Origin of the sequence: Sorangium sp. So ce834, assembly GCF_051521425.1 — a bacterium.
Lineage (GTDB): Bacteria > Myxococcota_A > Polyangia > Polyangiales > Polyangiaceae > Sorangium > Sorangium cellulosum_D.
This window is the reverse complement of sequence record NZ_CP150351.1, coordinates 6,906,544-7,021,886: the sequence shown is the minus strand read 5'-3', so window position 1 is coordinate 7,021,886 and position 115,343 is coordinate 6,906,544. Positions and strand designations below refer to the sequence as shown.

The following is a 115,343-nucleotide window of genomic DNA, read 5'->3' as shown; positions in this document are numbered from 1 at the left end:
GTTCAGCGGAGGCCCGGGCAACCCACTCCAGGTGAAGCCCGCGAGGCCGGTCGTGGTGAAGGGGGGAGTATCGCCCGCCACACACGCATACCCGAAGCGGACCGCGCCGTCCGTCGTCACGTTGAGCATCCGCCAGTTGGCCTCGTCGTCGTGAGGGGGGCCCCACGCGCGCTTCCGATCGCTGAGAGTCCCCGCAGGGTACCATGCATCGAGCGAGCTCGAGACGTTCAGATACACGAGCATCTCGGCCTTGTAGGACTCCTGAGCACCGCGGATGCCCTGTATGACGGCCTTCGGCTCGGCGACGCCCGCCGCGTTCATGTACTTGCGGTAGCCGACGAGGGCGAGCGCCGCGAGAATACCCACCATCCCCACGACGACGAGGAGCTCGACGAGCGTGAACGCCCGCCTCGCCGCGTTTCGCTGTCGCCGCGCCCTCCGCATGCGCCCGAACCTTCCAGCAGGCGACGTGCCAAGGAGCGCGCGGCCCGGCGCCGTCTTCGACTTGTGCGAGAAACTCATGAGTTACCTCGGTTTTTCTTGAGGAAGAGGGGCGAGCTGAGAGAGATGTGTGCGGTTGTGTTCGTTTTCGGCGGTGACGAAAACCGTCACTGCGGGGCGCCGGGCGGTGACGATTCTCGTCGGGATCCCCCCTCCAGGTCGTCGTCGCTGTCCCCGTCGGAGGCGAGCGCGTGCTTGGCGAGCCGGTAGCGCAGCGACCGGAACGAGACGCCGAGCAGCTTCGCGGCGGCCTTGCGGACGCCGCCGGTGCGCTCGAGCGCCTGGAGGATGAGCCGGCGCTCGACCTCCCCGAGCACCTCGTCGAGCATGCACCCGCCGGGCGGCAGCTGCGCGAGCAGCGGGGCCGGGCTCGCGCTGAGGCCGGCGACGGCGCTCGGGAGGTCGCCGAGGCCGATCGAGGGCCCTCCGGCGAGCGCCACCGCGCGCTCCATCATGTTCTCGAGCTCGCGCACGTTGCCCGGGAAGCCGTAGGCGTCGAGCGCGCGCATCGCGTCCGTCGTGAGGCCGCGGACGTCCTTGCCGAGCTCGGCGGCGAAGCGGCGCAGGAAGCGCTCGGCGAGCCGCGAGACGTCCCCGGGGCGCTCGCGCAGGGGCGGCAGCTCGATGCGGATGACGTTGAGCCGGTAATAGAGGTCCTGCCGGAACCGCCCCTCGCGCACCTCGACCTCCACCTCCCGGTTCGTCGCGGCGAGGACCCGGACGTCCACCGCGATCTCCGCGGCGGCGCCGACCGGGCGCACCTTCCGCTCCTGGAGCACGCGGAGGAGCTTCACCTGCAGCGAGGCCGGCAGCTCCCCTACCTCGTCGAGGAGCAGCGTCCCGCCGTCCGCCTCCCGGAACAGCCCGAGCGCGCGCGCGCCGGCGCCCGTGAACGAGCCCTTCTCGTGGCCGAACAGCTCGCTTTCCATGAGCGCCTCCGGCAGCGCCCCGCAGTTGACGACCAGGAACGGCTTCGCGGCGCGGTCGCTCTGCTCGTGGATCGCGCGGGCCACGCGCTCCTTGCCGGTCCCGCTCTCGCCCGTGATCAGCACGGTCGTGCGCGTCGGCGCGATCTTGACGATGAGCTCGGAGATCCGCTGCATCGCGGGGCTCGTGCCGAGCGGCTCGCGCGACGGCAGATCGAGCCGCTCGAGCTGCGCGCGCAGCCGCTGGTTCTCGGCGACGATCGAGCTCTTCTCGAGCGCCTTCGCGGCGAGCGCGATGAGCTCCGCGGGCGAGAAAGGCTTTGTCACGAAGTCGTACGCGCCGCGGCGCATCGCGTCGAGCGCGCTCTCCACGGTGGAGTGCGCGGTCATCACGATCACCTCGGTCGCGCTGCTCCGCGCCTTCGCGGCCGCGAGCACCTCGATCCCCGAGCCGTCGGGCATCACGAGGTCGGTGAGGATCAGCGGGAACGGCTGCGGATTCTGGCGGATCGCCTCGAGCGCGGCGCTGGCGCCGGGCGCGAGCGCGACCTCGTAGCCCTGGCGGCGGAAGGCGATGCTGAGCACCTGACGGAGGCCCGGCTCGTCATCGACGACCAGCACCCGGGTGGCGGTCGGCGGGATGCTCGGCGAGATCGACGCCATCACGCCACCACACTATCACGATGCTCCGCGCGCGCGTCGATGCCGCCCATCGGGCGCGGCGCGCTGCGTCGACGCGCGCCCGTCGGCCTTCAGGGGCAGGCGTCGTTGACGACGCCGAGCGGCGTGCGCTCCTCGACGACGAACGACTGCGCCGCGCTCACCTCGTCTCCGTTGCCCTCCAGCTCCTGCCACACGAGCAGGACGTCGCAGAGCTCCGCCTCGATCTCGAGGTGATACCGGCCGTTCCTGTCGGTGTCGTCCTCGATCACGCCCCGCTGGGTCCGCTCGTTGAACAGGCTGACGCGCGCCCCGGGGGCGCAGTTGCCCGAGATCTGCCACACCCCCACGCGGTCCGCGGACGGCCGCATCGTGTCGGCCGGCTCGGGCGGGGGGAGGGGCAACGTCGGGCTCAGGCAGGCCGCACCGGCGAGCAGCGAGATCGTCAGGGCAAAGGCAAGGTGAAGCGCGCGGCGGAGCATCGGCACGGGACGGCTTCATAGCACACCGCGTGCCGCGCCCAGGGCGCCCGTGAGCGCCGCGGCGCCGCGCGATTTTCAGCCGTCGCGCCGCGCCCCGCCGGCCGGGCCGTCAATTCTGTTGGCGCTCGCGTCCATCGGTTTGCAGCACGCGCAGGGCGACGCGCCGCTTCGCCGTGACCGCGCCGAGCTCCGCGGGCACGGGGAGCGCGGCGCGGTCACGGCCCTCGTCCTCGTCGAGCAGCTCGCCCACGAGGTCGTAGTCGCTCGCCTGGGTGATCCGGACGCGGCACATCTCGCCGGGGCGGACCTCGCCGCCGGACAGGTAGACCTGCCCGTCGATCTCGGGCGCCTGACCGGCGTGGCGGCCCATGAGCACGTACTCGTGCTCGTCGCTCGTCCCCTCGACGAGCACCTCGAGCTCGCGGCCGATCATCGCGGCGCTCTTCTTGTGCGCGATGCGGCGCTGCAGCGTCATGAGGCGGCGGTAGCGGCTCGCGGCCGTGCGCGCGGGGACCTTGCCCTCGAGCGCGTAGCTGCGGCTCGCCTCCTCGTCGGAGTAGCGGAACACCCCGACCCGCTCGAACTCGGCCCAGCGCACGAAATCGCAGAGCTCCTCGAACTCGGCGTCGGTCTCGCCGGGGTGGCCGACGATGAACGCTGTGCGGAACGTGAGGTCGGGCACGCGCTCGCGCAGGGTGGAGACGACCCGCCGGAGCCGATCGCCGCCGTGGCCGCGCCGCATCCTGCGCAGCATCGCGTCCGCGGCGTGCTGGAGCGGCATGTCGACGTAGGGCACGACGCGCGGGTGGTCGGCGAGCAGCTCGATGAGGTCGTCGGTCATCGTCTCGGGGTAGAGGTAGAAGAGCCGCACCCAGCGCACGCCGGGCACGTCGGCGACCTTCTGGACGAGCTCCGCGAGCGTCGCGCGCTCGCCGCCCTGCGCGCGGCCGGCGGCGTCGCGGCCGTAGGCGATCGTGTCCTGCGAGATGAGGTTGATCTCGCGGACGCCGGCCGCCGCGAGCTGCTCCACTTCGCGCACCACGTCCGGGATCGGCCGCGAGCGCTGCGCGCCGCGCAGGTCGGGGATCACGCAGAACGAGCAGGTGCGGTTGCAGCCCTCGGCGATCTTGACGTAGGCGCTGCCGCCGGGGGTCGAGAGGGTGCGCGGATCGCCGGCGCGGATGAGCCACTCGGCGGGGTTGCCGACGAGCATCCGCTCCGCGTCGCCCGCGAGCACCTGGCCGAGCTTGAGCATGTCGCTCGAACCGAGGAAGTGATCGACCTCGGGCATCTCGCGGGCGAGCTCCTCGGGGTGGCGCTGCGAGAGGCAGCCGGCGACCACGAGCCGCTTGCAGCTGCCGTGCTCCTTGTGCTGCGCCATCTCGAAGATCGCGTCGATCGACTCCTTCTTCGCCTCGCCGATGAAGCCGCAGGTGTTGACGACGATCACCTCGGCCTCGGCGGCGTCGTCGACGTGCGCGTAGCCGGCCGCGCGGGCGACGCCGAGCATCACCTCGGAGTCGACGCGGTTCTTGGGGCACCCGAGGCTGACGAAGTGCACCTTGCGCGAGCTCATCTTGCTGCTCCCTCGCCGTCGACGAAGACGACCCGGCCGGCCGCCAGCGTCATCTTGACGCGGCCGGTGAGCTGCTTGCCGAGCAGCGGCGTGTTCTTGCTCTTCGAGCGCAGGCGCGCCGGGTCGAGGACGAAGCTCAGGTTCGGGTCCACGAGGCAGAGCTCGGCGCGGGCGCCGGCCTTGATCGCGGGCGCCTCGAGCCGCGCGATGCGGGCGGGGGCGCGGGTGAGCGCGTCGACGAGCCGCCCGAGGGGGAGGGCGCCCTGGCGCACGAGGTCGAGCAGGACCGGGACGACGAGCTCGAGGCCGATGAGGCCGGGCGACGCCTCGGCGAACTCGCAGTCCTTCTCGAGCGTCGAGTGGGGCGCGTGATCGGTCGCGACCGCGTCGATGGTGCCGTCCGCGAGCGCCTCGCGGAGCGCGTCGACGTCCGCCTGCTCGCGCAGGGGCGGGTTGACCTTGCACGCGGTGTCGTAGCCGAGCACGGCGGCGTCGGTGAGCGTGAGGTGGTGCGGCGTCACCTCGGCGGTCACGGCGATGCCGCGGGCCTTCGCCTCGCGGAGGATGCGGACCGCGCCGAGCGACGAGATGTGCGCCACGTGGTAGCGGGCCCCGGTGGCCTCGGCGAGCAGCACGTCGCGCGCGACGATGATGTCCTCCGCCACGCGGGGCCAGCCCCGGAGGCCGAGGCGCGTCGAGATCGCCCCCTCGTGCATCTGCGCCCCCTCGGTGAGGGCGTGGTCCTCGGCGTGCTGGATGACCGGCATATCGAAGGTCTTCGCGTACTCGAGGGCGCGGCGCATGACCGCGCTCGACGTGACGCAGCGCCCGTCGTCGGAGACCGCCACGGCGCCGGCCTCCTTGAGGTCGGCCATCTCGGTGAGCTCGGCGCCCTTCTGGCCGATCGTGATCGCGCCGATGGGGTGGAGCGCGGGCCCCGAGAGCGCGCGGGCGCGGGCGATCATCGCCTCTGTGATGGAGCGGGTGTCGTTGACGGGCCGCGTGTTCGGCATCGCGCACACGTGCGCGAAGCCGCCGGCGGCCGCGGCGGCGAGCCCGGAGGCGATGTCTTCCTTGTATTCCTGCCCGGGCTCGCGGAGGTGGGCGTGGAGATCGACGAAGGCGGGGAGGAGCAGGAGCCCCTCGCCGGAGACGACCTCGGCCTGGCCGGCGCGGCGCAGATCGTCGGTCGCTGCGCCGCGCCCCACGCGGGTGATGACGCCGTCTTCCACGACGACGTCGACCACGTCGTCGAGCTGATGGGCCGGATCGACGGCGCGCACGCCGACGAAGAGAAGGAGAGGGGGAGGTGAGCCGATGGCCGCCATGGGAGCGCGCTCCCCTAGCACATGCGCCACTCGCCGTGCACCGCTGCGGGCCGGCAGCGGCAGGAGGGAGCCCGCGCGGCCGAGGGCGCCGCCGAGGGGGCCGAAGGCGGACCGGGCTGCTGTGGAGCGGGCGGCAGGCGACGCGCGCCGGAGCCGGAAGAAAAACGCTCCGGGCGTGATGTTGGGCTTGACGGATCGCGAGGGGGTGAGGTAGTGATGCCGTCCCGCTCGCGAAGCTGGCGGAATTGGCAGACGCGCTGGATTCAGGTTCCAGTGGGGTAACTCCCGTGGAGGTTCAAGTCCTCTGCTTCGCACCAGGCGCTCTTCTTATCCTTGTCTAGCCACTGTAGTGGCCCTCTCCTTATTTGCCTTTTGCGGCATCTCCTGCGACCGCAGCGCATCCCGGCCAGGGGGCGCTGCGGCGTCCGGATCGAGCGACGTCAAGCCCGCAGCCGGGCCCGCCGTGAGCGCCTCGACCGAGCCGGCCGTGGCCACGGCGACGGTCGAGGTCGAGCCTCCGCGCGGGTCCGGCGTGCAGGAGTTCGTTCCCTTCGGGACCCTCACCGGGTGCAAGCTCAAGTCGGGCGACATCGCGACCTACATCCTGCGCGAGGGGATGGGGGTGGCCGGCCGGGCCGACGGCTCGTTCGGCGCCGTGTGGCTCGTGGACCTCAAGGGCGGTGACGCGCAGATCGCGTTCGCCGGCTTCGACAACGACGCCCGGCAGATCGCCCGGGCGCGGGCGATCTCGAACACCCGCGAGGCAGGGCTCCGGATCTTCTCTTCCGGGGAGGCCTGGGCGGTGACGTGGTTCGACGCCGAGGGGCTCGCGTACGCCCGGCCGCGCTGGGAGACGAACCCGCCGGCGGAGATCCTGCGTGTCGGCGCCATCGGGAGGGAGGTCAGCGAGAACGTCGCCATCGCGCCGGCTCCGGGCGGCGCCCTGGTGGCGGCGACCCCCTTCGGGGCGGAGCGCAACCAGCTGGGCGTCTTCCAGTTCGCGCCGGTGGACCCTGCGCAGCCGCAGCTCAAGGCGGTCGGGGTCACGCGCCACACCAAGAAGCCGCGCTGGCCGGCGGTCGCTGCGGACCCATCCGGCGGCTACCTCGTCGTGTGGCACGAAGAGGACGACGGGAGCATCCGGGCCTCGCGGTTCGACGCGGCCGGCAGGGAAGGGAATGCCCACGTCGTGGCCACGCCTCGAGGCGACGACCGCTCGGCCGCCGCGACTCAGGAAATGCCGGACAGGGAGCGGCGGCTCGGGCTCGTGGCCACCAGCAGCGGGGCGCTCGTGGCGTGGAACGAAGGGCCCACCCTGCTCGCCCGAGCGCTGGACGCCGAGGCGCGGCCGCGCGGGGCGCCCTGGGTGCTCGGCAAGGGCAAGTGGCGCGCGATCGCGCCGAGCGGCGACGGGGCGTTCGTGGCGTGGGTCGGCCACGATGGCAAGGCCGATGGGCAGCTCCTGCTCGTGAAGCTGGGCGCCGACGGAGCGCCTTCTGCCCGGGGGATCCGGGTGTCGGATGGGGCGATTCCCGTCAAGGATCCTCCCAGCCTGGCCCTCGCCGGCGAGCGCGTGGGCGTCGCATGGACGGAGGCGATGAGCCCCGGTGTGAGCACGAAGCGCGCAGTCTTAAGGGTGCTCGAGCGCGCCTGCATCCCTTGAGCCGCGGCGCGACGTGAGGGTGCGTACGGCGAGCGTGGCGCCGACTCTGGCGCTAAGATAAGAGACGTGAGCCACGCATTCGGCCCGAGTCAGCCACCGCCGAACCGCGATGCGAACGAGCCTCTGACGGCGCCCCAGGACAACGGGGCGGGCGTCCTGCCCCGCGGGGGCGAGCTGCCTGTCAGCGCACCCTCCGGCGACGAGGCGGCGCGCGTCGCGGCCGCGCCCCGAGCGCCGTTGCCGAGCGGCGCCTCGACGCCGCTGCCGGTCATCCACGATCCCTACCTCACCCGGCCGCTCCCGCCGGGGCGACCGCCGCTCTCGACGCTGGCCGTGAGCTCGGTCGTCGCGGCGCTCTTCGGGCCGCTCGGGGCCGTCGCCGCGATCGCCTTCGGCTGGGCGGCCCGCCGCGAGATCGAGCGGGCCCCCGAGGCGCGCAGGGGCCTCGGGCTCGCCAGCGTCGGGCTCTCGCTCGGCGTCCTCCTCACGCTCTGCTGGAGCTCGGCGATCGGCTTCGGCGTTTGGGTGTGGAGGACGCACAGCGGCGGCGAGACCACCGCCGCCGTCGGCGAGCGGGAACCCTCGCCGGAGCCGGCGAGCACCGCGTCCCCGGCCGCGCCGCTGCCGGACGTGCCTCCTCCGGCGGCGCAGCCCGGCGGCAGCGTCCCTCAGCACACGACCCGCCGGCGCGTCGGCGGGCTCTCCATCGTCGATATCGGCGTCGACGTCTCCACGCTCAGCGAGGAGCTCGCCAAGCAGCGCGCGGAGGCGCACGCCCAGGGCGAGAAGGTCCTCGTCATGACGACGAGCGATCCGTGCGAGCCGTGCCGCGGCGTCGACCGCGCGCTCGGCGATCCGCTGATGCAGACCGCGCTCCGGAGCGTGCGGCTCGTGCGCGTGGACATCGACGTCTTCAAGGAGGACCTCGATCAGATCAAGATGCCGCGGCGGCTCTACCCCGGCTTCTTCCTGCTCTCGCCGGATCTCACCCCGCAGGACGGGATCAACGGCGGCGAGTGGGACGACGACATCGCGCGCAACATCGCGCCCGTGCTCGGGGCCTTCGTGCGAGGCCAGTACACGACCCGCCGCCAGCCGTGGCACCCGCTGCCCGGCTCGGGCATGCGGCTCTGACCGCGCGGCGCGCGGCGGCCAGCCCCCCGCGCCCCGGACGGGGTAAGCTCGGCCCGTGAAGCGCTTCGTCCAGCTCGCCCTCTTCGCCGTCTGCGTCGCGTTCAGCGCCTCGGCGGCCTACAACGTCTTCTCCGACAACGCCGCGGTCGAGCGGATGGCGGCGCTCGTCGCGTGCGGCGAGGACGGCGGATCGGGCGCGCCGGAGCCGCGCCGCGCCGGCGAGGGGTGCAGGGCGCAGATGACCCGGCTGGAGCGGACGCCGTTCGGCCAGACCTTCGAGTTCACGACGGCGAAGCGCACCGTGGATGTCAGGTGCGAGCGGGCGTTCGTCCTCGCCGGCGCGTACAGCTGCAAGCTCCGGTGACCATCGCGGCGGCGGCCTCCGGGGGAGGAGCGCGCCCCATGGTCGGAGCCGCGCGCCGCCGATGGATGCAGATCGCGCGGCCGGCGTGGCGCAGGCGGCGGCCGAGCGGGCGCGCGCCGCGCCGCGCGGGCCCGCGCCACGCAAGGGGCCGCTCCGCGCGGAAGTTACGCTATGGTGGGCGGCCGTGACGAATCGCGCCGCGCGCCCGCCGCTCTCGATCGGTCCCGGGGCCGGGCGCATCGTCGTGCGCCTCGCCTGCGCGCTCGCGGCGACCTCGCTCGGCGCGCCGCCGGCGGCGGCCGCGCAGATGACCTCGCCGGCGCCGCTCGGCGCGCCCTCGCCGGCCGGCGCCGCGCCGCTGCCGCAGGCCAGCGCGCCGCAGGGCAGCGCGCCGGCCCGCTCCGCGGCGCCGCCGTCGCAGGAGTCGGCGGAGAAGCGGAGCCGCATCGAGCAAGCGACCGCGTTGCACGACGAGGCGCAGGGCCTCTATCAGCACGGCGAGTACCGCGCGGCCATCGCGAAGCTGAAGGCCGCGGTGGCGCTCGATCCCGAGGGGAAAGAGCTCATCTACAACCTGGCGGTCATCCACGAGCGGCTGGGCGAGATCGAGCAGGCCGAGCACTACTACCTTCGCTATCTCGAGATGGAGACCCTCCCGAAGGAGCGTGAGGAGGTCGCGGCGGTCCTCAAGCGGCTGCAGGGCGCGAAGCGGGAGCTCTCCAGCGCGAAGCCGCCGCCGCCGGCGCCCACCCCGTCCGCGCAGGCCCCCGCGGCGCTGCCGTACCTGCCGCGCCTGCCGCGCCGCTCCGGGGCGGCGGGCGGCGCGAGGCCGTATGGCGCCTGGCTCTACGTCAGCGGAGGCATCGCTGCGGGGTCCCTCGTGGTCGGCGGCGTGTTCGCCGCCCTCGCCGTGGCGCGGGATCCCGGCTCCGGCGAGCGCACCGGCGGCGGCGTCTCGGTCGCCGATCTGCAGGCCGACGCGAGCGCCGCCCACCAGTGCGCCGTCGCCGCGGACGTCGCCCTGCTGGTCGCCGGGCTCTCCGGCGCGGCGGCGCTCTACCTGTACCTGTCGCCGCGGGCCCCTGCGGCGAGCCCGCGCGCCTCCCGGCCGCTCTCGGCCGCCCTCCGGGGCGCCGCGATCCCGGGCCGCGACGGCGCTCCGCCCTCGCTCGGCGCCCGCGCAGGGGAGGAGGCGGCGCGCGTCAGCATGTCGCTGGGCGCCGGGGGCGCCCGGCTGGAGGTGCAGTTCTGATGGGCCTCGGCGCCGCGGGGCGGAGGCTCGTCCGCGGGCTCTCGGCGCTCGCGTTGCTCGGCGCCGGGTGCGAGGTCCTCGTCGACGGGAAGCTGGAGACGGTGCTCTGCTCGGAGGAGGGCGCGATCGGACCCCCGGCGTGCCCCGAGGGCGCCGTCTGCAGCGACGGCGCCTGCGTCGACACGCAGCTCGAGCGCGCGCTCGGCGCCCCTTGCGACGATCACGACGGGTGCGGAACGCACGATTTCTGCCTCGATCTCACGCGGCTCGGCGGCAAGGGGCCGAGCGTCTGCGCGCGCGCGTGCTGCAGCTCGAGCGATTGCGATCCCGTCCGGGACGCGATCTGCTGGATCCCCGATGGCGGGGGGAGCGGCGTCTGTCGCATCGGCCGGGACGTCGGCCGGCCCGAGGTGGGGGCGCGCCTCTCCGGCGCGGCCTGCGCCTCGCCCGGCGAGTGCCGCTCTGGCATTTGCGACGAAGGCGTCTGCGTCGACACCTGCTGCTCGGACACCAACTGCGCGAGGAACGGGGCGGCGTGCCGGCTCACGACGGACCTCGTCGCGGCCGGTTCGGCCTGGGCGTGCCAGCGCGTCGGCCCCGGCCAGGGCGGCTACCTCGATCCGTGCGAAGGGGGCGCGGACTGCTCCTCTGGCCTCTGCGCCGACGTCGGCGGGGCCACCCGCTGCACGATCCCGTGCTGCTCCTCGGACATGTGCCCGGCCGCGCCCGACGAGCCCGACGAGCCCGACAACGCGATGCGCAACGTCGGCTGCGCCGAGGTCGCGATCGACGACGGCTCGACCGTCCGTGCGTGCGCGACGCTGTTGCCCGAGGACAGCATCGCCGCCGTCGGCGTCTCGTGCGACACGAATGAGGAGTGCCGGAGCGGCATGTGCGTCAAGCATCCTGAACAAACGCAGCAATTCTGTAGCGATGTCTGTTGCAGCGAGGCGTCCTGCGGCGATGTCTCGCTGTTCGGCTGTCGCCCTCCTGCTGAGGGTCCGTCGTGGGCCTTGCGATGTGGGCCCAAGTGACGGACGATCACCCCCATCGCGGTGGTAGCTCCTACAGCTGACGGCCAGCTCTCCTCCAGCGCACCCGGATCGGCCGGCGAGCCCAGCCGGACGGCGCTGATTTGCCCGCGGTGCCACCGCCTCGCGCCGGTCGCTCTGGACGCGAGGAGCTCGTCCAGCCTGCTCCCGCCCCCCGCCGGCGATCGCGCCTCCCAGACCGGTCCGTCCGCCAGGCTGCCGCGCTGTCCCCACGACGGGCTGGCCCTCGTGAGCCGCGATGCGCTCGCCGAGGCCGAGGGGGACCCGTTCCTGGGGATCACGATCGCGGATCGGTTCGTGGTCGTGGGCAAGCTCGGCGCCGGCTCGATGGGCACGGTGTACCGCGCGCGCCAGGAGGCGATGGGCCGCGACGTGGCCATCAAGATCCTGCGCTCGGACCGGGCCTTCGACGCGCAGGCCAAGGCCCGCTTCACGCGCGAGGCGCGCGCGATGAGCCTCCTCCGGTCGCCGCACACGGTCACCGTCTTCGATTTCGGCGAGATCGTCGACGACGCGACGGACGCCGCCTTCGGCCGCGGCCGCTCCGCGGAGCAGAGCTCGCCCGGGGACGGGCCGACGTGGAGCAACGGCTCGCTCTACCTCGCGATGGAGCTGCTGGAGGGCGAATCGCTCGGACAGCGGCTCAAGCGGCTCCGGCGCCTGCGCGTCGGCGACGCCGCCCGCTTCGCCCGGCACGCGCTCCTGTCGCTGGCCGAGGCGCACGACAAGGGGATCATCCACCGGGACCTCAAGCCGGACAACCTGTTCCTGGCGAGGCCCCCCGCGGGCGAGCACGAGGAGATCTGTAAGGTGCTCGACTTCGGCATCGCGAAGGTGATGACCGGCGCCGAGCGGCCGGTCGACGCCCTCGAGACCCAGGCGGGCACGGTGTTCGGAACGCCGCGCTACATGTCTCCGGAACAGGCGCAAGGCAAGCCCCTCGACGCGCGGAGCGACCTCTACTCGCTCGGCGTGCTGCTCTATCAGATGCTCGTCGGGCGGCCGCCGTTCATCGACGACGACGCGGTCGTCGTGATGGCGAGGCACATCAAGTCGGCGCCGGCGCCGGCGATCGAGGCGGCGCCGGACGCCGGGATACCGCCGTCGCTCTCCGAGCTCCTGCAGCGCGCGCTGGCCAAGCGGCCCGAGGAGCGGCCGCGGAGCGCGCAGGAGTTCATCGCGGAGCTCGATCGCGCGATGGACGAAGCGAGGCCGAGCCTGCGCCGCGAGCGCCCCGCCCCGGCGCAGCCGGCCGAGGTCGGCGCGACCAGCGAGCTGCTCGCGGTCGTGGGCGACGGCGTGGACGCATCGCAGCCGCCGAGCACGTCGCGCCCCGCGCCGCGGAGGCGCACCTCGCGCGTTGCCGCCGGGACGGTCGCCCTGTCCCTGATCGTGACGGTGCTCGCCGTGCGCGAGCTCCGCCGACCCGCCGACGGCGGCGTGCGCAGGCTAGAGAAGGGGGTGGCGCTGGAAGCCAGGGCGCTCGCGGGCGCGATCGCGCGCCCGGCCCCGCCTCCCGCCGCGCTGCCCGCCGCGCCGGCCGCAGCGGCGGCGCCGCCGCCGGCCCCCGCGCCGCTCCCCACGACCGCCGCCAGCGCGACTCACGAGCCCGCGAGCGCTCCCTCGGGGCCGGCGCCGAAGCGCAGGCCGTCGCAGTCGCGCAAGCCCTATGTGAAATTCGACTGATGACGGCACGCGTGCGGCCCGTGCGCGCGGATGCGGACGCCGGAAACCGCTCGTCGACGTGGGCCCGCGGGCGCGAGAAGCAGCGGCGACCTTTCGCGAATGGGGCCGAGAGTCGCTGTACGAGCCGGAGGCTAACGTGTAACTTCGCCGCGCACCGATGGATCCCCGGGAGATGGAAACGCTCATCCAGCGCCTCGTCACGAATCCGCATGACGGGGAGGCCCTGGCGTATGCGCACCGAGCCGGGGAGCAGGACCCGCGCTCGTACGCCATGCTGCTCGAGCGCGTCGGCAGCTCCACCGCGGATCCGTCGTACGCAGCGCACTGGCTGAGCGAGGCGGCGAACGTATGGTCGACCACGATCGGCGACGCGCACCACGCCGCGCGGACGCTCATGATCGCCATCGACAAGGACCCGACGCAGCGGACGGCGGCCGAGCGGCTGGCGCAGCTCTACCGCGACAAGGGCGATCAGAAGGCGCTCGTCGCGCTCCTGGAGCGGCTCGTGAAGGCGCTCACGCCGCTGCTCTTCGAGCGGCCCGAGGTGCGCGCGCAGCTCTCGACGCTCCACGAGGAGCTCGGCCGGCTGTGGGGCGAGCCGCCGCTGTCCCGGCCGGAGCGCGCCCTGGAGAACTGGCGCCGCCTCGCGGAGCTCGATCCGCACAACGTCTACGCGATCTACGCCGCGCGCGAGCTCTTGAAGGCCCAGCAGCAGTACGCCGAGGCGATCCCGTACTTCGCGATGGAGCAGGCGCTCATCGACGACCCGGAGCGGCGGCTCGCCCTGCTGCGCGACGAGGCCGACGTCCGGCGCCGCGCGGGCGACCTCGCCGGCTCCACGGTGGCGCTGCGGAGCGCGCGCGCGTTCGTGCCGCACGACGTGGGGCTGATCCAGGCGCTCGGCGTCGCCATCGTGGAGCGCATCGAGGCCGGCGAGCCGGTGCCGCAGCCGGAGCGCGACGAGGCGGCGGAGCTCTTCGTCGCGCTCGCGGAGACGTACGACGGCGAGTACGGCTACTCGTACTCGGTGTACGCGCTCCGCGCGCTGCCGGGGCACGACCGCGCGATGCAGCTCGCCGATCATTACGGAAAGCAGCTGGGCCGCACCGCCGAGCTCCGCCCGCGCTACCTCGCCTACCTCCAGGTGAACCCGAACGGGTTCATGGCGGCCGAGGCGCGCAAGCGGGCGTCCGTGCTGCCGCCCCCGCCGCGGCTGCCGTCGATGCCCGCGCCGATCCCCGCCCCGGCGCGGGCGCCCTCGGCGCCGCCCGCCTCGGCCGCGGCTCCCGGGCGGGCGCCCTCGGCGCCGCCTGTGCCCCCCTCCAGCGTGCCTTCGCCGCTCTCGGCCGCGGCCGCGGCGGAGCTGGTCCAGCCGGCCGTGGCCGCGTTCGCGCCGGCCGTGGCCGCGTTCGCGCCGGCGGCCGCGGCCCCGGACGCGCCGGCGTCGCTGCGGAGCGCCGCCGCGCCGAGGTCCGGCCCGGCGCAGGCCGCGCCCGGCTCCGCGCCGGCTCCTCTCTCTCCCGACGCCTCGGCCGCGCCGGAGCCGCCGCCGCTCGCGGGCGACGAGGCGACCCAGCCCCGGAAGCCGCTGCCGCTCGCCAGGCTGCGCGAGGTGCTCAAGGCCGATCCCGCCAACGTGGACGCGCTGGCGCAGCTCGAGGAGCACCTCCGCCAGAAGCGCATGTTCGCCGAGCTGCGCGACGTCCTGCTCGCGGCGGCGCGCGTCCCCACGGCCCCCGTCGAGCGCCGGCAGGCGCAGCTGCGCGAGGTCGCGGGGCTGTGCGAGGCGCAGCTGCGCGACGTCGACACGGCGGTCCAGGCCTTCCGGCTGCTCTCCGAGCTCGATCCCGGCGACGCGCAGGCCCAGGCCGAGCTGCGGCGGCTGCTCGAGCGGAGCTCCCGCTGGGACGACCTCGCCGCGCTGCTCGAGCAGGAGGCCGCGGCGATCCCGGACGTCGCGCAGAAGATCGAGATCGAGAAGAAGCTCGTCTCGCTCCACGAGCAGAAGCGCCGCGATCCCATCGCGGCCGCGGAGGCGTGGGTGCGCGTCGCGAGCCTGTCGCCCGAGGACGGCACGGCGGTCCAGTCCGCGGTCAAGCTCTTCGAGCGGGGCGAGCGGTTCGACCTCGCCGCGCGCGTCCTCGCCGATGCGGCCTCCCGGTTCCAGGACAAGCTCACCCGCGGGCCGCTCCTCCAGAAGCTCGGCGAGCTCCGGAGCCGGCTCGACGAGCCGGGCGCCGCGGGCGACGCCTACAGCCAGGCGGCCGAGCTCCTGCGGCAGCCGAAGCTGTGGGAGCTCGCGGAGAAGGCTTATGTCGCGGCGGGCCGGCTCGTCGAGGCGGCGAGGGCGATCTGCGAGCGCGCCCTGCTCGCGGACCGCAAGGCGCGCCCGGCGCTGTTCGTCCAGGCCGCGGAGCTGCTCCTCAGCGCGGGCGACGTCGAGGGCGCGCTCGACCGGGTCGAGCGCGCGATCGAGATCGACCCCGTGAGCGACGCCTGCGCCCCCGCGATCGAGGACCTCTACCGGCGCACGAACCGCCTGCCCGAGCTCGTGCGGTTCCTCCTTGGCCGCGCCGAGCTGCTCGGCGACCGGGCGGCGCGCGTCGCGGCGCGGCGGGCCGCCGCGGCGGCGCAGCGTGAGCTCGGCGATCGCGACGGGGAGCGCGCGACGCTCGCGCTCCTGCTCTCCGACGGCGAGGACGCCGAGGCGCTCGCGCGGCTCGCCGACGACGCCGGCGAGCGCGGCGATGTCCAGCTCGGCGCCGAGCTCCTCCACCGGCTCGGCGCGCTCACGGACAGCGAGCCCGGCAAGATCTCGCTCGCCCTGCGCGAGGCGCGCATGCTCGCGGAGGGGTCCGGCGATCTCGAGGGGGCGCTCGCGCGCTACGAGATGGTCGTCACCGACCTCGATCCGCAGAACCGGATCGCGCTCCGGGGGATCGCCGAGCTGGAGGAGCGGCGCGGCAACCTGCGGGGCGTCGCCGGTGCGCTCGAGCGCGAGCTCGCGTTCGTCGACGGCCCCGATCGGCTCGACATCGCGCAGCGGCTCGCCGCGCTGTACGAGGGCCCGCTCGACGATCCGCACGGCGCCGCCAGGGTGCTCGAGATCGTCCACGCCGCCGAGCCGGACGACCTCGACGCGATCGCGCGGCTCCAGCGGCTCGCCGAGCGCCTGAACGACTGGCCGAAGGTCGCGCGCCTCCTCGCGGCGCTGATCGAGGTGGAGGGCGACGAGGACGAGGCGTCGAAGATGACCCGCCGCCTCGCCGAGATCCTCGACCAGACGCTCGGCAGGAGCGACGAGGCGATAACGCTCCTGGAGCGGCTCGCCGATCAGGGCGACGAGCCGAGCCGGGAGGCGTACGTCGCGCTCGGCGACCGGCTCGGGTGGAAGGGGCTCGTCGCGGCCAAGCTGGTCGCCTGGAACGAGTCGCTCGCGCGCGCGGGGCGCGATCTCGCCCTGCGCGGCGCCTTCGACAGGTTCGTGGAGGTGGGCTACCACCGCGACGCCGCGCGCGTGGGGGTGGAGCTCGCGCGGTCGCGCACCGCCGACGCCGGCCTCGCGGAGCGGCTCGAGGCGATCGCGGTGGAGCTCCAGGATCGCGAGGCCCTCGCCGTCGCGCACGAGCTCCGCGCCAGGGATCTCTCGGGGACCGCCCGCGCGGCCGAGCTCGTGCGGCAGGCCGAGGTCCGGGTCGCCATGGGCGCCGATCCGCTGGAGTCCATCCACCACGGCGAGGGCGCGCTGGCGAGCGTGCCCACCGCCGAGGTCGAGCCGCTGCTCCAGCGGCTCGCGGCCCTGGCCGAGGCTCCGAGCCTCATCATCGATCTCTTCGAGCGCCAGGTGAGCCGGTGCCGCACGCCGGCCGATCGCCTCGCGGCGCTCGTCCGCGCCGCCCAGATCGCCTGCGAGCGCGGCGCCATCGATCGGGCGAGGAGCTTCTTCGAGCTGGCCTTGGGCGGCGGCGTCCAGGAGGAGACGATCGCCACGCTCGAGCAGGTGGCGCGGGACGACGACGCGCGGTCGCAGTCGACCGCGCTGCGCACGATCCTCGCCGACGCGCTCGCCGCCGGCGGCCAGGGCTCGCGCGACGGCGGCCGCACCCGGGCGGCGCTGCTGCGCCGCGCGGCCACGATCGCTTACCAGGACCTCGGCGACGTCGACCGCGCGTTCGGCTGGCTCGGCGACGCCGTGCTCGCGCAGGTCGACGACGCGTCGCTCGACGCGCTCGAGGCGCTCGGGCGCGCGGTGGGCGACCTGCCCCGCGTCGGCGCGACGCTGAACCGCGCGCTGGACGAGGTGTTCGACGGCCCGCTCGTGCGCAAGCTCCTCCAGCGGCGGGCCAGGCTGCGCCGCGACGTGCTCGGCGACCGGCCGGGCGCCGCGGCGGATCTGAAGAAGCTCCACGACCTGTCGCCCTCGGACCAGGACGTGATGAACGAGCTGTCCGGCCTGCTGCAGGAGCTCGGCGATCATCGCGGCATGATCCAGCTGTACGAGGACCAGATCCTCCGCGGCCGCGATCCGGCGCAGCGGGCGGAGCTCGCGAGGAAGGTGGCGCGCCTCTGGGAGGACGAGCTCGGCGACGGGCGGGAGGCGGCGGACGCGTGGCGCCGCGTCCTCCGCATGAAGGCGGGCGATCCGGAGGCGACGGCGGGCCTGGAGCGGGCGAAGGCCGGCAAGCTCAAGCGCACCCCGCCGCCGCCCGTGCTGCCGACCCGGCCGCCGGGCCTGCCCCTGACCGAGCCGCCGCTCGCGCCCCGGGTGCCGGCGCTCGACGTCCCCGGCGCGGAGATCGTCGCTGCCGTGGCGGTCAGCAACGGCTACGCGGGCGGCGAGGTGCACGCCGGCGCCGAGGCGCTGCCGGCGGACGGCCCCGCGGTGGCCGGCCCGGAGGCGCTGGAGGGCGCGCCGGAGCCGCAGGCCGAGGCGTACGGCGCCGCGTCGCTCGCGGCGGCCGAGGGCGAGGCGAGCCGCGGCGCTGCCGACGCCTACGCGGCGCCGCCCGAGGGGCAGGAGCTTCCTCCGGAGGGCGCCGAGCACGTTGCGCCGCCCGCGGCCCCCGACGCGTCCGCGTTCGCTGCGCCGGGGTCGGATCTCGACGGCTATGCGGCGGCGCCGGCCCATGGCGGCGACTACGCGGCGCCGGCGGTATACGGCGGCGACTACGCGGCGCCGGCCTACGACTACGCGGCGCCGGCCCAGGGCGGCGACTACGCGGCGCCGGTCCAGGGCGGCGACTACGCGGCGCCGGCCCAGGGCGGCGACTACGCGGCGCCGGCCCAGGGCGGCGACTACGCGGCGCCGGCCCAGGGCGGCGACTACGCGGCGCCGGTCCAGGGCGGCGACTACGCGGCGCCGGCCTACGGCAGCGACTACGCGGCGCCGGCCTACGGCAGCGACTACGCGGCGCCGCCGCCCTACGGCGGCATCGGCGACGGCGGAGAGGCCTACGGGGCGGACGCGCCCGCGTCCGCAGATCCTGCGCAGGCGCCCGCATCCGCAGGCCCCAGGTCCGCTGCTCCCGCGTCCGCGGCCCCTGCGCCGGCGTCCGCAGCCCCCGCGCACCCTGTTGCGCCGCCGCCGTCGTTCGCGGCCCCCTCCGTGGCTCCGCCCCTTCCCCCGCCGCTGCCGGCAGCGGCGGCCGGGGCCGCGCTCCGGCCGTCGGTCAACCCGCCGCCGCCGCCCCTGCCTGCCTCCCACGACATCGATATCGACGAGGACGCGGAAGACGTGGAGTTCCTCGACGACGACGCCGGCGCTCCGTAGCCGCGCAACGGAGAGCGATTGAGCCACAGAGGCACAGGGGCGACGTGCCCTCTCTGATCCTCCCCCCGGCGCTCCGGCCGGGCGATACCGTCGCCGTGATCGCCCCCTCCAGCCCGTTCGAGCACGTCCTCGCGCGGGTCGGCCTCGGCTGGCTGGCCCAGCGCTACCGCGTGCTCTTCGACACCGGCGGGGGCCCTCCGCTCGCCGGCGACAGCCGCAGGGGCGGGGAGCCGTCGCTCTCGGCGCCCTCCAGCCGCGGGCTGTTCGCGCGGACCGGTTACCTCGCCGGCAGCGACGCGCGGAGGATGGACGAGCTCGCCCGCGCGCTGTCGCACCCCGACGTGCGCGCCATCTTCGCGGCCCGCGGCGGCTACGGCGCGAACCGCTTCGTCCACCGGCTCGACTGGAGCGTCCTCGCCGAGCGCCCTCGCTGGATCGTCGGCTTCTCCGACGTCACCGCCCTGCACGTCGAGGCCGCGCGCGCCGGCGTCGCGTCGCTCCACGGCGCCCACGTCGCCGCGCTCGGCCGCGGCGACGCCCGCGCCCGCGCCGCGCTGCTCCGCGCCCTCGAAGATCCGCTGGGCGAGCGCCGCTTCGACGGCCTGACCACGCTGCGCGCCGGCGCCGCCGAGGGGCCGCTCTTCGGCGGCAACCTCGCCCTGCTCCACGCCTGCGCCGCGGCCGGCCGCCTGCGCGTGCCGGACGGGTGCGTCCTCCTGCTCGAGGACGTCACCGAGCGGCCCTACCGCATCGATCGCATGCTCGCGACGCTGGAGGTCGGCGGCCACCTCGCGCCGGCCGCGGCGGTGGTCCTCGGCGACTTCGAGCAGTGCCACCCGGGCCCGGACGGCGTCACCGTGGACGAGGTCCTCCGCGACAGGCTGCTTCCGCTGGGCGTCCCCGTCGTCGCCGGGCTGCCGATCGGCCACGGCCTGCGCAACGAGCCCGCCATCCTCGGCGGCCGCGCGCGCGTCCTCTCGCTCGGCCCCGAGGCCGTGGTCACGCTGGCGGGCGCCTGAGCGCCCGCCGCGCCGGCGCGCGCCCGCGCGCCGCGGGCCGCGCGGTCACCAGAAGACGCTCTTCCGCTCCTTCAGCCCGCGGTTCAGCATCGACTGGATCCGGCCCTTCACGAGGGCGACCTTCTCCTGGATCACCGCGTCGTCGTCGTCGGGGTCGCCGTGGAACGTCATGGGCTCGCCGAAGTAGATCCGGTATCGCGTCGGCAGCGGCAGCTGGCCGCCGGGGATCAGCAGCTGAGGGATGACGGGGAATGTCGGCATCCCGAGCGCCTTCGACACCGACTCCAGGTTGCCGAGCGAGATGTACTGCTCCTCGCCCCCGATGACGGCGATGGGCACGATCGGCGTGTCGGTCTCGAGCGCGAGCCGCATGAACCCGAGCCCGAAATCGAGCAGCTGATACCGGCTCGAGAACCCCTTCGAGATCCCGCGCGTCCCCTCCGGGAACACGAGGATCGCCGCGCCCATGTCGAGCAGCCGCCGCGCGTTCTCGGGCACGCCGACCACCTGGCCGACGCGCGAGAAGAACGTCGCCACGAACGGCAGGGTCTGCGTCCACTTCTCGACCATGCTCCGCATCACCCGCGGCGGCTCCGCGTCGAGGAACAGCGAGGCCGCGATGAGCATGCCGTCGAACGGGAGCTGGCCGGAGTGGTTGGCGATCAAGAGGACCCGGCCGGTCGGGACGCGCTCGATGCCGAACACCTCGGTCCGGAAATAGAAGCGGTGAAAGAACGCCGCGACCCCGACCGCGTACTTCGCCCACTCGCGGTCGAGCCCGAACGGGTCCACGCCGTCCGCGGCGTGCGGCAGCGCGACCCGGCGCAGCCGGTCCTCGAAGTCCTGACCGAGCAGCCGGATGGTCGCGTCGTCGATCGTGCCGCGCAGGCTGTCGACCCCCAGGCGCGCGAGCGGCAGCGCGCTGTGGGAGACGAAGTGACTCAGCCTGGCGAGCGTCGTTCTGCTGGCCATGGGCGCGGCACGATAGCAAACCTCGCGTGGGACTGCACCGCAGGAAGGGCTTGACCATCGGCCTCCTCGAAGCGACCGTCAGCTCCGATGAGCGAACGCATGCTCGGTCGAGTCCGCCGCCCCGCCGCCGACACCGATCCGTCCCTCCGGCCCATCCTCATCACCGGCATCTGCGGCCGTCTCGGACGGCGGCTGGCGCGGCGCCTGCACCGCGAGCGGCGCGTGATCGGCGTCGACCGGCGCAGCTTCGACGGCCGCCCCAAGGACATCGAGCATCACCAGATCGATATCCGCCGCAAGAAGACCCAGGACATCTTCCGGCAGGAGCAGCTCGCCGCCGTGGTCCACCTCGGGGTCATGCACGACCCGCGGGCCAGCCAGATGGAGCACCACAGCTGGAACCTCGCCGGCTTCCAGCGGCTGCTCGAGTTCGTCGCGCAGTACGACGTGCCCAAGCTCATCGTCCTGTCGAGCGCGAACGCCTACGGGCCGCGCCCGGACAACCCGCAGTTCATCACCGAGGACGCGCCGCTGCTCGGCGGCGCGTCGTTCAGCGAGATCCGCGACCTCATCGAGGTCGACATGCTGGCGCAGTCGTTCTTCTGGAAGCACCCGCAGACCGAGACCGTCATCCTCCGGCCGGTCCACATCCTCGGCTCCGTGCGCAACGCGCCGTCGAACTACCTCCGGCTCAACGTCATCCCGACGCTCCTCGGCTTCGACCCGATGGTGCAGGTCATCCACCAGGACGACGTGGTCTCCGCGATCGTCGCGGCGCTCCGCCCGGGCGTGCGCGGGATCTTCAACCTCGCGGGGCCGGCGCCGCTGCCGCTCTCGCGCGTCATCGACATGACCGGGCGCGCGCGCGCCGCGATCCCTCACTTCGTGATGCAGACGATCATCCCGCGGCTCTGGCGGTTCCGGGCGACCTCGTTCCCGGCCCCCGAGCTCGATCACATCCGCTACGTGTGCATGGTCGACGACCGGCGGGCGCGCGAGCTCCTCGGCTACACGCACCAGCACGACATCCAGGAGACCGTCCAGGCGGTCGACGACATCACCTGAAGAGCGCGTCATGAAGCGAGCGACCCGCATCGAGCGCCTCGTCGACTACTACGAGGACTTCGCGCCCGACTACGTCTCCACCTGGAAGGACATCCAGCACTACGAGAAGCCCGTGCGCGCGTTCCTGCGCGAGGCCGTCCCCGAGGGGGGCCGCGTGCTCGACGCGGGCTGCGGTCCGGGCCACCTCACGCGCGATCTCCCGCCGTCCGTCGACGTCGTGGGCTTCGACATCGCCGAGCGGATGCTCGAGATCGCCCGCAAGAAGCGCCCCCACGGCGCCTACCACCGGCACGACTACCACGCCCCGATCCCCCGCTCGTGGGGGCGGTTCGACGTCGCGCTCGCCCTCGGGACGCTGGAGTTCTGCGACGATCTCGCGCTCGTCCTCAAGAACCTCGCCGGCGCGCTGCGCTCCGGCGGCCGGATGCTGGTGAGCATCGTCGAGCGCAGGCCGCACGTCAGGATGCACGAGCGCGCCGCGCGCCCGCTCTCCGACGTCGAGCTGTCCGGCGTGAGCATGTATCTTTACACCTTCGCCGAGCAGACAGACGCCATCCTGCGCGCGGGCCTGCTCCCGCGCAGCTACCGGCTGCACCCGGGCTGGCGACACACCGAGTACGACGTCGACGTGCTCTACGCCCTCTGGGATCTCGAGGCCTCGAGCGGCGGCCGGTGATGCGCCTGGGACATGGCGGCGAGCCTTTCCGCGCCGCGCCGTCCGCGGTAGAGAGAGCGACGGTGCGATGGGAGTGAAGCTCGGGGGCGCCTTCCTGACCTGCGCGATGGGGCCTTTGCACCAGGCCGGCGCGTGCATCCAGACCAGCCGGGTGCCCGACGGGCTCCGGGAGCTCGCCCCGGAGGGGCTCCTCGGCGGCTTCCAGCGCGGGATCGAGCAGGCGGCGAAGCTCGCCGGCGTCCGCAAGGAGGACGTCGAGCGCCTCCTCCCCATGGATGACGTGCGCGCGGCGATCGAGCGGCTCGGCGACAGCCAGACCGAGGCCGTGGTCGCGTGGGACGTCTACGCGGGGCGCATCGGCGGGCTGCTCGAGGGGGTCGCCGAGGTGACCAACCACGGGCAGGCGCCGGACGTGAGCCTGTGCCTGGAGCGGCTGGCGAACAAGGTCCGGCGCGATCGCCCGTTCGCGGAGCCGCTGCAGGCGCTCGCGGAGGACGTGTCGCAATGGCAGGCGATGATCGGCCGCTGCCGCAAGCTGCTCGACGAGAGCGGCGGCGGCGCGCTCGCCAAGGCGTACCGCCGCCGGCAGATCCGCAAGCTCGCCTCGATCGCGGTCTCGGCGCTCGTCATCGTGGCGGCGCTCTCGGTGATCGTGCGGGTCCAGACCGCCCGCAAGCGGGTCGACGCGGTCCTCGCGCGCCCGGACGTGTGCGCCGTCCGCGAGATCTCGCAGGACGATCTCGGCCGCGCGGCGAGCGACCAGCAGCGGCGCGTGGCCGAGCGGATCGAGCAGTGCGCCGAGGTGGAGGCCCGCGAGGCGCGCGAGCGCGAGGAGCGGGAGCGCGCCGAGGAGAAGGCGCGCGAGGAGCAGCGGCGCCGCGCGGAGCGCGACGAGAAGTGCGCCGCGCTCGCCGTGCGGTTCAAGGCGGGGGCGTTCTCGGAGGAGGACGGCAAGATCGCCGGCGTGAGCAACGATCTGCTCCGGCGGATCGCGCAGCGCAGGCTCCTTGCCACGGACGTCGGGCCGACCGGTCCGGCGCTGCCGTGCGAGGGCGCGCGCGGCGGCGACGAGCTGCGCGCGGCGTTCGCGGAGGCCTTGCTCGCGTCGGTCTGGACGTGGGTGCCGTCCGCCGATCCCGGGCCGAAGCTCGGCGAGGTGCTCGCGGCGCGCAGCGCGGAGCTGCCCCCGCGCGCGCGGACGATGCTGTCGTCCCGCACCGTGCACGAGTCCAAGCGGGCCATCGTGTCGGGCGATCCGGCCGCGCTCGGGAGGGCGTCGCGCCTGTGCGCGCTCACGGCCAAGCTCGAGATCGCGAGCGGCGCCGGGTGCGCGGCGCTGGAGAGGCTCGCCGTCAAGCCGGCGCCTTGAGGGGGTGAGGGCGGGGGGAGCCGGAGGAGAGCGCGGGCGCGACGATGGGCGTCGCGCCCGCGGGGATACCTACTTCTTGAAGGCGGGGATCGACTCCGCGTCGAGCACGCACACGAAGGCGACGGGGTCGCACTTCACCTTGAGGTCCGGGGAGATGCCAGAGAGCGGATCCTGGCAGATGGATTCATCCCCCTTGCCCGTGGGGAGCGGCTCGCCTTCGGGATCGGGGTTCTCGCCGTAGACCTGGCAGTCGACGATCGGCCACACCCCGACGACCTTGTACCTCGCCGAGCAGCTCTCTTCCGAGTACGTGACTTCAGCCTCGAACTGATTCCCGAGGTTGGCAGCCGTCACGTACAGGCGCACGTTGCTCCACTCGAGCTTGCGCGGCCCCGGCTCGAGCGTCGGCTCGCCGCCGCCGCCAGCGCCGCCGTCACCAGCGCCGCCCTCGCCGCCAGCGCCGCCGTCACCAGCGCCGCCAGCGCCGCCGTCACCAGCGCCGCCAGCGCCGCCCTCGCCGCCGGCGCCGCCGTCGCCAGCGCCGCCCTCGCCGCCCTCGCCAGAGGGCAGCACCACCACCTCGGCAGGAGCGAGCGACGACACCGTACAGATCTCGTTGTCATCCGGCTCGATCGACGTGAAGAACCCGACCGCGAACGGGTTCAGGTCCGGGTTCGGGTCGACCGTGGCGCCGCCGCGGGCCCAGCCGCCAAACTCCTCGGTCTGGATCGCGACGAGCTTCCTGTCGCTGTCGGGGATCTGGTCACCGTTCTCGTCGGGGTTGTACGCCTGCATCCCGACGCGCTCGACCGTTCCAGCCTTCCGGCCGCAGGGGCTCTCCTCATCCCCCTCGATCAGCGTGAACTTCGCCGCGAACGGGGATACGAGCGCGGTGCCGACCGTGCATTCGGGCTTGGGCTGCGAGCAGCCCGGCGACATCGCCGCGAGCGGTGAGAGCGCCGCGAGCCCCGCCATCCAAACAAGCCTTCGCCTCTTCATCGCTTGCTTCCTTTCACGCGCGCGCCGCGCCTAGAACGTGACCCGCGCGCCGAACCGGAACTGCCGGGGCGTCTGGTACTGCGTCGGCTTGCCGAAGTTCGGGTTCTTGGCCGATTCCTTGAGCGGCTGGCCGTCCGTGGTGGTGACGCACGTCGGGGTCGCCTCGAGCTGCTCGAGCGTTCCATTGACGCAGGGGTTCACGTCGGCCGTGGTGTAGCGCTGGTCCACCGCGACGACCTCCTGGAAGTTGAAGATGTTGAAGACATCCATGCTGACGGTGAGCTCGCTGTCCTTCGCGAGCTTGACCGAATAGCCGAGGTGGCCGTCGATGTTGTGCTGCCAGGGCAGCCGGCCGCCGGCGCCGCGGGGCAGGATGAACGTCTCGTCGTAGCTGTACAGGTAGTGCGAGCCCCAGTAGTCCTTCGGGGCGCCGGAGCGCGACCGGTAGGTGAGGCCGAGATCGATGAGCATGTTGTTCGGGAGCACGAACGTCTTCGCGCCGTAGATCTTGATCTCGTGCGCGTTGTCGCCGGGCAGGGCCCCGTCGCGGTTGACGAGGAGCGAGGCCAGATCGAACTCGGTGTTGATGTTCGGATCGAGCTGATCGGTCTCGGGCCTGAAGAGGCCCGGGTAGTTGCCGCGCAGGTAGGACAGCGTGTAGCTCGCCTGGGCGAGCCACAGGTCGGCGAAGGCCTTCTGGAAATAGAGGGTCAGCGCGTCGTAGTCGCGCGTCGCCTCGGGGAAGTCCTTCGCGATCCCCTTGCCGGGGTTGCCGATGAAGTAGGTGTTCGCCTCATCGCGGCTCATGTCCTCGATGACGTTGTTCATCCAGCGCTTCGTGTAGGTCACGCCGAGGCGCGCGTTCTCGATGATCTCGTACTCGCCGCCGATCACGAGCTCGTCGGACGACTGCGGCGACAGGTCGGGATCCACCGGGGACTTGCCGCCGCCGAGCGTGAACCACTCGCGGTTCGGGTCGTAGTTCCCGAGGATCGTGGGCCGGTTCGCGTCGTTCCGGCACTGCCCTTCGCCGTAGCCCTTCGCGTCCACGGGATCGGCAGGGTTGCAGCCCCCCGGGCCGGCGACGTGATAGGAGCGGATGTTCCGCTCGTCGCCGAAGGCGCGATCCATCATGTCGAGGGGGACGCTCTCGTAATATCGCGCGAAGTTCGCGAACACCTTCGAGCGGCCCTGCTGCGTGATGTCGTAGACGACGCCCACGCGCGGCGACCACTGGTTCGCGAGCGCCAGCCCGAGCTTGCCGTCGCCGGCGAACAGGTACTGCGCGTCGTAGCGCAGCCCGATGTTCAGCGTCACCTGGTCGAGGATGCTCCAGCTGTCCTGCACGAACGCGCCGATCGTCGCCCCGAGCGTGTTCACCGTGACCTTGTCCTGGATCACGTACCCCTCGGGACCGGTCAGGAAGCCGAGCTGTCGCTCGTCGTGGAAGGCGGTCCCGTCTCCCTCTTCCTGGTAGCTGGTGCCGCCCGCGTAGGCCTTGATGTGCTCGTACGTCGTGATCTCGCCGTCGATGCCGGCCTTGACCACGTGGTGACCGAGCCCCTCGAAGATGCTCGTCACCATCGCCTTGAGCTGGAAGCGGTTGAGCGACGCGTCGTCGAGGAAGTCGGGGCCGCCGTCCCAGTACGTGCGCACCGCGCACGGCACCGCGACGACCTCGCCGTCCGCGTTGCGCAGCGGCTCGCACATCGCCCGGGCCTCGGGCGAGAGCTTCTCGAACTCGTAAATCGAGCGCCGGTGGGGGTCGTACCTCGCCCAGAGCACGAAGGGCCTGCCCGACAGGCCTTCGTCCGTCCCGATCTCCGAGCCGTCCGGGGCCAGCCGCGCGCTGCGCTGGTTGTGCCAGCCGAGCGTCGCGTCGAACAGCAGGGTCTTGTTGTTGAACGCCGACGCCCACTTCAGCGCGACGTCGGTGGACGACGCCACGTACTCGTGCGCGATCGCGCTGTACCGGCCGGTGATGTTGGCCGCCTCGACGACGCCCCGCGCCGGGTCGAACCCGAAGTTGCCGTCGCCGCCGGACGTCGACGGCGACCCGTAGACCGAGAGCGCGATGCTGTGATCCGGGCTGATCTGGTAGGTCAGCTTGCCGAGGTACTGCAGCGTCTGCTCCTCGGCGCGGTAGAACCGCTGCGTGCCCGGCAGCCGGTCGACGATGTTGAACTGCGTGTCGGGATCCTTCACCGGCTCGAAGGTGTTCGGGTCGTAGCGCGTGGCGAACAGGTTGCGCTCCATCTCGTAGCTCTTGAACGCGATCGCGGCGCCCGCGAAGAACCAGAGCTTGTCCTTCTGGATGGGGCCGCCGACCTCGAAGCCGTAGTCGCGGATGGACGACAGGCGCGTGTCCGTCTGGATGGTGTCGCCCTGGCGGCGGACCTCCTTGCTCTTCCCCTCGAACGCGCCGGGCGTGAGGTTGAAGAAGACCGAGCCCTGGAACGCGTTGCCTCCGCTCTTCGTCACGACGTCGAGGACGCCGCCGGTCGCGCGGCCGAACTCGGGCATGTACCCGCCGGCCACCACGTTCACCTCCTTGATGAACTCCATGGTGAGCGGCGTGCCGATGATCCCGTACGCGGGGTCGTTCACCGAGAGGCCGTCGATCACGTACTGGTTCTCGGGCGACGACGTGCCGGCGATCGACGTGCCGTACTCGTCCGCCTGCGCGCCGGGCGTGATCGCCGCGACCGACTCGAACGAGCGCGACGCCGCGCCCTTGCCCGTCGGGGGCGCCACGGCGATGCGCCGCGTGAAGTCCCCCGTGATGCTCTGGCCCACCGTGCTCGAGCCGACGTCGACCGTCGGCGCGCGGCCGACCACGACGATCTCCTCCGCCTTCAGCGCCTCCGGGAGCAGCTCCACGTTGACGCGGATCGTCGTCCCGGTGCGGACCACGATTCCGCTGCGCACGTACGGCTTGAACGATTCCTTCTCCAGGCGGAGTGTGTAGTCGCCCGGCGGCAGGTTCGGGATACGGTACTGGCCGGTGCCGTCCGTGACCACGAGCTGCTCCCCTTGCAGCTCGGGCGACGTCGCCGTCACGACCACATCGGCGGCGGGCGCTTTGCTCGAGGCGTCAATTACCCGTCCGATCAGAACGCTGTTGCCCGTCTGCGCGAGCGCCGGGGCCGCGGTCAACAAAGTCATGGCGAGCAGCAACAGCGCCGCCCACATCCCCCACGGCGCACGTGGTGAGCGCGCTCCGTGTTTCAGCCTCTTTTCGAGAAACTTCACGGAATTCCCTCCAGAAGTGTAGGCCCCTCGAGTCCCTCCTTACCCTAGACAGGAATCGCGCGAGACAATAGACTTTTTTGTAGGACTTGCTCGCTTGTGCACTCCGGGTAGGCGCCGCACGCCGCCACACGTCGCGGCCCGTTCACGCAGATCAGCTCGAGTTCTAGGAGTTACGACCCCCCATGTTCGACTCGGTACTCGGTCGCACCACCGCCACACAGGGGCGTCTCGGGACGGGCGCAATGCTCTCGATCGTCGCCCATGCGGCGATCGCGGGGGCCCTCCTCTGGCAGGCCACGCGCCCTCGGGTCGAGAAGCAGAAGGACGTCGAGGTCACGTTCTTCGCCCCGGCGCCGCCGCCCCCGCCGCCTCCTCCTCCCCCGCCGCCGCCGGGCGGCGGCGCGAAGCGCCCGCCGAAGGTAGAGCAGCGCATCGAGCAGCCGAAGCCTGTCAAGACGCCTGACACCATCTACGACATGCCGCAGAAGCCCAAGGCCAAGGCGCCTGAGCCGGAGCCGCCCAAGCCAGAGGCCCCGGAGCAGCCGGGCGGCGTCGAGGGCGGCGTCGAGGGCGGCGTCCAAGGGGGGACCGTCGGCGGCCAGGTCGGCGGGCAGATCGGCGGTCAGCTGGGCGGCCAGCTCGGCGGCCAGCTCGGCAGCACGGCGCCGCCGCAAAACGTGGTCCTGCCGTTCGGCGCGGGGATGAACCGGCCGACGATGATCTCGGGGCGAGATCCGCAGTACACGCGCGAGGCGCTCGCCGCGCGGGTGGAGGGGCTCGCGATTGTCAAGTGCGTCATCAAGACCGACGGCACGCTGACCAATTGCCGGATGGTCAAATCACTCCCCCACATGGATCGGGCGATCCTCGATGCGCTCTCGGGCCGTCGCTACACCCCCGTGATGTACCAGGGGCGCCCGGTCTCGGTCGACTACGTGTTCAACGTCCGGCTCAAGCTCCCTTGACCGCCGGCGGCCGGGTGTTGTTGAACGGACGGGGCACGTAGTAGAGAAGGTCACGGGGTAGGCACGCTCTGCGGTACTGTCGAGTTCGCTGCGGCGTCCAGAGGCGCTGATCCAGCATAGCTGAAACCATCACGACACCAGGGAGCGCCAGGAGGCGCGAGCGAGACGATGCAATTCACGTTGATTGAGCTGTGGGGCCACATGGGGCTCTTCGCGAAGCTGATCGTCTTCGCGCTGGCCCTCATGTCCGTGTCGTCCCTGATCGTCTTCGGCGAGCGCCTCGTCGTGTCGTTCAAGTCGCGCGCCGCCTCGCGCGCGTTCGCCGAGCGCGTGGGGCCGATGCTCGCCCGGGGCGAGCTCGAGGGCGCCCGGACCGCCGCCAAGCCCGCGGGCGAGATCGGCTACCTCGGCCGCGTCATCGGCGCCGGGCTCGCCGCCTACGCGTCGAGCGCGCCCTCGCGGCTGCCGGCGCAGGGGCACGAGCGCGACGGCGTGTTCGAGTCGGTGTCGCGGGCGCTCGAGCGGCAGGCGCAGCGGGAGGTGCTCAGCCTGAAGCGCGGCTACGGCCTGCTCGCCACGGTCGGCTCCACGGCGCCGTTCGTCGGCCTGCTCGGGACGGTCATGGGCATCGTGACCGCGTTCCAACAGATGGCGGCCTCCGGCTCCGGCGGCCTCGGCACCGTCTCGGCGGGCATCGCGGAGGCGCTCGTCACGACCGCCTTCGGCCTGCTCGTCGCGATCCCGGCCGTCATGGGGTACAACTACCTCCAGGGCTGGGTCGACGCCCGGGCGATCGACATCTCGGAGTCGTCGAACGAGTTCCTCGACATCGTGGCGAAGCGGCTCGACGGCCGCATCGCGCCGGCCGCCGACGAGGCCGCTTGACACAGAGCCCGCGCGATACGGCGCCTGCCTGGTCGCGGGGTGCGGCGCGCGGCGCCGCGCGCCCGCGGCGAGGCGCGCGCTGACGCGCCCAGCCGGGAAGCGAGCGTTCCAATGGGGATGGCTGTCGGCCCGCAGAAGGGCCCCAAGAGCGAGATCAACGTCACGCCGCTCGTCGACGTCGTCCTCGTCCTGCTCATCATCTTCATGGTCGTCACGCCGATGCTCCAGCGCGGCAAGGACGTGAAGCTGCCGCAGGCCGCGAAGGTGGACGAGGAGAAGAAGGAGGTAGACCCGCTGATCCTCTCCGTGACGCTGGAGAAGACGGTGTGGGTCGAGAACGACCAGTTCGACGAGGCCGGGCTCGCCGAGCGGCTCGCGCGCGAGTTCGCCGCGCAGCCGGGGCGCAAGGTGCTCGTCAAGGGGGACCAGCGCCTCTCGTTCGGCGACGTCCGCCGGGTGATGGAGACGGCGCGCAAGTCGGGCGCGAAGAGCGTGTCGCTGGCGGTCGAGGAGCTGAAGGGGAGGTAGCGGCGATGAGCGCGCGCGCGAAGAGGAAGTTCGTCGTGAAGCCGGCGGTGCCGCTGAACTCCGACATCAACGTGACGCCGCTCGTCGACGTCGTGCTGGTGCTGCTGATCATTTTCATGGTCGTGACGCCGCTGCTCGAGAAGGACATCGGCGTGCGGGTGCCGGACACCGAGCAGGTCAAGGAGGACACCCCCCCGCCGCCCGACCAGCTGGTCGTCCGGGTGAACGCGCAGGGCGAGCTGATGGTGAACGACGAGCGGGTCGAGCGCGCCGATCTCGTCGGCAAGCTCAGGCCGCTCCTCGAGCGCCAGAGCAGGCCGCAGGACCGGATCGTCTTCGTGGTCGCGGACGACGCCGCCGTCTACGGCACCGTCGTCGAGGTGCTCGACGGCGCGAAGGCGGCGGGCGCGCAGACGCTCGGCATGATGACCGAGCTCCCCGAGCCGCCGCCGCCGTCGCCCTGAGCGCGCCGCAGGCCCGCGTCTGCTGCTCGGGGCGGGCGGCCCGGCGCGACGCGAGGCTTGCGTCGCGCGCGGTCGCGACCTACACCGCCCCCCTCGAAAGCGAGGTCGTCGATGTTGCGGACCGAATGGGTGAGCAAGCGCGCCGGGAGCCCCAACCAGAGCCAGATGCACTTCGCGCGGAAGGGCATCGTCACGGAGGAGATGGAGTACGTCGCCCGCCGTGAGAGCCTCGCGCCCGAGCTCATCCGCAGCGAGGTCGCGCGCGGCCGGATGATCATCCCCGCCAACAAGAACCACCTGAACCTCGAGCCGATGTGCATCGGCATCGCGTCGCTCTGCAAGGTGAACGCGAACATCGGGAACAGCCAGACGACGAGCGACGTGAACGGCGAGCTCGAGAAGCTGCGCTACGCCGTCAAGTACGGCGCCGACACCGTGATGGACCTGTCGACCGGCGGCGACATCGACGGCATCCGCCGGGCGATCATCGCCGACTCCCCGGTGCCGATCGGCACGGTGCCGATCTACCAGGCGCTCGAGGTTTGCAAGGGCACGGCCAAGATGACGGCCGACGACCTCATCGACATGCTCGAGCACCAGGCGAAGCAGGGGGTCGACTACTTCACGATCCACGCGGGCGTGCTGCTCGAGCACCTGCCGCTCGTGAAGGGCCGCATCACCGGCATCGTCTCGCGCGGCGGCTCGATCATGGCGCAGTGGATGATCGAGCACCACAAGCAGAACCCGTTCTACACGCACTGGGACAAGGTGCTCGAGGTCTGCGCCAAGTACGACGTCACGATCTCGGCCGGCGACGGCCTCCGCCCCGGCTGCCTCCACGACGCGAGCGACGCGGCGCAGTTCGCCGAGCTGAAGACGCTCGGCGAGCTCACGAAGCGCGCCTGGGAGAAGGACGTGCAGGTCATGATCGAGGGCCCCGGGCACGTGCCGTTCGATCAGATCGCGATGAACGTGCAGAAGGAGATGGAGCTCTGCCACGAGGCGCCGTTCTACGTGCTCGGCCCGCTCGTCACCGATTTCGCGCCCGGCTACGACCACATCACGAGCTGCATCGGCGCCACGATGGCCGGCTTCGCGGGCGCCGCGATGCTCTGCTACGTGACGCCGAAGGAGCACCTCGGCCTGCCGAACCCGGAGGACGTGAAGCAGGGCCTCATCGCCTACAAGATCGCCGCGCACGCCGCGGACGTGGCGCGCAAGCGCCCCGGCGCGCGGGATCGCGACGACGCGCTGAGCCGCGCCCGCTACGCCTTCGACTGGAAGCAGCAGTTCGCGCTCTCGCTCGATCCGGAGACGGCGCAGGCGATGCACGACGAGACGCTCCCGCAGGAGTACTTCAAGACCTCGGAGTTCTGCTCGATGTGCGGGCCGAAGTTCTGCTCGATGCACATCAACCGCGTGGTCGACGAGTACAACGCGCGGCAGGATCGGCAGGAGACCGAGAACGCGCCCACGAAGCGGTCGCTCTCGCTCATCGATCAGCCGTGACGCGGGGGCGGCGGTGAGGCGGGGGAGGGGACGCGAAGGCCTCCCCCGCGCGGGGGTATGCGCGCGCGCGTCTGCCTGCCCGCGCGCGGTCCTCGTCGCATCCGTGTCGCGTCGCCTCGCGCGCGCGGTCCTCATCGCCTCGATCGCCCTCGTCGTCCTCGCCCCCCTCGCGTGCCGCCGCGAGAGCGCGACCTCCACGAGCGCCCCCTCGTCGCCCTCCTCGCCCACCGCCTCGCTGTCGGCGGCGCCGCGCCCGCCGAGCCCTCGTCTCACGGATCCGCGCTGGCGCCTCGCCGCCGGGGACGACCCGCTCGAGCGCGCCCGGCTCGCCGAGGCCGAGGGCGCGACGGGGCTCCTCGCCGCGCTGGAGGACGGCGGCGACATCGCGCTCACGGCCCTGGGCGCGCTCCCGTACGCCGACGACGCCGATCTCGCGCTCGCGCCGCTCGCCGAGCGTGCCCGCGCGGCGTCCGGGCCGTCGCTGACGCCCCTGCTCGAGGCGCTGCTCGGGATCGCCGGTCGCCCGCCGCGCCCGCGCGAGCCGCTCGACCTGGACGGGGCGCGCGCCGCGGCCGCGGCGCTGGTCGAGCTGTCGGGCAGGCGCGACCTCCCCGCGGAGCAGCGCGCGCTCGCGATCTCGGCGGCGCGCGCCCTCGCCGAGAAGGGGCTCGTCGATCCTCGCGATATTCCCGCGGATCTGGATCCGGAGGGGCCCGACGCGGGCTCCGCGGGAGCCCAGGCGCCGCGGCCCTGACGTCCGGCGCGGCTGCGTGCGCTTGGGGGCCCGCGCGGCCATCGGCGCGGCGCCTGCGCGGCCATCGGCGCGGCGCCCGCGCGGCCGTCCAGCGCGGCCGTCCAGCGCGGCGCCCGCGCCGCCGGATCGTCCCGCCGCCCTTTGGGCCGGTTGGGGTCCCTTTTGGTACCTTCCCCCCCGTGACGACGCCGTACACCTCCGAGGCCTTCCTCCATCAGCTCCTCGGCAAGGCGCTTGCCGCCCACGCCAGCGACATTCACCTGAAGGTCGGTCAGCCGCCGGGCGCGCGGGTGCGCGGCGACATGGTCTACTTCCGGGTCGACCGGATCCGCCCCGAGGACAGCGAGGCCGCGGCGCGGGTGCTGCTCGCGGGCCGGCCTTCGCGCGAGCTGCTCGCCACGCTCCAGGAGCTCGACGCCGCGTACGTCGTCCCGGGGCTCGGCCGGTTCCGGGTCAACATCTACCGCCAGCGCGGCTCGCTCGCGATCGTGCTGCGCAGCATCCCGCTCAAGGTCCCCACGTTCGAGGAGCTGGGCGTGCCCTCGGCCGTGCGGGCGATGGTGGAGCACGACCACGGCCTCATCCTTGTCGCGGGCACGGCGGGCAGCGGCAAGAGCACGACGCTCGCCGCGTTCGTCGGGCAGATCAACGCGACCTTGCCGCGGCACATCGTCACCCTCGAGGATCCCATCGAGCACGTGCACGAGGACAACCGCTCCAGCATCAGCCAGCGCGAGATCGGCGTCGACACGTCGGATTTCCCGACCGGGCTGCGCTCGGCGCTGCGGCAGGACCCGGACGTCGTGATGCTCAGCGCGCTGCGCGACGGCGAAACGCTCGATCTCGCGCTGCACGCCGCCGAGACCGGGCACCTCGTGCTCGCGGCCGTGCACACGCCGGACGTCACGCGCACGCTCGGGCGGCTGGTGGCGCTCGGCAAGAGCCCGAGCGAGGTGCGCGATCGGCTGGCCGACTGCTTCCAGGGCGCGGTCGCGCAGCGCCTCTTGCCCCGCCGCGACGGCGCGGGGGAGGTCCTGGCCTCGGAGGTGCTGGTCGCGACGGCCGCTGTGCGCGAGGCGATCCGCCGCCCGGAGGGGAGCCCGTCGCTGCGCGAGCTGATGGAGAAGGGGGTCACGCCGTACGGGATGCAGACCTTCGAGGCGCACCTGCGTCAGCTCGTCGGCCAGGGGGCGATCGCGAAGGAGACGGCGAAGGCGGTGACGGCGCTGTAGTCGATGCGGGGCGCGGTTCTTCGCCGGCATTCGTCTCCCATCTCCCGTTTCCCGTCATCCGTCTCCCCTCTTTCGTGCGCGTGCGCGTGCGCGTTTCCGTGCTCGCTCGTGCACGGACCGGAGCGAGCACGGGAACGCGTACGCGCACGAAGAGGGAAGAGGGAAGAGGGAACAGGGATGATGACGAATCTATCGGGGTCAGTCTCTCGCCCGTCTTCCAGTTGAACAGATAGCCGTCCCGAACCGTGAGGTTCGGCTCATCAAACTTCGCGCCCTGCTCCAAGATGGGCTCGACCCGGGCCACGTCTCCATCCAGGTCCTTCAGCGCCTTTCGCGCTCGAGAGCTGGTCACGCACCTCCCTGACCTCGACGTCGCACACGGCTGCTTGCCGAAGGCCGCCGCACCCGCGGGCGAGGCGGCCGCGCCCCCGGCGAAGCGCTCCCGCACACGAATCGCGGTACGCAGCGCGCCTCCGAGACCTTCGTGCGCCGGCACGGAGGCTTCCGTCTCGCTCCGGAAGCTTCCGTCGCGCTCCGGAAGCTTCCGTCACGGAAACGAAGCCCTCCGTCGCGCTCCCGAGCACGACATTTCGCGTACTTAGCGGTGCCGGCTCCGCCCTCGACGGCCTCCGTCGCGCGCCGGAGGGTCAGATCCCCGGCAAATCAGGCCTCTCGCTCCACGCCGGAAGCTTCCGGCGCGCGACGGAAGCCTTCGCGCCGGCGCCGGAAGGCTTCGTTGCCGCGCCGGAAGCTTCCGGCCCGCGCCGGAAGCCCTCCTCCGCTCACCAGGAGCCCTCGCAGCCGCGCCGGGGCGCTCCACCCCCACGGCGGCGGCGCCGCCCACCCCCACGGCGGCGGCGCCGCGATCACCGCCGCCACGCCTCCTTTGCGCCTCGCCCCCTCCTTCGCAGCGCAACCCCCCGGCCACTCCTTCGCGCCTCGCTTGCAGCGGCGACCCAAGCCTGGGTATGAGCGGAGCCCATGCTCGACGGGATCGAACGGGAAGCGGCGGAGCACAACGGTGGGCGCAAGGAACCGAACGGGAGCGCCCCGGCGACGGGCGGGGTCCGCCACGACTGGACGGTCGAGCAGGCGGTCGCCCTGCACGATCTCCCGCTCTTCGAGCTGATCGACCGCGCGCGCTCGGTCCACCGCGCGTTCCACGGCGAGCACGAGGTGCAGCTCTGCACCCTGCTCAGCGTCAAGACGGGCGGCTGCCCCGAGGATTGCGCCTACTGCCCGCAATCGAGCCACTACGAGACCGAGGTCGGGCCGGAGCGCATGCTCGACGTCGGCGCCGTCCTCTCGGCCGCCGAGCGCGCCCGCGCCGGCGGCTCGACGAGGTTCTGCATGGGCGCCGCGTGGCGCGAGGTGAAGGACGGCCCCGCCTTCGAGCGCGTCCTCGACATGGTGCGCGGCGTGAAGGCGCTCGGCCTCGAGGCGTGCTGCACCCTCGGCATGCTCACCGACGACCAGGCGCGCCGCCTGAAAGAGGCCGGCCTCGACGCGTACAACCACAACCTCGACACGTCCCGGAAGGCCTACAAATCGATCATCTCGACGCGCACGTACGACGAGCGGCTCGTCACCCTGCGCAACGTCCGGCGCGCGGGCATCACCGTCTGCTCGGGCGGCATCATCGGCATGGGCGAGTCGATCGCCGACCGCTGCGAGATGCTCGTCGAGCTCGCGCGCCTCGACCCGCACCCGGAGAGCGTGCCGATCAACGCCCTCGTGCGCTCGCCGGGCACGCCGCTGGAGAGCCTGCCGCCCGTGGACCCGATCGAGTTCGTCCGCATGATCGCCGTCGCGCGGCTCATGATGCCGCGCGCGATGGTGCGCCTGTCCGCCGGCCGGACGGAGCTCTCGCGCGAGGCGCAGCTGCTCTGCATGTACGCGGGGGCGAACTCGATCTTCTACGGAGACAAGCTGCTCACGACCCCGAACCCGGGCCCGGACGAGGACCGCGCGCTCATCGAGAAGGCGGGGCTCCAGCCGATGGCGCCTGCCGCGGCTCCCGCCGCCCGCTAGCCGGGCCGACGCCGTCGCCCGCCTCGGGCCGCGGGCGCTCCCCGCCGCGCGTCGCGACGTGGAGCGTCTGCGTCGGGTGCGCGAGCCGCGATCCGGCCGAGGCGATGAGCTCCAGGAAGGTGATCAGCATCTCCTGACGCATGGTCCGGAACTCGCCGAAGTCCGTCGTCTGGAACCAGGCCATCACCTCGACGTCGAGCGACGAGGGGCCGACGCCGACGAAGCGCACCACGACGTCGTCGGGCCAGATCTTCGGGTGCGCCCGCAGCGCGCGCTCGCACCCCTCGAGGACCGCGCGGAGCTGCTCGGGCGTGGTCTCGTGGACGAGGCCCAGCACGCAGGCGAGGCGCATCCGGTCGCGCGCCGTGTACGACTCGATCTGGAGATCGGCCAGCTTGCCGTTCGGGATCGTGACGATCGTCCGGTCGAGCGTGCGGATCCGGGTCGAGCGGAGGCCGATGGTCTCGACCGTGCCGAGCAGCGCGTCCACCTTCACGAAATCGCCGACCTGGAACGGCCGGTCGATGCCGATCGAGACCGAGCCGAAGAGGTTCTCCACCGTCTTCTGCGCGGCGAGGGCGAGCGCGACGCCGCCGATGCCGAGGCCGGCGAGGAGGCTCGCCACCGGGTAGCCGAGCTCGGACAGCACGGCGATCGCGCCGACGATCACGAGCGAGACCTTCGCGATCCGCCCCATGAGCGGCACGAGCGAGCGCGCCGCGGGGTTGTCGCGCGTCGCGGGGGCGGCGAGCAGGCGGCCGCCGACGGCGTCGATCGCGCGGAGGGCGAACCAGAAGACGGCGACGAAGACGCCGGCGCGCACCACCTTGTCGAGGAACGCCTCGGCCGGCGCGTAGAGCCCGAGCCACGGGAGCGCGATCTCGACGGCGAGCAGCGCCGCCGCGAACGTGAGCGGGCCGCGCGTGCCCTCGAGGAGCGCGTCGTCGAGCGGGGACTCCGTCCGGACGACGAGGCGGCGGAGCAGGGCGCGGAGGAGGAAGCTCAGCACCGCGCCGACGAGCCAGCCGGCGAGCGCGAAGACCGGCAGCGCGAGCCACTGCCACCAGAGCAGCTCGCGCGGCCCCGGGCGCAAGAGCGCCGGCGGCAGGTGGTCGCGCAGCCATCGGTCCTCGAGCCGCGCGTACCAGTCGTCGACGCGCTCCACGGTCGCGCGCGAGAAGATCCAGCGCACGCCGTCGGGGGTCGTGCGCCGCACCAGGCGCACCGGCTGGTACCCGGTCCGCGTCGGGATCTTGGCGATCTGCTCCACGCCGGCCCCGAGGTTGTCCTGCGTCTCCCCCTGCGAATTCGGCGAGATCGTCTCCAGGTCGAGCCAGTCGTGCCGGTCGAGCACCGCCTTGAGCTTCTGCGCGAGCGCCGCGCCGTCCGCCCTCGGCGGCACGTCGAGGTAGCGCGCGGCCTCGGCGTAGTTGCCCTCGCGACAGCGCTCGAGGAAGGCGCGCATCGAGGCCCGCGGCGAGTCGGGGGCGACCGGGAGCACCTCGGGATCGACGCCGGCTTCGGCGTTCGCCGCCGCCGGCGGCGCCGAGGGGGGAGGCGGCGGGGACAGCTCCCCGGCGCTCGCGCCCAGGAGGACGCACCCGAAGACGAACGCGAAGGCGAGCGCGGCGCGGATCCACCACCTCGCCGCCGGCAAGATGCGGAGCCGCTTCGAACCCTTGGGATGATCGTTCCAGGGCATGGGCCCCTGCTATTCCATCGCGCGGCGCGTCTGTCGACCGGACGGCGCGCGCGCGGATCGCGCGGCGCGCCGGCTTACGCGGCGGCGCGTACGCGCCCTCGCAGCTACACCGCCGCGGCGGGCGGCTCGCTCGCCAGCGCCGCGGTCACCAGCGCCGCGAGCGCGGCGCCGTAGCGCGCGAGCCGGCGCGCGCCGAGCCCCGGGACGCGCGCGATCGCGTCGGCGACCGCGCCGCCGTGGCCCCCTGCGAGCGCGATCTCCACGAGATCCTGCGCGCAGTGCCCTGGCAGCACGACCTGCTCGTCGACCTGCCGCGCCTTCGCCTCGGCCCTGCGCCACGCCGCGATCCGGGTCTCCATCGCGCGCCGGACGGAGAGCTCCCTCCGGGACGGGCGGGTCTGCGCGAAGAGGGCGCGCTCGTCCTCCGGCACGTCGCCGTCGCTGCGCCCCTGCTCGATGGCGCGGAGCCACGCGGCGACGAGGCCGGCCGCGCGGCCCGCCGCGGCCCCGCGGACGGCGCGCACGTCGTCGGCCCGGGTCGGCCTCCGCTGCGCGAGCTCGAGGAGCGCCTCGCCGGCGACGATCTTGAAGGCGGGCAGGTCGGCCTCCTCGGCGGCGGCGTCGCGCGCCAGGACGAGCCGCCGGAGGATCGCGCGGCCCTCCGGGTCGAGCGCCTGGGCCCCCTTGATGCGCGCGTACGCCGGCCGCGGATCGCGCGGCGGGCCGAGGGCGGCCGCCAGCTTGTAGGCGCACTCCTCCGCGATCTCGTCCTCGATCCCGAGCGCGCGGACGTGCTCCGCGAGCCGCGCGTCGAGCGGGAGCAGGTGGAGCACGTCGTCGGCCAGGTAGCGCAGCTCGGCGTCCGCGAGCGGCCTGCGCCCCCAGTCGTGCTGCTGGAGCTGCTTGTCGATCTTCACGCCGAGCTCCGTCGAGGCGAGCGCCGCGAGCCCCGTCGCCGCGCGCCCCAGCATGCGCGCGGCGACCGAGGTGTCGCGCACGCCGGCGAGCGGCGCGCCCGCCTCGGCGAGCATGCGCGCGTCGAAGGTGAGGTCGTGCAGCACCTTGGGCGGCCCCGCGGCCCCGAGGAGCGGCGCGAGCGGCGCGACCGGCGCGCGGAGCGCGTCGACGACCGCGACCGCGAAGCCGTCGCCCTCGCGGAAGGCGAGCTGGACCGTGCAGAGCCGCGGGCGGTACGCGAACAGCCCGTTGGCCTCCACGTCGACCGCGAGCGCGTCGGCGCGCGCCGCGCGCTCGACGAGCCGGGCGAGATCGCCTTCGCGCTCGACGAGGACGGGGGGATCCTGGCTCAGCGGGCCCTCTCCCGGCCCGGGCGCGCCGCCCTGCCGCGCCGCGCCCGCGCGAGCGCGCCGAGCGACGCCGCCGCCGCGGCGAGGAGCCCGCCGCCGCCGCCCGGCGACGGGGCCGCGGCGCAGCCGCCGCCCGCCTTCGGGGCGGGCTGATCTTCGGCGCACAGGTCGGAGAAGCCGTGGCGCGGCGTGGGGTCGCACGCCTCGACCGGCTCCCCGGGCGGGTACACCGAGCAGATCCCCACGCGGTCGTCGTCGTCGAGGTCGCGGAGCATCGTGCTCTCCGGCCGGTAGTCGGCGTACATGGTCGCGCCGACCTCGGCCGAGTGCGAGAGCCCGAGGAAGTGGCCGGCCTCGTGCGTGGCGATGCTCAGGAGGTCGAACGTGACGTCGTCGTCGCCCATCGAGAGCGTCACGTCGAACGAGTTGATCTCCATGTCGGCGTCGTAGATCTCGCCGTTCTTGAGGTTGTAGGTGACGGTCGTGAGCGCGAGGGTGCTCCCGCCGCTCCCGTACGGCCAGCCGTCGTCCCGGAACGTGATGATGTTCGCGTTCCCCTTGCGCTGGTTGTACTCGTGCGCGTCGCACGAGATCGGGCCGAGGTAGGTGACCTCCATGCGGGGGTTCGTCCCGCCGCCGCAGTCGGCCGCGGTCCACGTGGCGAACGCCTGCTCGAAGATCGCCTCGGCCTCCGCGAGCGTGACCTGGTGCGAGGCGTCTTCCTGGAGCGAGTAGCTGACGCACGGCGACGGCCAGGCGAGGGGGATGCCGCAGTCGGTCGCCTGCTGCGGGTTGCAGACGGCCGCGGTCGACTGGGTCTCGGGACAGACGCTGGTGCGGCAGTACGCCAGGGCGGCCCGGGGAAGGGCGAGCGCCGCGGCGACGAGCGTGAACGAGGCGACGGCGCGGGCGCGGGCGCGCTCTCTCCGTGTTGCGGGCGCGAGGTCACTGCTGCGCATGCTTCGCCTTCCAGGCGCGGCTCACCGCGTCGATCGCCGCGTCGACCGTCGCGCCGACGAGCTGCTCGCGCGCCGAGATCGCGGGGCCGGGCCGGGCCAGGACGGTCCCGCTGGACGGGCTCGCGGCCAGCCGCCGCACGGCGATGCGCGGCGCGCCGGCGATCCGCTGCGTCTCCTCGGCGTCGACGATGGGGTAGTGGCCCTGGGCCATCCCGGACACGACGAGCGCGGAGCTCGCCCGGGACACGAAGACCATCGCCTGCGCGCCGACCCTGAGCTGCGCGTCGCCGGCCACGTGCTGTCCGATGTCCCCGACGATGCCCCCGAGCGTCCTCACCCACACGTCGGCGTCGGGCTGTCCGGCCACCGTCCGGTCGATCGACAGGCGGGTATACGTCACGATCCTCTTGGCCCCGCCGAGCTCCTCCCACCGGCTGTACTGCTCGGTCGCGGTCGCGACCACGACGTACGAGGCGGCGGCGACGAGCTGGTCCAGCGAGAGCTGGATGGCGACGGCCGCCTGCGCGGCGCGCGGGCCGGACAGGAGCGCGCCGGGGCTCACCCCGGCTGCTGGGGCGGCGTCGCCCCCCGGCGCGAGGGTGACCGCGGGTGGCAACGCGAAGAGGAGGGCTATGAGCGAGGCTCTGGGAGACATAGGGGCAACGATACCATGCTGGCGAGCGGGGCACGCCGGAAGCCCGCGGCGCGGTCGTGCTGGACCCTGTGTCCCGGTCCGACTAGCTAGATCGTCTGGGTCGAGACCCGAGGAGCCTGCGATGACGAGCGACGCGTTCACGATCGGCAGACACACGTTCACTTCCCGCCTCTTCGTGGGGACGGGCAAGTACAAGGACCTGGAGGAGACCCGTCGCGCGCTCGAGGCGTCCGGCGCGGAGGTGGTCACGGTGGCCCTCCGCCGCGTGAACCTGAAGGACCGGGGCGAGGGGTCGATGATGTCGCTGCTCCAGCAGCGGCGCGTCACGATCCTGCCGAACACGGCGGGCTGCTACACCGTCGAGGACGCGGTCCGCACCTGCCGGCTCGCGCGCGAGCTCGGGCTGTCGGACCTCGTGAAGCTCGAGGTCATCGGCGACGAACGGACGCTGTTCCCGGACAACGAGGCGACGCTGGAGGCGGCGAAGATCCTGGTCAAGGAGGGCTTCACGGTGCTGCCTTACTGCATGGATGACCCGATCGTCTGTCGGAAGCTGGAGGACATCGGGTGCGCGGCCGTGATGCCCCTGGCCGCGCCGATCGGGAGCGGGCTCGGCATCCGGAACCCGTACAACCTGATGATCATCCGCGAGACGGCGAAGGTGCCGGTGATCGTGGACGCGGGCGTCGGGACGGCGAGCGACGCCGCGGTGGCGATGGAGCTCGGGTGTGATGGGGTGTTGATGAACACGGCCATCGCGGGCGCGCGGGACCCGATCCTGATGGCGCAGGCGATGCGGGACGCGGTGAGGGCCGGGCGGATGGCCTACCTCGCGGGACGGATGCCGAAGAAGCTCTACGCGACGGCGTCCTCGCCGGAGCAGGGCAAGATCGCCGGGCTGTAGAGCGCGGCGGGGGCGCCCCGCTGCGCCGCGGGCGGCAGGCCCTGCGCCGCGGAGAGCGGCGCGCTACGGGAGAGCGCGCTGCGGGGGAGCGGTGTGCGGCGCGCGGCGTCGCGATGTGCGAAGTCAAACGAACAGCACGCCGGGGTCATGATACGCTCACAACCCTGAGTCACAATGACACGGAACGCTCATCGCACGGTCGACACCTCTGTCGTGGCGCGACTGGGCGCTCCGAGGACGACCGCGGCGCCTGACGGTCCGCTCAGGAGAATATGAGCAAGCCCAACGTCTGCATGGTCGTGAACAACCTCGAGGTAGGCGGGCTCGAGAAGGTGGTGCTGAGCCTCCTCGATCGGCTCGGCGACCAGGGCTTCGACCTCTCGCTGATCTGCCTCGACGGCGAGGGGCGGCTCTTCTCGGAGGTGAAGCTCCCCCGCTCCAAGTGCCTCGTGATCACGAAGGATCTCCGGCCGGTGCTGCCCGGCCTCAAGAGCGATCCCGAGGCGATCCTCTGGATCCGGCGCTTCTTCCACCAGCGCTCCGTGGATATCGTCCACGTCCACAACCGGGCTCCGCTCATCTTCGCCGGCCTCGCGGCGCGCCTGCTCCGGAATCGGCCGCTGGTCGTCTACTCGGAGCACAACCAGATCAACCGGGCGAAGGGGTTCGATCGGCGCAAGTTCGGCTACTACGCTTACCTCGCCGACGAGATGGTCGCGGTCTCGCACGACCTGAAGCGCATCCTCGTCGACGACGTGAAGGTCCGCGCGCCGGTCCGGGTCATCCACAACGGCATCGACGGGACGCGCTTCGCCCGGGCCCTGACGAGCGGCCAGCAGGGGCGCATCCGCGCGGAGCTCGGCATCGGCGAGCAGGAGTTCGTGTTCGGGTGCGCGGTGGTGCACATCGAGCAGAAGGGGCTCCGCTACCTCATCGAGGCGGCGCCCGAGGTGCTGCGGCGCGCCCCGGAGGCGCGCTTCGTCGTCGCGGGCGACGGCCCGCTCCGGGGGGAGCTCCAGCAGCGCGCCAGGGACGCGGGGCTCGGCGACCGGATGCTCTTCCCCGGGTATCGCTCGGACGTCCCCGAGCTCGTCTCCGCGTTCGACACCTACGTGCTCCCGTCGCTCTGGGAGGGGCTGCCGCTCGCGCTGCTCGAGGCGCTCGCGCTCGGCAAGCCGATCGTGGCGAGCCGCGTCGGCGGCGTCCCCGAGATCATCGAGCACGGGGTCGACGGGTTCCTCGTCCCGCCGAAGGACCCGGGCGCGCTGGTCGAGCACCTCTCGCGGGTCGCCCGCGACGCGGAGCTCCGCGAGCGCGCGCGCACGCGCGGCCCCGCGAAGTTCGCCGAGCAGTTCAGCCTGGAGGCGATGGTCGACGCGCACGTGCGGCTCTTCGACGAGCTCGTCGCCCGGCGGCGCGGCGGGGAGGCCTCGCCGCGGCCGCAAAGGTCCGGGGGAGCGAGCCAGGGACCGGCGCTGAATACGGGGCTGAGCGAGACCGAGCGAGCTTGAAGCGAGGCTCAGCGAGCCTCAACGAGCCTGAACGGGACGCGACGAGACGCGACGAGACGCGACGATACCCAACGAGACCCAACGAGACGCCTCGAACGGCGCCGGCACCAAAGCCTCTGTTGCCGGCGCGCTCGCTGCCTCGGATCGATCAGACAGGAGGAGCTCTTGCGGCGGATGCGTGTTTTGCTTATCACGAAGATTTTCCCGAACGCGGTACACCCGGACGAGGCGCCGTACAATCGTCGGCAGTTCGCCGCGCTGTCGCGTTACTGCGACGTCCGGGTGCTCGCGACGATCCCGTGGTTCCCTGGCATCGAGCGGCTCTCGAAGTGGCCTGTCGGCGCCAGCGCGCCGCGCGAGGAGGTCATCGACGGGCTGCCGGTCCGGCACCCGCGCTATCTCTACGTGCCGAGGGTCGCGCCGGCCCTGAACGGCCCGCTGTACGCGGCGTCGATGCTCCCGGAGCTCGTCGGGCGCGGCCCGTCGCCCGACGTGATCGTCGGGGCCTTCGCCTACCCGGACGGCTTCGCCGCCGTGTGCCTGGGGCGGCTGCTCGGGGTGCCGGTGGTGATCAAGGTGCACGGCTCGGACATCGACGTGATCCCGCGCGACGCGCGGCTGCGGCGGCCGCTCAGCTGGGGCCTGACGCGCGCGACCCGGGTGGTGGCGGTCAGCCGCAAGCTCGCGGACGGGGTCGCGGCGCTCGGCGTGCAGCGCGATCGCATCGACGTCATCATGAACGGCGTCGACGCGAAGCTGTTCCAGCCGCGCAGCCGCGCCGAGTCGCGCGCGGCGCTCGGCCGGTCGCCTGGATCGAAGATGTTCGTCTTCGTCGGCCACCTGAACCGGGACAAGGGGGTGCTCGATCTGGTCGAGGCGTTCGAGCGGCTCGCGCCCGCGCACCCGGATCTCGAGCTCACGCTCGTGGGCAGCGGCGCCGAGGAGCAGGCGTGCAAGGCCGCCGCCGCCCGGCTGGGCGGCCGGCTGACGGTGACCGGCTACCTGCCGCACGACCAGGTGTCGCTGTGGCTCGGGGCCTCGGACGCCCTCGTGCTCCCGAGCCTGCACGAGGGGACGCCCAACGTCGTGCTGGAGGCGCTCGCCTCGGGGCGCCGCGTGGTGGGGACGAGCGTGGGGGGCATCCCCGACATCCTCCACAGCCCGGAGCTCGGCGAGCTCATCCCGCCGGGGGACAAGGGCGCGCTCGCGGACGCGCTGCTGCGCGCCGCGCGGCACGAGTACGACCCGGCGCGGGTCGCGGAGCTCGCCGGCGGGCGCGACTGGGACGACAGCGCGCGCGCCCTCCACGACACGCTCCTGCGCGCGGTGCGCAGCGCCCGCCGGCCGAGCGCGGGCGGGCAGGACGTCGGCGACGTGCCCTTCAGCGTCCCGGGCCCGAAGGGCGGGATCGAGAACGGCGCCGCGCGGACGGGCGCTCCTCCCCTGAGCTGACGGCCCGGGCGGGCGGGGCGCGGCGGCCCGCGGGCGCGGCGTCCTCTTGACGCTCGCGCCCGTTCATCGGCGAATGGCGCCCGTGCTCACCGGCATCCGCGCGGCCCTCGGCCCGCTCGTGATCTTCGCCGCCCTCGCGCGCGCGCCTTACCAGTGCGCGGGCGACGTCGACCCGGATCATCGCCAGTACGAGGATCCGAGCGAGGCCCTGTACGGCTTGGCCGAGCGCTTCAAGGCGAGCGGCGATCGCCGGGCCCAGGCCGACACGTTGCGCTTCCTGGTCGAGCGGTATCCTGCCAGCCGGTTCGCCCGGATGGCCCGGCAGGACCTCGAGGCGCTCGGCGAGCCGGGCGCTCCGGGAGGGGAGCGCGCCCCGGGCGACGGAGACCGCTGACGCGCCGCGCGTCGGCGGAGGAGGACGGCCATGCTCACCCCGCGGTTGACCCTGATCACCCAGACGGCGGACGTGCCGGAGCCGGCCCTGCTCGCGCGGCTCTCGGCCTTCGGCGCCCTGCCCCCCGAGGCCCGCGCCCGCGTGGCGGTGCAGCTCCGCGACCCCGAGCTCTCCGGCGCGGCGCTCTACGCGCTCGGCCGGCGCCTGCGCGACGCCACCGCCGCGATCGGCGCCTCGTTCGTCGTCAACGACCGCCTGGATCTCGCGCTGCTGCTGGGCGCGGACGGCGTGCACCTCGGCCGCCGCTCGGTCGCGGTGGCCGACGCGCGCGCCCTGCTCGGCGCCGGCGTCTTCGTCTCGGTCGCCTGCCACGGCGTGGACGAGGTGCTCCGCGCGGCGGAGGCCGGGGCGGACGCGGCCGTGCTCTCGCCGATCTTCGCGACGCCCGGCAAGGGCCCGCCCCTCGGGCTCGCCGCGCTGGGCGAGGCGCGGGCTCGCCTCGCGGCCGCGTCGCGCGGGGTCGCGCTCATCGCCCTCGGCGGCGTGGACGCGGGCTCGGCGCCGGCCTGCCTCGCGGCGGGCGCGGACGGGGTGGCCGCGATCCGCGCCGACTTCGGCGGCGCGCTGCCGGCGCCGCTCGGGGGGTGACCTCGCCAGCGGCCGCCGCCGCGCCCACGCCGCCGGGCCGCGCGGCGGACGTCCTCACCTCGACCAGAGGTCGGCGAGCGGCAGCTCGATCGCGTCGAACGGCTCGGCCCGCACGGCCTCGTCACCTTCGTACGTGTCGAGCAGCGACCACCGGCCGTCGTCGAGCCGGTACACCTCGAGCGTCTGCGCGACCGGGTTGATCAGCCAGGCGTGGCGGACCCCTTCGCGGCGGTAGATCCGCATCTTCTTGCCGCGGTCGACGCGCTCGGTGCGCGGCGAGATCACCTCGCAGACCCAGTCGGGCGCGAGGTCATAGTGCGCGGGCGCGTCCTCGGGCCCGAGCGCGTCGGGCATGCGCTCGCGGCGCCAGCCGGCGAGATCGGGGACGACCTTGTCGGGCCTCGGGCCGAGGTGGAGCTCGGGCTCCATGAGGATGACCCAGCCTCCTGGTCCACCTGTATCCAGATCGAACGCACCCCCAAGCCTCACGTTCAAACGCGACGTGGTGCGGGTATGCGGCCGCGCCGGCCGCGGGAATGTGTACAGCTCCCCGTCGAGGATCTCGGCGACCATCTCTTCCGGCACGGCCTGAAACGCGGCCTCGACCTCGGGCGCGTTGCCTGGAAATAGCGGGTGCTGCGCGCTCATGCATCGATCGTAGCACCCTCCGCACCCGGCGCGCGCCGGCCCCGGCCCCCGCGCCTCCCTCGACGCTGGCAATCCGCCTTGCTACTAGGCCGGGCCATGTCCGAAGCGTCCTCGAAGAAACCGACCGACGGCCCGCACGAGCCCCTGTTCGACAAGGTGGCGACCGAGCTGAACTTCCCCGCCGACGAGGCGAAGATCCTCGCCTTCTGGAAGCAGCACCGCATCTTCGAGAAGACGCTCCGCGCCGAGACCCGCGCCACCGGCCCGTCCAAGGGCACGTTCGTCTTCTACGAGGGCCCGCCGACCGCCAACGGCATGCCGCACAACGGCCACGTGCTCACGCGCGCCGTGAAGGACGTCTTCCCCCGCTACAAGACGATGCGCGGCTACGACGTCCCGCGGAAGGCCGGCTGGGACACCCACGGGCTGCCGGTCGAGGTCGAGGTCGAGAAGGAGCTGCGCATCCACGGCAAGGCCGACATCGAGCGCTACGGCGTCGAGCCGTTCATCTCGCGCTGCATCGACTCGGTCTTCCGGTACACCGAGGCGTGGGAGAGCCTGACCGACAAGATCGGCTTCTGGGTCGACCTCGACAGCGCCTATGTCACCTACCACCGGAGCTACGTCGAGAGCGTCTGGTGGGCGCTCTCGCAGCTGCACAAGAAGGGGCTGCTCTACCGCGGCCACCGCGTCTGCTGGTGGTGGCCGCAGGGCGGGACGGCGCTCAGCGCGGCCGAGGTCGGCTGGAACTACAAGACCGTGGACGACCCGAGCGTGTTCGTGGCGTTCCCGCTCGTGGACGAGCCCGACACCGCGCTCTGCGCCTGGACGACCACCCCGTGGACCTTGCCCTCGAACGGCTACGCCGCCGTGCGGCCCGAGTTCGACTACGTCGTCGTGGACGCGGGGGCGCCCGCGGGCGGGGCCGCGCCGGTGGCCCGGAAGCTCATCGTCGCCGCGGCGCTGCGCGAGGAGCTCGCGAAGAAGTTCAAGCGCGACCTGCCCGTGCTCCGCGAGCTCAAGGGGAGCGAGCTCATCGGGAAACGGTACCGCCCGCCGTTCGATAGCTACTCGAGGTCGCTCGAGGGCGCCACCCTGCGGCGGAAGGACGGCAAGGAGGAGCCGCTCTACTGGGTCGTGATCGGCGCCGACTTCGTCACGCTCGACTCCGGCACCGGCGTGGTCCACATCGCGCCCGCGTTCGGCGAGGACGACTTCAACGCCCACAGGCGGCGCGTCGCCGAGCTCGCCGAGCCGGGCGCCGCGGGCGAGGTCCCGATCCTGTGCGCGGTGCGGCCGGACGGCACGTTCGAGCCGGGGCTCACGCCGTTCTCGGGCCTCTGGGTGAAGGACGCCGACCCGCTCATCCTCAAGGATCTCGCGGCCCGCGGGCTGCTCGTCCACGACGAGAAGTACCGCCACGACTACCCGTTCTGCTGGCGCGCCGACGACGATCCGCTGATCCAGCTCGCGCGCCCCGCCTGGTACATCCGGACGCGCGAGAACATCGACAAGGCGATCGCCAACAACCGCGCGGTCCACTGGATGCCGCCCCACATCCAGGAGGGTCGCTTCGGCGACTTCCTCGCCAACAACGTCGACTGGGCGCTCTCGCGCGAGCGGTACTGGGGGACGCCGCTCAACGTCTGGATCTGCTCCAACAGCGAGGATCACCAGCTCGCCCCGGCGTCGGTCGCCGAGATCGAGGCGCTGAACCCGCGCGCCTTCGACCATTTCCACGAGGCGAAGAAGGCCGACCCGAGCCTGAACGACCACCTCATCGTCCACAAGCCGTGGATCGACCGGGTGACGTTCCCCTGTCCGTTCACGGCTGGGGGCCCGCCCGGCGAGCCGGGCTCCGCCCCCAGGCCCCCGTGCGGCGGCGAGATGCGGCGCGTGACCGAGGTCATCGACGCGTGGTTCGACAGCGGGAGCATGCCGTTCGCGCAGTGGGGCTACCCGCACGCCCCCGGCTCGAAGGAGCTGTTCGATCGCGCGTTCCCGGCGGACTTCATCAGCGAGGCGATCGACCAGACGCGCGGCTGGTTCTACTCGCTCCTGATGGTCTCGACGCTCGTCTTCGACGAGGCGACGCAGGAGAAGCTCGGGCTGTCGCGGGTCCGGAGCTACCCGCACCCGTACAAGACGTGCGTCGTGCTGGGGCACGTCTGCGACCGCGAGGGCAAGAAGGAGAGCAAGTCGAAGGGCAACTACACGCCGCCCGAGGTCATCCTGGAGCGCGTCCGGATGGAGTTCGCCGCGGTGCGGGCCGCCGAAGTGAAGGGGGCGCAGCCGAAGGACGGGGTCGCGCTCATCGCGCGCGAGGACTACGAGGGGCTCGACCTGACGGGCGACGCCGCGAAGGTGCGGATGTACCGCGCCGATCGCGCGGCGCAGCCGGTCGCGATGGAGCTCCGGCCGCAGAAGGGGATGCCGCGGCGGATCGTCGCGCTCTCGGAGGCCGATCTCGATCGGCTGGGCCTCACGCCCGGGCAGGGGGCGCTCTCGGTGATGCCGAACGACGTGCCGCGGCTCGACCAGGCCGAGCGCGTCACCATCGAGGACCCGTCGACCTCCGCGCCCGGGGCCGACGCGTTCCGGTGGTTCTTCTACGCGTCCTCCCCGCCGTGGACGAACACGCGCCACTCGCTCACGAACGTGCGCGCCCTCCAGAAGGAGTTCGCGGTCAAGCTCCGGAACGTCTACTCGTTCTTCACCATCTACGCGAACATCGACGGCTTCTCGCCCGCGGAGGGGAACCCCGGCGCGACGGACACGTCGCCCGCGGCGCTCGCGGCGAGCGCCGGCTATCGGCCGGCGAAGGAGCGGTCGCTCCTCGACCGGTGGATCCTCTCGGAGCTCGCGCTCTCGACGCGGGAGGTGACGGCGCACCTCGACGAGTACCGGCTGTACGAGGCCGCGCAGCGGCTGGTCGACCTCGTGGACGCGCTGTCGAACTGGTACGTCCGCCGGAGCCGGGCGCGCTTCTGGGCCCCCACGGCGGCCGATCCGCTCGACGTCGGGCCGGGCGCCGTGCGGGCGGCCCAGGACAAGCGCGACGCGTACTTCACGCTCTACGAGGTGCTCGTCGCGATCGCCAAGCTGAGCGCGCCGTTCACGCCGTTCCTCGCCGAGGCGATGTACCAGAACCTGGTGCGGCGGCCGTGGCCCGCGTCGCAGCCGGAGAGCGTGCACCTCGTGGCCTTCCCGGAGGCGGACCCGGCCGCGGTGGACGAGCCGCTCGCGGTCGAGATGCGCGCGGTGCGCGAGCTCGTCTCGCTGGGGCTGCAGGTGCGCACGGCGAACAAGCTCAAGGTGCGGCAGCCGCTCGCGCGCGCGGACGTCGTGCTGTCGCAGCAGGGGCTCGCGGCGGCGCTCGCCGAGCACGTGCCGCTCATCGCCGAGGAGCTCAACGTCCACGAGGTGCGCTTCCTGAAGCCCGGCGAGGAGGGGAGCGCGGTCCGTTACGTGCTCAAGCCGAACTTCCGCGCGCTCGGGCCGAAGCTCGGCAAGAAGGTGCAGCTCGCGAAGCAGGCCCTCGCGAAGGCCGACGCGTCGGCGCTGCGCGCGGCGCTGGCGACCGAGGGCAAGATCGCGATCGCGCTCGACGGCGAGCAGGTCGAGCTCGGCCCCGAGGAGATCGAGGTCGCCGTGGAGGCGGGCGAGGGGTTCGCGGCGGCCGGCGGCCGCGCGGGGGTCGTGGTGCTGCACACGGCGCTCACGGACGCGCTCCGCGACGAGGGGCTCGGCCGGGAGATCCTCTCGCGCGTGCAGGGGCTGCGCAAGGAGCTCGACCTCGGCTTCACCGAGCGGATCCGGCTCGCGATCGACGGCAGCGAGCGGGCCCGCAAGGTGGCCGGGGCGGCGCGGGAGATCCTCATGCAGGAGGCGCTCGCGGCCGAGCTCGTGCTCGGGGCGGCGCCCGCGGCGTGGGGGCAGGCCGAGCGGCGCGAGCTCAGCGTCGACGGCGAGGCGCTCGCGATCGCGGTCGCGCGCACGGCGTGAGGGCGTGACGGCGTCTGGGGGGGTAGGTTGATCCGCGATGATCACCAAAGTCTGCGCCCGTAATTTCCGCAGCATCGGGGAGCGGATCGAGCTCGAGCTCGGGGCGATGACGGTCCTCGTGGGGCCGAACGCTTCGGGCAAGAGCAACGTCGCGGACGTCCTGCGGTTCCTGTCCGAATGCGTGACCGCGTCGCTCGCCAGCGCGGTCGCCGCTCGGCACGGGTTTCGTACCCTGCGGCATGGCGGTTCCTGGGGGCCTTCTGACGTGGTCCTCGAGGTTCACGTCGAGCGCGAGCGTGGCGCGGGCATCTGGGGATTCACGCTCGCCTCTGACGGGGACGAGGACGGCGTTCACGTGGAGCGAGAACGTGCCGTTTGGTTCCCCGGACCGGCGCCGGATGCTGTTACCCGAGCGCGTGTCTTTGCGTTGATAGAGCGGCCCAGCTCGACGTGGACCGAGGAGGAGCGGAACCTCTACGGCGCCCAGCAGCTCAACCTGACGGGGGGCGGCCTCGCCGACCTTGGCCCACCCTCTTTCGCGACGCGCAGAGCGTTCGACGGTCTGCGGCTGCCGCTCGTTCAACATCGGGACGAGCTCGTGGCGTCCGCAGCCGGATCCGAGGAGCTCAACCCCTTCGGCGGTGTGATGGATGAGCTGCGTCGGGTCGCCGTCTATTCATTGTTCCCCGACGTGCTCCGTGCTCCACAGCTCCCGGATCCTTCCAAGCCGATGAGCACGAAGGGGAGCAACTGGGCGTCGAGCTTGCGGGCGCTCAATCGCTCCGCCTGGGGGACCGAGCTTGTCGCCGCCCTTGGGCGCATCGCCGCCGATATCGACGATTATCGTGTTGCCCATGCGGGTGGCTTCCTGATCCCGGAGTTCCGTCACGGCCTCGACGCACATGGACGCGAGCGCTGGCATGGCGCTGCGCAGGAGTCGGACGGCACGCTGCGCGTCGCTGCCCTCCTCACAGCGCTCTTCCAGGAGCCAGCGCCCGTGCTCCTCGGCTTCGAGGAGCCGGAGCTCGGCGTGCACCCCGGCGCGATCCCGCTGCTGTTCGATTTCTTGAAGGAAGCGTCGACGCGCAGCCAGATCCTGCTCACGACGCACAGCCCTGATCTCCTGGACCTGCTGCCCATCGACGACATCCGCGTCGTGGAACGGCGCGAGGGCGCAACCACGGTGGCGCGGGTCGACGAGCGGCAGCGCGAGCTCGTGCGCAAGCGCCTGATGTCGACGAGCGATCTCCTCCACGCCGAGGGCCTTCGCGCCGAGGGAACCGCCAGCGATGGGTAAGGCCTACCTGGTCGTCGAGGGCCACGGTGAGGTCGAGGCGGCGAGGAACCTGGTCATCCGGCTCTGGGCCGACCTCGCGCTGCCGCATGCGGTATGGGGAGCGCCGAAGCGCGGCAAGGCGCTCAACACCCGCGCCGGCGTGCTGCAAGCCTGCGAGCTGCTGCGCAGCGAACGCGACTGCAGCTTCGCGTTGCTGCTCCGCGATCAAGACGACGGATGCCCTGCGGCGGCGGGACCCGAGACCGCGGCCTGGGTCGATGCGGCGCGCCTGCCGTTCCCCGTGGCCGTCGTGCTGGCGCATCGCGAGTTCGAGGCGTGGTTTCTGCCGTGCATCCACCTGATGGCGGGCCGGGAGATCCGGCCCGGCGTGCGCATCGCAGAAGGCACGGCGTGCCCGGAGGACCCCGAGGGCATCCGCGACGTGAAGGGGTGGCTCTCGAAGCACTTCCCGAAAGGCAAGGCGTACAAGCCCACGCTCGACCAGCTCAAGCTCACCCAGTGGATCGACTTCGGCGTGCTCCGCACCTCCGGGGCGAGGTCATTCCGTACGCTCGAGAACGCGCTGCGGTTCGTCGCCGCGCCCGGCGCTCTCAGGGTGTACCCGCCTCCTCGACCCTAGCGCGCTTCGGCTCACCGCCGCGGTTCCGTGCCGGGCCTTACGATCCCGCGGGGCGCGATCGCCCGGCCCTCGCGGGGGGGCGCTCCGCCTGAAGGATCTTGTTGCGGCCATCGCGGACGAGGCGTTCGATGATCCTCGTCGGGTGGGGAGCATCGAAGCGTCTCAGGAAGATACCGAAGGCCGCCTAGCACCGGCCCGAGAGGGGCGACGGCTGACCCCGGCGCCCGGATATCTCCGCGGCATGAACATGCCAGCGCCCACCGGCCTTCCACGTCGGCCGGATGTCCCAGGCGCGCGGCTGCCTGTCCCAGACGCGCGGCTGCCTGTCCCAGACGCGCGGCTGCCTGTCCCAGACGCGCGGCGTGACGCGTCCCAGCAGCACAACGCCGTGTCCCTGGCCGTCGTGCCTGCGTCCCTGACGCGCGCACCGGCGTCCCTGGAGGTCGCACCGGCGTCCCTGAGGTCCGCTCCAGCGTCCCTGGCGCCCCCTCCGGCGTCCCTGGCGCCCCCTCCGGTGTCCCTGGAGGGCCGCCCAGCCCGTCCGGCTCGTACCGCAGCGCGAGGGGAGGGCACGGCCTGGAAGAGGGGCGCTGCGCCGCGATGATCACCCACGTCTACGTCAGCAACTACGGCAGCATCGGGCCCGGCATCGAGCTCACGCTCGGCGCGCTGACCGCGCTCGTCGGTCCGCCCGGCGCGGGGAAGGGGTGCCTCCTCGACGCCGTGCGGTTCCTCGCCGAGTGCGCCAACGGGGCGCTCGAGCAGGCGGCGGCCAGCCGCCGCGGCGGCGGCGCGCTGCAGCGCCCCCGCGGCAGCGGCGCGGTCACCACCCTCGGCGTCGCGGTCTCCAGGACCGAGGGCCACGGGTTCTGGCTCGTGCAGCTCGCGCCCGGCGACCGGGACGGCGAGCCGCGCGTGAAGAGCGAGGCGGCCGCGTGGTGGCAGCGCAGCGCGCTCACCCGGCTCGTCAAGCCGGGTCTGCGCGACGTCTTCGACGCCGGCAGCGACCCGCCCGAGGTCTCCTTCGACCGGCTGAAGGGCAGCCCGAAGGGGTTCTCGCGCAAGGACAAGGGCCGCAGCGGCACGCTCGCCTACCGCGGCGTCGCCCCCATCGCCGTGAGCGGCGCCAGGCTCGTCCTGCCGCTGCTCTCCGACGGACCGCTCACCCCGATGCGCGACGAGCTGCGCCGCGCGGTCCTCTACTCCCTCGCGCCGCGCCCCCTCCGCTCGCCCCAGAAGATCAGCGCATCCCGCCGCCTCCGCGCGAGCGGCGAGAACTGGGGCTCCGTCATTCGCGCGCTCGAGAAGGAGCGCTGGAGCGAGCAGTTCCTCGCCAGCCTGTCCCAGGTGCTCGGCGAGGTCGACGGCGCCCGCGCGATCTCGTCCGGCGGGTTCCTCGTCCCGGAGCTGCGCCACGGCGTCGACGACGGCGGCCGCGAGCGCTGGCGCGCGGCCACGGACGAGCCGGACGCGACGCTGCGGCTCGCGGCCATGGTCACCGCGCTCTCGCAGGAGCCGCCGCTCGTGCTCGCCGGCTTCGAGCACCCCGACGCGGACGTCGATCGCGGCGCGCTGCCGGCGTTGCTCGAGTACCTGCGCGGCGCCTCCGCCCAGCGCCACCTCCTGCTCACGACCGAGAGCCCCGCGCTCCTCGACCTCCTGCCGCTCGATTCCGTCTACTCGGTGGCGCTCCGCGACGGCTCGACCACCGCGTCGCCCATCGACGAGCCCGAGCGGCGCGCGCTCCGCGAGCAGCTCGTCGCCGCCGAGGGCCAGCGCGCCCGGGCCGCGCGCTCCGATCGGCCCCCCCGTGGCCCCTGAGCCCGCCTGGGCCGGTGGCCGCGCCGCGGCGAGCGCGCGCCGCGGTCCGCCGTCGACGCCGCTACCCCGCGAGCCGCTCCCGCTGCGGCGCGAGCGGCGACGCGTCGTACCGCGCGAGGAGGTCCTCCGGATCGCGGTAGAGCGACGCGCACCCCGCCTCGACGAGCTCCATCTCGGGGAAGCCTCCGCAGCGCAGCCCCACCGCCAGGATGCCGAGCTTGGCCGCGGCCTCGGCGCCTCCCGGCGTGTCGCTGACGAGCACCACCTCGCGCGGATCGACGCTGCCCAGCCGGTCGAGCGCCGCCTCGAGGACGTCGGGGTGCGGCTTCGACCTCCCCGCGTCGTCCGCCGACACCGCCCACGAGACCAGGTCGCCCACCCCGGCGCGCTCGAGGCTCGCCTCGAGCGCGCCGCGCGGCATCGACGCGGCGGCGACGATCCGGCGCCCGTCGCGCGCGACGCGCTCGAAGAGCTCGCGCACCCTCGGGAAGACGCGCGCCCCGGGGAGGAGCTCGCGCGCGTAGATCTCGTCGTGGAGCGACGCGATCCCGGCGCCGATCCAGCCGATCTCCTCGGACGAGAGGAACACCGGCAAGAGCCGGTCGGCGCCCTCGCCGACGTGGCGCCAGAGCTTCTCCCGCGCGACCTCGCGGCCGAACCGCGCGAAGGCCCGCTGCCAGGCGGCCGCATGCAGATCGACGGCGTCGAGGATCGTGCCGTCGACACCGAAAATGACGGCGCTGACGCTGGCCATGGCGCGACACGTGGCGCAGGGCCGGACGCACCGCCATCGGAGGGCTCCCGACGGCGCGCGGGCGCGAGCTGCGCCCGGCCCACGGCGCGATAGACTGGTCGAGGAGGGCGAGCGGGCAGGGCGATGCGATCCATGAATGGCCGGCTTCCGGCACTCTCGGTCTTCCTCGTCGCGCTCCTCGGCCCGGCCAGCTCCGCCGCGCAGGACGGGCCCGCGCTGGTCGTGGTCGATCGGGACGACGACGACGCCGACGGCGTGCCCGACGGCGAGCAGGCCCGCGTGCCGCCCTCCCCGGAGCTCCTCGCGCTGCGCGCGCCGCGCGGCGCGAGCCAGGCGCCCGCGGCGATCCCGGGCGGCCTGCGGCTGCTCGTCGACGGCAGCCCCGTCCAGCCGGGGAGCGCGATCCCCGCGGGCGCCCGCCGCGTCGAGATCCAGGCGGTCCGGGCGGGGCGGAGCGAGATCGCCGTCTTCGGCAGGACGCTGTCGATCAGCGCGTTCGAGGTCCGCGCCATCGACGGCGCCGGGGAGCGCATCGACATGGCGCGCTCCCACGCCTCGCTCCAGCGCACCCCCCCGGACCGGCTCGGCGACGATCCGTTCGGGAACCTCGACGATCCCGACGCGATCCGGCTGCTCGTCATCGGCGCGGCCGAGGACCTGCCGCTCACCGTCGACGTCCACTCGGCGGCGCCGTCCGGCCGGGCGATCGATCGCCTGCCCAGCGTGCCGCTCGGCCACGTCCCGTGCCCCCCGGACGTCCCGGCGGGCCTCGTGTGCGGCTCGACGCGCCCGCTCCGGGTCGTCGCCGACGACATCGATCGCAACCACCCGATGATCGCCGATCGCTCGGTGAAGGGCGAGGTCGGCGGCGCGCTCGTCGTCGCCCTGCCCGACGGGCCGAAGCTCCAGATGATCCGCGTCGCCGGCCCGCGCGCCTCGCCGCTCGGGCCCCTCGGGCGCACGCGCGCGCGCCTGCGCATCCTCATGGTGCGGCCGCGCGCGGGCGGGCCGCCGCCGATGGGCGGGGACGACGCGGGCGCGATCGCGATCGCGCGCGCGGAGGTCGAGCGCGCGAACGCCCTCTGGGGCGCGTGCGGCGTGAGCTTCGGCCCGCTGGAGGAGCTCGACATCCGCTTCGTCGACCCGCCGCGCCCGCACCTGCTCGCGATCGGCTGCGATCACGGCCTGCCGGCGAGCGGCGGCGCGATCCGGGTGCGCGTCGACGGCCACGAGGTGACCGCGGCGATCCGGCCCCGCATGCGCCCCGACGCCGCGGCCCGCGCCGTCGCCGCGGCGATCGGCGCCGCGGGCTTCTCGGTGCGCCTCTCCGACAACCCGGCCATCGGCGCGGGCGCGTTCGGGACCACCGACGTGCTCGTGCGGCGCCCGGGCGGCGCCCCCGCGGCGATCGAGCCGCCGGCGTCGGGCGCGCTGAGCACCGACCCGACGCTCACGGCGTGCATCGGCGCGGTGGAGCTCGAGGACGGCCTGCAGCACTTCAGCGACACGGACGCCATCGCCGGCACCGTCGAGGAGCGCGCGCTGATCAAGGCGTTCGACGACGGCGACCCCGCGACCATCGACGTCGTGATGGTCCCGAGCTTCGCCGGCGGCGGGCGCATCGGCGAGTCGTTCATCTTCGCCGACGGCGGGGCGATCCGGAACACGATCATCGAGGACCGCGCCGGCCTGCGCGCCGATCGCGCCTCGTTCGCGCTGTCGCACGAGCTCGGCCACGTGCTGCTCGACGAGCCGGGGCACCCCGACGATTTCGGGATCGACACCCCGACCCGCCTGATGGACGCCGACGCGGCCAACTCGTCCGCGTACGGGCCGCGTCGCCTCACGGTGGACGAGTGCGCGCGCGCTATCAGACAGAGCGGCGCTGCGGAGCCGCGCCTGGGTCGACAGAGCGGCGCGGCGGCGCCGCGCCCGGGCAGACAGAGCGGCGCTGCGGAGCCGCGCCCGGGCGGCGCGCCGGCGCCGCGCCCCAGCGAGCCCCCGCCGCGCGGCGCGCAGGTCGATGGGGCGGGGGCCGCGGCGGCGAGCCCCCCCGGCGCGCCCGGGTTCCGGCCGAGCGGCCCGGTCCCCCTGCTCGCGCCGTGGCCGCTCGCCCCGCTCGGTCGAGAGAGGTGAAAGGCCGCTTCCCGCTGTGCTAGGAGCGGGCCCATGCGGGTCTCCCAGCGGAGCGGCCTCTTCAGCGGCGTCGCGGCCCTCGCGTGCGCCACCGTCCTGCTCGAGATCTCGCTCACGCGGATCTGCGCGGCGCTGTTCGGCGAGCCCCACGCGTTCGTCGCGCTCGCGCTGCCGCTCCTCGGCGCGGGCGCGGGCGGCGCGGCGCTCTACCTCGCCCCGTCGCTCGTCCGCCCAGCCGCGCTCTTCGCCCGCATGGCGGCCCTGTCGTCGCTCGCGTCGGGCGCGACGCTCGCGGCGGTCGTCCTGCTCTCGCAGCGCGGGCCCGCGCCCGGGGCGCTCCCGTGGCTCGCGCTGCTCTACGCCGCGTCCACCGTCCCGTTCGCGCTCGCCGGCCTCGCGCTCGCCGCCGCGATCCGGCACGTCGCGTCCGAGATGCCCCGCCTCTACCTGCTCGACCTCGTCGGCGGCGCCCTCGGCGGGCTCGCGGCCGCCGCCGCGCTCCGCGCCGGCGCGCCGCGCGCCGCGCTCGCGGCGGCGATCTTCTTCGCGGTGGCGGGCGTCTTCTTCTACCTCGCGTCGCGCGGGCAGGGCGACGAGCAGCGGGCGCACGGCGGCCTCGTCGCCACGTTCGTGCTCGGCAGCTTCGTGCTCCTCGCCGGCGATCTCGGCGCCCCGTGGCTCCGGCTCGCCGGCCTCCGCCGGGGCGCGGCCGACCGGACCGAGCACGAGGCCTGGAGCGAGCGCTCGCTGATCACGGTCGACAAGCCGAGGGCCGGCGCGGCGATGATGCGGATCGGCAGCGCCGCGCAGAGCCCGATCGTCGACGCGAAGACGCCGCCCCCGGCCCAGCCCGAGGACATGGCCTACGCGCTCCACAAGGACGAGGGGCCGGCGCTCGTCGTCGGCGCCGGGGGCGGGCGCGACGTGCGCGCCGCGCTCAAGGCCGGGCAGAAGGACGTGTACGCCGTCGAGGGCGACCGCGGCGTCCTCGAGGTGATGCGCGGCCGGTACGCCGCGTATAGCGGCAACCTGTTCGACAAGCCCGAGGTCCACCTCGTCGTGGGCGACGGGCGGAGCTTCGCCCGGCGCACGCCGCTGCTCTTCCGGAACATCGTGATCCCGTCGCCCGAGACCGCCGAGGCGTCGTCGACCGGCGCGCTCGCGCTGTCGGAGAGCCGGCTCCACACGGTCGAGGGCGTCGAGGACTTCCTCTCGCGCCTCCTGCCCGAGGGCACGCTGGTCCTGAGCCGCGCCGACGTCGACTTCGATCGCCTGCTCTCGCTCGCGGCCGCGGCGCTGCGCCGCGCGGGCGCGGCCGCGCCCAAGGATCACCTCTTCGCGTGCAGCGCCGCGCAGCGGACCGCGCTCCTCGCGCGGCGCACGCCGCTCGCGCCCGAGGACGTCGAGGCGCTGCGCCGCCACTGTCGCCGGCACAAGTTCTCGGAGGCGTTCGCCCCGGACCGGCCGCAGACGCCCCTCCGCGCGTCGATCGTCGCCTCGGGGGGCGGCCGCGCGCCCGACGCGGCGGTCGACCTGGCGCCGCCCACCGACGACCGGCCGTTCTTCTCGTACGCCGTCCCGGCGCGCCGCCTCCCCGCCGTGCTCGGCGACCTCGGGGCCCTGCGCGCCGAGCAGGCGGGCCTCTTCGCGCTCGCCGCGCTGCTCGCCGCGGGCGTGGGCCTCTTCGCGCTCGTCGCGCTGCTCCCTGCGCTCGCCGCGCGCGCCGGCCGCCTCCTTCGCGGCGCCCCGGCGCCCGCCGCCGCGCCCCCGCCGCGGCGCGCCCGCGCGCTCTTCTTCTTCGCCGCGATCGGCGCGGGCTTCGCGCTCGTCGAGCTCGCCGTCCTCCGGCACGGCCTCCTCCTGCTCGACCTGCCCGCGTACGAGCTCCCGGCCGTCCTCGTGATCCTCCTCGTCTCGGCCGGCGTGGGCGGCCTGCTCACCGCCCGCGTGGCGCCGGACGCCGCGACGTGGGCCTCCGCGCGGGTCGCCGAGGCGCTCGTCGTGGCCGCGGCGCTCGCCGCGGCGGGGCTCGTCCCGCTCGCGCGGTGGAGCCTCGGGCTCGCGGCCTTCCCGCGCGCGCTCCTCGCCGTCGCGCTCCTCGTGCCGTTCGGCCTGCTCGTGGGCTCGCTCGCGCCGCTCGGGGTCAAGCTCGTCGCCTCGCTCGCGCCGGCGCTGCTCCCCTGGTGCTGGTCGCTCGGCGCCCTCGCCGGCGCGATCGCGATGGCCCTCGGCGCCCTGTGCGCGATGAGCCTCGGCTACAGCGCCCTGCTGCTCGGCGCGGGCCTCGCGTACCTCCTCGCCGCGGCCGCCGTCCCGCCCGCGGCGGCCGGGGCGATCGCCGAGGGCGACGGCGAGCCGGAGCCGTCGGGCGCCGATCCCGCCGCCGCGCCGCCGGCGCGGGGCGCCGCGGAGGCGCAGCCCGACGTGCCCGCGGCGGCGCCGGTCGGGTGAGCGCGCGGCGCGCCCGGCTTCACCGCCGCGCGGCCAGCAGGACGTGCGCGAGCAGGCCCGCGATGTTGAACGCGTCGTCGCCGCCCCGGTGGTGCGTGCCCGCGAGCGGCAGGCCCGCGCGCTCCAGGGCCTCGGCCATCCCGATCTCGCGCGCCAGGGCGTGCGTCACCGCGAACAGGCTCTTCACGTTGAGGTGGCTCGGGCCGAACGGGTAGGGCACGCCCCGCGCCTGGCACTGCCGCTCGAACATGCGCCGGTCGTAGTCGCCGTAGCTCGCCCAGAGGCGATCCTGCGCCTTGAGCTCGCCCCGCAGGGTCGCGCACGCCTCCTTGAACGACACGCCCGCGTCGACGTCGGCCTGCGTCAGCGTCGTCAGCGCCGTGCAGAACGGGCTCACGCGCGAGCGCTCGGGGCGCACCAGGATGGATCGCCGGTCGCGCCGTCGGCCCGTGGCGACCTCCAGCGTGCACACGCCGATCTCGATGATCTCGTTTTCCTCGCCCTCCGGCGGGCTCCCCTCCCAGCAGGTCGATTCGACGTCGATCACGAGGATGAGATCAAGACGCTTCGCCATTCGTTGTCGCCCCTACATGTCGTGATGCGTGCGCGCCGAGCGTAACGGCGATCGGGACGCAAATTCTTTCGGGATTTTCCCGACAGGTCAAAAACGCCTCGGGCGGTCTGCTGTGTCCGGGCAAAAACTTAGTAGATACGGGACATAAGACGGTGGGGCCAAATCCAGGGGTTCGTCGTTTCGGTGCCCAATCCCCTTGCCCGGAGGGCCTGGTCCATGGACACTCGTCAGGTAATTTCTGACGAGGTTCTTCACGTGGCTCCTGGTTCCCCGCTCCGTCGTTCCTTCGGTCCAGCCAGGGACAGGTCCGCCTTCGCTGAGGCGCTCCCCGAACCCGGCGGCGAGGACCGCGGTCCCGCCGCGGAGCGACGGCTGCCTCCTCGTTCCGGGATCGTCCGCCATGCGGGCCGCGACCGGGGGGCGGCGGCGAGCGCGCCCTCCGAGGTGCGCGGCGGGGCGGCGGCGGGGCTCCCGGCAGGTGGGACCGCGGCGGTCGACCCGCTCGTCGGCCGTACAGAGCACGGACTGCACATCGAGCGGCTCATCGCCGAGGGGGGGATGGGCGCGGTGTACGCGGCCCGCCGGGTCGCGACGGGGGAGCGGGTCGCGCTCAAGGTGCTCCGGCGCGTGCACGCGGGGGACTCGGGCATCGAGAGCCGGTTCGCCCGCGAGGTCGAGCTCGCCCGCCGCATCGACCACCCGAACGTCTGCCCTGTGCTCGGCGAGGGGCGCCTCGAGGACGGGCGCCCGTTCTTCCTGATGCCGCTCTTCGACGGCGTCACCCTGAGCGAGGAGGTGCGGCGGAACGGCCCCCTGCCGCTCGAGCGCGCGCTCGCCGTCGCGGACCAGATCCTCGCCGGCCTCGCGGCCATGCACGCGGCGAAGGTCGTCCACCGCGACCTCCAGCCGGGCAACATCCTGCTCGTCCCCGCGGCGCCGGGCGCCGGGGCGGGGGCGGGGGCGCCGGGGGACGGCGCGCCGACGGTCAAGCTCATCGATCTCGGCTTCGCGCACGAGCCCGGGGTCGACACGGGCGACGGGGTGACGCCCGACAGCCCCGGGTCGCTCGTGGGCACCCTGCTGTTCATGTCGCCGGAGCAGGCGATGCGCAGCCGCGCCATCACCGAGCGGAGCGACCTCTTCGCCGCCGCGCTGCTCATCTACTACGCCCTCTCGGGCAAGCTCCCCTTCCGCGGCCGGGGCGATCTCGACGTGCTCGTCGCGATCGTGCGCTCCGCGCCCGTGCCCCTCCGGCGGGAGCGCCGGGATGTCCCGCGCGTGCTCGACGAGGTGCTCGCCCGCGCCCTGTCCAAGCACCCCGACCACCGCTTCGCCGGCGCGTCGGCGATGCGCGACGCGCTCGCCGCGGTCCGGGCGTAGCCCCCACGCGCGGCGCGCCCGCGGTCCCTTCCAGCGCCGGCCCGCTCCTTGCCACGACGGGGCCGCCTGCACCGCGCCACGCAGCACCGGGATCCGGGCTGTGCACGCGCTGCTCAAGGGCGGCGACGCGGCGCGGTGAGCTTCACGCGAGGGGAACCCCATGGACGCACTCGATCTCTTGGAGCAGCAGCATCTCGAACTCAGCGCCCTGATGGCGCGCATCGCCGCCGAGCCCAGCCCGGGCCTCAGGACATCGATGGTCGCGCAGCTCTCCCGGATGATCGACGCGCACGTACGCATCGAGGAGACGTACCTCTACCCGGTCTGTGCCGAGCGGATGGCCGGCGACCGGAAGCCGCTCCACGACGCGTACGAGAAGCACGGCCTCGCGCGCTTCGCGGCGGACAACCTGCTGCGCACGCGGGCGACCGATGTGCGCTTCGAGGCGCGGCTCCGGCTCTTGCGGGACGTTTTCGCCCACCACGCCGACGAGGAGGAGGGCATCCTCTTCCCGAAGGCGAAGCGGGGGCTCACGGACGAGCAGCTCGACGTGATCGGCAGCGATCTGGAGCGCGCGTACGAGGTGCTGCTGCGCGTGGGGGTGCCGGCGGGCGCGCCGCTGGTGCGGTCGCAGCGCGGGTGGCCGAGGCGGGGGGCCCACTCGGTGCGGGCGGTGCGGCCGGTGTCGCGGCGCCGCGGGGAGGGGCCGCGCGTCCGGGGGTGCTGAGCTGCCCGCCGAGGGCCCGCGGCCTTGAGGATCGGGCTAGACCGGGACGGGGCCGCCGAAGGCGCCGAGGAAGCGCGCGACCCAGACGGCGACCATCAGGACCGCCAGCGCGACGCCGAGGCGCGTGACCCACGCCCCCTGCACCGACTCGGTCGCGGCGATGCGGCCGTCCTTCACGTAGACCGCAGCGTTGTACGCGATCGCGGCGAGGACGAGCGGGGCCATGATCGGGGAGAGCGGGTGGAACCGCAGCGCCTCGGCCACATGGCCGTGAGCGAGGGCGAGGGTCGCGCGCGTGAGCCCGCAGCCAGGGCACGGGTGGCGGGTGACGATCGCGAACGGACACAGCGGGACGCCGCACGCGACCAGGAGCCCGAGCAACGCCGCGAGCGCGCCGAGGCGCGCCGCACGGCCGCGCGGATGCGCGGCGCTCCAGGCAGACGAGGCCGATGGAGCGGGCGAGCGGACTTCGGTCGGGCTGGACAGCGACAACGGCGGAGGATAGCGCGAGCTAGGCGGCGTTCGGATCCCAGACCTCGTTGAGGTCCTTCGCGAGGGCGTAGAGCGGGAGGAAGATGTAGAGCACGATGCCCTCGGCCTGCGGGTTGCGCGAGCCGGCCATCTGCTTGGCCTTGGTCACCTGCTCCGGCACCTTCACCCAGAGGAAGTAGTAGTTGAGCAGCGGGATGAAGACGTACCAGGGCTTGAACTCGGGATCCTTGGTCGTCTGCTGCAGCTCGTTCAGCATCGCCCAGAGCTGCCAGATCGCGTACACGAAGCAGACCATCCCGATCACGCACACCGTGACGGGGTTGCGCGTCTCGCCCCGCGCGCCCGGGGTCATCGACCCGCTGCCGGCATACACGCCCAGGTTGCTGGGCTGCTGGCCGAACTGACCAGGCGCCGAGAGCTGACCGCCGGCCGGCGACGACCCGCCGTAACCGCCGGGATCGCTCGCGCCCTGGGGGCCCCCGTAGGCGCCGCCCGCCGGAGGGCTGCCGTAGCTGCCCGCACCCGGAGGGCTGCCGTAGCCGCCGCCAGGAGGGCTGCCGTAGCCGCCCGCCGGAGAGCCGCCGTAGCCCCCGCCAGGAGGAGCGCCGTAGCCGCCGCCGCCGGGAGGGGCGCCGTAGCCGCCGCCAGGAGGGGCGCCGTAGCCGCCGCCCGCCAGCGGATCCTGGCCCGGAGGCGGACCGTAGCCGCTGGGGCTGTGCTGCGGAGGCTGGCCGTAACCGGGCGGCTGGCCGTAACCACCGCCAGGCGGCTGGCCATAGCCGGGAGGCTGGCCGTAACCGGGCGGCTGGCCATAACCGGGAGGGGCGCCGCCGAGGCCGCCCATCGGGTCCTGGCCCGGAGGCGCGCCGAACGGGCTGCCGCCCGCGCCGCCCGCCTGCGGGGGCTGACCGTAGCCGCCGCCGGGCGGCGGGAACGCGCCGGGCGGCGTGCCGCCGGCCCCGCCAGGCGGCTGCGGCCCGCTCGGGGTGTACCCGGGCAGCTGGTCGATCGCCATCGTGCCGCCGAGCGGGTTCACGCCCTGGTTGGGCGGCTGGCCGAACGGCGCATACCCGCCCGACGGGCTCGCAGCCGCGCCGCCGAAGGCCGGGCCGGAGGGCTGCTGTCCCGCAGGGGGCGATCCGTAGCCCATCCCGGGCGGAGGCGGCGCAGGGGGAGGTCCGGCAGACGCGCCGAGCCCGGCCGGCGGGACGCCGACCACCGTGCCGGCAAGACCCTGCGGCGGGCTCGGGATGCCGGCGGGCATGCCCGGCGGCGCGCCGGCCGGAGGCGCCGGCGGCGGAGGCGCCCCCGGAGCGCGCGGGCTCGCCGCTCCCGCCCCAGACGACGGCTGGCTCATCAGCATGGTGCCCTTGAACTTCGGCGCGGCCGCCCCCTTGAGGTTGAAGCCGCACTTCGTGCACGTGGACGCCGTTTCCGAGTTTTGCGTCCCACAATTCGGACAGAACACGCACCACCTCCGGAGGGGGGTTCGCTGCTACCGGTGCCCGCGCCCTGCGCGCGTCGTAATGGGCGCGAAGGGTAGTTGAAGCGCGTTCCGGTTCTCAAGTGAAAGACGAAGAACGCTGCGGGCTTCTCCCGAGGCTACGCGTTCTCCGCCAGAAAACCCAGGGCGTTCTTTCCGCGAGGGAGCGCGCTCCTTCGCGATGCGCGCGCCGCGCATCGCGCGCGCATCGCACCGCGCGCTCCCGCTCACCGCGCGCTGCTCCCTCCCGCGCGCTGCTCCCTCCCGCGCGCCGGGCCCTCGCTCACCATCGGGGCGCGCTCTCCGCCGATGCGCGATGCGACACGCCGCGACCGCGTCACCCGGGCGCGGTCCGGGCGGGCCGGCCGGCGCGAGGCGTCGCCCAGGTTTCTGGGCAGCGAGAGGGTTTCCGTGGTTCGCTGGAGGTTTCCCCCCGGCGCGCCTTGACAGTGACCACCGTCGCTCACTAGCGTGCCGGCGCCTCGGGACGGCTCCGTACGACGGACAACCGAATGCCCGGCCGCCGGTGCGCGGGGCTGTCCGCCTCCGGCAGGCGCCTCTACTCCGGAGGCGCACGAGGTAGCGCCTGGGTTCTCCGGGCCGACCCTCGTTGGAAGGGACCCGCCACGGGGGTCCCGACTGCATGTCGAAGCGGGCACGCCGCGAGCGCGGCGCGCCCAGGGAGCCAGCGGACCGTGCCAACTGCCGACATGACCGACAAATTTGCTCTGAGCGCCGATCGGCAAACCGAGTTCGAGAAGATCCTCGCGCGCTACCCGAACCGCCAGGCCGCGTGCATCCCGGTGCTCCACCTCTGCCAGAGCCAGGAGGGGTGGGTCTCCGAACGGGTGCTGCGCTGGGTCGCCGAGCAGCTCGGCCTCTCCACGGCGCACGTCCAGGGGGTCGCGACCTTCTACACCCTCTTCAACAAGCAGCCCGTGGGCAAGCACCAGGTCTGGGTCTGCCGGACGCTGAGCTGCGCGCTGAACGGCGCGGACGCCGTGCTGCACCACTGCGAGAAGCGCCTCGGGATCCACGCGGGCGAGACCACGCAGGACGGCAAGGTCACCCTGCGCACCGCAGAGTGCCTCGCCTCGTGCGGCACCGCCCCGATGATGCAGGTCGATCGCGACTACTACGAGGGCCTCACGCTCGAGAAGGTGGACGCGATCCTCGATCGGTTGACGAGGTGACGAGATGCTCCGGCTGACGCGCTATCTGACGAAGAACTACGACACGCCCGACGGCCACAAGCTCTCGGTGTACGAGAAGGGCGGCGGCTACCAGCAGGCGAAGCGCGCCCTCGGGATGACGCGCGAGGCGCTCGTCGAGGAGATGAAGGCGGCCAACATCCGCGGCCGCGGCGGCGCCGGCTTCGCCATGGGCGTGAAGTGGAGCTTCATGCCGTGGCCCCCGAAGCCCGAGCGGCCGCACTACCTCGTCATCAACGCCGACGAGGGCGAGCCCGGCACCTTCAAGGACCGCACGCTGATGGAGAAGAACCCGCACTCCGTCGTCGAGGGGTGCATCATCGGCTGCTTCGGCATCGGCGCCCACGCCGCGTACATCTACGTGCGCGACGAGCTCCACCTCTCGAAGGCGCGGCTCTGGGGCGCCATCGAGGAGGCGCGCGCCAAGGGCTACCTCGGCAAGCGGCCGTTCGGGATCGACTACCCCGTCGAGGTCTACGTCCACACGGGCGCCGGCGCGTACATCTGCGGCGAGGAGACGTCGCTGCTCAACTCGCTCGAGGGCAAGCGCGGCGAGCCGCGGCTCAAGCCGCCGTTCCCCGCCCAGTTCGGCGCGTTCGGGATGCCGACGACCGTGAACAACCTGGAGACGATCGCCGCGGTCCCCACGGCGCTCGAGCTCGGCGGCGAGAGCTTCTCGAAGCTCTCCGCGCTGCACCACCTGAAGGACGGCGGCTGCCGGCTCTTCGGCGTGAGCGGCCACGTCAACAACCCCGGCATCTTCGAGGCGTGCGTCGGCCTCACGCTCCGCGAGCTCATCTACGACCTCGGCGGCGGCGTGAAGCACGGCAAGCTGCTCGCGGTCATCCCGGGCGGCTCGTCGTGCCCCATCCTGCGCGCCGACGAGGTCGTGAACGCGCCGAACGAGAAGTCGCCGCTCCACCCGTGGCACGGCCAGAGCGTGCTCGACGTGCCGCTCGGCGTGGACACGTTCCGCACGCTCGGGACGATGCTCGGGACCTGCTGCGCCATCGTCCTCAGCGACAAGGCGTGCCCGGTCCTCGCGATGCACAACCTGATGCGCTTCTACCGCCACGAGTCGTGCGGCCAGTGCACGCCGTGCCGCGAGGGCAGCGCGTGGATCCACCGGATCCTCGATCGCATCGTGCACGGCGAGGGGACGATCGAGGAGCTCGATCGGCTGCACGAGATCGCCGACAACATCATGGGCAACACCATCTGCGCCTTCGGCGAGGGCACGGCGATGCCCGCGCTCGGGTTCCTGCGCAAGTTCCGCAAGGAGTTCGAGGCGTACATTCAGACCAAGGGCCGGTCGTCGACAGGGGTGCTCTCGCCGTGAAAATCTTCGAATTCGCCTACTTCGCGCTGGCGTCGCTGCTCGTCCTCCTCGGAGGCCTCGCCACGGTCGCGGCCCGGAACCCGATCCGCGGCGCGATGGGCCTGCTCACGTCGATCGTCGGCATCGCGGGGCTCTACCTGATGCTCTCCGCGGAGTTCCTCGCCGCGATCCAGATCCTCGTGTACGCGGGCGCGGTCGTCATCCTCTTCCTCTTCGTGATCATGCTCCTCGGCCCGTCGGCGACGTCGCCGCGCGACGCCCGCACCGCGGTGCCGCGCTACGTGGGCGCCGGCGTCCTCGCGGCGAGCAGCATCGGCGCGCTCGCCCTCGTCGCGAGCGCCGCGAAGCCCGGCGCGCGGGTCGTCCCGGAGGCCCCCGAGGCGCTCGGGACGATCGAGGCGCTCGGGCACGAGCTCTTCACGAAGGGGATCGTGCCGTTCGAGCTCTCGGGCGCGCTGCTCCTCGTCGCCGTGATCGGCGCCGTCGCCGTCGCTCGCGGCAAGCAGGTCGACCCAACGCTGCTGCCGGCCGGGGCCGCCTCGCCGGACGGAAACGACCAGGTCCCGGTGCGCGACGCGGCGACGCCGGACCCGCAGCCGGGCGCCCTCACGGGCCACTTCACCCTGTCGACGAAGGAGCCGAAGTCATGATCTCCGTCCCCATCGAGTACTACCTCGTTGTCGCGGCGGTGCTGTTCGTGATCGGGTCGATGGGCTTCCTGCTGCGCAGGAATTTGCTCGTCCTCCTGATGAGCATCGAGCTGATGCTCAACGCCGTGAACCTCACGCTCGTCGCGTACAACCGGGTGCACCCGCAGGATCACGCCGGGCAGATCTTCACTTTCTTCGTCATCGCCATCGCGGCGGCGGAAGCCGCCGTGGGTCTCGCGATCGTGCTCGCGTTCTACCGCATCCGGAAGACGATGCGCTCGGACGACGCCGATCTCCTGAGGAGTTAGCGTGGAAGCCCTGAGAGTCTTATTCCCCGCGTCCGAGTTCGCGCTGCTCGCGGTGGTGCTCGGCCTGCCGGCGCTCGGCGCGTTCGTGAACGGCCTCTTCGGCAAGCGGCTCGGCAAGGATGCGGTCCGGCTGATGGCGCTCGCCGCGCTCGGCGGCGCCTTCCTGGCGGCCGTGACGACGTTCCTGATGCTGCCGCACGAGGGCGGCAAGCTCACCTGGACGGCCTGGCGCTGGTTCTCGATCTCCGGCCGGATGGGCCAGTCGATCCCGATCGACGTCGCCTTCAGCGTCGACGGCCTGAGCGGGACGATGATCCTCGTCGTCACCGGCGTCGGCTTCCTCATCCACCTCTACTCGTCGGCGTACATGCGCGAGGACCCGGGGTACTACCGGTTCTTCGCGTACCTGAACCTGTTCTGCTTCTCGATGCTCGTGCTGATCATGGCCGACAACCTCGCCGTCCTCTTCGTGGGGTGGGAGGGCGTCGGCATGTGCAGCTACCTGCTCATCGGCTTCTGGTTCAAGGACGACAAGAACGCGAGCGCCGGCAAGAAGGCGTTCGTCGTGAACCGCATCGGCGACTTCGGCCTCCTCGTGGCGATGGCGATGCTCGCCTACTACTCGGGCACGCTGAACTTCGACGGCATCGCGGCGAACGCGGGCAACCTGCTCTCCGCCGTGAAGGTCTGGCCGATCGGCAACATGTCGGCCGACACGGTGCCCGGCTTCCTGAGCTTCATCATCCCGTCGCAGCCGGTGCTCGTGTACGCGGCGACGCTGGTCGGGCTCGCGCTGTTCCTCGGCTGCGCCGGCAAGAGCGCGCAGATCCCGCTCTACATCTGGCTGCCGGACGCGATGGCCGGCCCGACGCCGGTGTCCGCCCTCATCCACGCCGCGACGATGGTGACCGCGGGCGTCTACCTCGTGGCCCGGCTCTCGGCGGTGTTCGTGCTGTCGCCGTTCGCGATGGCGGTCGTCGCGGTGACCGGCGTGGCCACGGCGCTGTTCGCGGCGTCGATCGGGCTCTTCCAGAACGACCTGAAGAAGGTCCTCGCCTACTCCACGGTGAGCCAGCTCGGGTTCATGTTCATCGGCGTGGGCGTCGGCGCCTTCGCGGCCGGCTTCTTCCACGTCCTCACGCACGCCTTCTTCAAGGCCTGCCTCTTCCTCGGCGCCGGCTCGGTGATCCACGCGATGCACGCCCGCATCCACGACACCGACCAGTCCCAGGACATGCGGAACATGGGCGGCCTCAAGAGCTACATGCCGCTCACGCGCTGGACCTTCCTCCTCGCGTGCCTCTCGATCGCGGGCTTCCCCGGGTTCGCCGGGTTCTGGTCCAAGGACGAGATCCTCTGGCGCGCGTTCTCCGGCCGGATCGAGTCGGTCTCGACGCGCGGGCAGCCGGTGTGGCAGTGGCCCGACTGGCTCGGCCCGGCGATCTACTGGGTCGGCATCCTGGCCGCGACGATGACCGCCTTCTACATGTTCCGCGCGTACTTCCTGACGTTCCACGGCGAGTTCCGCGGCTGGACTGTCGTGCGCGGCTGGAAGGACCCGCACCCGCACGGCCACCACGACGACCACCACGCGCCGGGCGAGAAGGTCGAGGGCCCGGAGCCGCACGAGTCGCCGCTGCCGATGACGATCCCGCTGATCGTGCTCGGGGCGCTGTCGGTCTTCGCGGGCTTCCTCATGGCCGAGCCGCTCGTGCACCTCACCCACAACCACGCGTTCGCGCCGCTCGCGCACCTGCTCGAGCCGGTCTTCTCGATGACGTCGCGCGCGGTGGCGGCGCGCGAGGGGGTGGAGGGGCTGCTCTTCCCGATGATGCTGCCCGGCGTCGCCGCGTGCTTCACCGGCATCGGCCTCGCGATGCTCGTGTACTGGAACAAGCGCGGCGAGCCCGAGCGGCGCTTCGCCCAGAGCTTCCCGGGGCTCCACCAGCTCATCTACGACAAGTGGCGGATCGACGAGCTCTACAACGCCACGGTGGTGGGCATGGTCGACGCGCTGGCGGACATCTTCACGATGGCCGACAAGTGGATCATCGACGGCGTCATCGCGAAGCTCTCCGCCGCGCTGGTCGGGTTCTTCGGCACGGTGCTGCGCGCGCTCCAGACGGGCCGCGTGCAGGTCTACGCCGCGTCGATGGTCGTCGGGCTCGCCGGCGTCGGCTGGTTCCTGGTCAGCCCGCACGCCGACGCGGACGTCGACGACGCGGAGCTGCGCCGGTCCGGCGAGGTGAAGCTCTCGGCGGCGCCGGGGCTCGGCTACGAGTACCGCTGGGAGGGGCCCGGCGTGCCGTCGCGCGACTTCTCGGAGTCGACCGACATCACGGTGAAGCTCGAGCCGGGCGAAAAGAAGGACATCGTGCTCCGCGTGCGCAACGCCTTCAACCGCGAGGCGACGGAGACGTTCACGTTCTCGCGGCCGCCGAGCCGCGGGAACCCGGCGAGCCCCACCTCCATGCGGGGCCCGGACGTGCCCACGCTCCCCCCGGGGACGACCCCGGCGGAGCAGATCCATGACCTGATCCAGCCGAAGGGCCTGCAATGAGCGCGCTCGACCTCGTAACCCATTACTGGCCGGCGCTCGCCGCCGGCGTCGTCGGAGCGGTCCTCCCGAGGGGCGCCGGGCAGGGCGCGGACGGCGCCCACGGCGACGACCACGATCACGGGCACGGCGACGACCACGATCACGGGCACGGCGACGACCACGGGCACGGCGACGACCACGGCCACGGCGAGGCCCACGCGGCCGCCGGGTACACGCCGTGGCAGCGGTTCGGCCTCGGGCTGATCGCGGCGCTCACCGTGCTCGGCGTGCAGTGGCTCTGGCCGTCCGACGCGGCGGCCGCCGCGTCGGAGGCGTCCGGGGAGTGGTCGTCGCTCCTCAACGTGCTCATCGGCCTGCCGTTCGTCGGGGCGGCGGCGGTGCTGTTCATGCCGCGGCAGATGCTCTCGCTGCTCCGCGGCTTCACGCTGGCCGTGCTCGGCGCGGGCTTCCTCGCGTCGCTCTGGCTGCTCAGCGTGCCGATGACGGTGGGCTGGCACTTCCAGTCGATCAAGGACTGGATCCCGTCGCTCGGCATCCGGTGGCACGTCGCGATCGACGGCATCAGCCTCTGGCTCGTCCTGCTCACGACGTTCATCGCGCCCATCGCGGCGTACGCGTCGTTCGGGTCGATCAAGAACCGGATCAAGGAGCTCTGCTTCTGCCTCCTGCTCCTGCAGGGCGCGATGCTCGGCGCGTTCGTCGCGCTCGACCTGTTCCTGTTCTTCCTCTTCTGGGAGCTGATGCTGGTGCCGATGTTCGTGATGATCGGCATCTGGGGCGGCGTCGAGAAGATCAAGGCGGCGATCAAGCTGTTCGTCTACACGATGGCGGGCTCGATGCTGATGCTCGCCGGCATCGTGTACCTCGTGTGGGCGAACCAGAAGCTCACGGGCGCGTACTCCTTCGACTACCTCGCGCTCTCGCGCGTGGTGCTGCCGCGCGGCACCCAGATGATCTGCTTCTGGGCGTTCTCGATCGCGTTCTTCATCAAGGTGCCGATGTGGCCGGTGCACACGTGGCTGCCGGACGCCCACGTGCAGGCGCCGACCGGCGGCTCGGTCATCCTGGCCGCGGTGATGCTGAAGATCGGGACGTACGCGTACCTGCGCTTCTCGATGGGCCTCTTCCCCGGCCCGGCCTCCAGCCTCGCGGCCAACCTGGCCGGCATCGCGATCCTCGGCGGCGTGATCTACGGCGCGCTCGTCGCCTGGAAGCAGGCGGACGTGAAGCGCCTCGTGGCGTACTCGTCGGTCGCCCACCTCGGCTATGTGATGCTCGGGCTGTTCGGCGTCACGCCGAGCGGGATCCAGGGCGCGGTGCTCCAGATGGTGAACCACGGCGTCTCCACCGGCGCGCTCTTCCTCCTCGTCGGCGTGATCTACGACCGCCGCCACACCCGCCAGGTCTCCGAGTTCGGCGGCCTCGCCAAGGTGATGCCGGTCTACGCGACGCTGTTCCTCATCGTGACGTTCGCCTCCGTGGGCGTGCCCGGCACGAACGGGTTCATCGGCGAGTTCATGATCATCACCGCGACCTACGTGTCCGAGCGCCTCGGGGTCTTCAGCGGGATCCACACCGTGGGCGCCGCCGCGGGCGTCATCCTCGCGGCCGTCTACATGCTGAGCGTCGTGCAGAAGATGTTCTTCGGGCCGCTCACGAACCCGAAGAACAAGCACCTGCCCGACATCACGCCCCGCGAGGGCCTGGCGCTGGCGCCGCTCATCCTGATGATCTTCGTGATCGGCCTGTTCCCTGACATCTTCCTCTCTCGGATGAAGGAGTCGGTCCTGTCTACGTACAACCAGTTCAAGGTCGTCTCCGGGCAGGCGATCCTCTTCGCGGACGATCGGAACGCGAAGCTCCTGCCCGAGGACACGTTCTCCCCCGCCTTCCTGAAGGGGGCGCCCGGGCTGAGCTCCGGCGCGGGCGCGGCGGGGGGTGACGAGGAGGCGCGGCGCGAGCCGCCTGTGGACGGGAAGCTCGCGGCGCGCGCGGGGGAGGTGGCGCGATGAACCTCGGACCGTTCATCGCGGTGTCGCCGCTGATCGTGGTCTCGCTCGGCGGCACGCTGCTGATGCTGGCGGAGGCGTTCTCGCACCGCCGCGAGGAGTCGCACGACCGCCGCTCCGGCCCGTCGTCCGACATCGCGCTCGGGACCGCGATCACGCTCCTCGCCGGGGCGGTGTTCTCGGGCGCGGTCGGGTTCGTCGGCCCCGAGACGCTGGACGGGGTCGACGTGCTCGCGCCCTACCTGGTGATGGACCGCTTCACGCTGTTCTTCTCCTTCGTGCTCTGCCTGGGCGGCGCGCTGGCGGCGCTGCTCGCCGGGGGGTACCTCCCGGAGCACCGGCTCGACCGCGGGGAGTTCTACCCGCTGCTGACCTTCTCGACGGTCGGCGCGATCATCCTCGCCGGCGCGGGCGATCTGCTGACGCTCTTCCTCGGCCTGGAGACGATGTCGCTCGGGGCGTACGCGCTGACCGGCTTCCGCCGGACGTCGCCGCGGAGCACCGAGGCGGCGATCAAGTACTTCCTGCTCGGCTCGTTCGCGGCGGCGCTGCTGCTCTACGGCGGCGCGCTGATCTACGGGGCGACGGGGCACACCGACCTCGCCGGGATCCGCGACGCGATCGCGGGCGCGACCGGGGACAAGGCGCCGAACCCGGCGCTGCTGCTCATCGGGGCGGCGCTGATGCTGGTCGGCCTCGCGTTCAAGGTGAGCGCGGTGCCGTTCCACATGTGGACGCCCGACGCGTACGAGGGCGCGCCGACGCCGGCGACGACGTTCATGGCGGTCGCGGTGAAGGGCGCGGCGTTCGCGACGCTGCTGCGCGTGCTGCTCGGCGCGTTCAGCAGCCCGGCGCTGTCGTCGTGGGCGGCGGGCTGGCCGCCGGCCGTGGCGGTGATGGCGCTGCTCACGATGACGGTGGCGAACCTCATCGCGGGGCGGCAGGAGTCGGTGAAGCGGATGCTCGCCTACTCGAGCATCGCGCACGCCGGCTACCTGCTCGTCGGCGTCGCGGCGACGGTGCGGGCGAGCGAGGACGCGCAGGCGAGCGTGATGTTCTACCTGCTCGCCTACACGGTCTCGACGGTCGGCGCGTTCGGCACGCTCATCCTGTGCGGCAGCCGGGGCGCGGAGGCGGTGAGCTACGAGGATCTCTCGGGCATCGGCAAGCGGCACCCGGTGGCGGCGCTCGCGTTCTCGCTGTTCCTGCTGTCGCTGGCCGGCGTCCCGCCGACGGCCGGGTTCTTCGGCAAGCTCTACATCGTCAAGGCGGCGATGGGCGCGGAGCTGTACACGCTGTCCGTGGCGCTGCTCCTCAACAGCGTGCTGTCGGCGTACTACTACCTGCGGGTGCTCGTGTTCATGTACATGCGCGAGCCGGCGCCGGGGGCGCCGATCGCCCGGCCCATGCGATCGGGGTACGTCAACGCGGCGCTCGTCGTCTCGGCGGTGCTCGTCATGGTCCTCGGGATCTGGCCGACGACCTCGCTCGGGATCGCCGTTCGCGCGGTCCTCGCTTCCCACTGAGACAGACTTTCGAGGGAGCGCCTCGCCGAGCCGCCCGGCCCTCGGGGACCCCTGCTCGGCGCGGCGCGCCGCCAACTCATTTGGCGACGATGGCACCGGCGCTAGCGGGGATCGCGTCCCTCGGCGGCGAAACCGCGGTGCTGCGCGGGGCGCGCGAGTTGCTAAAGTCGGCGCCGATGCGGAACGGCGAGACGATGCAGAGGACAGCGGGGAACTGGCGGATACGCGCGGCGAGCGTCGCCCTGCTCGGGGCGCTCGGGTGTCAGGGGGGGAACGCGAGCGGAGGCTCGCCCGCAGCGAGCGCGGCGCCGGCAGGGAGCGCGGCGCCGGCAGCGGCGAGCGCCAGCGCAGCGGCGAGCGCGCAGGCGGCGGCGAGCGCGCAGGCGGCGGCAGCGTCCGCGATCTCGCTGACCTCGGAAGCGGTGCTCAAGGTGACGAACCCGAAGCGGCAAGCGCCGTACAGCGGGCCCACAGGGACGCTGAAAGGGCGGGTCACCATCAAGGGAGACCCGCCGCCCGATACGGGGCTCAGCTTTCCGACCGGCAAGTGCGGCGAGGCCGCGGCCACCTACGGGAGGCTGTTCCGCGTGGGGCAGCAGAACGCCGTCGCCGACGCGCTCGTCACCGTCGTCAACTACAGCGGCCACGTGCCCGAGCGCGAAGAGGCAGAGAAGGTGACCATCCACGGGTGCGCGTTCTCGACCCGCACCGTGGCCATGACGTTCGGTCAACGGCTCGAGGTGGCGAACCTCGACCCGCTGGAGCCCTACATGCCCAACCTCGAGGGCGCCCCGTTCATGGCCGTCCTCGTCGCCGTGCCGCAAGGCGATCCGGTGAGGTTCTTCCCGCCCCAGCCGGGCTACTACCAGCTCGTGGACAAGATGCCGAAGCCGTTCCTCCAGGCCGAGGTCTTCGTGCTCAAGTTCGCGACGCACGACGTGACCGGCCTCGACGGACAGTTCGAGATCAAGAACATCCCCGTGGGCAAGGTGCTCACCGCCGCCCTCCTGCCCGCCATCGATCAGGACGTGAAGAAGGAGATCGAGATCAAGGAGGGCGAGAACACCCTCGATTTCGAGCTCAACTTCGATCTCGAGAAGTACAACGAGAAGAAGAACAAGGCGAAGCCGTCGCCCTGAGCTCAGGGCGCGGCCGGCGCGCCCCCCGCGAGCTCCCGGTGAAGGCGCCGCGCGACCTCGCGGGACAGCGGATCGCGGGCGCTGGGCGCGGGGGGCGCCAGCGGGCCGAGCCAGGCGAGCGCGGCGTCGCGGCCGATGCGACGGAAGAGCAGCTCGGCGAAGAGCAGCCGGGCGAGCGGCGAGGGGGGCACCGCAGCGCCGCCGCCCGCGGGCGCCTGGAGCGCGTCGCTGGCGCGGGTCAGCGCCTCGAGATCGCCGCCCAGATCGGCCGCAACCGCGAGCGCGACGAGCGCGGAGGCGCTCGACGGATCGGCCGCCGAGACGAGCTCGGCCTGCTCGCGCGCCTCGCCGACGCGGCCCAGGGCGGCCGCGCGCACCGCGACCTCGGCCGGCGGCAGATCCGCGTCGCGCGCCAGGCGGCGGGCGCGGCGCAGCTGCCCGTGGACCAGCGCGTCGTCGAGCTCGGCCAGCGGCCCCCAGGGCGGCGCCGGCCGCTCGGAGGCGGCGGTCCTCCGCGCGGCGAGCTCGCGCAGCCGCCGCGCCGCCTCCTCGGCGGCCGGGCGATCGCCGGCCTCGAGGGCCACCGCGTGCAGCGCGCGCCACGCGTCCGCCGAGAAGGGGTGGCGCACGAGCAGCGCCCGCAGCGACAGGCGCGCGTCCTCGGACCGGCCGAGCCGCCGCAGGATCTCGGCCCGGAGCAGGACGCCGTCGTCGCGATCCGGATCGAGCAGGACCGCCCGCTCGACGCGCCCGAGCGCCGCCGCGGGCCGCCCGGCCGCGAGATCGCAGCGCGCCTGCTCGAGGTGGGCCGGCGCGTAGTCGGGATCGATCGCGCGGGCGCGGTCGAACGCCTCGTCCGCCGCCTCTCGGCGGCCGAGGCGGCAGCGCGCCGACCCGACGCGGGTCCAGATGTCCGCGCTCTCGGGATCGCTGTCCTCCGCCAGCTCGTACGCCTCCAGGGCCGTCTCGAGGTCGCCGCGCGCCTCGGCCTCGGCGCCGATGGCGTACAGCGCGTAGGCGCGCGCCGAGATCTGGCGGCCCACGAGGATCTGGCCGTCGACCGAGCGCGCGACCTCGGGCGCGGCGCAGGCCGCGGTCAGCGCGAGCGCCGCGAGCGCCGCGAGCCGCGCGGCGGAGGGCGGCGGGGCTACGCGCACGCGGCGATCTCGGCGAGGAGGCGATCGTTTTCCTCGCGGAGGCCGACGGTGATGCGGAGCCGGTGCGCGAGGCGCCCGCCCGCCCCGTGGAAGCTGCGCACCAGGACGCCTCGCGCCGCGAGCGCCTCGAAGACCTCCCCGGCGGGGCGGCGCGTGCCGACCCAGAGGAAGTTCGCGTGGCTCGGCGCGACCGAGATGCCGAGCTCGGTCAGGCCGCGCGCGAGGCGCTCGCGCTCCTCGGTGATGAACGCGGCGGCGCGGCGGAGCTCGCCGCCGAGCTCGCGCAGGGCGAACGTGGCCGCGCGCTGCGACGGGACGGGCAGGTTGTAGGGCTGGCGGACCTTGTCGAGCTCGGCCACGAGCGCGCGGTCGCCGACGAGCCAGCCGACGCGCAGCGACGCGAGGCCGATCTTCGAGAGCGTCCTCAGCACGGCGACGTTCGGGTGCTTGCGAACCAGGGCGAGCTGGTCGCGCGGGGCGAAGTCGATGTACGCCTCGTCGACGATGACGAGGGCGTCGCTCGCCGCGGCGATGACCGCCTCGAGCCGGTCCGCCGACGCGAGCGCGCCCGTCGGGTTGTTCGGCGAGGCGATGAAGACGACGCTCGGGCGCGCGAGCTCGACGGCGCGCACGAGGCCCGCCACGTCGAGATCCCAGCCGGCGTCGAGCGGGACCTCGACGGCGCGCATGCCCCGCGCGCGGGCGCTCAGCTTGTACATGACGAAGGTGGGGCTGGTCGTCACGATGGTCGCCGCGTCGGCGCCCGGCCGCGGGCGGCTGAGCGCGGTCAGGAGGATCGAGATCACCTCGTCGGAGCCGACGCCGGGGAGGACCTCGTCGGGCTCGACGCCGCAGCGGGCGGCGATGGCTTCGCGGAGCTCGACGAGGCGCGCGTCGGGGTAGCGGCCCCAGTCCTCGGGCACGGCGGCCCGCGCGAGGGCGGCCCGCGCCTCGGCCGACAGGAGCGGCGGGCTCTCGTTGGCGTCGAGGCGCACGGGGAAGTGGCCCGAGACCGGGGTGTAGGCGTGGAGCTCGGCGAGCTCGGGGCGGAGGAGGGCGGAGAGGAAGTCGGGCGTGGGCATCGGCTCAGCTCACGGTGGTCGCGGGCGTGGGGAGGGTCACGGGAGCGATATACTAGCCGGGCGATGAGCGCCATGAACCCCGAAGACGGCGCGGCGGCCGACCTGATCATCCCGGACGAGCTCCCGTTCCTGGAGAGCTTGTCCTGGTTCGACGCCCGATGGCGCGAGCTGTCCGCCTTCGAGATGCTCCAACGCTACGAGCGCGGATGGCGGAATCGCGGCGTGACGGCCGATCTATCCGAAGAGGAGGCAGCGTTCGTTCGGGAGCTCATTCATCGCTACGGGAGCGTGCTCGATGTTCCGGCGTGAGCTCTACCGCACCATGGCGCGCGTGCTCGAGGCTCTCGACGCGGACGTGCTCGCGCGGACATCCTTCCGGTTCGGCGGGGGGACGTACCTCGCTTTGTCGCACGGCGAGTACCGCTTGTCGCGCGATCTTGATTTCGTGTGCTCCGATCCGGGCGGCTATGCGGAGCTTCGCCTCGCGGTGCGAGAGCGCGGGTACGACGCGCTCTTTGCCGCGCCCGCAAGGGCCACCTTCGGCTTTCCCCGAGAAATTCGCACCGATCAGTATGGCCTGCGCTTTCCGGTCGTCGTGGGGGGCACGTCGATCCGCGTTGAGATGATCCGCGAGGCGCGCATCGCGCTCGGCCCCGCCGTGCAGGCCGCGTGGACGCCGGTACCTCTCCTGTCCGTCACCGATGCGTTCGCCGAGAAGCTCCTCGCGAACTCCGACCGCTGGGCCGACCGAGACGAGCTCTCTCGCGATCTCGTGGATCTCGCCATTTTGCGCGTCTCGCACGGGCCGATCCCGGAAGCGGCCTGGGCTGCAGCAGAGCGCGCTTACAAATCCGCACCGCTCCACGATCTGCGCAAGGCGGCCGAGCGGTTCCTCGCGGAGCCCAGCTACCAGGAGCGATGCTTCGCAGGGCTCGACGTGGAGGGGACCGACGACGTGCTGCGCGGCGTGAGCGCGCTGCTGTCAGACCTCGCTACCACCACGACGCCAGGGGAGCGATAGAGCCCCGGGGCTGGGGCAGGTACCCTCCGGCGTGCGCTCCTTCAGTCCCCAGCGCGGCGCGGGGGCCGGGTCACCGCGCGACCAGGCGCATCGGGCGGCTGTGCTGGGCGGGCTCGGCCTCGAGCTCCTCCAGCTCGAACGCCCTGTCCATGTCCATGTCGAGCTCCTCGAGCTCGCGCTGCGCGCTCTCGCCGGTGTCGAACCCGTCGAGCTCGCGCATGAACCGGTCGATCTCCGCGCAGGTCGCCGGCGAGTCCACGGGCGTCATCGACTGCTCGTGCATCAGCTGGATGAGCTCCAGGATGGTCGCGAGCTTCTGCGACACCACCTCGAGCCCCTCGCGGGTCCGGCTCCAGCACTCGGCGCGCCGGTAGGCGATCGCGAGCCGCCGCTCCGAGAGCCCGCGCGCGCGCCCCGCGGACGCGCTCCGGATCGCCTCGAGCGATCGGATCGTCTCCATGAGCTCGCTGTGGTTCGTCATGGCGAGCGACTCCTGGCCGGCCTTGTGCGCGATCGCGAGGCGGATGTAGCTCATGAGCAGGCGGCTCAGGCCGAAGCCGTCGTCGAGCAGCAGCGGGACGGCGCCGCCGCGGCGACGGATGTTCTCGCGGGTGCGGTCGATCAGCCGGTCGAGGCGCGCGAGCTCCTGCTGGTGCCGGATGTCCATCTGCCGGATCAGGCTCTCGCGCGCCCGCGACCACGCCGCCCGATCGGCCTCGTCGAGCTGCGCGTCGATGCTGCGGCGGAAGTAACCGCGCCAGGGGACGACGCACAGGATCACGAGCTCCGCCCCGAGGCCGAGCAGCAAGAGCAGCGGGCTCCAGCCGATGAAGCTCAGGAGGAGCACGCTCCCCACGACGAGCAGGTTGTACGGGTGGACGAGCACCCGACCCAGGTACGTGCGGGCGGTGCGCCTCCGCAGCGGTGCGACCTGGACGCCGAACGCGGCCAGCGTCGCCCTCGACTCGGCCATGCTCGCGCCAAGCACATCCTCGAATCGGCAAAGCTCTCGATCGCACGTCGTCATGGAGCCCCCCTCCTCACCTCGTCCTCTGGTCCTCGTGCCACCTCGACCCGTTCACCACCCCCCGCGGCCGAATCAGCGGGTCGGGCGCCCGGCGCGGCCGCGCGCGCCCCGCGCCGGCGCGCTGTGAACGCAGGTCACGCTCGCCGCGCCCACGCCGGCGGCGACACGCCCGCGGAGCCCGCCTCGGAGGACCCGCCGCCCGCCGCGCTCATCGGCCGCCCATGCGGTAACACCATGAAAAGTCAAGCTTTTCTGGCGGCGCTGCGGCATCGCGAGCTCCAGGATTCTCATGCATGTCTCGTTCTTCGCATTCGGAGGCCCCGTGGAGGGTCCGCGGTGCGTCGCCGGAGCGCAGCGCCGCCGTCGATCCCGGAGCGAGCAGAGCGGGCTCCGTGCCAAGCGCCGCGGCACCGAGCGGCGCACGATCGGGGAGGGGGCGCGCTCAGGCGTGCGGCGGGCGGGCTGCGTCCAGCACGTGGACGCCGGGGGCGCCGAGCGACATGGGCACACGCTCGAGGCCGGCCGCGGCCGCCGCGGCGCGCCATGCCGCCGAGGGCGGCGCGCCGCCGACGAAGAGGGAGACGTCGCCGCCGCCGGCCCCGCTCGGCGCGAGCGCGGCGCCCTCGGCGGCCGCGGCGGGGCGGAGGCGCGCGAGGGCAGGGGTGACGATCGGCGCGCCCGCGCGGTCGCCGAGCTCCGCGAGCGCGTCGACCTGGCGATCCAGCGCGGCCACGAAGGCGCGGGCGTCCGCGGCGGTGACGGCCGCGCGCGCGCCCTCGGCGGCCGCGCCGAGCAGGGCGCCGTGCGCCCCCGGGTCGCGCGCGGCGAGCGCGCGCACGCGCTCCAGCATGGCGCTCGTGCGCGCCGAGGCGTCGCTGGCGTAGACCTCGATCGCGAGCCCGCCCGGCAGCGCGTGCGGCGTCACGGCGAGCGCGCCATCCGGGCCGAGCCGGCAGCAGAGCACGCCGCCGTAGACGCTCGCCGCGACGTCGACGCCGCTGCCCCCGCCCTGCGCCCGCCGGTGCGCGGCGAGCGCGGCGAGGAAGAGCGCGCGCGCGTCCCACGCGGGCATCGGCCGGCCGGCCGACGCCGCCGCGGCCGCGGCCGCGGCCATGGTGGGCGCGGCTGCGGCGGCGCGCGCCGCGAGCGTCGCCACGAGGATGGCCGCGCTCGAGCCGAGGCCGAGCTTGCGGCTCGCCTCGCGCGGCGGCGCGCCCGCCTCGGCCGGCGAGCCCGCCGTGGCATCCCGCGCCGCCGACCGGAGGTCGGACGCGTCGAACCACGCCGCCCGGTCGAGCGCGCCGGCGTCGAGCGCCGCCTGGACCTCCTCGGTGACGAGGTCGGCCTGGCGCGCCGGATCGGCGACGACGTACCGATCGACCGCGGCCACCAGCGCGGGCGCGCCCTCGAGCACGGCGTACGCGCCCGAGAGGACCAGCTTGCCAGGCGCCCGGACGATCACGCGCCCGCGCCCCCGGACGCGAGGTGGGCTCCGCCGCCGGGGGCGGCCGAGATGGTCCGGAGGACGCCGGGGACGGCGAGCAACGCCTTCTCCACGGCGGGCTGCGCCTCCGGCGCCGTGAAGACCTTCACGTGCGGGCCGGCGTCGATGGTGAAGAACGCCGGCGTGCCCTGGGCGCGGAGCCTCCGCACCGCGGCGATCACCTCGACGGTGGCGCCGGTCCAGTAGAGCAGGCCCGGCGAGGCGGCGATGCTCGAGGCGTGCATGCACAGGGCGCTCGCCTCGGCCGCGGCGCCGAGCGCCGCGAAGTCGCGCGCGAGGACCGCCGCGCGGACCGCGGTGAAGAGCGACGGCGCGGCGTCCACCCAGGCGGGGAAGTACGGGCTCGTCGCCGCGGTGTGCCGCATGCCGTCGCTGGAGCCCACGTCCTTCGGGCCCTCGCGCGTCACGGCGATCACGACCGCGAGCGGCCAGTGGTCCTCGGGCGCGAGCGGGGTCGCCGCGAGCGCCTCGTCGCCGGGGCGCCCGGCGCGGAGCTCGACGAAGCCGCCGAACGCGGAGCGCGCGGCGGAGACCGAGGTCTTCCGCGCGAGGTCGCTCACCGCGGCGGGCGCGGTGGGCAGGCCCGCGGCGGCGCTCGCGGCGAGCGCGAGCGCGGCGAACGCCGACGCGCTCGAGGCGAGCCCCGCCGCGGTGGGGAAGTCGTTGCGGCTGACCACGCGGGCGCGCTCGCGCCGGCCCGAGGCGGCGCGGACCCGGTCGAGGAGCCCGGCGACCCGGCGCGCGGCCTCCGCGTCCGGCGGCACGGCCGCGCCGCCGAGGTGGAGCTCGTCGCGATCGAGCGACGGATCGAAGGCGACCTCGGTCGTCGTGGCCATCCCGGCGAGCGTCACCGAGAGGCTCGGCACGGCGGGCAGGTTGTGCCCGTCGGCCCGCTTGCCCCAGTACTTCGCGAGGGCGATGTTCGGATGGGCGATCGCGGTCGCCCGGCTCACGGCGCTCATGCTTGCTCCTCCGGCGCCGCCGCGGCGGCGCCTGCCTTCACGCGGGTCACGAAGCCGCTGTACCCCGCGTCGCGCCAGGCGGCGAGCACGCGGCCCGCCACGCCGTTCGACGTCGCCGCCGCGCCGCCCGGCGGAGGGGGCGGGAGCAGCGCGATGACCGAGCCGCCGCCGCCGGCGCCGGTGAGCTTGGCGCCGAGCGCGCCGGACTCGCGCGCCAGCTTGCACAGGGCCTCGATCGCCTCGGTCGAGACGAACATCCCGGCGAGGAGCATCTGGTTCAGGTCCATGAGCCGGCCGAGCCCGATCGCGTCGCCCGCCTCGATGGCGAGGGCCGCGTTCTCGACGAGCGCGGCGATGCCGGCGATGGAGGTCTCGGCCAGGGTGGGCTTGCGTTCGAAGAGCTTCGCCACGAGCTCGACCATGCTGCGCGTGGACGACGGCACCCCCGTCGAGCCGACGCACAGCCAGAGGTCGTCGCGCGGGGCGAGGGCGGTCGCGCCGTGCGCGCGGGTGAAGCGGAAGCACCCGCCGCGCGCGGCGGCGGCCGTGTCGATGCCCGACGGGTTGCCGTGGAACACGCGCTCCCAGGCGGCCGCCGCGGCGACCTCGGCGGCGGCGGTGAAGGCGCCCGGCGCGCCGGCCTCGGCCTGCGCGCGCGCGAGCGCGGCGACCGCACGGGCGATCGCGACCCCGAGCGCAGCCGAGCTCCCGAGGCCGCCGCCGGGCGGCAGATCGCTCTCCGCCTCGACCCGCACCGGGCCGGCGCCGGGGAGCGCCTCGAGGAGCGCCGCGAACGCCCGCGCGACGTCCCCCTCGGCCGGCGCGGCGCCGTGCTCGCGGTCGCCCAGCCGGAGCGCGCTCGCGCGCGCGCCCCCCGGAGCGCGCGTCGCGCGCGCGCGGGCGCCGCGCTCGATGCCGGCGGCGAGCGCGGGCGCGCCGTACACGACCGCGTGCTCGCCGAGCAGGATGACCTTGCCGGACGCCCGGCCGAGCGCCTCGATCATGCCCCCGTCCACCGGAGCGCGCTCGCCGCGCCGCACAGGATCTGCCGCGCCGACGCGCTCACCGGCAGCGACCGCCCGAGGGCCTCGGCCTCGCCGCACAGGGCGGCGAGCCGCTCCTCGACCGCGCGCCGCGCGCCGCACGCCTCGAGGGCCCGCGTCGCGGCCGCCACGTCGTCGTCGCTCGCGCCCTTGCGGCCGAGCGCGCGCTCGACGGCGCTCCGGCCGGCGGCGTCGAGGCGCCCCTCGGCGGACGCGAGCACCGCCGTGCGCTTGCCGGCGCGCAGGTCGTTGCCGACCGGCTTGCCGGTCGCGGCGGCGCTCCCGAAGGTGCCGAGCAGGTCGTCGCGCAGCTGGAAGGCGACGCCCACCGGCGCCGCGAACCGCTCGAGCGCCGCCACGGTCTCGGCCGGGGCGCCGGCGAGCGTGGCGCCGAGCGCGAGCGGGCCGCGCACCGTGTAGCTGCCGGTCTTGAGCGCGTGCATCTGCTCGACGTCCTCGGCCCGCCCGACCACGTCGAGGTGCTGGCCGATCACGACGTCCTCGTGCATCGCGCAGAACAGCCGCACGGCCGCGAGCGTCCTCTCCGGCGGCGCCTCGGCGCCCGCGAGCGCGCCGAGCGCGAGGCTCCACGTGAAGTCGCCCGCGAGGATCGCCGACGAGGCCCCGAGGTGCGGATCGCCGAGCACCTCGGTCAGCGCGACGTGCACGGTGCGGTCCCCCCGGCGGACGGTGTCGCCGTCGATCCAGTCGTCCTGGATGAGCAGGTAGGTCTGGAGCAGCTCGAGCGCGACGCCGGCGTCGATCGCGGGCTCGAGCCGCGCGTCCGGCGCGACGCCCTGGTAGGCGGCGACGAGCAGGCCTGCGCGGAACCGCTTGCCGCCGCGCAGGGTCAGGCTCCTCGCCTCCGCGACCATCGCCGAGACCTCGCGGCCGTAGCGCTGCACGTGGCCCGCCGCGGCGCACCAGCGTTGCTCGAGCGCGGCCTCGATGCGGGGGCGGATCGAGGAGAGGAAGTCGAGGAACAGGCGCGCGCCGGGGTCCGCCGTCCCTTCGAGCGTCTGATCGCCGGGGCGGGGCGCGCTCTCTCCGTCCTTCGTGTGCGCTGTCATGGAATGCGCGGCAGCCTAGGAGCCGCGCGCGAGCCGGTCAATCTCGGCCGAAACGCCGCAAACCGCCGGCGCGTCCCGCCGCTCCGCGGCGCCGCCGGCGTGGCTTGGGTCCTGCAATGCGTGGGGCCCGCGTCGCGGGCCGGGGGGGCCGAGCGCGAGCTTCCTGCGAGATCGACTCCTCCGGAGTTGCGCGCCGACCCTCGCCGCAACCGAAGGGAAAGGGGGACTTTCGTGAAGAGATCACCGGGTGGGGTGTTGGGCATCGTTCTCGTCATGGGTCTCGGCGTCGCCGGGTGCAGCGGCCACGACGCCCGCGAGGATCTCCCGGAGAGCGCCGATCTCGGTGCGTCCGGCACGGCGCCTTTGTCCCGGTGGGCGAGCTCGCTGCCCGCTTACCGCGTGATCGGCCCGAGCGCCGATGTCGCGCGGGCGTCCGCGCTCGCCGGCGCGCTCGGGCTCGCGGCGGAGAGCTTCCGGGGCGGCGCCGCGCTCGGGGCCGACGGCGCGATTCGCTACCTCGATCGCGCGAGGTTCCAGCGCTTGCCGACGAGGAAGGCCGCCCCGCCCGCGCCCGGGTTCCGCGACGAGCGCGGCTTCGCCACCACCAGGGGCGACGACGCCCTGGATGTCGAGGCGCTGGCGGCGCTCCGCGTCCTGCCCGAGGCGGACGCCGCGGCGCGGGCGTGGGCCGCGCTGGAAGGCGCGCGCCTGCCCGTCGGGCGCGACGTCGCCGTCGGCCACTCGCTCTTCGAGTCGATCGACGTCCAGGGGCACTACGTGGCGCGGGCGGCCCTCGACACGCAGGTGATCTTTCGCGACGCGCTCGAGGGGCTCCGGCTGATCGGCCCTGGCGCCAAGGTCCGGGTGACGTTCGACGCCGAGGGCGCCGTGACCCACCTCATCTATGCGCGGCGCGACCTCGTGCGCGGGGAGGACGTCGCGATCGTCCCGGCCGCCGAGGCCCCCGCGCTGTGCGCCCGCGCGCTCGGCGGCGGCGCGGTGGTCGCGGCCGAGCCGGAGCTCGTCTATTACGCGCCGCCGCTCTCTCTCGAGGTGCGCCGGATCCTCCCTCATTACGTGTGCAGCGGCAGGCGGCGTTTCGGCGGCGATATGGTGGACGTCCGCAAGGTGATCGTCCCGGCCGTCGTCGACGCTCCGAGGGCCGCGATCACCGTGCGCGAGGGCGGCGAGGCCCTCTCAGCGGAGGCGAGCGTCACCGGGGGTACTGCGCCGTACACGTACAGGTGGGTAACCTCGGCGCGGTCGCTCGCTCCCGACCGCGCCGACGGCGGGGCGGTGCGGATCTCGCTGGACGGCGCGGCGCTTCGCGGCCAGACGGAGACGCTCTCTCTCTACGTCACGGACGCCGACGGCCTTGTCGCGACGGCGGCGCGGGAGCTCCCATTCGCGCGCGCGGTGGCGCCCGCGGCGCCGAGCGCGCCCGAGGCGCCGAGCCCTCCCGGGGCGCCGAGCCCGCCCCTGTCGCCGCCGGCGGCCAACGAGGGCGGCGCCGTGGTTGGCGCCGAGTGGGTCGGGCGCTGCGGCGGCCTCGATCATTCGGCGGCGAACGTCGATGGTCTCCTGAAGAGCTTCCGGGCGGGGGGCGTCGAGCACCGCTTCAACTGGGGTGAGCTCCGCGCGTGGGAGGTGGATTTCAAGGACCCGTCGCTGGGCGGCCAGGACGCCTCGTATGCGGACTCGGTCGACCTCACGTTCTACACGGGGCACGCGAACGGCGTCGGGTTCATGTTCTGCAGCGCCATGAACGATCGGATCCTTCACTTCAGCGACGCTCACTGGGGCAACTCCAACCTGGAGTGGATGGTGGTCGCCGCCTGCGGCCCGCTCCAGGACGACGCGGGCGCCTGGCGTTTCCGGTGGTCGAACGCGTTCGACGGCCTGCACCTCCTGCTCGGATATGCGACAGAGTCGTTCGACGACACGAACGAGGGATCGATGTTCGCGAGCCGCCTGCTCGACGACGCGAGCCCGGCGCCGCTCCGGCAGGCGTGGGCGACGACGGCGATCGAGGTCCAGCCCGACGACAAGGTGATCTACGCGATCATGGGGGTCTACGGCGCCGGCTGGACGCTCCCCAACTACGACGATCATTTCTGGGGCAAGGGCCCGGTCGGCCCGGACCTGTGGGGGGCCGCGAGGGTCGGCTTCTGGCGCATCTCCGGGCCGACGTAGCGCGGGAGGGTCGACGGGGGCGCGGCTCATCGGGGACCTCCGCGGCATTGAGGGCCCGCTCGCGCCGGCGTCCGGCGTAGCGGCCGCGCGGCCCTGCGCTGGTCTCCTTGACAAGGCGGGGCGGCCGTCGGCTACGCTGTCCGGCACGGCGTCAGGCCATAGGAGAAGCCCGTGAAGCGCACGTGGACAATCATTGGGGTCGCTGATGTGGCCCTCAGCTTCAACTGGTATCGGTCGCTCTTCGGTCAGCCGGAATCGTCACCTGCTCATGACTATTTTGGCCAAATCCTCGACGCGGACGGAACGGTCTTGCTCTGTCTTCACAAGTGGGGATCCCACGAGCACCCGACGCTGGTCAGTCCCGATCGAGCGGAGCCTGACAATGGGCTATTGCTGTTCTTCCGGGTGGATGATTTCGACGAGGCGCTGTCGCGCGCCAGAGCCCTCGTGAGTCGACTCGAGGAGGAGCCCCAGATGAATCCCGCCACCGGGACCCGAGAGTTCGCCCTCCGCGATCCGGACGGCTATTACGTCATGGTCAGCGCGCTCTCCTGAGCGCGCAACCGTCCCTTCGCGCGGCGGAGCATGGCTTCGGACCCGACCGTGCGATGCAGACGCACGCGCGGCAAGAGCTGCGGCCTAACCCCTCGCTCAACCGCGGATCCCGCGAGGCAAAGGAGAAGACGCATGCCTGACAAGTGGTTCAAGCGCGCGCGCTGCGCGTCCGAATCACAAGGTGGGATGCACCTCGTTCGCGGCTTACCCGCAGCGTTGGCTGGACCGAGTGACCGATGAGCGCCTCCCTCTCGCTGATCGTGCTGCGGTGCTCAGACCTTGGCGCGAGTCTCCGCTTTTATGAGCGGCTCGGCCTGTCCTTCGCGGAGGAGAAGCACGGGGAAGGTCAGCCGTTGGCCAGGCCAACTTGGAAGCACCGACGCACCCTTGGAGCACTCACGAATGACGCTCGACCACCCCTTCATCGATGTAGACGCGATCCGCAGGCGGCCCGGCATGTACATCGGCGACGTCGCCGACGGGAGCGGCCTGGCTCACTTGATCTGGGAGATCGTCGCCAACTCGCTGGACCAACATCTCGCCGGGCGATGCAGTCGGATCGATGTCGTCCTGCAGCACGACGGCTCTGCCCTCGTCGAGGACGACGGGCCGGGCATTCCTCTCGTCGATGTCGACGGCCGGCCCTTCGCGGAGGTGGCGTTGACTCGTTTCCACACGACGCCGACGTTCGACGGGCACGCGCCCCACGAGCACGTCGGTCGTTGGGGCGTCGGCCTGTTCGTCGCCAACGCCCTGTCTTCGCGCCTGACCCTCGACGTGCGCAGGGACGGCTTTCATCATACGCAGCGATTTGAGAGGGGCTTTGCGGTAAGCCGTCTGGAAAAGGTAGGCCCCTCCACGCGCACCGGCACCGGTGTATCGCTCCAACCAGACCCTGCCATCTTTTCGGACCCCTGGTTCAACGCTGGTGCGATCGCCGCGCGTCTGCGCGAAATCGCGTGGCTTCTGCCCACATTGCGGCTCACGTTCCAAGACCGCCGAGAGCACGTATTCTGCGAGCCGTGCGGGCTGGCTGTGTTTCTGGAACGCACGCGGAGGATGTTGGTGCCAGTTGGAAATGCGCTGTTCGTCGATCAGCTCGTCGGTGAGATCCGCGTAGAGGCTGCCGTCGAGTGGCTCCCGTGTCGCTGGTCGACGGTGGAGAGCTACGCCAATATCGAGCGGACAACCGACGGCGGCACGCACGTCCAAGGGCTCGTCGAAGGTCTCGCCGAGGCGCTTCGAGACGCGGTCCCCGCCTGGAAGGCCCGACCGAAGAAGAAGGCGACTGAGGCGGTCAGGCGCGGGCTACACGCCATCGTGTGTGTGAGGCTGCACGATCCTACTTTCGATGCGCCGACGAAGACCCGCCTGATCACGCCCGAAGCCAAGCGCGCAGTATCCTCTGCGGTCCGGGCCGCGTTCGCCGCGGTCGTGCAGAGCGATCCTTCGCTGCTCGAGCACTTCACTGGAGACTCGTGAGCATGGAAGCGCCGGCCAACAAGGGCCTGCTGACCGACGCGAGACTGCGCGTACCGCGCCCGCGCACGGCTCGGCCACCCCTGCGACAGGATGACGCGGCGCCCCGAAGCCGACGCAGACGGGCGGCTCGCCGCAAGCGCCCAGCATCTCCCTGGGCACGGCCTCTTCCGGCTCTCGCCCCAGGTCGACGATGCTGGGCGTGGGCGGGGCCGGGGGCCACGAAGTCGGCGCGTGGCCTTGTGCCGCCTGCCGCTCGACCGCTTCGCGAGGTCGTGCGCGCTCAGGAGCCGGTCGTCGCGAGCAGCTCCCTCGCGTCGCCGACGGATGCAGCGCGGCGGATCCAGCGGTCCAGCTCGGCGACGTCGGTGCTCTCGAGGACCCGCTCCCGGACCTCGGCAGGGACCTCCAGCCCGCGGGCCTCGAGGAAGGCGAGCACGGCCTGCGCCTTGGCTTCGAGGAGCCCCTCTTGCCGGCCCTTCTCCACACCCTTCGCCACGTAGCTGCGCGCGAATTCGCTCTGAAACTCGTATCCGCTCTTCATCATCGCCTCCAACGTCCGCCTCGCCGCTGCGTTCAGCGAGGATAGCACCAGGTCCCCGTAGACGGCGCGGCGCTCCTCATCGAGCCCGGCTGCCGCCGCCAGAAACGCCACGCCGATCGCCTCCGCCGCCTCACCCTGCCCGTGCGCCATCGCCGAGAGCACGACCACCTCGGGCGCCCCCTTCGCCTGCTCGGCGTCGGTGACGACCGGGACGCCCTCGGGCCCCAGCACCAGCGGGGTCAGCGTCAAGCCGGGGTGGCCCGTGTCGATCCGCTGCGAGCACCACCGCGCGATCTCGGCGTCGATCGCCACGACCAGCAGCTGGGTCGGGCAGCGGTTCCGGGCCCTCGTTTGGACGACGTACACCGGCCAGACGTACCGCTTGTCCGGGTCCACGCCGAGCTGGACCTCGACCACGATGGCCATCGCGGGCCGCTCCTGCTCACCCACCAGCAGCACGACGATGACGTCCGCGCGCCGGTCCGAGGGCAGGATCTCGGTGAGGTCGGAGGACACGACGCGCGCCTCCGTGAAGGCCGGTACCGGCTGGCCGAGCGCGTCGTGCAGCATCTCGGCGGCCAGGGTCGGCCGGTTCTTGAACAGCTCCACCAGGGCTTCATGGGTCACAGAGGGCATCGCGTCGTCTCTCGGGTGATTGCAGCCATGCTGAATCCTCAAGGGGGCGCGCCAAGCTCCTGCGTGAGGTCCGCAGGGCTGGAGCAACCGCGTCCACCTCTTCAATTCCGGGCACATGCATCGAGTTGTCAGGCCGAGTGACCTGCGTGCGACGTGACGCCAGGGCACATCACGAGCCGCCCCGCTGTCTGCACCAGGCCGGCCAGACCGCCGAGCACCCGCGAGGTGGCCAACATGCTGGGCGTGACGCTCTCGACGCCGCTCAAGCCCGAGCAGATCGCACGGCTGCGCAAGGCGCTGCCCGGCTATGGCGGGCCTTGGGCGTTTCAGCGCCTGCGGCGGCGCGCGAGGAGGGCGCCCAGGGCCACGAGGGCCGCGAAGCCGCGCCCGCTGCTCTCCGCGGATCCGGCGGCGGCGCGGCAGCCGCCGTCCGGCTCCTCGCTGCCGCCGGCGCCGCTCACGCTAGCCATACCGCCCTGACCGTCGGAGCCGGCCATGCCGCCGGTGCCGCCGCCGGCCTCGCCCATTCCGCCCGCGCCGCCCATTCCACCGGAGCCGCCCGCGCCGCCGCTTCCGCCGGAACCGCCCATTCCACCGGAGCCGCCCGCGCCGCCGCTTCCGCCGGAACCGCCGCTTCCGCCGGAGCCGCCGTGACCGCCTGCGCCGCCCATTCCACCGGAGCCGCCGTGACCGCCTGCGCCGCCCATTCCACCGGAGCCGCCTGCGCCGCCCATTCCACCGGAGCCGCCTGCGCCGCCCATTCCACCGGAGGCGCCCATTCCACCGGAGGCGCCCATTCCACCGGAGCCGCCCGCGGCGCCGCTTCCGCCGCTGCCCTCCGGGGTGATGCCGCCCTCGTAAATCTCCGCGCTTCGATGCGCCTCGGGGTCGCCGTCTCCGGACGAACAACCCGCAAGTAACCCCCCGAAGACCAGGACGCGATTGCCATCGAGCAGCACGGACGACGGAGCGTCGCGTAGCCTGCTCATGTTCTGCACCGTCGACCAGCCATTCGTCACGGGGTTGTACACCGCGGCGCTGCGGAGGGTGCACTCGTTGCCGCCGGTCCATTCCTTGCCGCCCGCGATGAGCACCATTCCGTTCCCGAGCAGCGTGGCCGTGTGACGTCGGCGCGCCACGTCCAGGGGCCCAGTCACGGTCCAGTCGTTCGTCGCCGGATCGTACACCTGCGCGTGCGGGACGCTCGCCGCGCCCGTGACCAGCACCCGACCATCGGCGAGCAGCGTCGCCGTGAAATCGGCGGGCGGCATGAGCAACGCTTGCGTGGGCGTCCAGGTATTCGTGGCCGGGTCATACCGATCGGCGCCGTCGCCGCTCACCACGAGCACGCTGCCGTCGAGCAGCCTCGTCGCCTTGTGCCCGGAATGCGCGAAGGTCAGCGCCCCGGCCGGGGAGAACGTCCCGGTGGCCGGGTCGTAAAGCTCCGCCGTCGCCGGGTTGCCTGCGCCGCCGCTCACCAGCACCTTCCCGCTGTGCAAGAGGACCGCCGAATGCCTCGAGCGCGAGACGCCGAGCGAGCCCGTCGCAGCCCAGGATCTCGTCGCCGGATCGTAAAGCTCGGCGACCGCCGTCCCGCCGCCCACGACGAGGATACGACCGTCCGGGAGCCCCAAGAGCGCAACGCTCGGATCGTGGTGCGCGACCATGGCGCCGGTGAGCGCCCACGTGTTGCTCGCCGGATCGTATGCCTCGGCCGTCGACGGAGAATCACCGCCCACGACGAGGATCTCGCCGGTCGAGACCCGGATCGACGCGGGCTTGCGGCGCGCGCGAGAGAGCGGCGCGACGTCGCTCCAGGCGTTCGTCGCCGGATCGTAGATGTTCGCGGACAGGGTATCGTTCCAATCGTTGTCGTATCCGCCGGCCACGAGCACGCGGCCATCGGCGAGCTCGGCCCACGTGCCGTCTTGCCGCGGCACGGGCATGTTCCCGGCCGGCGTCCACGCGGGCTGGCAGCCGACCGGCTCATCCCCGACGCAAGCGCCCGCCTGGCAGACGCCGTTCGCCGTGCAGCCGTCGGCGCCGCCGCAAACGGCACCGGTGAGCGGCGTGCAGGTGCCGTTCGCCGACGCGCCCGCGTCCACCGCGCAGGCGTCACACGAGCCCGCGTCACACGCGGTATCGCAGCAGACCCCGTCGACGCAGAAGCCGCTCGCGCATTCGCCCGCGAAGAGGCAAGGAGCGCCCGGGGCCGCGAGGGTGAGCACCTCGACGCTCGCGCTCCCGCCGCCGGCCACGAGCACCCGCCCGCCCGCGAGCGCCGTGGCGGTGTGGCCGCTCCGGCCCGTGTTGAGGTACTTGCCGAGCGACCACTTCCCGCTCGCCGGATCGTAGACCTCCGTGACCGCGCCGCCGCCGGCGACAAGCACGCGCCCATCGGCGAGCGGCGTGGCCGTGTGATCGTCGCGGGCGACGTTCAGCGGCGCCCCGGCCGTCCAGGTGTTGCTCGCCGGATCGTAGAGCGCCGCGCTGCGGTTCGTGGAGGTGAACCCCTCACCGCCGTAATCGGTATATCCGCCGGCGACGAGCACCTTGCCATTCCCGAGGAGCGTCGCGGTGTGGCCTTTGCGGTTCTGGATCGAGCCCGCGGCGGTCCACGTGCCCGTGGCCGAATCGTAGCGCTCCGCGCTGCCGATGGGGTCGCCGGAGGGGCCCACCCCGGCCACCACGAGGACGTCGCCGTCCTGCAAGAGCGCGGCCGTGTGGGAGGAGCGCGCCTGCGCCATCGACCCCGCGTCGGTCCACGTATCCGCGACGGGATCGTAGATCTCGCTCGACCTCATCACCCACTCATCGAGCTCGCCGGCGGCCACGAGGATCCGGCCATCGGGCAGGAGCGTCGCGGTGTGGCGCTCGCGCGGCGTGAGGAGCGGCGCGGCGAGCGTCCATGTATCCGCGGCGGGGTCGTAGATCTCGACGGCTTCGGTCGCGCCGCCGGCCACGACGACCCGGCCGTCCGGAAGGAGCGTCGCGGTATGCCCCGTGTGCGGCGTGCTCATCGACGCGACGAGCGTCCATGTATTCGTGTCAGGGTCGTACACCTCGGCGGTGGCGCTCGCTCCACCGGCCACGAGGACCTTCCCGTCGAGCAACCGTGTCGCCGTGTGTCTGCTCCGGGCGACGTTCATCGGTGTCGCCACGTCCCAGCGTGGCGACGTGAGCGCGGCGGCAGCCGCCCCGATGCGGCGCTCGTTCGCGCGACTTCGTGGGTCATCGGCGCCATGGCATCCGAGCGCCGCGGCGAGCAGGGCAGGGGCGAGGCGGCGCAAGAATGAGGCTGAACGCACGCTAGACGATAGCGGTCTCAGCGCCTTGGCTGTCAAGAGAAAGCGACGGCCGCGGCGGAGAGCACACCGTGGAGCTTCGTCCGTATCAAGCCTCGTGGGACGGGGAACGGCGTCAGTACCCGAGCCACTTCGGATCGAGCTCGATGGAATACTGGTCCACGAACCTGAACGCCACGCCCCCCGCGTCCCCGCTCGCGTGGATCGTGTACACCGACTCGTTCGCCTGAGGCCGATGGTCCGTCGGGCTGAACGAGATCGGCCCCGCCGTCATCCCGTCGAGCACCACGTTCTGGAACGACTCCAGCGCGTTCTTCAGGTCCTCTCCCGTCGGCCGCTCCCGCCCCGCGTCGACAGCCCGCTCGACGGCCTCGCGCCACATCAGCGCCGCCGCGTGGCCCTGGACGTAGAACTGGTCCTGATACCGGTCGAGCGGGTGATCGTCCCTCTCCCGGTACGCCCGGTGGATCCGCAGCATCTCCGCCATACCGCTCGAATGCTGCGTGTCGCCGTAAATAGGGACCGGGAACAGCCCATAGAAGATACCGGCGCAGTCGGCCCCGCAGATCGACAGCGTCCGCTCGCCGATCCCCCAGTTGTTCGCCATCACCCGCAGCTGCCAGCGCGCCTTCCCCGGGAACGCCTGCCCTGGAAACGCTTGCCCTGGAAATGCTTGATCGATGAGCCTCTGCGCGGCGGCGGCGCCCTTCCCGACGAAGGACGAAGACACGACGCTGTTGCCCGCCCAGAACCAGCTCGTCGGGACGTAGGACGGGTCCGCCCGCTTCTTCTCGATCTCTCTCTTTACATAGCGGGTCACCGCCTCGACGATGAGCCCCTCGTCCTCGAGGGAAGACGTCTGCGGCACGACGAGATCCTCGCCGAGCAGCATGCCGGGCAGGTGCTCCACGTACGATTTGCCCGCCGCCAGCGGATCGACGCAGTAAAGACACCGGTCGATCGTGTCGTGCACCATCGCGATGCGCCCGGGCGCGATCTTCCAGGCCGCCTTCACCCCGATGCGGATCGCGGTCGAATAGTCCGTGGCCGGGAAGAAGATGTACGGATAGCCCGGGCTCGTCTTGTGCTCGGTCGCCGTGATGCTCTGTCCGAGGGCGTTGAACTCGGCGTAGGGCACGTCCGCCGAGATCGGCACCGGCGTGGCGAGCGAGCCGGCGTACGAGCCGGGGATGATGAGCTTCTTCTCCTCCGCGAGCTTCGGCGCGACGCGCGTGGTCGGCCCGGTGCCGAAGATGAACAGCGTGGAGACCTCGCTCCACACAGGCTCCCGCCGCCACGCCGTGATGACCTCCTCCGTCCTCGCCGGGTCGTACTGCGCGTCCCTCATGTCGACGTCGATGGGACAGCCGCGGATCCCCCCCTGGCTGTCGTTGAGGTGACGCAGGTAATCGTAGACTCCGTAGCTGTACGGCGGCGCGATGTCGGTGGCCATCCCGGTGGCGCCCGTCGTGATCCGGACGCGGAGCGTCCCCGTGCAGCGGGCGCCCGCGGCCGCGGCGGACCCGGCGAGCGCGGCCGCTCCAGGGGCGACGGAGCGCGCCTGCCCCTCCGGGCGGCGCACGGAGATCGCCACCGCCGCGATCAGGGCGGCCACGCCGAGCGCCCCGATGAGGTAGCTGCGCTGCTGCGGCGTTCCGGCCGCGCGGAGGGCCGGCTTCAGGCTCGTCGAGTCGGACCTGGCGCGCACGGGGCCCGGCGGCCCCGTCGTCCGCTGCCCGATCTCCTCATCGAGGGGGGTCAGGGCCTGGAGGCGCCGCCCGTCCGAGCCCTCGATCGCGCTCGGGCGGGACAGGCGGGGCTCCAGGATCGCGCTCGGGCGGCCCGCGCCCTGCTCGATGTACGCCTTGATCTGCCGCTGCATGCTGGCGCGGCGCTCCGCGAACACGGCCAGCATCCGCGCGCCGATCTCGTCGGACCGGACGTCCTCGCCGGAGCCGCGCAGGTAGTCCTCGAGCGCCGCGCGCATCTCCTGCGCGGTCGCGTACCGCTTCGCCGGGTCGCGCTCCAGCGCCCGCGCGACGATGGCGTCGAGCGCCGGCGGGATGTCCGGGTGGACGAGCGAAGGCCGCTGGATCTCGTCCACGGCCGTGAGCTTCCAGAGCGCGCTCACGGCGTCGCCCCCGAAGAGCCGCTCCCGCGTGAGGAGCTCCCAGAGCACGATCCCGGCCACGAAGACGTCGGCCCGCCGGTCGATCCCCGCGCTGTCGGCCGCCTGCTCGGGCGCCATGTAGGACGTCTTGCCCTTCAGCTTCCCGGTCTCGGTGAGGTTCGTGTTGATGGACGCCTTGGCGATGCCGAAGTCGAGCAGCTTCACCGCGCCGTCGTACGTGACGAAGATGTTGTGCGGGGAGACGTCGCGGTGAACGATGCCGAGCGGCGTGCCGTCGTAATCGCAGAGCTCGTGCGCGTAATGGAGGCCGCCCAGCACGTCGGCCACGATGCGGACCCAGACGCCGCGCGTGAAGCCGTCCGCGCCCGGCTCCCCCTGGACCACCGCCCTCATGATCGCGTTGAGCGGCTGGCCCTCCAGGTACTCCATCACGGTGAAGTAGCCGGCATCGTCCACGCCGACCTCGTAGGTCTGGACGATGTTCGGGTGGTTGAGGCGCGCCGACAGCTTCGCCTCGTCGAGGAACATGGTGACGATCGTCTCGCCGTCGCCGCCCACGCCGCGGTGGCGCTTGACGACGACGAGCTTGTTGAACGACCCCGGCCCCCGCGCGATCGCCAGGAACACGTCGCCCATGCCGCCCCGGCCGAGCTTCGCGATCGGGCGGTACTTGCCCATGATCGCCGTCTGGGTCGGCTCCGCGTCCGAGCTGTCTTGACCCGTGCCCACCATGCCCCCGGCCGTCCTCAGACGCGCGCGCCGCTCCGAGGGAACTCGCTATGGGAGCAAAGACCGGTATCCCTGTCAACGCCCCCGGCCCGAGGCGCGGGCCGGATGACCGCGGCGGGGCTCGCCGCTGGTCGCGTTGGTTGTGCGCGCAGCGGCGTCGGCACCCGCTCGGGGTACTCGTTCGCGCACACGCTGCAGCAAGGCGGCGCCGCGGCGCTGATCGGGAGCGGCGCGGTCATCACCGCGGTCGTCGCGTTCGGGACGCTGCTCGTCGGCTACCGGCTGCTCCGGATCCCGATGAGGACCCTCACCGGCATGCTCGCCGGCATCCAGACGCAGCCCGCGGTGCTCGCGTTCCGCCTGGAGCAGGCGCGCAGCGATGCGCCGAACACGGGGTACGCGTCGGTCTACCCGGTGGCGACGCTGGTGAAGATCGTGGCGGCGCAGCTCCTCGTGCGGTTGCTCTGACGAGCCGCCCGCCGGGGCGGTGAGAGCCGCGACGCGCGCGATCGGCCTCACCCAGGCGCCGCGCTGTACCGGTCGGACATCGCAGGACACGAGGCGGGGACCGCGGTCGGTCAGCGCCCGGGCCGCTCGTCGATGCGCGTACGGTAGAATAATACAGTGTAGGTGTTCGCGAAAACTTTTTGAAACATTGTGTGAGCCGGGGGCTGGAAAGCAGTCACTCGGTCTCCTAGCGGTCGGGCGGAGGTGGCGGGACTCACGTCCTGCCGAAGAACGACTACTGCCATGCCCATGCCAAACATCCCGGACCCACCAGAGCCAGCACCGACAGCGCCGGCTCCATCGACGTGGAAGTCCGATCTCGTCTCAGGGTTCCTCGTCTTCTTGATCGCTCTCCCGCTCTCCCTCGGCATCGCCATGGCGAGCGGATTCCCCCCCATCGCAGGTGTGCTTACCGCCGTCGTCGGCGGCGTCATCGCCACCTGGCTCGGCAGCGCGCCCCTCACCATCAAGGGCCCGGCCGCGGGGCTCATCGTCATCGCGCTCGGCGCGGTGCAGGAGCTCGGCGGCGGGGACAACGCGACAGGCTACCGCCGCGCGCTCGCCTGCATCGTCGTCGCCGCCGCGGCGCAGATCGCCTTCGCGCTCGCGCGCGCCGGCACCCTCGGCGACTTCTTCCCCTCCTCGGTGGTGCACGGCATGCTCGCCGCCATCGGGATCATCATCTGCTCGAAGCAGGTCCACACGCTCCTCGGCGTCACCCCGACATCCAAGGCGCCGCTCCACCTGCTCCTGGAGATCCCGGCGAGCGTCCTGCGGATGAACCCCGAGATCGCCCTGATAGGCGTCCTGTCGCTCGTCCTCCTGTTCGGCTATCCGGCGGTGGCCAGGAGGACGCGGTGGATGCAGAAGATCCCCGCGCCGCTCCTCGTGCTCGCGGCCTCGATACCGCTCGCGTTCGTCTTCGATCTCGAGCACGAGCACACGTACACGCTGTCGGTGACGGATTCGGTCCACACGATCGGGCCGAAGTTCCTCGTCACCCTGCCGGGGAACCTGACCCAGGCCATCGCCTTTCCGGACTTCAGCCAGGTCGCCACGCCCGCGTCCATGAAGTATGTCCTGATGTTCTCCCTCGTGGGAAGCATCGAGTCGCTGCTGTCCACGAAGGCGGTCGGCTCCCTCGATCCCGAGAAGCGCCGCCCCGACCTCGACAGGGACCTGCTCGCCACCGGCGCCGGCAACCTCGTCGCGGGCCTGCTCGGCGGGCTGCCCATGATCTCGGAGATCGTCCGCAGCTCCGCCAACATCGGCTACGGCGCGAGGAGCCGGCTCTCGAACTTCTTCCACGGCGCCTTCCTCCTGCTGTTCGTCGCGTTCGCGCCGGGGCTCATCCACCGCATCCCGCTCGCCGCGCTCGCCGCGATGCTCACCTTCACGGGCATCCGCCTCGCGTCTCCCACGGAGTTCGTGAAGACGTTCCGCATCGGCAAGGAGCAGCTCGCGGTCTTCGTCGCCACCGCCGCGATCACCATCGCGACCGATCTGCTCGTGGGGGTCGTGGCCGGGATCGCCGTGGAGATGTTCATCCACGTGCTCCACGGCGCGCCGCTCCGCAGCCTCTTCCGGCCCGAGATCGAGGAGCACGTCGAGGGCGGACGGCTCGTGCTGCGCGTCAAGCAGGCCGCCGTCTTCAGCAATTACCTCTCGATCAAGCGGAGGCTCGCGCGGCACCGGGACGTCCCTGCCATCGAGATCGACTTCGCCGCTACCCGCCTGGTCGATCACACGGTCATGGCCAACCTGCACGACCTCAAGGCCCTGCTCGAGCGCGAGGGGCGGGCGCTCTCGCTGTCGGGCCTCGACGAACACGGCCCGATGTCGTCGCACCCGCTCTCCGCGCGGAAGAAGGTGGCCTTCGCGCCCGCGGTGAGCCGGTGAGCCGGTGAGCCGCTGAGCCCGCACGGCGCGCGCGCGAGGTGCACGAGTTGCGCGAGGTGCGCGAAAGCTGCGCGTGCGCGCCGCGCTTTTTGGAGCGATACTCAGGAGACGTACGATTGACATGAACGATCCAAGTGCGAAGTCCAGCGCAGGTGAAGCTCCAGAAGAGCGCCTGCGCATCGCCCTCCAGCACGCCGGTCACCTCCTGCCATCGCAGGGGCCCATCGGCGTGTTCGTCCACCACAACACGCTGCACGCGTTTCAGCACCTGCCGTTCCACGACGCGCTCGCCGCGGCGAGCGCGCTGTTCGGGGCAGAGCCGTACCTCTCCGAGGCGGAGTACCGCGCGCACATCGCGTCGGGCCGGATCGGCGACCAGGACCTCGAGGCGGCGCTCGCCGAGCGCTTCGCCGACCGGCCTGACGAGCGCCGCGGCCCGCTGTCACGCAACGAGATCGAGCGCCTCGCGCTGCGCTTTCCCATCGAGGCCGCCACCGAGGCGGGGCTCCGGTGGCGCATCGCCGAGGCGGGAGAGACGCGCGGGCTGAGGCCCGACCTCCCGTCCGAGCCGCGCCGCCGGATCCTCGTCGGTACGGCGCGATGGCTGGTCGAGCGCCCCGAGGCCGCCGTGCGCCTCGTCGCCCAGGGCGGCTACGACCTGGAGGTCCGCGCCGCGCTCGCCCTCTGGGACGCGTGCCGCCGCGTGCCGCTGCCGCCGGCGCCGTCCGCCGAGGTGCCGCTCGCCGACCGCGTGGGCGTCGATCGATCACACCGCGATCTGCTGCTCGCGCTCACGGGGGAAGATCCGGCCGAGCTCATCGATCCGCTCCTCATCCGGCTCCTCGGCGCCTACCTCGACGAGGGCGTCGCGCACTGGGTGATGCCGGACCGCGCGCAGGGGCTCTTCCGCGCGTTCCGCAGCCTCGTGCTGGAGGGCGCGACGCCGGCGGGCGCGCACCTCGCCGGGCTCGACGCGGAGCTCGGCCGGCTCGGGGCGGACGCGTCGCCCGCGGCCGTCGTCACCGGCGCCCTGCGCGAGCTCGGCGTCGCGGAGGACCGCTGGGAAGGTTACGTGACGCGGGTCCTGCTCGAGCTGCCGGGCTGGGCCGGCATGGTCCACCGGCTCGAGCACACCCCGGGCGACCGGCCGCACGGCTCGCCGCCCGCGTCGCTGCTCGAGTACCTCGCGGTGCGCCTGACCCTCGCCCGGTACGCCCTGCGCGACGTGGCGCGCCGGCGGCTCGGGTTCGAGGGGCCCCTCGCGGGGCTCGTCGAGCACGCCCGGCTCGCCGCGAGGCGCGCCGGGCCGCCGCCGCGCTCGCCCGACAGCGATCGGCCGTTCCTCCTGTTCCACCTCGCGCAGCTCGCGGGGCTGTCGGTCGCCGAGGTGGAGGCGCTCCCGCAGGCCGAGCGCGTCTGGGCGCTGGAGGTGCTCGAGGCGTTCGACGAGACGACGCGGCGGCGCCTCCTGCACGAGGCGTACGAGCATCACCACCGGGTCGAGGTGCTGCACGGCATCGCGGCGAACCTGCGCCGCCCGGCGTACGAGCGCGCGGTCCTGGCCCCTCGGTTCCAGCTCGCCCTGTGCATCGACGACCGCTGCGAGGGCCTCCGGAGGCACTTCGAGGAGCTCTCCCCGCGGCACGAGACCCTCGGCATCGCCGGCTTCTTCGGCGTGCCGATCCGGTTCCGCGGGCTCGACGACGCCGGCCTCGTGAGCCTCTGCCCCGTCGGCGTCGAGCCCGCGCACGAGATCGTCGAGCGGCCCCGCGAGGAGGGCGCCTTCCACCTCCGCAAGGCGCGCCGCAGGCGCTGGGCGCGCTTCGTCCACACGCTCGGGCACGGGACCCGGACCCTCTCGCGCGGCCTCCTGCTCACGCCGACCCTGGGGCTCCTCTCCACGATCCCGCTCGTCGGGCGCGTCCTGTTCCCGAGGGCGTTCGCGCGGCTGCGCCGCGCCCTCGAGCGCCGCCTCCTGCCGGCGGTGCCGACCCACCTCCACAGCCCGCACGGGGAGGGGGCTCCGGCGGGCAGCGGAGGGGCGCCCTTCACGGCCGCCGAGAAGGCCGCGAGGGTGGCCGCGACGCTCGAGATCATGGGGCTCACCCGCCGCTTCGCGCCGGTCGTGGCGGTGCTCGGCCACGGCGCGTCCAGCGTGAACAACCCGCACCAGTCCGCGTACGACTGCGGCGCGTGCGGCGGCCGGCACGGCGGCCCGAACGCGCGGCTGTTCGCCGCCATGGCCAACGACCAGGAGGTGCGCGCGCTGCTCCGCGGCCGCGGCATCGACATCCCGGACGGGACCTTCTTCCTCGGCGGGATGAACAACACGACGACGGAGGAGATCGTCTTCTACGACGAGCACCTCGCGCCGGCGTCGCACCGAGGCGAGATCGAGGCGCTCAAGCAGGCCCTCGGCGAGGCGCGCAAGCGGCACGCGCACGAGCGCTGCCGCCGCTTCGCGTCGGCATCGGAGCGCCTGAGCCCCGAGCAGGCGCTCGCGCACGTCGAGGCGCGCGCCGTGGACCTCAGCGAGGCCCGGCCCGAGCTCGGGCACGCGACCAACGCCGTCTGCGTGATCGGCCGCCGCGAGCTCACCCACGGGATGTTCCTCGACCGCCGGGCGTTCCTCGTCTCGTACGACCCGACCCAGGACCCGACCGGGGCGATCCTCGAGCGCGTCCTGCTCTCCGCGGGTCCGGTCGGGGCGGGGATCAACCTCGAGTACTACTTCTCCCGCGTCGACAACCTCCGCTACGGCGCCGGGACCAAGCTGCCGCACAACCTCGCCTCGCTGCTCGGGGTCATGGACGGCTCGCTGAGCGATCTGCGCACCGGCCTGCCGAAGCAGATGATCGAGATCCACGAGCCGGTGCGCATGCTCACCGTCGTGGAGGCGAGCGCGGCGACGGCCGCGGCGATCTGCGCGCGGCAGCCGGCGCTCCGCGAGCTCGTCGTCAACGGCTGGATCCAGCTCGTCTGCATCGACCCGGCGACGGGCCGGTTCGAGCGCTTCACCCGCGGCGCCTTCGCGCCGTTCACGCCGCCGGAGCACCCGCTGCCCGCGGTCCAGCGGTCCGTCGACTGGTACGCGGGCAAGCGCGGCTTCATCCCGCCCGCCATCGTCCGCGCCGCGCTTCCACGGTCCCAGACGGAGATCTCTTACCATGCTGCCTGACATCCTCCTCGGCAGGCTCGCCGCGGTCGCCGTGCTCTCGCCGGCGGTCGCGTTCGCGGCGCTCGGCGCCTACCTGCTCCTCCTGCGCACGCCGAGCGAGCGCGTCGTGTCGGGCGTCGTGCTGTCGGCGCTCTCGCTCTCGCTCGTCGCCTCGCTGGTCGCCTGGGGCTCGTCCGTCGTGGCGCCCTACACCTTCCTCTCGGTGGAGCTCGGGTCCTGGTTCCGGGTCGGGGGCTACTCCCTCGACATCGTCCTGCTCGTCGACCGGCTGTCGACGACGATGATGGTGCTCGTCTCGCTGATCGCGCTCGTCACCGGCAGGTTCTCGGTCGCGTACCTGCACCGCGAGCCGGGGTTCGCGCGGTTCTTCCTGCTGCTCGCCCTGTTCTCGGCGGGCATGCTGGCGCTCGTGTCCGCGGGGAGCATGGACCTGCTCTTCGCCGGCTGGGAGCTCGTCGGCGGGACGAGCGTGCTCCTCGTGGCGTTCTTCCACGAGCGCGCGGCGCCGGCGCGGGCGGCGCTGCGCGTCTACATCACCTACCGGCTCTGCGACGTGGGGCTGCTCGTCGGCGCGGTGCTCATGCACTCGCTCGCCGGCTCGGCCAGCTTCGGCAAGGTGTTCGGCGGCGCCCCGTGGCCCGGGTCCGCCGCCGCGATCGGCGCCTCCGGGGCCACGGCGCTCGCGCTGTGCCTGTTCTTCGCCGCGATGGGCAAGAGCGCGCAGTTCCCCGTCGGGACCTGGCTGCCGCGGGCGATGGAGGGGCCGACGCCGTCGAGCGCGCTCTTCTACGGCGCGATCTCGATCCACGCGGGCGTGTACCTGATGCTGCGCGCGGCCCCCGTGCTCGAGCGCTCGCCCGTGGCGAGCGCGGTGGTGGCCTGCGTCGGGGCGCTGACGGCCGTCTACGGGACGCTGGTGGGCCGGGTGCAGGCGGACGTGAAGAGCGCGCTCGCGTACGCGACGATGTCGCAGGTCGGGATCATGTTCGTGGAGATCGGGCTCGGGTACTACCGGCTCGCGCTGGTGCACCTCTTCGCGCACGCGTGCCTCCGGTGCCTGCAGATGCTGCGCGCGCCCGCGGCGCTCCGCGACGCGCAGGAGATCCGGGCCGCGCACGCCAGCGAGCCGCTGCCGCACCTCGCGATCGCCGCCCGCGTGCTGCCGGCGTCGCTCGTGCGGCGCGCGTACTGGGCCTCCCTCGATCGCTTCCAGGTGGAGGTGCTGCAGCAGCGGTTCATCGCGGCGCCGCTCATGCGCCTCGGGCAGGTGATCGACGGCTTCGAGCGCCGCTGGGTCGCGGCGCTGAGCGGCCTCGCCGAGCGCGACGAGGGCCGCGCCGTCGAGGCGGGCGCTCGCGGCGAGCGCGCGGGCGCGGCGACGCCGGCGCCCCAGACGAAGGGGGCGCGGTCATGAGCATGTTCCTGATCCTCTCGGCGACGATCCTCGCGCCGGCGCTCGCCGCGCTCTCGGTCTCCTGCGCGCGCAGCGACGCCGCCGCGCGGCGCGTGGCCGTCGCCGGCGCGGCGCTCACCCTCGGGCTCTCGCTCGCCGCGCTCGCGCTGTTCCACGCGGCCGGCGGCGCCGCGGTCGACGCGATCGGCCCCGCCGTGCCGCTCCTCGGCACGCGCCTCCGCCTCGTCCTCAACGGCTTCAGCGTCTCCCTGCTCCCGCTGCTCGGCGCCACGCTGCTCGCCCTGATCGCCGCGGGCCCGCGCGCCGCGCTCGATCGGCGGAGCCTCGCGGCGGTGCTCGCCACCGGCAGCGCCATCCTCGGCGTCTACTGCGCCGCGGACCTCGTGGTGCTCGCCGCGGCGTGGGTCGCCGCGTTCCTGCCGGGCGCGCGCCTCATCGCGCGGCGGGGCGCGGCCGATCAGCTCCTCCGGCGCACCTACCGCATCTTCCTCATCGGCGGCACGGCGCCGCTCGTCCTGGCGCTCGGCGTCATGGCCGCGCTCGCCGCGCGGCGCGGCGCGGCGCCGCCGTTCGACATCCAGGAGGTCGCTCGCGCGGGCATCCCGGAGGCGTGGCAGTCGCCGCTCTTCGCGCTCATCGGCATCTCGGTGCTGATGCGCATGGCCGCCGTGCCGTTCCACGGCTGGCTGCCGGTGCTGCTCGAGCGCGGGCCGCTCGGGGTGACCGTGCTGCTCGCGGAGATGCAGGTCGGCGTCTGCGTGCTCGTGCGCGTGGTGGTGCCGCTCCTGCCGGAGAGCTGCGCCGAGGACATGCCGGTCCTCGCCGCGCTGGGGCTCTTCAGCGCCCTGCACGGCGCCGTCCTCGCGCTCACGCAGACCGATCTCCGCCGCATGATCGGGTACCTCGTGGCGAGCCAGAAGGGGCTCGTGCTCCTCGGGATCGCGTCGATGACCCCGCAGAGCCTGAGCGGCGCGCTGCTCCAGAGCTTCGCCCTGTCGATCGCGGTCACCGGGGTGACGATGGTCGTCTGGGCGATCGAGGCGCGCACGGGCACCGCGGACGTGAGGGAGCTCGGCGGCCTCGTGGCGAGGACGCCGCGCATGGCCGCGTTCTTCCTCCTGCTCGCGTGCGCGACGATCGGGCTCCCGGGGGCGCTGACGTTCATCGGCGAGGATCTGCTCCTGCACGGGGTTTTGCACGTCCACCCCGTGTTCGCGGTGCTGATGCTGGGCGCGACGGCGCTCAACGGGATCACGATGTTCCGCGCGTTCAAGCGCACCTTCCTCGGCCCGCTCCCCCGCGGCGCGAAGGGCGCCGCCATGGTGGAGCCGCTCCTGTTCCGCGAGCGCGCGGCGCTGCTCTCGCTGCTGGCGCTGACCGTGGCCCTGGGCGTCGCGCCGTCGCGGCTGCTCGCGCTGCACGCGCCGGTGGTCGAGCGGGTCCTCGCCGTCGCGGGCGACGCGACGGCCCACGGGCACGCAGAGTAGCCCCTCTCGTCTCTCTCACGCCGCGCGTGTGTGGGCTGACCCCGCGCTCCTGGATCAGCGCACGGTTTGCTCCGGGGCGCACCTGGTGCGCGCGACACCCCGAGGCGGCCGGGCTCAGGGAGGATCGGTGCAGCCAACCGGGCGCATTTCGGCCAGAATCGACGCATGGGCGGGCAGGGCCTGCGCCTTGCAGACCCGCTCGACCCAGAGAGCCAGGAGGGTACGCCAGTGTCCGTAGCAACCAGCCAGAGCAGCCAGAACTCGGTCCATTCGGAGCCGCCGCCGCCGGTCTCGATCCCCGGGCTCCGCGCGTCGATCGCCAACGAGAAGCTCCGGCAGTGGATCGCGGAGGTCGTCGCCCTGTGCCAGCCGGACAAGGTGCACGTGTGCGACGGCTCGAAGGAGGAGTACGACGCGCTCTGCGACCAGATGGTCAAGGCCGAGACGCTCATCCGCCTGAACCCGGAGAAGCGCCCGGACAGCTACCTCGCGCGCTCGGACCCGAGCGACGTGGCGCGGGTCGAGGACCGCACGTTCATCTGCAGCCGCCGCAAGCAGGACGCCGGCCCCACGAACAACTGGGCCGATCCGCAGGAGATGAAGGCCACGCTGCGCCGGCTCTTCGCCGGGTCGATGCGGGGCCGGACGCTCTACGTCATCCCGTTCAGCATGGGCCCGGTGGGCTCGCCCTATTCGCACATCGGCGTGGAGCTCAGCGACTCGCCGTACGTCGCCGCGAGCATGCGGATCATGACGCGCATGGGGCGCAAGGTGCTCGACGTGCTCGGGGACGGCGATTTCGTCCCGTGCCTGCACTCGGTCGGCATGCCGCTCGCCCCGGGGCAGGCGGACGTGCCGTGGCCGTGCAACGCGGAGCACAAGTACATCGTCCACTTCCCGGGGGAGCGGCTGATCTGGTCGTACGGGAGCGGCTATGGCGGCAACGCGCTGCTCGGCAAGAAGTGCTTTGCGCTGCGCATCGCGTCGGTGCTCGGCCGGGAGCAGGGGTGGCTCGCCGAGCACATGCTGATCCTGGGCGTCGAGTCGCCGAAGGGCGAGAAGACGTATGTCGCCGCGGCGTTCCCGAGCGCGTGCGGCAAGACGAACTTCGCGATGCTCATCCCGCCGAAGGCGTTCGCGGGCTGGAAGGTGACGACGGTGGGCGACGACATCGCGTGGATGAAGCCCGGGCGGGACGGGCAGCTCTACGCGATCAACCCCGAGGCGGGGTATTTCGGCGTGGCCCCGGGGACGTCGGAGAAGTCGAACGCGAACGCGATGGCGACCATCCGGAAGGGGACGATCTTCACGAACGTCGGGCTCACGCCCGACGGCGACGTCTGGTGGGAGGGGATGACGGACGAGCCGCCGCCGGAGCTCATCGACTGGCAGGGGAAGCCCTGGACGCCGGACTGCGGGCGCAAGGCGGCCCACCCGAACGCGCGCTTCACGGCCCCTGCGTCGCAGTGTCCGTCGCTCGACCCGCGCTGGGACGACCCGAACGGGGTGCCCATCAGCGCGATCGTCTTCGGCGGGCGGCGGGCGACGACGGTGCCGCTCGTGTACCAGTCGTTCAACTGGAGCTTCGGCGTGTACATGGCGGCGACGATCGGCTCGGAGATGACGGCCGCGGCCGCCGGCACCATCGGCCAGGTCCGCCGCGACCCGATGGCGATGCTGCCGTTCTGCGGCTACCACATGGGCGATTACTTCAACCACTGGCTGCAGATGGGGCGGCAGATCGTCAATCCGCCCCGCATCTTCTCGGTGAACTGGTTCCGCAAGGACGATCAGGGCAACTTCCTCTGGCCGGGCTTCGGCGAGAACATGCGTGTCCTCAAGTGGATCGTCGATCGCGTGCACGGCCGCGGCTTCGCCGAGGAGAGCCCGCTCGGCTGGATGCCGCGCTACGAGGACATCGAGTGGCGGGGCATGGAGCGCTTCTCGAAGGAGAAGTTCTACCAGCTCATGGCGGTGGACAGGGAGGCGTGGAAGGTCGAGTTCGGCTCGCACCGGGAGCTCTTCGAGCGGCTCTACGACCGGCTGCCCAAGGAGTTCTTCCTGATGCGCGAGCTGCTCCTGTCGCAGCTCTGGCGCTCGCCGGAGCGGTGGGAGCTCGCGCCCGAGCGCTACCTCGAGGAGCACGACGACGACGGCGAGGCGAGCGCCTAGTACTACAGCTGCACGTCGGCCGCGTCACGCCGGCTCGTCGCGCTCGACGTCGATGTGCACGAGCACCTCGGCGTCGGGCTCGGCGGCGCGGATCGCGTCGCGCGCGCGGTCGCCCGTCGCGTGCGCGCGGGCGAGGCGCATGTCGCCCGGGAGCTCGATGTGCACGTCGACGAACAGCGTGCGCCCGGCGAGCCGCGTGCGCAGCCCGTGATGGCCGAGGATCTCGCCGCGCGCGCGCATCGCGTCGAGCGCGGCCTCGAGGGCGGCGACGCGCTCGTCGGGGGCGCTGGTGTCGATGAGGTCGCGCACGCCGAGCCGGAGGAGGGTCCCCGCGGACGTGAGGACGTAGACGGCGACCGCGATCGACAGCAGGCCGTCGACGCGGGAGAAGCCGGTCGCGTACGTGACGGCGACGCCGAGGAGGACCGCGACGTTCGCCGCGATGTCGGTGCGGTAGTGGACGGCGTCGGCCTGGATGGCGCTCGAGCCGGTGCGGGCGGCGACGCGGCCGAGGTAGGCCACGAGCGCCGCGGTGATCAGCGCGGCGGCGGCCATGGCGCCGAGCGTGACGGCGGCGAGGCGGAGCGGCTGGGGCGAGAGCAGCCGCCGGATCCCCTCGACGAGCAGGTAGACCCCGGAGCCGCCGATGAGCAGGCCCTGACCGGCGGTCGCGAGCGTCTCGATCTTCGCGTGACCGAAGGGGTGGGAGCGGTCGGGCGCGGCGTGGGCGAGCTGGATGGCGAGGGCGTTCGCCGAGGAGGCGAAGAGGTCCGTGAGCGAGTCGACGGCGCTCGCGGTGACGGCCATCGAATGGCCGAGCTGGCCGGCGACGAGCTTGCCGAGGGCGAGGCCGCCGGCGGTCAGCGCCGCGATGCGCCCGGCGCGCAGCGCGGCGCGGGCGCGGGCGGCGGGGTCGTGGCGGGCGGCGGCGTCGGAGCGGCCGGCGGGGCCGGGAGCGGCGGCCGGCGCGGGCGCGGCGCCACGGCCGGGGAGGGCGGCGGGGTCGGGGAGGGCGCCGGGGCCGGCGGCGCGTGCGGCAGGAGGCGGTCCGCTCATCGCGGGAAGGCTACCCCGCGGCGCCGGCGCGCGTCATGCCCGCGGGGGGCCGGGGCGCACCTCACCGGCCCGCGGCGGGCGCGCGTCATGCCCGCGGGGGGGGCGGGGCGCGCCTCACCGGCCCGCGGCGGGCGCATCGTCGGGCAGCAGGAGGCCCATGACCAGGTCGTCCACGAACGCCCCGCCGTCGCCGCGGATGAAGTCGCGTCGCGTCCCCTCGTGCACGAACCCGAACGACAGGTAGAGCGCGATCGCCCGCGCGTTGTCGGCCCGCACGTAGAGCTCCACGCGCCGCACGCGCCCCCCGTCCGGGTCGCGGTGCGCGGCCGCCAGCCCGAGGAGCCGCTCCATCAGCGCCCGGCCCACGCCGAGCCCCTGCGCCTCCGGGTGCACGCCGAGCCCGAGGATCCCCACGTGGCGCAGCATCCGGAACTTGAACCGCCGGACGAGCGTCGCCTCGCCGACGAGGCGGCGCCCCGGGAGCTCGGCGGCCAGGCACATCGCCGAGCCGTCCGTCGCCGTGAGGCCCGCGCGCTCCCGCTGCTCGGCGTAGGCGGCCGCGTCCGCGGGCAGCTCGTCGTCGTGCTTCACGATGCCCTGGCGCGCGCGCACGATCGCCCGCTCGAGAGCGAGCAGGGCAGCGGCGTCCTCGCGCGAGGTCTGACGGAGGATGCAGTGACGGCCGCCCCGGAGCGGGGCGCGGTACGGCTCGACCCTCATGGTGGCCTGCGAGGCTAGCCGCAGCGGCGGGCTCCGCTCGAGCGGGAAGCTCCCCGTTCGCGCGGGGGCGGCCCCCGCTCGCGGGCGGCCCAGGCGGACGCGCCGGCGCCCGGCTCTCGTGGGCGCCGCCGTGGCGTGGGAGTGGGCGGCCCCGCTCGGTCCTCCGACGGGAGGTCCGCGCGGATCGCGGCAGCTCTGCTACAAGCAGCCTCCATGGCCAGCACCGACGCGCAGCCCCCGAGCAGCGACTACCTGGACCGGCTGATGCGAAGGAGCTCCTTCGAAGCGCTGTGGCCCTTGTTCGCAAAAGCGACCAGGCCCGCCAAGGAAATGACCGAGAGCTACTCTGCCCTCTGTCATCTTCGGCCCCTCTTGACCAAGGGCCGCCCGTGTCGCGTCATTCACGTCGGGGACGGGGCCCACGCGAGGACCGGGGCCCTCTTTTCGCTGAAGAGCGAGGCGGACAACATCAGCGTCGATCCGCTGCTCAACGTAGCCTTGGTGGAGGCGTGGCGCGATCGCTTCGGGGTTCGGCGCCTGGCGTGGCACAAGGCCAGCATCGACGACGTCGCGGATCAGCTCAATGCCCTGCCCCCGATGCCGGTGTTCGTGACGTTCGTCCACGCCCACGTGCACATGGACAGGGTGCTCGATCGGCTGCGCTGGGACGCGGCCTTCACCCTCGCGTGTTGCTTACCCGGCCACCAGCTCACGCAGACGCGCGTACCGCTCGAGGAGGGCATTGATCCGAGCGTGCTGTCCACGGGACGTCGGTACCAGGTGGTGGTGAATCCCAACGCCCCGGTATCGTAGCCTCTCCAGACCACTTCACTGCAGAGAAGCGAGGACGTGCGCGGAGCTACCGCAGCGGCGTGCTGCGCTGGCCCTCGGCGACAGCCGCCGCACCAGCTCGTCCGGCGCGCGGCTGCGGCGCAGGCACCAGAGCACCCACGGCGAGGAAGATCCTTTTACTTCTTCAGCCAGGTCTGGGTCCTGCCGAGGAGGGAGATGCCCAAAAAGCCGCGCACCTTTAGCTTCTTCCCGCCCTCGATGGCCTCGAGCTTGCAGCTATAGGTCTCGCCGTTGTTCGGATCCAGGATCGTACCGTCGTCGTACTCGTCGTCATCGCGGACCATGTTCTTGATGATGACGAGCCCCACAAGGGGCTTGTTCTTGTCGGCGCCCTCACAGGCGGTGCAGAGCTTCGGCTTCCCCTGCGCGTCGAGCGGCTGTTTCAGGCTCACGATCTTGCCGAAGATCTTCCCGCCCTTCTCGTAAATCTCTACCACCGACTGCTCGACCCCCTGCTCATCGATCGTCCGCCACTGGCCGGTCACAGGGAGAGGAGCCGCGAGCACGAGCGAAGTGGCGAGGGAGCAACCCAAGGCGGCAAAAATAGCCAAGAACCTCTTCATGTCGTCAGAACTCCTTTCATCGGTCTGCGAAGCCACGGCGTTCGGCCCTGGCGTGGTGCTTGTTTCGCATGTCGGTGTGCGCCGCTGTGTGCAACATGCCTTTGAGGGGAGACGGGGGAAGGGGAGACGGGGGGAGGGAGACGGGGCGCCGCGCCGTTGGTTCATCGGGCCGGAGGGAGTGGCGGCGGGAGGCAGGGCTCTGGTCAGAGGGGGAGCCGAACGTTGGACATGGCTCCTCTCGCAGCAGCCGTGCGGCGCGGTGGACGTCATTTTTCCTCCGAGGGTACCGAGCGGGCTCGTGGAGCGCAACGGCGCCGTGCAGCGGGGCGCCGGGACGTTTGGTGGCCAGCGAACGATTGATTCCAGGGGGCTGGATCCCGCCGTGGCCAAACTGCCCATGGCCCGCGCCTCGGCCGCGCGCGTCCGTCCTGCGCGGGTGCGATCTCGCCGACTGAGGCGGTCATGTACGGTTCTCTATGTCAACCAGCGCGTGCAGCGTGGCCGTACGGTGGGACCGGTGATGCCACGACCCCTTCACCGCGGGCAATGGGCGGCGCAGCGCTTGCATCGAGCCGCGGACCTGGCTACGTCAGCGCCTCCGTGACTCCCGCCCCCTCGCCCTACGGTGTCCTAGGCCACCTCGACGTTCCCCTCGGCCTCGGCCTGCTCCGGCTGGCCACGGAGGGGCGCCCCTCGGAAGAGGACGCGACCGCAGTCATCCACGTTGCCCTCGATCAGGGCATACGCCTCCTCGACACCGCCGACTCCTACTGCCTCACCGACCGCGAGGTCCACTATGGAGAGCGCCTCGTCCGCAAGGCGCTCGACGCGTGGTCCGGCCCGCGCGACGACGTGCGCGTGATCACCAAGGCGGGCCTCACCCGACCCAAAGGGCGATGGGTCCCGAGCGGCAGCCGCGACCACCTGCGCCGCACGGTCGAGGGCAGCCTGAAGGCGCTCGGCGTCTCGCGGATTTTCATGCTCCTCCTCCACGTGACCGACCCCAGGACTCCCCTCGAAGAGAGCCTCGCCGCCCTCGCCGAGCTCCAGAGAGAGGGCCTCATCGAGCACCTCGGCCTCAGCAACACCTCCATCGCAGAGGTCCGCCAGGCCGAGCGGCACTTTCCGGTGCGGGCCATCCAGGAGGAGCTGAGCGTCCTCGATCGCGGCAGCGCCGCCCGAGGCCTCTTCGAGCTCGCCAGGCAAATGGGCATCCCGTTCCTCGCCCACCGGCCGCTCGGCGGTCACGCCAAGGTCGATAGCCTCCTCAAGAACCGCGCGATCAAGCCCATCGCCGCGCGGCACAGCATCACGCCCCAGGAGGCGGCCCTCGCGGCCCTGCTCGATCTCGGCCCCCCGGTCCTTCCCCTGTTCGGGGCGACCAAGCGGGAGAGCGTCGAGTCCTGCTTGCGCGCGCTCCGGGTCCCCTTTGGCGCGCGCGATCGAGCCGACCTCTCGAAGATCAGCTTTGCGCCCACCGCTGATGCGCTGGCCTCGGTCGCGCCCCCCCTGATCCCCGCCGGCCTGCGCAAGCTCGAGCCCGGAGAAGGCCCCGGCGATGCGCCCGAGGTGGTCGTGGTCATGGGGATTCAAGGGGCAGGCAAATCGTCGGAGGTCGCCCGCTACACGGCCAGAGGGTACGCGCGCCTGAACCGCGATGAGCTCGGCGGCACGCTCGACGGCGTGGTCAAGAAGCTCGGGGAGCTGCTCTCCTCGGGGCAGACGCGGGTGGTCCTCGACAATACGTACGGCACGCGCGCGTCGCGCTATGCGGTGCTCCGGATGGCGCACGCGCACGGCGTGCCCGTCCGGTGCCGGTACCTGGCCACGCCCATCAACGAGGCCTACGCGAACGTCGTCCTGCGCGTCCTCGAGCGCTACGGCAAGCTGCTCGGGCCGGAGGACATGAGAGCGCTCGGCAAAGAGGATCCCAACCTGCCGCCGCCGCAGGCGCTCTCGCGGTGGGCCGCGAATTTCGAGGCGCCGCACGCGGATGAGGGGTTCTCGGTGGTCGAGGAGATCCCGTTCGCCCGGCGCGTCGATCCGCTCTTCACGGGCAAGGGCTTGCTCCTCGACGTCGACGGCACGCTGCGAAAGACGAAGAGCGGTGAGATCTACCCGCGCGACCCCGACGACGTCGAGCTCCTGCCCGGTCGGCGCGCGGTCCTGGAGCGCTGGGTCAACGACGGATACACGCTCTTCTTCGTGTCGAACCAGAGCGGCATCTCGAAAGGATCGGTGACCGAAGAGGCCGTCCTGGCCGCGTTCTCGCGGACGATCGAGCTCCTCGGCCTGCCCGTGGCCGAGGTCGTGTACTGCCCGCACCCGGCGTTTCCGGTCGGCTGCTTCTGCCGCAAGCCCCTGCCGGGGCTCGGGGTGTCGCTGATCCAGCGCCACAAGCTCGCGCGAGAGCACCTGGTCATGGTCGGCGATATGGAAAGCGACCGGGAGTTCGCGCAAGCGCTCGGGGCGAAGTACATGACGGCCGAGGAGCTCTTCCCGGGCGAGTGAGCGCCTGGTCCTCCCCCGCTTCCGTCGACACCCCCGACGGCACCAGGAGGCAGGGATGGGACGGAGAAAGAGGAGGGCGTTCACGCCCGAGTTCAAGGCGGAGGCGGTACGGCTGGCGAAGGCGAGCGACCGGAGCATCGGCCAGGTGGCGAAGGACCTCGACCTGACCGAGACGGCGCTGCGCGACTGGATCAAGCGCGCGGACACCGACGCGGGCCACGGCCCGCCGGGGGCGCTGACGACGCCGGAGCGTGAGGAACTGCAGCGGCTGCGCCGCGACGTGAAGCGGCTAACTGAGCGCGCAGATCAGGGCCGTGCACCACAAGAGCCGTGGCCGCTACGGTAGTCCGCGCATCCACGCGGAGCTGCGTGCTCGCGGCATGCGTGTCGGCAAGAAACGGGTCGAGCGGCTGATGCGCGCTCAGAGGCTCGCGGCGCGGAGGAAGCGGCGCTTCCGCCGCGCCACCGACCCGCGGCACAGCGGCCCGATCGCCCCGAATGCGATCGAGCGGCAATTCGATGCTCAAGCGCCCAACCAGGTCTGGGTGACGGACGTGACGTACATTTCCACCGGCGAGGGCTGGCTGTATGCTTCTTGCTGCCGCGAGGTCGCTCGTTCGTCTTGGCCAGCGCGCTCTCGGTGCGGCCCGTGCCGGTCGACGAGGTCTGGGCGAACGCGCGCCACGGCGACGTCCTCCGGTGCGGCTGCGGGAGCGAGTTCTTCCTCGTGGGGAGCCACTTCGATCTGGGTCGAGAGCCCCCCGTCTCAGAGAAGTAGGCGCCCGATCGGATCCGCCTACGGAGCGTCAGAGCACCGGCTTCGGGGAGCGGAGACAGGCTTTGAGGAGAGAGAGTACTCAGAATCCTTAAAAAGAAAAATCGCCCGACGGCTCCTCGCCCCAGGAGGACCGACGGCGGTGGCGCTGTCGGCCGAGACGGGGGTGCATCAGACGACGCTCTCGCGCTGGCCTCGCGATGCTCGTGGCCTCGCGCCCATGTCCGACGACGCTCGCCGCTCCGCGCCTCCACCGACATCACCTACCTCAAGAGCTCGGTGCGCGGAGCGTTCTACTGCTTTCCTCTGAACGCTCGCTACAGCCAGGGAGAAAGCCCAAGTTCGTCCCGGGGTCGCCGCTCGCGGGGGCTGCGCGCAGGCGGGCCCCTTTTGAGGCCCGCCTGCGCTCCGGCCCCTCCGCGACGATCCCGGGACGAACTTGGATGACGCAGTACTCGAGCCGATCCAACTTCGCTGGATGGATGCTCAACTCGGTTGAGGTGATCCCGGTCGACTCACGCCGGGCCTCGGGCGGCTACGATCGGCGAGCGCGCCGCCTGCGGGCGATCGCGATCGCGAGGCCACCGAGCGCGAGCGCGGCCTCGGCCGTCGAGGAGTCGGGCGCGCCTGCCACCCGGCATCCGCAGCCGCCGTCATCCTCGTCGTCTCCGGCGCTGCCGCCTTGACCCTCACCGCCGTTGCCTCCGACCCCGCCACCTTCGCCCGCGCTGCCGCCGGCGCCCCCGACGCCCGCGTCGCCCTGGCCGCCTTCGCCCGCGCTGCCGCCGGCGCCCCCGACGCCCGCGTCGCCCTGGCCGCCTTCGCCCGCGCTGCCGCCGGCGCCCCCGACGCCCGCGTCGCCCTGGCCGCCTTCGCCCGCGCTGCCGCCGGCGCCCCCGACGCCCGCGCCGCCCTGGCCACCTTCGCCCGCGCTGCCGCCGGCGCCGCCGGCGCCCCCGACGCCCGCGCCCCCGACGCCCTGGCCTCCTTCGCCCGCGCTGCCGCCGGCGCCCCCGACGCCCGCGCCGCCCTGGCCACCTTCGCCCGCGCTGCCGCCGGCGCCCCCGGCGCCCCCGACGCCCTGGCCGCCTTCGCCCGCGCTGCCCCCGACGCCCCCGACGCCCTGGCCACCTTCGCCCGCGCTGCCGCCGGCGCCCCCGACGCCCCCGCCCCCGACGCCCGCGCCGCCCTGCTCTTCAAACAAGCACACGCCGCTGCACCCATCACCGGCCATCACATTGCCGTCGTCGCACGCCTCGACGTCCGCCTCCGTGAAGCCGTCGCCGCAGGTCGCGTGCTTGCAGCCGGCCACGCACGCATCCGCGTCGCTCGCGTTGCCGTCGTCGCACTCCTCGACGTCCGCCTCCGTGAAGCCGTCGCCGCAGGTCGCCGCGAAGCATGTATTCAGACAAGCGTCCTCATTGCTCTCGTTGCCGTCGTCGCACTCCTCGACGTCCGCCTCCGTGAAGCCGTCGCCGCAGGTCGCCGCGACGCACGTATTCAGGCACGCGTCCTCATTGCTCGCGTTGCCATCGTCGCAGTCCTCGGGTCCGCTCGTGATGCCGTCGCCGCAATAGGGGCCGGCGCCGGAGCAATCGCCCTTGCACTGGCCATACTGGCCGTTCCGCGGGCCGTCATCGCATACCTCGCCCGCGCCGAGGACCCCGTCGCCGCACACCGTCGGCGGCGCCAGCTCGTACGCCCCCATATCGAAGGCCGGCCCGTTGATCTGGTCGCCGTCGAGCGGGCGCGGGTTGCCCTCGAGGTCGTGTCCCGGCGCGCCGACGTCCGTGCCGGAGTCGACGCACAGGCTCGTCTCCTGGAGCTTCAGGTTCGCCGGCGCAGCGACATAGAGCGGGTTCGCCGAGAGGGTCCCCTCGCCAGGGGTCACACCGACGTAGTTTGGCCCGTTCTGCCACACGTTCGAGTACGTGACGGTCACGCGCGTCGTCCCATACTCCGCGCGCCGAGCGACGCCTGGCCCGCTGTTGTTCGTCACGATGGAGTTGTTGATATCCACGAGCGCGCCCGCCCCCGCGTCGGCACGCACCTCGACGCCGGCGCCCCGGTTCGCGTGGATGGTCACGTTCGTGAGCGTCACTGCCGCTGTCGCGCCGGACGTCCCGCTGACGTAGAGGCCCATGTCCGTGTTGTTCCGCAGGACCGTGTTGGTCACCGTGGCAGACGCCGAGCCCGAGACGATCATGCCGTACGCGCTCGTGTGCACGGTGAGCCCGTCGATCGCATGATTCCCCTGCTGCGCCAGGATCCCGACCGAGGCCTCCGAGATGACCGCGTTCGAGAGCACGTTACCCGTCGACGGTGCCTCGAGCCGGACGCCCCAGAAGCTCCGAGCGCCGGTGCCCGTCGATTCGATCGTGACAGGCAGCGCCGGCGTGCCGCCCGCCTTCAGCGCCCCCATCACCACGAGCTCCGCCTTGTTCAGATCCTGGAGCGACGCCATCATGTCGCTCGTCTCGAACTGCACGACCACGCCTGGGTCGATCGTCAGCGTGACCCCGGGCGCGACCGTGAGATCTCCCGGGACCTTGTATGGCGAGCCCGCCAGGTTCAGCGTCAGGTCGGCCCAGAGCACGCCGACGAGCTGCGGCGTCGGATCCCCGGTGTACGGCAGCGCCCCGATGTCGCCCCCCAGCTCCCCCGCGAACCGACAGGGCGAGTTCGACGTGAGGCGCAGGTTCTGCGGCGCGCCCACATAGAGCGGGTTCGCCGAGAGGGCCCCCTCGCCCGGGTCCACGCTGACGTAGTTTGGCCCGTTCCCCCACACGTTCGAGTACGTGACGGTCGCGACCGTCGTCCCATACTCCGCTCTCCGGGTGATGCCAGGCCCGGTGTTGTTCGTCACGATGGAGCTCTTGATGTCCACGGTCGCGCGCGAGCCCGCCTCGGCACGCACCTCGACGCCGGCGCCCCGGTTCGCGTGGATGGTCGACCCGGAGATCGACACGGTGCTCACGCCGCGGTTCGTCGAGCTG

General features: G+C 73.0%; 85 protein-coding genes, 1 tRNA gene and 1 pseudogene (2 of these 87 only partly in view). 56 read left to right on the top strand and 31 right to left on the bottom strand.

Translation table 11 applies throughout. The features are described from left to right. The 5 genes from WMF20_RS25130 to WMF20_RS25110 form a co-directional block, all read right to left on the bottom strand. On the bottom strand, positions 1–522 hold the 5' portion of the coding sequence (locus WMF20_RS25130) for a type IV pilin protein (protein ID WP_437604491.1). It extends 135 nt beyond the left edge of the window; 522 of the gene's 657 nt are visible here — the first part of the coding sequence; it begins with the start codon at positions 520–522; its stop codon lies off the left edge, out of view. Between the two features lie 86 nt (positions 523–608). Then, positions 609–2,090: a sigma-54-dependent transcriptional regulator gene (locus WMF20_RS25125; RefSeq protein ID WP_437604490.1), complete on the bottom strand. Its 1,482-nt coding sequence runs from the start codon at positions 2,088–2,090 to the stop codon at positions 609–611. An 89-nt stretch (positions 2,091–2,179) separates the two neighbouring features. Then, the gene (locus WMF20_RS25120) at positions 2,180–2,569 is read right to left on the bottom strand and encodes a hypothetical protein (RefSeq protein ID WP_437617165.1); all 390 of its coding nucleotides are present in this window, start codon (positions 2,567–2,569) and stop codon (positions 2,180–2,182) included. A gap of 109 nt (positions 2,570–2,678) precedes the next feature. Further along, complete coding sequence (gene rimO / locus WMF20_RS25115) at positions 2,679–4,145, bottom strand: 30S ribosomal protein S12 methylthiotransferase RimO (protein ID WP_437604489.1); 1,467 nt, start codon at positions 4,143–4,145, stop codon at positions 2,679–2,681. Then, positions 4,142–5,473, bottom strand: a complete 1,332-nt coding sequence (locus WMF20_RS25110; protein ID WP_129576790.1) for a dihydroorotase — start codon at positions 5,471–5,473, stop codon at positions 4,142–4,144. Before WMF20_RS25110 ends, rimO begins: the two co-directional genes overlap by 4 nt. A gap of 230 nt (positions 5,474–5,703) precedes the next feature. Here WMF20_RS25110 and WMF20_RS25105 point away from each other — a divergent pair. The 9 genes from WMF20_RS25105 (at position 5,704) to WMF20_RS25065 (ending at position 19,413) form a co-directional block, all read left to right on the top strand. Then, positions 5,704–5,790, top strand: a tRNA-Leu gene (locus tag WMF20_RS25105). 146 nt (positions 5,791–5,936) lie between these two features. Further along, positions 5,937–7,136, top strand: coding sequence for a hypothetical protein (locus WMF20_RS25100; RefSeq protein ID WP_437604488.1), 1,200 nt, complete (start codon positions 5,937–5,939; stop codon positions 7,134–7,136). A 66-nt stretch (positions 7,137–7,202) separates the two neighbouring features. Further along, entirely contained in the window at positions 7,203–8,270 is a 1,068-nt protein-coding gene (locus tag WMF20_RS25095) for a DUF4190 domain-containing protein (RefSeq protein WP_437604487.1), read from the top strand. A gap of 55 nt (positions 8,271–8,325) precedes the next feature. Further along, entirely contained in the window at positions 8,326–8,634 is a 309-nt protein-coding gene (locus WMF20_RS25090; protein WP_437604486.1) for a hypothetical protein, read from the top strand. A 184-nt stretch (positions 8,635–8,818) separates the two neighbouring features. Next, positions 8,819–9,886, top strand: a complete 1,068-nt coding sequence (locus tag WMF20_RS25085; RefSeq protein ID WP_437604485.1) for a tetratricopeptide repeat protein — start codon at positions 8,819–8,821, stop codon at positions 9,884–9,886. Beyond that, positions 9,886–10,920: a hypothetical protein gene (locus tag WMF20_RS25080; protein ID WP_437604484.1), complete on the top strand. Its 1,035-nt coding sequence runs from the start codon at positions 9,886–9,888 to the stop codon at positions 10,918–10,920. Before WMF20_RS25085 ends, WMF20_RS25080 begins: the two co-directional genes overlap by 1 nt. A gap of 246 nt (positions 10,921–11,166) precedes the next feature. Next, positions 11,167–12,624, top strand: a complete 1,458-nt coding sequence (locus tag WMF20_RS25075) for a serine/threonine-protein kinase (protein ID WP_437604483.1) — start codon at positions 11,167–11,169, stop codon at positions 12,622–12,624. 172 nt (positions 12,625–12,796) lie between these two features. Further along, positions 12,797–18,394 carry a hypothetical protein gene (locus WMF20_RS25070; protein WP_437604482.1) on the top strand — a complete coding sequence of 1,866 codons (5,598 nt, stop codon included), beginning with the start codon at positions 12,797–12,799 and terminating at the stop codon, positions 18,392–18,394. 44 nt (positions 18,395–18,438) lie between these two features. Further along, positions 18,439–19,413: a S66 peptidase family protein gene (locus WMF20_RS25065; protein ID WP_129576782.1), complete on the top strand. Its 975-nt coding sequence runs from the start codon at positions 18,439–18,441 to the stop codon at positions 19,411–19,413. Positions 19,414–19,458: 45 nt separating this feature from the next. Here WMF20_RS25065 and WMF20_RS25060 read toward each other — a convergent pair whose 3' ends face one another. Then, positions 19,459–20,385 (bottom strand): lysophospholipid acyltransferase family protein, encoded by a 927-nt coding sequence (locus WMF20_RS25060; protein ID WP_129576781.1) that lies wholly within the window; start codon positions 20,383–20,385, stop codon positions 19,459–19,461. 99 nt (positions 20,386–20,484) lie between these two features. On the opposite strand from WMF20_RS25060, the gene WMF20_RS25055 reads away from it, so the two are divergent. The 3 genes from WMF20_RS25055 to WMF20_RS25045 all read left to right on the top strand — a co-directional run bounded on the left by WMF20_RS25055 (position 20,485) and on the right by WMF20_RS25045 (position 23,495). Beyond that, positions 20,485–21,450 carry an NAD-dependent epimerase/dehydratase family protein gene (locus WMF20_RS25055; protein WP_437604481.1) on the top strand — a complete coding sequence of 322 codons (966 nt, stop codon included), beginning with the start codon at positions 20,485–20,487 and terminating at the stop codon, positions 21,448–21,450. Between the two features lie 10 nt (positions 21,451–21,460). Further along, positions 21,461–22,126, top strand: a complete 666-nt coding sequence (locus WMF20_RS25050) for a class I SAM-dependent methyltransferase (protein ID WP_129576779.1) — start codon at positions 21,461–21,463, stop codon at positions 22,124–22,126. A 67-nt stretch (positions 22,127–22,193) separates the two neighbouring features. After that, on the top strand, positions 22,194–23,495 hold the full coding sequence (locus WMF20_RS25045) for a hypothetical protein (protein ID WP_437604480.1): 1,302 nt from the start codon (positions 22,194–22,196) through the stop codon (positions 23,493–23,495). Between the two features lie 69 nt (positions 23,496–23,564). Here WMF20_RS25045 and WMF20_RS25040 read toward each other — a convergent pair whose 3' ends face one another. Together WMF20_RS25040 and WMF20_RS25035 are read right to left on the bottom strand one after the other, a co-directional pair. Continuing rightward, positions 23,565–24,494, bottom strand: coding sequence for a hypothetical protein (locus WMF20_RS25040; protein ID WP_437604479.1), 930 nt, complete (start codon positions 24,492–24,494; stop codon positions 23,565–23,567). 30 nt (positions 24,495–24,524) lie between these two features. Then, on the bottom strand, positions 24,525–27,686 hold the full coding sequence (locus WMF20_RS25035) for a TonB-dependent receptor (protein WP_437604478.1): 3,162 nt from the start codon (positions 27,684–27,686) through the stop codon (positions 24,525–24,527). Between the two features lie 242 nt (positions 27,687–27,928). Between WMF20_RS25035 and WMF20_RS25030 the strand changes: the two genes are divergently transcribed. From WMF20_RS25030 to bioB, 8 genes are all read left to right on the top strand, one after another. Then, entirely contained in the window at positions 27,929–28,711 is a 783-nt protein-coding gene (locus tag WMF20_RS25030; protein ID WP_129576777.1) for an energy transducer TonB, read from the top strand. Between the two features lie 168 nt (positions 28,712–28,879). Further along, on the top strand, positions 28,880–29,596 hold the full coding sequence (locus WMF20_RS25025) for a MotA/TolQ/ExbB proton channel family protein (protein ID WP_437604477.1): 717 nt from the start codon (positions 28,880–28,882) through the stop codon (positions 29,594–29,596). Positions 29,597–29,707: 111 nt separating this feature from the next. Beyond that, positions 29,708–30,124, top strand: coding sequence for an ExbD/TolR family protein (locus tag WMF20_RS25020; protein WP_437604476.1), 417 nt, complete (start codon positions 29,708–29,710; stop codon positions 30,122–30,124). Between the two features lie 5 nt (positions 30,125–30,129). After that, on the top strand, positions 30,130–30,588 hold the full coding sequence (locus tag WMF20_RS25015) for an ExbD/TolR family protein (protein WP_020737070.1): 459 nt from the start codon (positions 30,130–30,132) through the stop codon (positions 30,586–30,588). A 114-nt stretch (positions 30,589–30,702) separates the two neighbouring features. Beyond that, complete coding sequence (gene thiC, locus WMF20_RS25010) at positions 30,703–32,097, top strand: phosphomethylpyrimidine synthase ThiC (protein ID WP_437617164.1); 1,395 nt, start codon at positions 30,703–30,705, stop codon at positions 32,095–32,097. A 103-nt stretch (positions 32,098–32,200) separates the two neighbouring features. Then, complete coding sequence (locus tag WMF20_RS25005; RefSeq protein ID WP_437604475.1) at positions 32,201–32,851, top strand: thiamine biosynthesis protein; 651 nt, start codon at positions 32,201–32,203, stop codon at positions 32,849–32,851. Between the two features lie 179 nt (positions 32,852–33,030). Further along, a complete protein-coding gene (locus WMF20_RS25000; RefSeq protein ID WP_437604474.1) occupies positions 33,031–34,083 on the top strand; it encodes a type IV pilus twitching motility protein PilT in 1,053 nt (350 codons plus the stop codon). Between the two features lie 981 nt (positions 34,084–35,064). Further along, a complete protein-coding gene (gene bioB, locus WMF20_RS24995) occupies positions 35,065–36,114 on the top strand; it encodes a biotin synthase BioB (RefSeq protein ID WP_129576771.1) in 1,050 nt (349 codons plus the stop codon). Here bioB and WMF20_RS24990 read toward each other — a convergent pair. The 4 genes from WMF20_RS24990 to WMF20_RS24975 form a co-directional block, all read right to left on the bottom strand. Beyond that, a complete protein-coding gene (locus WMF20_RS24990) occupies positions 36,056–37,816 on the bottom strand; it encodes a mechanosensitive ion channel family protein (protein WP_437604473.1) in 1,761 nt (586 codons plus the stop codon). The genes bioB and WMF20_RS24990 overlap by 59 nt on opposite strands. 104 nt (positions 37,817–37,920) lie before the next feature. Beyond that, positions 37,921–39,126, bottom strand: coding sequence for an HRDC domain-containing protein (locus WMF20_RS24985; RefSeq protein ID WP_129581594.1), 1,206 nt, complete (start codon positions 39,124–39,126; stop codon positions 37,921–37,923). Next, positions 39,123–40,082: a matrixin family metalloprotease gene (locus WMF20_RS24980; RefSeq protein ID WP_437604472.1), complete on the bottom strand. Its 960-nt coding sequence runs from the start codon at positions 40,080–40,082 to the stop codon at positions 39,123–39,125. Before WMF20_RS24980 ends, WMF20_RS24985 begins: the two co-directional genes overlap by 4 nt. Further along, positions 40,069–40,644: a hypothetical protein gene (locus WMF20_RS24975; RefSeq protein ID WP_437604471.1), complete on the bottom strand. Its 576-nt coding sequence runs from the start codon at positions 40,642–40,644 to the stop codon at positions 40,069–40,071. The genes WMF20_RS24980 and WMF20_RS24975 overlap by 14 nt, the downstream gene beginning before the upstream one ends. 214 nt (positions 40,645–40,858) lie before the next feature. On the opposite strand from WMF20_RS24975, the gene WMF20_RS24970 reads away from it, so the two are divergent. The 5 genes from WMF20_RS24970 to WMF20_RS24950 all read left to right on the top strand — a co-directional run bounded on the left by WMF20_RS24970 (position 40,859) and on the right by WMF20_RS24950 (position 45,646). Then, positions 40,859–41,641 (top strand): thiazole synthase, encoded by a 783-nt coding sequence (locus tag WMF20_RS24970; RefSeq protein WP_129576767.1) that lies wholly within the window; start codon positions 40,859–40,861, stop codon positions 41,639–41,641. 272 nt (positions 41,642–41,913) lie between these two features. Further along, positions 41,914–43,152: a glycosyltransferase gene (locus WMF20_RS24965; protein ID WP_437604470.1), complete on the top strand. Its 1,239-nt coding sequence runs from the start codon at positions 41,914–41,916 to the stop codon at positions 43,150–43,152. Between the two features lie 174 nt (positions 43,153–43,326). After that, complete coding sequence (locus WMF20_RS24960; protein WP_437604469.1) at positions 43,327–44,604, top strand: glycosyltransferase family 4 protein; 1,278 nt, start codon at positions 43,327–43,329, stop codon at positions 44,602–44,604. 73 nt (positions 44,605–44,677) lie between these two features. Next, positions 44,678–44,998, top strand: coding sequence for a tetratricopeptide repeat protein (locus tag WMF20_RS24955; RefSeq protein WP_129576765.1), 321 nt, complete (start codon positions 44,678–44,680; stop codon positions 44,996–44,998). Positions 44,999–45,028: 30 nt separating this feature from the next. After that, positions 45,029–45,646: a thiamine phosphate synthase gene (locus WMF20_RS24950; RefSeq protein WP_437604468.1), complete on the top strand. Its 618-nt coding sequence runs from the start codon at positions 45,029–45,031 to the stop codon at positions 45,644–45,646. Positions 45,647–45,700: 54 nt separating this feature from the next. Here the strand turns inward: WMF20_RS24950 and WMF20_RS24945 are convergent, their stop codons facing one another. Then, the gene (locus WMF20_RS24945; RefSeq protein WP_437604467.1) at positions 45,701–46,294 is read right to left on the bottom strand and encodes a Uma2 family endonuclease; all 594 of its coding nucleotides are present in this window, start codon (positions 46,292–46,294) and stop codon (positions 45,701–45,703) included. Positions 46,295–46,390: 96 nt separating this feature from the next. Between WMF20_RS24945 and WMF20_RS24940 the strand changes: the two genes are divergently transcribed. The 4 genes from WMF20_RS24940 (at position 46,391) to WMF20_RS24925 (ending at position 54,036) form a co-directional block, all read left to right on the top strand. After that, on the top strand, positions 46,391–50,299 hold the full coding sequence (locus tag WMF20_RS24940) for a class I tRNA ligase family protein (RefSeq protein ID WP_437604465.1): 3,909 nt from the start codon (positions 46,391–46,393) through the stop codon (positions 50,297–50,299). Between the two features lie 106 nt (positions 50,300–50,405). Continuing rightward, positions 50,406–51,596, top strand: coding sequence for an AAA family ATPase (locus WMF20_RS24935; protein WP_437604464.1), 1,191 nt, complete (start codon positions 50,406–50,408; stop codon positions 51,594–51,596). Beyond that, on the top strand, positions 51,589–52,215 hold the full coding sequence (locus tag WMF20_RS24930; protein ID WP_437604463.1) for a DUF4276 family protein: 627 nt from the start codon (positions 51,589–51,591) through the stop codon (positions 52,213–52,215). The genes WMF20_RS24935 and WMF20_RS24930 overlap by 8 nt, the downstream gene beginning before the upstream one ends. Positions 52,216–52,815: 600 nt before the next feature. Then, the gene (locus WMF20_RS24925) at positions 52,816–54,036 is read left to right on the top strand and encodes an AAA family ATPase (protein WP_437604462.1); all 1,221 of its coding nucleotides are present in this window, start codon (positions 52,816–52,818) and stop codon (positions 54,034–54,036) included. A gap of 61 nt (positions 54,037–54,097) precedes the next feature. Here the strand turns inward: WMF20_RS24925 and WMF20_RS24920 are convergent, their stop codons facing one another. Continuing rightward, positions 54,098–54,790 carry an HAD family hydrolase gene (locus WMF20_RS24920; protein ID WP_437604461.1) on the bottom strand — a complete coding sequence of 231 codons (693 nt, stop codon included), beginning with the start codon at positions 54,788–54,790 and terminating at the stop codon, positions 54,098–54,100. Between the two features lie 132 nt (positions 54,791–54,922). Between WMF20_RS24920 and WMF20_RS24915 the strand changes: the two genes are divergently transcribed. Further along, on the top strand, positions 54,923–56,926 hold the full coding sequence (locus WMF20_RS24915; RefSeq protein ID WP_437604460.1) for a hypothetical protein: 2,004 nt from the start codon (positions 54,923–54,925) through the stop codon (positions 56,924–56,926). A 33-nt stretch (positions 56,927–56,959) separates the two neighbouring features. Continuing rightward, positions 56,960–59,377 carry a hypothetical protein gene (locus tag WMF20_RS24910; protein ID WP_437604459.1) on the top strand — a complete coding sequence of 806 codons (2,418 nt, stop codon included), beginning with the start codon at positions 56,960–56,962 and terminating at the stop codon, positions 59,375–59,377. A 19-nt stretch (positions 59,378–59,396) separates the two neighbouring features. Here WMF20_RS24910 and WMF20_RS24905 read toward each other — a convergent pair whose 3' ends face one another. After that, the gene (locus WMF20_RS24905; protein ID WP_129576756.1) at positions 59,397–59,951 is read right to left on the bottom strand and encodes a 3'-5' exonuclease; all 555 of its coding nucleotides are present in this window, start codon (positions 59,949–59,951) and stop codon (positions 59,397–59,399) included. Positions 59,952–60,206: 255 nt separating this feature from the next. Here WMF20_RS24905 and WMF20_RS24900 point away from each other — a divergent pair, with 255 nt between their 5' ends. Together WMF20_RS24900 and WMF20_RS24895 are read left to right on the top strand one after the other, a co-directional pair. After that, the gene (locus WMF20_RS24900; protein ID WP_437604458.1) at positions 60,207–61,331 is read left to right on the top strand and encodes a serine/threonine-protein kinase; all 1,125 of its coding nucleotides are present in this window, start codon (positions 60,207–60,209) and stop codon (positions 61,329–61,331) included. 160 nt (positions 61,332–61,491) lie between these two features. Beyond that, complete coding sequence (locus WMF20_RS24895; RefSeq protein ID WP_437604457.1) at positions 61,492–62,058, top strand: hemerythrin domain-containing protein; 567 nt, start codon at positions 61,492–61,494, stop codon at positions 62,056–62,058. A 36-nt stretch (positions 62,059–62,094) separates the two neighbouring features. On the opposite strand, the gene WMF20_RS24890 is transcribed toward WMF20_RS24895, so the two are convergent. Then, positions 62,095–62,550: a DUF2752 domain-containing protein gene (locus tag WMF20_RS24890; protein ID WP_437604456.1), complete on the bottom strand. Its 456-nt coding sequence runs from the start codon at positions 62,548–62,550 to the stop codon at positions 62,095–62,097. A 19-nt stretch (positions 62,551–62,569) separates the two neighbouring features. Next, a complete protein-coding gene (locus tag WMF20_RS24885) occupies positions 62,570–64,018 on the bottom strand; it encodes a zinc ribbon domain-containing protein (RefSeq protein ID WP_437604455.1) in 1,449 nt (482 codons plus the stop codon). Between the two features lie 710 nt (positions 64,019–64,728). On the opposite strand from WMF20_RS24885, the gene nuoE reads away from it, so the two are divergent. The 8 genes from nuoE (at position 64,729) to WMF20_RS24845 (ending at position 74,775) form a co-directional block, all read left to right on the top strand. After that, positions 64,729–65,226, top strand: a complete 498-nt coding sequence (gene nuoE, locus WMF20_RS24880) for an NADH-quinone oxidoreductase subunit NuoE (protein WP_237244089.1) — start codon at positions 64,729–64,731, stop codon at positions 65,224–65,226. Positions 65,227–65,230: 4 nt separating this feature from the next. Further along, the gene (gene nuoF, locus WMF20_RS24875; RefSeq protein ID WP_437604454.1) at positions 65,231–66,583 is read left to right on the top strand and encodes an NADH-quinone oxidoreductase subunit NuoF; all 1,353 of its coding nucleotides are present in this window, start codon (positions 65,231–65,233) and stop codon (positions 66,581–66,583) included. Beyond that, a complete protein-coding gene (locus tag WMF20_RS24870; protein WP_129576750.1) occupies positions 66,580–67,233 on the top strand; it encodes an NADH-quinone oxidoreductase subunit J family protein in 654 nt (217 codons plus the stop codon). The genes nuoF and WMF20_RS24870 overlap by 4 nt, the downstream gene beginning before the upstream one ends. Continuing rightward, positions 67,230–67,541, top strand: coding sequence for an NADH-quinone oxidoreductase subunit NuoK (nuoK, locus tag WMF20_RS24865; RefSeq protein ID WP_129576749.1), 312 nt, complete (start codon positions 67,230–67,232; stop codon positions 67,539–67,541). The genes WMF20_RS24870 and nuoK overlap by 4 nt, the downstream gene beginning before the upstream one ends. Position 67,542: 1 nt before the next feature. Beyond that, a complete protein-coding gene (gene nuoL, locus WMF20_RS24860; RefSeq protein ID WP_437604452.1) occupies positions 67,543–70,101 on the top strand; it encodes an NADH-quinone oxidoreductase subunit L in 2,559 nt (852 codons plus the stop codon). Continuing rightward, positions 70,098–72,113, top strand: a complete 2,016-nt coding sequence (locus WMF20_RS24855; RefSeq protein WP_437604451.1) for a complex I subunit 4 family protein — start codon at positions 70,098–70,100, stop codon at positions 72,111–72,113. Before nuoL ends, WMF20_RS24855 begins: the two co-directional genes overlap by 4 nt. After that, entirely contained in the window at positions 72,110–73,636 is a 1,527-nt protein-coding gene (locus tag WMF20_RS24850; RefSeq protein ID WP_129576746.1) for an NADH-quinone oxidoreductase subunit N, read from the top strand. Before WMF20_RS24855 ends, WMF20_RS24850 begins: the two co-directional genes overlap by 4 nt. 89 nt (positions 73,637–73,725) lie before the next feature. Beyond that, on the top strand, positions 73,726–74,775 hold the full coding sequence (locus WMF20_RS24845; protein ID WP_437604449.1) for a hypothetical protein: 1,050 nt from the start codon (positions 73,726–73,728) through the stop codon (positions 74,773–74,775). 2 nt (positions 74,776–74,777) lie between these two features. Here WMF20_RS24845 and WMF20_RS24840 read toward each other — a convergent pair whose 3' ends face one another. Together WMF20_RS24840 and hisC are read right to left on the bottom strand one after the other, a co-directional pair. Beyond that, complete coding sequence (locus WMF20_RS24840) at positions 74,778–75,932, bottom strand: tetratricopeptide repeat protein (RefSeq protein WP_437604447.1); 1,155 nt, start codon at positions 75,930–75,932, stop codon at positions 74,778–74,780. Next, complete coding sequence (hisC, locus tag WMF20_RS24835; RefSeq protein WP_437604446.1) at positions 75,923–77,014, bottom strand: histidinol-phosphate transaminase; 1,092 nt, start codon at positions 77,012–77,014, stop codon at positions 75,923–75,925. The genes WMF20_RS24840 and hisC overlap by 10 nt, the downstream gene beginning before the upstream one ends. Positions 77,015–77,086: 72 nt before the next feature. Between hisC and WMF20_RS24830 the strand changes: the two genes are divergently transcribed. Continuing rightward, positions 77,087–77,323 carry a hypothetical protein gene (locus WMF20_RS24830; protein WP_437604445.1) on the top strand — a complete coding sequence of 79 codons (237 nt, stop codon included), beginning with the start codon at positions 77,087–77,089 and terminating at the stop codon, positions 77,321–77,323. Then, a complete protein-coding gene (locus WMF20_RS24825; RefSeq protein WP_437604444.1) occupies positions 77,310–78,035 on the top strand; it encodes a nucleotidyl transferase AbiEii/AbiGii toxin family protein in 726 nt (241 codons plus the stop codon). Before WMF20_RS24830 ends, WMF20_RS24825 begins: the two co-directional genes overlap by 14 nt. A gap of 70 nt (positions 78,036–78,105) precedes the next feature. Here WMF20_RS24825 and WMF20_RS24820 read toward each other — a convergent pair whose 3' ends face one another. From WMF20_RS24820 to WMF20_RS24800, 5 genes are all read right to left on the bottom strand, one after another. Then, a complete protein-coding gene (locus tag WMF20_RS24820; protein WP_437617074.1) occupies positions 78,106–79,062 on the bottom strand; it encodes a hypothetical protein in 957 nt (318 codons plus the stop codon). 442 nt (positions 79,063–79,504) lie between these two features. After that, complete coding sequence (locus WMF20_RS24815; RefSeq protein WP_129576736.1) at positions 79,505–80,524, bottom strand: hypothetical protein; 1,020 nt, start codon at positions 80,522–80,524, stop codon at positions 79,505–79,507. Further along, on the bottom strand, positions 80,521–81,528 hold the full coding sequence (gene mvaD / locus WMF20_RS24810; protein ID WP_437617073.1) for a diphosphomevalonate decarboxylase: 1,008 nt from the start codon (positions 81,526–81,528) through the stop codon (positions 80,521–80,523). Before mvaD ends, WMF20_RS24815 begins: the two co-directional genes overlap by 4 nt. After that, positions 81,525–82,532, bottom strand: a complete 1,008-nt coding sequence (gene mvk, locus WMF20_RS24805; RefSeq protein ID WP_437617072.1) for a mevalonate kinase — start codon at positions 82,530–82,532, stop codon at positions 81,525–81,527. Before mvk ends, mvaD begins: the two co-directional genes overlap by 4 nt. Beyond that, positions 82,529–83,641: a polyprenyl synthetase family protein gene (locus tag WMF20_RS24800; protein ID WP_437617071.1), complete on the bottom strand. Its 1,113-nt coding sequence runs from the start codon at positions 83,639–83,641 to the stop codon at positions 82,529–82,531. The genes mvk and WMF20_RS24800 overlap by 4 nt, the downstream gene beginning before the upstream one ends. 252 nt (positions 83,642–83,893) lie before the next feature. On the opposite strand from WMF20_RS24800, the gene WMF20_RS24795 reads away from it, so the two are divergent. From WMF20_RS24795 to WMF20_RS24785, 3 genes are all read left to right on the top strand, one after another. Beyond that, positions 83,894–85,834, top strand: coding sequence for a DUF6345 domain-containing protein (locus WMF20_RS24795; RefSeq protein ID WP_437617070.1), 1,941 nt, complete (start codon positions 83,894–83,896; stop codon positions 85,832–85,834). A gap of 171 nt (positions 85,835–86,005) precedes the next feature. Further along, positions 86,006–86,389 (top strand): VOC family protein, encoded by a 384-nt coding sequence (locus tag WMF20_RS24790; RefSeq protein WP_437617069.1) that lies wholly within the window; start codon positions 86,006–86,008, stop codon positions 86,387–86,389. 402 nt (positions 86,390–86,791) lie between these two features. After that, positions 86,792–87,871, top strand: coding sequence for an ATP-binding protein (locus WMF20_RS24785; protein WP_437617068.1), 1,080 nt, complete (start codon positions 86,792–86,794; stop codon positions 87,869–87,871). Between the two features lie 280 nt (positions 87,872–88,151). Here WMF20_RS24785 and WMF20_RS24780 read toward each other — a convergent pair whose 3' ends face one another. From WMF20_RS24780 to WMF20_RS24770, 3 genes are all read right to left on the bottom strand, one after another. Continuing rightward, positions 88,152–89,048, bottom strand: coding sequence for a hypothetical protein (locus tag WMF20_RS24780; RefSeq protein ID WP_437617067.1), 897 nt, complete (start codon positions 89,046–89,048; stop codon positions 88,152–88,154). Between the two features lie 326 nt (positions 89,049–89,374). Further along, complete coding sequence (locus tag WMF20_RS24775; protein WP_437617066.1) at positions 89,375–92,356, bottom strand: kelch repeat-containing protein; 2,982 nt, start codon at positions 92,354–92,356, stop codon at positions 89,375–89,377. A gap of 112 nt (positions 92,357–92,468) precedes the next feature. Continuing rightward, positions 92,469–95,216: a protein kinase domain-containing protein gene (locus tag WMF20_RS24770; protein ID WP_437617065.1), complete on the bottom strand. Its 2,748-nt coding sequence runs from the start codon at positions 95,214–95,216 to the stop codon at positions 92,469–92,471. A gap of 102 nt (positions 95,217–95,318) precedes the next feature. On the opposite strand from WMF20_RS24770, the gene WMF20_RS24765 reads away from it, so the two are divergent. The 6 genes from WMF20_RS24765 (at position 95,319) to WMF20_RS24740 (ending at position 105,870) form a co-directional block, all read left to right on the top strand. Continuing rightward, positions 95,319–95,681, top strand: a complete 363-nt coding sequence (locus WMF20_RS24765) for a hypothetical protein (protein ID WP_437617064.1) — start codon at positions 95,319–95,321, stop codon at positions 95,679–95,681. 282 nt (positions 95,682–95,963) lie between these two features. Then, positions 95,964–97,619 (top strand): SulP family inorganic anion transporter, encoded by a 1,656-nt coding sequence (locus tag WMF20_RS24760; protein WP_437617063.1) that lies wholly within the window; start codon positions 95,964–95,966, stop codon positions 97,617–97,619. Positions 97,620–97,740: 121 nt separating this feature from the next. Then, positions 97,741–100,797: a YbcC family protein gene (locus WMF20_RS24755; RefSeq protein ID WP_437617062.1), complete on the top strand. Its 3,057-nt coding sequence runs from the start codon at positions 97,741–97,743 to the stop codon at positions 100,795–100,797. Beyond that, a complete protein-coding gene (locus tag WMF20_RS24750; protein ID WP_437617061.1) occupies positions 100,787–102,211 on the top strand; it encodes a proton-conducting transporter transmembrane domain-containing protein in 1,425 nt (474 codons plus the stop codon). Before WMF20_RS24755 ends, WMF20_RS24750 begins: the two co-directional genes overlap by 11 nt. Next, positions 102,208–103,698 (top strand): complex I subunit 4 family protein, encoded by a 1,491-nt coding sequence (locus tag WMF20_RS24745; protein WP_437617060.1) that lies wholly within the window; start codon positions 102,208–102,210, stop codon positions 103,696–103,698. The genes WMF20_RS24750 and WMF20_RS24745 overlap by 4 nt, the downstream gene beginning before the upstream one ends. A 228-nt stretch (positions 103,699–103,926) precedes the next feature. Further along, on the top strand, positions 103,927–105,870 hold the full coding sequence (locus WMF20_RS24740; RefSeq protein ID WP_437617059.1) for a phosphoenolpyruvate carboxykinase (GTP): 1,944 nt from the start codon (positions 103,927–103,929) through the stop codon (positions 105,868–105,870). Between the two features lie 24 nt (positions 105,871–105,894). Here WMF20_RS24740 and WMF20_RS24735 read toward each other — a convergent pair whose 3' ends face one another. Together WMF20_RS24735 and WMF20_RS24730 are read right to left on the bottom strand one after the other, a co-directional pair. Continuing rightward, positions 105,895–106,926: a cation diffusion facilitator family transporter gene (locus WMF20_RS24735; protein ID WP_437617058.1), complete on the bottom strand. Its 1,032-nt coding sequence runs from the start codon at positions 106,924–106,926 to the stop codon at positions 105,895–105,897. 114 nt (positions 106,927–107,040) lie between these two features. Further along, positions 107,041–107,646, bottom strand: a complete 606-nt coding sequence (locus WMF20_RS24730; protein ID WP_437617057.1) for a GNAT family N-acetyltransferase — start codon at positions 107,644–107,646, stop codon at positions 107,041–107,043. Positions 107,647–107,859: 213 nt separating this feature from the next. On the opposite strand from WMF20_RS24730, the gene WMF20_RS24725 reads away from it, so the two are divergent. Beyond that, positions 107,860–108,459, top strand: coding sequence for a hypothetical protein (locus WMF20_RS24725; protein ID WP_129576721.1), 600 nt, complete (start codon positions 107,860–107,862; stop codon positions 108,457–108,459). 155 nt (positions 108,460–108,614) lie between these two features. On the opposite strand, the gene WMF20_RS24720 is transcribed toward WMF20_RS24725, so the two are convergent. Then, complete coding sequence (locus WMF20_RS24720; RefSeq protein WP_437617056.1) at positions 108,615–109,061, bottom strand: DUF2147 domain-containing protein; 447 nt, start codon at positions 109,059–109,061, stop codon at positions 108,615–108,617. 600 nt (positions 109,062–109,661) lie between these two features. Here WMF20_RS24720 and WMF20_RS24715 point away from each other — a divergent pair. From WMF20_RS24715 to WMF20_RS24705, 3 genes and pseudogenes are all read left to right on the top strand, one after another. After that, complete coding sequence (locus WMF20_RS24715) at positions 109,662–111,572, top strand: aldo/keto reductase (RefSeq protein WP_437617055.1); 1,911 nt, start codon at positions 109,662–109,664, stop codon at positions 111,570–111,572. A 55-nt stretch (positions 111,573–111,627) separates the two neighbouring features. Then, a pseudogene (locus WMF20_RS24710) lies at positions 111,628–112,162 on the top strand (IS3 family transposase); the annotation flags it as partial. 5 nt (positions 112,163–112,167) lie between these two features. Further along, a complete protein-coding gene (locus WMF20_RS24705; RefSeq protein ID WP_437617276.1) occupies positions 112,168–112,350 on the top strand; it encodes a hypothetical protein in 183 nt (60 codons plus the stop codon). 532 nt (positions 112,351–112,882) lie between these two features. On the opposite strand, the gene WMF20_RS24700 is transcribed toward WMF20_RS24705, so the two are convergent. Next, a protein-coding gene (locus WMF20_RS24700) for a right-handed parallel beta-helix repeat-containing protein (RefSeq protein WP_437617054.1) crosses the window boundary here: on the bottom strand, positions 112,883–115,343 show its 3' portion. The gene runs 581 nt beyond the window's last position; the window shows 2,461 of its 3,042 coding nt (coding positions 582–3,042); its start codon lies beyond the right edge, outside the window; the stop codon is at positions 112,883–112,885.

Excerpts from the sequence above, each read along its gene's own strand:
- WMF20_RS24820 (WP_437617074.1), bottom strand. The coding sequence starts at position 79,062 with ATGACGACGTGCGATCGAGAGCTTTGCCGATTCGAGGATGTGCTTGGC.
- WMF20_RS24745 (WP_437617060.1), top strand. The coding sequence starts at position 102,208 with ATGAGCATGTTCCTGATCCTCTCGGCGACGATCCTCGCGCCGGCGCTC.
- WMF20_RS24760 (WP_437617063.1), top strand. The coding sequence starts at position 95,964 with ATGCCCATGCCAAACATCCCGGACCCACCAGAGCCAGCACCGACAGCG.
- WMF20_RS25110 (WP_129576790.1), bottom strand. The coding sequence starts at position 5,473 with ATGGCGGCCATCGGCTCACCTCCCCCTCTCCTTCTCTTCGTCGGCGTG.
- WMF20_RS24925 (WP_437604462.1), top strand. The coding sequence starts at position 52,816 with ATGATCACCCACGTCTACGTCAGCAACTACGGCAGCATCGGGCCCGGC.
- WMF20_RS24830 (WP_437604445.1), top strand. The coding sequence starts at position 77,087 with ATGAACCCCGAAGACGGCGCGGCGGCCGACCTGATCATCCCGGACGAG.
- WMF20_RS24720 (WP_437617056.1), bottom strand. The coding sequence starts at position 109,061 with ATGAAGAGGTTCTTGGCTATTTTTGCCGCCTTGGGTTGCTCCCTCGCC.
- WMF20_RS24765 (WP_437617064.1), top strand. The coding sequence starts at position 95,319 with ATGACCGCGGCGGGGCTCGCCGCTGGTCGCGTTGGTTGTGCGCGCAGC.
- WMF20_RS25045 (WP_437604480.1), top strand. The coding sequence starts at position 22,194 with ATGGGAGTGAAGCTCGGGGGCGCCTTCCTGACCTGCGCGATGGGGCCT.
- hisC (WP_437604446.1), bottom strand. The coding sequence starts at position 77,014 with ATGCCCACGCCCGACTTCCTCTCCGCCCTCCTCCGCCCCGAGCTCGCC.
- WMF20_RS24960 (WP_437604469.1), top strand. The coding sequence starts at position 43,327 with ATGCGTGTTTTGCTTATCACGAAGATTTTCCCGAACGCGGTACACCCG.
- WMF20_RS24750 (WP_437617061.1), top strand. The coding sequence starts at position 100,787 with ATGCTGCCTGACATCCTCCTCGGCAGGCTCGCCGCGGTCGCCGTGCTC.
- WMF20_RS25030 (WP_129576777.1), top strand. The coding sequence starts at position 27,929 with ATGTTCGACTCGGTACTCGGTCGCACCACCGCCACACAGGGGCGTCTC.
- bioB (WP_129576771.1), top strand. The coding sequence starts at position 35,065 with ATGCTCGACGGGATCGAACGGGAAGCGGCGGAGCACAACGGTGGGCGC.
- WMF20_RS24780 (WP_437617067.1), bottom strand. The coding sequence starts at position 89,048 with ATGCCCTCTGTGACCCATGAAGCCCTGGTGGAGCTGTTCAAGAACCGG.
- WMF20_RS24945 (WP_437604467.1), bottom strand. The coding sequence starts at position 46,294 with ATGAGCGCGCAGCACCCGCTATTTCCAGGCAACGCGCCCGAGGTCGAG.
- WMF20_RS24940 (WP_437604465.1), top strand. The coding sequence starts at position 46,391 with ATGTCCGAAGCGTCCTCGAAGAAACCGACCGACGGCCCGCACGAGCCC.
- WMF20_RS25070 (WP_437604482.1), top strand. The coding sequence starts at position 12,797 with ATGGAAACGCTCATCCAGCGCCTCGTCACGAATCCGCATGACGGGGAG.
- mvaD (WP_437617073.1), bottom strand. The coding sequence starts at position 81,528 with ATGAGCGCCGTGAGCCGGGCGACCGCGATCGCCCATCCGAACATCGCC.
- WMF20_RS25120 (WP_437617165.1), bottom strand. The coding sequence starts at position 2,569 with ATGCTCCGCCGCGCGCTTCACCTTGCCTTTGCCCTGACGATCTCGCTG.
- WMF20_RS24735 (WP_437617058.1), bottom strand. The coding sequence starts at position 106,926 with ATGAGCGGACCGCCTCCTGCCGCACGCGCCGCCGGCCCCGGCGCCCTC.
- WMF20_RS24980 (WP_437604472.1), bottom strand. The coding sequence starts at position 40,082 with ATGCGCAGCAGTGACCTCGCGCCCGCAACACGGAGAGAGCGCGCCCGC.
- WMF20_RS24915 (WP_437604460.1), top strand. The coding sequence starts at position 54,923 with ATGAATGGCCGGCTTCCGGCACTCTCGGTCTTCCTCGTCGCGCTCCTC.
- WMF20_RS24990 (WP_437604473.1), bottom strand. The coding sequence starts at position 37,816 with ATGCCCTGGAACGATCATCCCAAGGGTTCGAAGCGGCTCCGCATCTTG.
- WMF20_RS25040 (WP_437604479.1), bottom strand. The coding sequence starts at position 24,494 with ATGAAGAGGCGAAGGCTTGTTTGGATGGCGGGGCTCGCGGCGCTCTCA.
- mvk (WP_437617072.1), bottom strand. The coding sequence starts at position 82,532 with ATGATCGAGGCGCTCGGCCGGGCGTCCGGCAAGGTCATCCTGCTCGGC.
- WMF20_RS25125 (WP_437604490.1), bottom strand. The coding sequence starts at position 2,090 with ATGGCGTCGATCTCGCCGAGCATCCCGCCGACCGCCACCCGGGTGCTG.
- WMF20_RS24955 (WP_129576765.1), top strand. The coding sequence starts at position 44,678 with ATGGCGCCCGTGCTCACCGGCATCCGCGCGGCCCTCGGCCCGCTCGTG.
- WMF20_RS25015 (WP_020737070.1), top strand. The coding sequence starts at position 30,130 with ATGAGCGCGCGCGCGAAGAGGAAGTTCGTCGTGAAGCCGGCGGTGCCG.
- rimO (WP_437604489.1), bottom strand. The coding sequence starts at position 4,145 with ATGAGCTCGCGCAAGGTGCACTTCGTCAGCCTCGGGTGCCCCAAGAAC.
- WMF20_RS24965 (WP_437604470.1), top strand. The coding sequence starts at position 41,914 with ATGAGCAAGCCCAACGTCTGCATGGTCGTGAACAACCTCGAGGTAGGC.
- WMF20_RS24730 (WP_437617057.1), bottom strand. The coding sequence starts at position 107,646 with ATGAGGGTCGAGCCGTACCGCGCCCCGCTCCGGGGCGGCCGTCACTGC.
- WMF20_RS24895 (WP_437604457.1), top strand. The coding sequence starts at position 61,492 with ATGGACGCACTCGATCTCTTGGAGCAGCAGCATCTCGAACTCAGCGCC.
- WMF20_RS25050 (WP_129576779.1), top strand. The coding sequence starts at position 21,461 with ATGAAGCGAGCGACCCGCATCGAGCGCCTCGTCGACTACTACGAGGAC.
- WMF20_RS24770 (WP_437617065.1), bottom strand. The coding sequence starts at position 95,216 with ATGGTGGGCACGGGTCAAGACAGCTCGGACGCGGAGCCGACCCAGACG.
- WMF20_RS25035 (WP_437604478.1), bottom strand. The coding sequence starts at position 27,686 with ATGTGGGCGGCGCTGTTGCTGCTCGCCATGACTTTGTTGACCGCGGCC.
- WMF20_RS24845 (WP_437604449.1), top strand. The coding sequence starts at position 73,726 with ATGGCACCGGCGCTAGCGGGGATCGCGTCCCTCGGCGGCGAAACCGCG.
- WMF20_RS25060 (WP_129576781.1), bottom strand. The coding sequence starts at position 20,385 with ATGGCCAGCAGAACGACGCTCGCCAGGCTGAGTCACTTCGTCTCCCAC.
- WMF20_RS24910 (WP_437604459.1), top strand. The coding sequence starts at position 56,960 with ATGCGGGTCTCCCAGCGGAGCGGCCTCTTCAGCGGCGTCGCGGCCCTC.
- WMF20_RS24855 (WP_437604451.1), top strand. The coding sequence starts at position 70,098 with ATGAGCGCGCTCGACCTCGTAACCCATTACTGGCCGGCGCTCGCCGCC.
- nuoK (WP_129576749.1), top strand. The coding sequence starts at position 67,230 with ATGATCTCCGTCCCCATCGAGTACTACCTCGTTGTCGCGGCGGTGCTG.
- WMF20_RS24785 (WP_437617068.1), top strand. The coding sequence starts at position 86,792 with ATGACGCTCGACCACCCCTTCATCGATGTAGACGCGATCCGCAGGCGG.
- WMF20_RS24725 (WP_129576721.1), top strand. The coding sequence starts at position 107,860 with ATGGCCAGCACCGACGCGCAGCCCCCGAGCAGCGACTACCTGGACCGG.
- WMF20_RS24905 (WP_129576756.1), bottom strand. The coding sequence starts at position 59,951 with ATGGCGAAGCGTCTTGATCTCATCCTCGTGATCGACGTCGAATCGACC.
- WMF20_RS25080 (WP_437604484.1), top strand. The coding sequence starts at position 9,886 with ATGGGCCTCGGCGCCGCGGGGCGGAGGCTCGTCCGCGGGCTCTCGGCG.
- WMF20_RS25020 (WP_437604476.1), top strand. The coding sequence starts at position 29,708 with ATGGGGATGGCTGTCGGCCCGCAGAAGGGCCCCAAGAGCGAGATCAAC.
- WMF20_RS24825 (WP_437604444.1), top strand. The coding sequence starts at position 77,310 with ATGTTCCGGCGTGAGCTCTACCGCACCATGGCGCGCGTGCTCGAGGCT.
- WMF20_RS24800 (WP_437617071.1), bottom strand. The coding sequence starts at position 83,641 with ATGACAGCGCACACGAAGGACGGAGAGAGCGCGCCCCGCCCCGGCGAT.
- WMF20_RS25025 (WP_437604477.1), top strand. The coding sequence starts at position 28,880 with ATGCAATTCACGTTGATTGAGCTGTGGGGCCACATGGGGCTCTTCGCG.
- nuoF (WP_437604454.1), top strand. The coding sequence starts at position 65,231 with ATGCTCCGGCTGACGCGCTATCTGACGAAGAACTACGACACGCCCGAC.
- WMF20_RS24935 (WP_437604464.1), top strand. The coding sequence starts at position 50,406 with ATGACGGTCCTCGTGGGGCCGAACGCTTCGGGCAAGAGCAACGTCGCG.
- WMF20_RS25055 (WP_437604481.1), top strand. The coding sequence starts at position 20,485 with ATGCTCGGTCGAGTCCGCCGCCCCGCCGCCGACACCGATCCGTCCCTC.
- WMF20_RS24850 (WP_129576746.1), top strand. The coding sequence starts at position 72,110 with ATGAACCTCGGACCGTTCATCGCGGTGTCGCCGCTGATCGTGGTCTCG.
- WMF20_RS24920 (WP_437604461.1), bottom strand. The coding sequence starts at position 54,790 with ATGGCCAGCGTCAGCGCCGTCATTTTCGGTGTCGACGGCACGATCCTC.
- WMF20_RS24930 (WP_437604463.1), top strand. The coding sequence starts at position 51,589 with ATGGGTAAGGCCTACCTGGTCGTCGAGGGCCACGGTGAGGTCGAGGCG.
- WMF20_RS24755 (WP_437617062.1), top strand. The coding sequence starts at position 97,741 with ATGAACGATCCAAGTGCGAAGTCCAGCGCAGGTGAAGCTCCAGAAGAG.
- WMF20_RS24970 (WP_129576767.1), top strand. The coding sequence starts at position 40,859 with ATGACGAGCGACGCGTTCACGATCGGCAGACACACGTTCACTTCCCGC.
- WMF20_RS24950 (WP_437604468.1), top strand. The coding sequence starts at position 45,029 with ATGCTCACCCCGCGGTTGACCCTGATCACCCAGACGGCGGACGTGCCG.